Source organism: uncultured Olsenella sp. (genome assembly GCF_959602185.1).
GTDB classification, from domain to species: domain Bacteria; phylum Actinomycetota; class Coriobacteriia; order Coriobacteriales; family Atopobiaceae; genus Olsenella_I; species Olsenella_I phocaeensis.
The window spans coordinates 1-115,343 of sequence record NZ_CAUGRZ010000008.1; the positions used below are offsets into that span (position 1 = coordinate 1).

95 protein-coding genes, 3 tRNA genes and 1 pseudogene (1 of these 99 running past the window's edge) are annotated in these 115,343 nt (G+C 67.5%); 23 read left to right on the forward strand and 76 right to left on the reverse strand.

The annotated features are described in order from the left end of the window. The 3 genes and pseudogenes from Q5923_RS06550 to Q5923_RS06560 all read right to left on the reverse strand — a co-directional run. Positions 1–448: pseudogene (locus Q5923_RS06550) on the reverse strand (tRNA 2-thiouridine(34) synthase MnmA); the annotation flags it as partial. Further along, positions 448–1,758, reverse strand: a complete 1,311-nt coding sequence (locus Q5923_RS06555) for a cysteine desulfurase family protein (protein ID WP_303132976.1) — start codon at positions 1,756–1,758, stop codon at positions 448–450. The gene Q5923_RS06555 and the pseudogene Q5923_RS06550, both read right to left, overlap by 1 nt. Continuing rightward, on the reverse strand, positions 1,755–2,657 hold the full coding sequence (locus Q5923_RS06560) for a putative ABC transporter permease (RefSeq protein ID WP_009277816.1): 903 nt from the start codon (positions 2,655–2,657) through the stop codon (positions 1,755–1,757). Before Q5923_RS06560 ends, Q5923_RS06555 begins: the two co-directional genes overlap by 4 nt. Positions 2,658–2,986: 329 nt before the next feature. Between Q5923_RS06560 and Q5923_RS06565 the strand changes: the two genes are divergently transcribed. After that, positions 2,987–3,062 (forward strand) — tRNA-Gly (locus Q5923_RS06565). Positions 3,063–3,102: 40 nt separating this feature from the next. Next, a tRNA-Cys gene (locus tag Q5923_RS06570) sits at positions 3,103–3,176 on the forward strand. Positions 3,177–3,261: 85 nt separating this feature from the next. On the opposite strand, the gene Q5923_RS06575 is transcribed toward Q5923_RS06570, so the two are convergent. The 25 genes from Q5923_RS06575 to Q5923_RS06695 all read right to left on the reverse strand — a co-directional run bounded on the left by Q5923_RS06575 (position 3,262) and on the right by Q5923_RS06695 (position 34,500). Then, the gene (locus Q5923_RS06575; protein ID WP_303132978.1) at positions 3,262–3,993 is read right to left on the reverse strand and encodes an anti-sigma factor antagonist; all 732 of its coding nucleotides are present in this window, start codon (positions 3,991–3,993) and stop codon (positions 3,262–3,264) included. 172 nt (positions 3,994–4,165) lie between these two features. After that, the gene (locus Q5923_RS06580; RefSeq protein ID WP_040656635.1) at positions 4,166–6,382 is read right to left on the reverse strand and encodes a SpoIIE family protein phosphatase; all 2,217 of its coding nucleotides are present in this window, start codon (positions 6,380–6,382) and stop codon (positions 4,166–4,168) included. Between the two features lie 103 nt (positions 6,383–6,485). Beyond that, positions 6,486–6,576: transfer RNA gene (locus tag Q5923_RS06585), tRNA-Leu, on the reverse strand. Between the two features lie 127 nt (positions 6,577–6,703). Continuing rightward, positions 6,704–8,485 (reverse strand): ABC transporter family substrate-binding protein, encoded by a 1,782-nt coding sequence (locus tag Q5923_RS06590; protein WP_303132980.1) that lies wholly within the window; start codon positions 8,483–8,485, stop codon positions 6,704–6,706. A 166-nt stretch (positions 8,486–8,651) separates the two neighbouring features. Further along, positions 8,652–10,448, reverse strand: coding sequence for an oligoendopeptidase F (gene pepF, locus Q5923_RS06595; protein ID WP_303132981.1), 1,797 nt, complete (start codon positions 10,446–10,448; stop codon positions 8,652–8,654). Between the two features lie 175 nt (positions 10,449–10,623). Beyond that, the gene (locus Q5923_RS06600) at positions 10,624–12,666 is read right to left on the reverse strand and encodes an ABC transporter ATP-binding protein (RefSeq protein ID WP_303132983.1); all 2,043 of its coding nucleotides are present in this window, start codon (positions 12,664–12,666) and stop codon (positions 10,624–10,626) included. Between the two features lie 69 nt (positions 12,667–12,735). Further along, a complete protein-coding gene (locus Q5923_RS06605) occupies positions 12,736–13,782 on the reverse strand; it encodes an ABC transporter permease (RefSeq protein ID WP_009277822.1) in 1,047 nt (348 codons plus the stop codon). Positions 13,783–13,792: 10 nt separating this feature from the next. Beyond that, positions 13,793–14,785, reverse strand: a complete 993-nt coding sequence (locus tag Q5923_RS06610; RefSeq protein WP_009277823.1) for an ABC transporter permease — start codon at positions 14,783–14,785, stop codon at positions 13,793–13,795. A gap of 274 nt (positions 14,786–15,059) precedes the next feature. Then, complete coding sequence (secG, locus tag Q5923_RS06615) at positions 15,060–15,308, reverse strand: preprotein translocase subunit SecG (protein ID WP_009277824.1); 249 nt, start codon at positions 15,306–15,308, stop codon at positions 15,060–15,062. A 214-nt stretch (positions 15,309–15,522) separates the two neighbouring features. Next, on the reverse strand, positions 15,523–16,287 hold the full coding sequence (gene tpiA / locus Q5923_RS06620) for a triose-phosphate isomerase (RefSeq protein ID WP_303132987.1): 765 nt from the start codon (positions 16,285–16,287) through the stop codon (positions 15,523–15,525). Then, the gene (pgk, locus tag Q5923_RS06625) at positions 16,280–17,470 is read right to left on the reverse strand and encodes a phosphoglycerate kinase (protein WP_009277826.1); all 1,191 of its coding nucleotides are present in this window, start codon (positions 17,468–17,470) and stop codon (positions 16,280–16,282) included. The genes tpiA and pgk overlap by 8 nt, the downstream gene beginning before the upstream one ends. A gap of 109 nt (positions 17,471–17,579) precedes the next feature. Continuing rightward, complete coding sequence (gap, locus tag Q5923_RS06630; RefSeq protein ID WP_009277827.1) at positions 17,580–18,605, reverse strand: type I glyceraldehyde-3-phosphate dehydrogenase; 1,026 nt, start codon at positions 18,603–18,605, stop codon at positions 17,580–17,582. Between the two features lie 333 nt (positions 18,606–18,938). Then, positions 18,939–19,874, reverse strand: coding sequence for a DNA-binding protein WhiA (gene whiA / locus Q5923_RS06635; RefSeq protein ID WP_009277828.1), 936 nt, complete (start codon positions 19,872–19,874; stop codon positions 18,939–18,941). Between the two features lie 79 nt (positions 19,875–19,953). Beyond that, a complete protein-coding gene (rapZ, locus tag Q5923_RS06640; protein WP_062529763.1) occupies positions 19,954–20,877 on the reverse strand; it encodes an RNase adapter RapZ in 924 nt (307 codons plus the stop codon). Positions 20,878–20,879: 2 nt separating this feature from the next. Continuing rightward, positions 20,880–21,230: a tRNA-binding protein gene (locus Q5923_RS06645; RefSeq protein ID WP_303132992.1), complete on the reverse strand. Its 351-nt coding sequence runs from the start codon at positions 21,228–21,230 to the stop codon at positions 20,880–20,882. Between the two features lie 206 nt (positions 21,231–21,436). After that, entirely contained in the window at positions 21,437–22,126 is a 690-nt protein-coding gene (locus Q5923_RS06650; protein WP_062529759.1) for an N-acetylmannosamine-6-phosphate 2-epimerase, read from the reverse strand. Between the two features lie 49 nt (positions 22,127–22,175). Beyond that, positions 22,176–23,144, reverse strand: a complete 969-nt coding sequence (locus tag Q5923_RS06655) for an ROK family protein (RefSeq protein ID WP_303132994.1) — start codon at positions 23,142–23,144, stop codon at positions 22,176–22,178. An 81-nt stretch (positions 23,145–23,225) separates the two neighbouring features. Then, positions 23,226–24,152 (reverse strand): dihydrodipicolinate synthase family protein, encoded by a 927-nt coding sequence (locus tag Q5923_RS06660; RefSeq protein WP_303132996.1) that lies wholly within the window; start codon positions 24,150–24,152, stop codon positions 23,226–23,228. 120 nt (positions 24,153–24,272) lie between these two features. After that, on the reverse strand, positions 24,273–25,088 hold the full coding sequence (locus Q5923_RS06665) for an ABC transporter ATP-binding protein (protein ID WP_009277834.1): 816 nt from the start codon (positions 25,086–25,088) through the stop codon (positions 24,273–24,275). Then, positions 25,089–27,128, reverse strand: a complete 2,040-nt coding sequence (locus Q5923_RS06670; protein WP_009277835.1) for a dipeptide/oligopeptide/nickel ABC transporter permease/ATP-binding protein — start codon at positions 27,126–27,128, stop codon at positions 25,089–25,091. A gap of 2 nt (positions 27,129–27,130) precedes the next feature. Then, a complete protein-coding gene (locus tag Q5923_RS06675; protein WP_009277836.1) occupies positions 27,131–28,087 on the reverse strand; it encodes an ABC transporter permease in 957 nt (318 codons plus the stop codon). A gap of 120 nt (positions 28,088–28,207) precedes the next feature. Beyond that, on the reverse strand, positions 28,208–29,818 hold the full coding sequence (locus Q5923_RS06680; RefSeq protein WP_303133000.1) for an ABC transporter substrate-binding protein: 1,611 nt from the start codon (positions 29,816–29,818) through the stop codon (positions 28,208–28,210). Between the two features lie 163 nt (positions 29,819–29,981). Then, positions 29,982–32,039, reverse strand: a complete 2,058-nt coding sequence (gene uvrC / locus Q5923_RS06685) for an excinuclease ABC subunit UvrC (RefSeq protein ID WP_303133002.1) — start codon at positions 32,037–32,039, stop codon at positions 29,982–29,984. A 1-nt stretch (position 32,040) separates the two neighbouring features. Then, the gene (locus Q5923_RS06690; protein WP_303133004.1) at positions 32,041–33,213 is read right to left on the reverse strand and encodes a DegT/DnrJ/EryC1/StrS family aminotransferase; all 1,173 of its coding nucleotides are present in this window, start codon (positions 33,211–33,213) and stop codon (positions 32,041–32,043) included. Between the two features lie 15 nt (positions 33,214–33,228). After that, positions 33,229–34,500, reverse strand: coding sequence for a hypothetical protein (locus tag Q5923_RS06695; protein ID WP_198003123.1), 1,272 nt, complete (start codon positions 34,498–34,500; stop codon positions 33,229–33,231). A 228-nt stretch (positions 34,501–34,728) separates the two neighbouring features. Between Q5923_RS06695 and Q5923_RS06700 the strand changes: the two genes are divergently transcribed. Beyond that, entirely contained in the window at positions 34,729–35,457 is a 729-nt protein-coding gene (locus Q5923_RS06700; protein WP_303133007.1) for an aspartate/glutamate racemase family protein, read from the forward strand. A gap of 112 nt (positions 35,458–35,569) precedes the next feature. On the opposite strand, the gene Q5923_RS06705 is transcribed toward Q5923_RS06700, so the two are convergent. The 4 genes from Q5923_RS06705 to hisI form a co-directional block, all read right to left on the reverse strand. Further along, entirely contained in the window at positions 35,570–36,415 is an 846-nt protein-coding gene (locus Q5923_RS06705) for a hypothetical protein (protein WP_303133009.1), read from the reverse strand. 382 nt (positions 36,416–36,797) lie between these two features. Next, positions 36,798–38,132, reverse strand: a complete 1,335-nt coding sequence (locus tag Q5923_RS06710; protein ID WP_303133011.1) for an NlpC/P60 family protein — start codon at positions 38,130–38,132, stop codon at positions 36,798–36,800. A 254-nt stretch (positions 38,133–38,386) separates the two neighbouring features. Beyond that, positions 38,387–38,704 carry a phosphoribosyl-ATP diphosphatase gene (gene hisE, locus Q5923_RS06715; protein ID WP_009277844.1) on the reverse strand — a complete coding sequence of 106 codons (318 nt, stop codon included), beginning with the start codon at positions 38,702–38,704 and terminating at the stop codon, positions 38,387–38,389. 3 nt (positions 38,705–38,707) lie between these two features. Continuing rightward, positions 38,708–39,154 carry a phosphoribosyl-AMP cyclohydrolase gene (gene hisI, locus Q5923_RS06720; protein WP_072499872.1) on the reverse strand — a complete coding sequence of 149 codons (447 nt, stop codon included), beginning with the start codon at positions 39,152–39,154 and terminating at the stop codon, positions 38,708–38,710. Between the two features lie 127 nt (positions 39,155–39,281). On the opposite strand from hisI, the gene Q5923_RS06725 reads away from it, so the two are divergent. Next, a complete protein-coding gene (locus Q5923_RS06725) occupies positions 39,282–40,958 on the forward strand; it encodes an FAD-binding protein (protein ID WP_303133014.1) in 1,677 nt (558 codons plus the stop codon). A gap of 75 nt (positions 40,959–41,033) precedes the next feature. Here the strand turns inward: Q5923_RS06725 and Q5923_RS06730 are convergent, their stop codons facing one another. The 14 genes from Q5923_RS06730 to Q5923_RS06795 all read right to left on the reverse strand — a co-directional run bounded on the left by Q5923_RS06730 (position 41,034) and on the right by Q5923_RS06795 (position 57,918). After that, on the reverse strand, positions 41,034–41,351 hold the full coding sequence (locus tag Q5923_RS06730) for a hypothetical protein (protein WP_009277847.1): 318 nt from the start codon (positions 41,349–41,351) through the stop codon (positions 41,034–41,036). Positions 41,352–42,316: 965 nt separating this feature from the next. After that, positions 42,317–43,084 carry an imidazole glycerol phosphate synthase subunit HisF gene (gene hisF, locus Q5923_RS06735; protein WP_009277848.1) on the reverse strand — a complete coding sequence of 256 codons (768 nt, stop codon included), beginning with the start codon at positions 43,082–43,084 and terminating at the stop codon, positions 42,317–42,319. After that, positions 43,078–43,854 carry a HisA/HisF-related TIM barrel protein gene (locus Q5923_RS06740; protein ID WP_009277849.1) on the reverse strand — a complete coding sequence of 259 codons (777 nt, stop codon included), beginning with the start codon at positions 43,852–43,854 and terminating at the stop codon, positions 43,078–43,080. Before Q5923_RS06740 ends, hisF begins: the two co-directional genes overlap by 7 nt. 10 nt (positions 43,855–43,864) lie before the next feature. Then, entirely contained in the window at positions 43,865–44,533 is a 669-nt protein-coding gene (gene hisH, locus Q5923_RS06745) for an imidazole glycerol phosphate synthase subunit HisH (protein ID WP_009277850.1), read from the reverse strand. Further along, complete coding sequence (gene hisB, locus Q5923_RS06750; protein ID WP_009277851.1) at positions 44,533–45,120, reverse strand: imidazoleglycerol-phosphate dehydratase HisB; 588 nt, start codon at positions 45,118–45,120, stop codon at positions 44,533–44,535. The genes hisH and hisB overlap by 1 nt, the downstream gene beginning before the upstream one ends. 19 nt (positions 45,121–45,139) lie before the next feature. Further along, on the reverse strand, positions 45,140–46,228 hold the full coding sequence (hisC, locus tag Q5923_RS06755) for a histidinol-phosphate transaminase (RefSeq protein WP_009277852.1): 1,089 nt from the start codon (positions 46,226–46,228) through the stop codon (positions 45,140–45,142). Positions 46,229–46,249: 21 nt separating this feature from the next. Further along, positions 46,250–47,665, reverse strand: a complete 1,416-nt coding sequence (gene hisD / locus Q5923_RS06760) for a histidinol dehydrogenase (protein ID WP_009277853.1) — start codon at positions 47,663–47,665, stop codon at positions 46,250–46,252. Continuing rightward, on the reverse strand, positions 47,662–49,335 hold the full coding sequence (gene hisG / locus Q5923_RS06765; protein ID WP_303133021.1) for an ATP phosphoribosyltransferase: 1,674 nt from the start codon (positions 49,333–49,335) through the stop codon (positions 47,662–47,664). Before hisG ends, hisD begins: the two co-directional genes overlap by 4 nt. 827 nt (positions 49,336–50,162) lie before the next feature. Further along, positions 50,163–51,830 carry a murein biosynthesis integral membrane protein MurJ gene (gene murJ, locus Q5923_RS06770; RefSeq protein WP_009277855.1) on the reverse strand — a complete coding sequence of 556 codons (1,668 nt, stop codon included), beginning with the start codon at positions 51,828–51,830 and terminating at the stop codon, positions 50,163–50,165. A 63-nt stretch (positions 51,831–51,893) separates the two neighbouring features. Then, positions 51,894–52,391 carry a Cys-tRNA(Pro) deacylase gene (gene ybaK, locus Q5923_RS06775; RefSeq protein ID WP_009277856.1) on the reverse strand — a complete coding sequence of 166 codons (498 nt, stop codon included), beginning with the start codon at positions 52,389–52,391 and terminating at the stop codon, positions 51,894–51,896. A gap of 11 nt (positions 52,392–52,402) precedes the next feature. Then, a complete protein-coding gene (uvrA, locus tag Q5923_RS06780; RefSeq protein ID WP_303133024.1) occupies positions 52,403–55,309 on the reverse strand; it encodes an excinuclease ABC subunit UvrA in 2,907 nt (968 codons plus the stop codon). Positions 55,310–55,649: 340 nt separating this feature from the next. Continuing rightward, positions 55,650–57,203 (reverse strand): DUF4153 domain-containing protein, encoded by a 1,554-nt coding sequence (locus Q5923_RS06785; RefSeq protein ID WP_303133026.1) that lies wholly within the window; start codon positions 57,201–57,203, stop codon positions 55,650–55,652. After that, the gene (locus Q5923_RS06790) at positions 57,200–57,457 is read right to left on the reverse strand and encodes a helix-turn-helix transcriptional regulator (protein ID WP_009277859.1); all 258 of its coding nucleotides are present in this window, start codon (positions 57,455–57,457) and stop codon (positions 57,200–57,202) included. Before Q5923_RS06790 ends, Q5923_RS06785 begins: the two co-directional genes overlap by 4 nt. Before the next feature lie 2 nt (positions 57,458–57,459). Further along, a complete protein-coding gene (locus Q5923_RS06795) occupies positions 57,460–57,918 on the reverse strand; it encodes a DUF2975 domain-containing protein (RefSeq protein ID WP_303133028.1) in 459 nt (152 codons plus the stop codon). Between the two features lie 527 nt (positions 57,919–58,445). On the opposite strand from Q5923_RS06795, the gene Q5923_RS06800 reads away from it, so the two are divergent. The 6 genes from Q5923_RS06800 to Q5923_RS06825 all read left to right on the forward strand — a co-directional run bounded on the left by Q5923_RS06800 (position 58,446) and on the right by Q5923_RS06825 (position 64,673). Then, a complete protein-coding gene (locus Q5923_RS06800; protein ID WP_062529705.1) occupies positions 58,446–59,003 on the forward strand; it encodes a sigma-70 family RNA polymerase sigma factor in 558 nt (185 codons plus the stop codon). Further along, positions 58,990–60,354, forward strand: coding sequence for a hypothetical protein (locus Q5923_RS06805; protein WP_303133031.1), 1,365 nt, complete (start codon positions 58,990–58,992; stop codon positions 60,352–60,354). Before Q5923_RS06800 ends, Q5923_RS06805 begins: the two co-directional genes overlap by 14 nt. Before the next feature lie 141 nt (positions 60,355–60,495). Then, a complete protein-coding gene (locus Q5923_RS06810) occupies positions 60,496–61,350 on the forward strand; it encodes an Mrp/NBP35 family ATP-binding protein (RefSeq protein WP_303133033.1) in 855 nt (284 codons plus the stop codon). Then, positions 61,351–62,670: an aminoacetone oxidase family FAD-binding enzyme gene (locus Q5923_RS06815; protein ID WP_303133035.1), complete on the forward strand. Its 1,320-nt coding sequence runs from the start codon at positions 61,351–61,353 to the stop codon at positions 62,668–62,670. It abuts the gene before it with no gap. Between the two features lies 1 nt (position 62,671). Next, positions 62,672–64,336, forward strand: coding sequence for an NAD(P)/FAD-dependent oxidoreductase (locus tag Q5923_RS06820; protein WP_303133037.1), 1,665 nt, complete (start codon positions 62,672–62,674; stop codon positions 64,334–64,336). A 166-nt stretch (positions 64,337–64,502) separates the two neighbouring features. Beyond that, positions 64,503–64,673: a hypothetical protein gene (locus Q5923_RS06825; RefSeq protein ID WP_009277866.1), complete on the forward strand. Its 171-nt coding sequence runs from the start codon at positions 64,503–64,505 to the stop codon at positions 64,671–64,673. A gap of 148 nt (positions 64,674–64,821) precedes the next feature. Here the strand turns inward: Q5923_RS06825 and Q5923_RS06830 are convergent, their stop codons facing one another. The 5 genes from Q5923_RS06830 to Q5923_RS06850 all read right to left on the reverse strand — a co-directional run bounded on the left by Q5923_RS06830 (position 64,822) and on the right by Q5923_RS06850 (position 70,746). After that, positions 64,822–65,106 carry a PTS sugar transporter subunit IIB gene (locus tag Q5923_RS06830; RefSeq protein WP_303133039.1) on the reverse strand — a complete coding sequence of 95 codons (285 nt, stop codon included), beginning with the start codon at positions 65,104–65,106 and terminating at the stop codon, positions 64,822–64,824. 73 nt (positions 65,107–65,179) lie between these two features. After that, entirely contained in the window at positions 65,180–66,520 is a 1,341-nt protein-coding gene (locus tag Q5923_RS06835) for an FAD-dependent oxidoreductase (protein WP_303133041.1), read from the reverse strand. Then, positions 66,495–67,220 carry a hypothetical protein gene (locus Q5923_RS06840; protein WP_303133043.1) on the reverse strand — a complete coding sequence of 242 codons (726 nt, stop codon included), beginning with the start codon at positions 67,218–67,220 and terminating at the stop codon, positions 66,495–66,497. The genes Q5923_RS06835 and Q5923_RS06840 overlap by 26 nt, the downstream gene beginning before the upstream one ends. A 5-nt stretch (positions 67,221–67,225) precedes the next feature. Further along, on the reverse strand, positions 67,226–69,376 hold the full coding sequence (locus Q5923_RS06845; protein ID WP_303133045.1) for a hydantoinase/oxoprolinase family protein: 2,151 nt from the start codon (positions 69,374–69,376) through the stop codon (positions 67,226–67,228). Positions 69,377–69,456: 80 nt separating this feature from the next. Next, positions 69,457–70,746, reverse strand: coding sequence for a hypothetical protein (locus tag Q5923_RS06850; RefSeq protein ID WP_303133046.1), 1,290 nt, complete (start codon positions 70,744–70,746; stop codon positions 69,457–69,459). Between the two features lie 369 nt (positions 70,747–71,115). Here Q5923_RS06850 and Q5923_RS06855 point away from each other — a divergent pair, with 369 nt between their 5' ends. Continuing rightward, complete coding sequence (locus Q5923_RS06855) at positions 71,116–71,793, forward strand: helix-turn-helix transcriptional regulator (RefSeq protein WP_303133048.1); 678 nt, start codon at positions 71,116–71,118, stop codon at positions 71,791–71,793. Positions 71,794–72,054: 261 nt separating this feature from the next. Here Q5923_RS06855 and uvrB read toward each other — a convergent pair whose 3' ends face one another. The 5 genes from uvrB to rpsA all read right to left on the reverse strand — a co-directional run bounded on the left by uvrB (position 72,055) and on the right by rpsA (position 77,742). Then, positions 72,055–74,352, reverse strand: a complete 2,298-nt coding sequence (uvrB, locus tag Q5923_RS06860) for an excinuclease ABC subunit UvrB (protein WP_303133050.1) — start codon at positions 74,350–74,352, stop codon at positions 72,055–72,057. Between the two features lie 143 nt (positions 74,353–74,495). After that, positions 74,496–75,098 (reverse strand): lytic transglycosylase domain-containing protein, encoded by a 603-nt coding sequence (locus tag Q5923_RS06865; protein WP_303133052.1) that lies wholly within the window; start codon positions 75,096–75,098, stop codon positions 74,496–74,498. Continuing rightward, on the reverse strand, positions 75,076–75,735 hold the full coding sequence (gene coaE, locus Q5923_RS06870) for a dephospho-CoA kinase (protein WP_303133054.1): 660 nt from the start codon (positions 75,733–75,735) through the stop codon (positions 75,076–75,078). Before coaE ends, Q5923_RS06865 begins: the two co-directional genes overlap by 23 nt. 165 nt (positions 75,736–75,900) lie before the next feature. Next, the gene (locus tag Q5923_RS06875; protein WP_303133055.1) at positions 75,901–76,311 is read right to left on the reverse strand and encodes a hypothetical protein; all 411 of its coding nucleotides are present in this window, start codon (positions 76,309–76,311) and stop codon (positions 75,901–75,903) included. A 255-nt stretch (positions 76,312–76,566) separates the two neighbouring features. Then, complete coding sequence (gene rpsA, locus Q5923_RS06880) at positions 76,567–77,742, reverse strand: 30S ribosomal protein S1 (protein ID WP_303133057.1); 1,176 nt, start codon at positions 77,740–77,742, stop codon at positions 76,567–76,569. A 283-nt stretch (positions 77,743–78,025) separates the two neighbouring features. Between rpsA and Q5923_RS06885 the strand changes: the two genes are divergently transcribed. The 5 genes from Q5923_RS06885 (at position 78,026) to Q5923_RS06905 (ending at position 81,403) form a co-directional block, all read left to right on the forward strand. After that, positions 78,026–78,772 (forward strand): HAD family hydrolase, encoded by a 747-nt coding sequence (locus Q5923_RS06885; RefSeq protein ID WP_009277885.1) that lies wholly within the window; start codon positions 78,026–78,028, stop codon positions 78,770–78,772. Positions 78,773–78,939: 167 nt separating this feature from the next. Further along, positions 78,940–80,241, forward strand: a complete 1,302-nt coding sequence (locus Q5923_RS06890; RefSeq protein WP_303133060.1) for a serine dehydratase subunit alpha family protein — start codon at positions 78,940–78,942, stop codon at positions 80,239–80,241. A 92-nt stretch (positions 80,242–80,333) separates the two neighbouring features. Continuing rightward, positions 80,334–80,522, forward strand: coding sequence for a hypothetical protein (locus Q5923_RS06895; RefSeq protein ID WP_232202813.1), 189 nt, complete (start codon positions 80,334–80,336; stop codon positions 80,520–80,522). Positions 80,523–80,610: 88 nt separating this feature from the next. Beyond that, positions 80,611–80,946: a hypothetical protein gene (locus tag Q5923_RS06900; RefSeq protein ID WP_009277888.1), complete on the forward strand. Its 336-nt coding sequence runs from the start codon at positions 80,611–80,613 to the stop codon at positions 80,944–80,946. After that, entirely contained in the window at positions 80,930–81,403 is a 474-nt protein-coding gene (locus Q5923_RS06905) for a PIN domain-containing protein (RefSeq protein WP_303133063.1), read from the forward strand. Before Q5923_RS06900 ends, Q5923_RS06905 begins: the two co-directional genes overlap by 17 nt. 96 nt (positions 81,404–81,499) lie before the next feature. On the opposite strand, the gene Q5923_RS06910 is transcribed toward Q5923_RS06905, so the two are convergent. From Q5923_RS06910 to Q5923_RS06940, 7 genes are all read right to left on the reverse strand, one after another. Further along, the gene (locus Q5923_RS06910; RefSeq protein WP_009277890.1) at positions 81,500–81,874 is read right to left on the reverse strand and encodes a heavy-metal-associated domain-containing protein; all 375 of its coding nucleotides are present in this window, start codon (positions 81,872–81,874) and stop codon (positions 81,500–81,502) included. 90 nt (positions 81,875–81,964) lie between these two features. Further along, the gene (gene rnhA, locus Q5923_RS06915) at positions 81,965–82,447 is read right to left on the reverse strand and encodes a ribonuclease HI (RefSeq protein WP_040656809.1); all 483 of its coding nucleotides are present in this window, start codon (positions 82,445–82,447) and stop codon (positions 81,965–81,967) included. 104 nt (positions 82,448–82,551) lie between these two features. Continuing rightward, on the reverse strand, positions 82,552–83,400 hold the full coding sequence (locus Q5923_RS06920; RefSeq protein WP_009277892.1) for a metal ABC transporter permease: 849 nt from the start codon (positions 83,398–83,400) through the stop codon (positions 82,552–82,554). Continuing rightward, complete coding sequence (locus Q5923_RS06925) at positions 83,400–84,164, reverse strand: metal ABC transporter ATP-binding protein (RefSeq protein WP_009277893.1); 765 nt, start codon at positions 84,162–84,164, stop codon at positions 83,400–83,402. The genes Q5923_RS06920 and Q5923_RS06925 overlap by 1 nt, the downstream gene beginning before the upstream one ends. Then, on the reverse strand, positions 84,164–85,171 hold the full coding sequence (locus Q5923_RS06930; RefSeq protein ID WP_303133093.1) for a metal ABC transporter substrate-binding protein: 1,008 nt from the start codon (positions 85,169–85,171) through the stop codon (positions 84,164–84,166). Before Q5923_RS06930 ends, Q5923_RS06925 begins: the two co-directional genes overlap by 1 nt. A gap of 271 nt (positions 85,172–85,442) precedes the next feature. Next, complete coding sequence (polA, locus tag Q5923_RS06935; RefSeq protein WP_303133066.1) at positions 85,443–88,166, reverse strand: DNA polymerase I; 2,724 nt, start codon at positions 88,164–88,166, stop codon at positions 85,443–85,445. A gap of 429 nt (positions 88,167–88,595) precedes the next feature. Beyond that, positions 88,596–90,014 carry an FAD/NAD(P)-binding oxidoreductase gene (locus Q5923_RS06940; protein WP_072499830.1) on the reverse strand — a complete coding sequence of 473 codons (1,419 nt, stop codon included), beginning with the start codon at positions 90,012–90,014 and terminating at the stop codon, positions 88,596–88,598. 406 nt (positions 90,015–90,420) lie between these two features. On the opposite strand from Q5923_RS06940, the gene Q5923_RS06945 reads away from it, so the two are divergent. After that, complete coding sequence (locus tag Q5923_RS06945) at positions 90,421–92,517, forward strand: glutamine synthetase III (RefSeq protein WP_072499829.1); 2,097 nt, start codon at positions 90,421–90,423, stop codon at positions 92,515–92,517. A gap of 316 nt (positions 92,518–92,833) precedes the next feature. On the opposite strand, the gene Q5923_RS06950 is transcribed toward Q5923_RS06945, so the two are convergent. Continuing rightward, positions 92,834–93,427, reverse strand: coding sequence for a manganese efflux pump MntP family protein (locus Q5923_RS06950; protein ID WP_072499828.1), 594 nt, complete (start codon positions 93,425–93,427; stop codon positions 92,834–92,836). 149 nt (positions 93,428–93,576) lie between these two features. Here Q5923_RS06950 and Q5923_RS06955 point away from each other — a divergent pair, with 149 nt between their 5' ends. Beyond that, positions 93,577–94,506: a zinc dependent phospholipase C family protein gene (locus Q5923_RS06955; protein WP_072499827.1), complete on the forward strand. Its 930-nt coding sequence runs from the start codon at positions 93,577–93,579 to the stop codon at positions 94,504–94,506. A gap of 135 nt (positions 94,507–94,641) precedes the next feature. Here the strand turns inward: Q5923_RS06955 and Q5923_RS06960 are convergent, their stop codons facing one another. The 7 genes from Q5923_RS06960 to ligA form a co-directional block, all read right to left on the reverse strand. Further along, positions 94,642–96,045, reverse strand: a complete 1,404-nt coding sequence (locus Q5923_RS06960; protein WP_303133068.1) for a cation:proton antiporter — start codon at positions 96,043–96,045, stop codon at positions 94,642–94,644. 171 nt (positions 96,046–96,216) lie between these two features. Continuing rightward, positions 96,217–97,827 (reverse strand): carbohydrate-binding domain-containing protein, encoded by a 1,611-nt coding sequence (locus Q5923_RS06965; protein WP_159430784.1) that lies wholly within the window; start codon positions 97,825–97,827, stop codon positions 96,217–96,219. 265 nt (positions 97,828–98,092) lie between these two features. Next, entirely contained in the window at positions 98,093–98,785 is a 693-nt protein-coding gene (locus Q5923_RS06970; protein WP_062529642.1) for a DUF4956 domain-containing protein, read from the reverse strand. Between the two features lie 15 nt (positions 98,786–98,800). After that, entirely contained in the window at positions 98,801–99,613 is an 813-nt protein-coding gene (locus Q5923_RS06975) for a polyphosphate polymerase domain-containing protein (protein ID WP_072499824.1), read from the reverse strand. Positions 99,614–99,878: 265 nt separating this feature from the next. Beyond that, complete coding sequence (locus tag Q5923_RS06980) at positions 99,879–100,310, reverse strand: type II toxin-antitoxin system VapC family toxin (RefSeq protein WP_062529638.1); 432 nt, start codon at positions 100,308–100,310, stop codon at positions 99,879–99,881. Between the two features lie 2 nt (positions 100,311–100,312). Beyond that, positions 100,313–100,552 (reverse strand): hypothetical protein, encoded by a 240-nt coding sequence (locus tag Q5923_RS06985; protein ID WP_009277905.1) that lies wholly within the window; start codon positions 100,550–100,552, stop codon positions 100,313–100,315. Positions 100,553–100,713: 161 nt separating this feature from the next. Beyond that, the gene (gene ligA, locus Q5923_RS06990; RefSeq protein ID WP_303133072.1) at positions 100,714–102,927 is read right to left on the reverse strand and encodes an NAD-dependent DNA ligase LigA; all 2,214 of its coding nucleotides are present in this window, start codon (positions 102,925–102,927) and stop codon (positions 100,714–100,716) included. Between the two features lie 400 nt (positions 102,928–103,327). Between ligA and Q5923_RS06995 the strand changes: the two genes are divergently transcribed. From Q5923_RS06995 to Q5923_RS07015, 5 genes are all read left to right on the forward strand, one after another. Continuing rightward, complete coding sequence (locus Q5923_RS06995; protein ID WP_303133073.1) at positions 103,328–104,356, forward strand: hypothetical protein; 1,029 nt, start codon at positions 103,328–103,330, stop codon at positions 104,354–104,356. 606 nt (positions 104,357–104,962) lie between these two features. Then, complete coding sequence (locus Q5923_RS07000; protein ID WP_062529629.1) at positions 104,963–105,733, forward strand: S9 family peptidase; 771 nt, start codon at positions 104,963–104,965, stop codon at positions 105,731–105,733. Between the two features lie 146 nt (positions 105,734–105,879). Then, on the forward strand, positions 105,880–106,194 hold the full coding sequence (locus Q5923_RS07005; RefSeq protein ID WP_009277909.1) for a PadR family transcriptional regulator: 315 nt from the start codon (positions 105,880–105,882) through the stop codon (positions 106,192–106,194). Further along, positions 106,191–107,024, forward strand: coding sequence for a DUF1700 domain-containing protein (locus Q5923_RS07010; RefSeq protein WP_303133076.1), 834 nt, complete (start codon positions 106,191–106,193; stop codon positions 107,022–107,024). Before Q5923_RS07005 ends, Q5923_RS07010 begins: the two co-directional genes overlap by 4 nt. Positions 107,025–107,329: 305 nt before the next feature. Further along, a complete protein-coding gene (locus Q5923_RS07015) occupies positions 107,330–108,556 on the forward strand; it encodes an MFS transporter (RefSeq protein ID WP_303133078.1) in 1,227 nt (408 codons plus the stop codon). A gap of 325 nt (positions 108,557–108,881) precedes the next feature. Here the strand turns inward: Q5923_RS07015 and Q5923_RS07020 are convergent, their stop codons facing one another. The 5 genes from Q5923_RS07020 to Q5923_RS07040 form a co-directional block, all read right to left on the reverse strand. Continuing rightward, the gene (locus Q5923_RS07020) at positions 108,882–111,656 is read right to left on the reverse strand and encodes a heavy metal translocating P-type ATPase (RefSeq protein ID WP_303133079.1); all 2,775 of its coding nucleotides are present in this window, start codon (positions 111,654–111,656) and stop codon (positions 108,882–108,884) included. Positions 111,657–111,694: 38 nt separating this feature from the next. Beyond that, complete coding sequence (locus Q5923_RS07025) at positions 111,695–112,018, reverse strand: metal-sensing transcriptional repressor (protein ID WP_303133081.1); 324 nt, start codon at positions 112,016–112,018, stop codon at positions 111,695–111,697. Between the two features lie 164 nt (positions 112,019–112,182). Further along, the gene (locus Q5923_RS07030) at positions 112,183–113,628 is read right to left on the reverse strand and encodes a S1C family serine protease (RefSeq protein WP_303133083.1); all 1,446 of its coding nucleotides are present in this window, start codon (positions 113,626–113,628) and stop codon (positions 112,183–112,185) included. 209 nt (positions 113,629–113,837) lie between these two features. Next, positions 113,838–114,512, reverse strand: a complete 675-nt coding sequence (locus Q5923_RS07035) for a winged-helix domain-containing protein (protein ID WP_303133085.1) — start codon at positions 114,510–114,512, stop codon at positions 113,838–113,840. Positions 114,513–114,659: 147 nt separating this feature from the next. Continuing rightward, positions 114,660–115,343: the 3' portion of an amino acid ABC transporter ATP-binding protein gene (locus tag Q5923_RS07040; RefSeq protein ID WP_009277916.1), read on the reverse strand. The gene runs 186 nt beyond the window's last position; the window shows 684 of its 870 coding nt (coding positions 187–870); the start codon falls outside the window, past its right edge; the stop codon is at positions 114,660–114,662.

The window sequence follows — 115,343 nt, forward strand, 5'->3', positions numbered from 1 at the left end:
CGCCCGCCTGCGGCATCGCCGCCGCGACCCCGGACGGCGCGCCCCCCTCGCCCAGCTGCGAGCCCACGCGCGCGTAGTGGCCCGTGGCCACGTAGTCCGCGCCCTCCGCCAGCGCGCGCTGGGCAAAGGTCCCAAACTTCACGGTCTGGTTGCACATCACGTCGGGGTTAGGCGTGAGGCCGCGAGCGTAAGCGTCGACGAGATAGTCGACCACCGTGCGCCGGTACTCCTCCTCGCAGTCCCAGACCTCGAGGCCGATGCCCAACGTCACCGCGACACGCTCGGCGTCCGCCAGGTCGTCCGCCCAGCGGCAGCGGAACCCCGGCAGGTCGCGCGACCAGTTGCGCATGTACACCGCACGCACGTCGAAGCCCTGCTCCACGAGGAGCACGGCCGCCAGCGCGGAGTCAACGCCCCCGCTCATGCCCAGGCACACCGTCTTCGCCATCAGCCCCTGCCTCCCCGCCATCGTCCGCCCGCGGCCCCCAGCGCCGCCGCGCGCTCCGACATCGCAGCGTCATCCAGGCCGAGGCGCACCGTCTCGGACCGCACGCAGCGCACGATGGCCCGCGTGCCGTACGCGACCTCCTCGGGCGTGCTGGGCCGGCCCAGCGTGAGCCTCAGGCTCCCCTGAGAGAGGGTCGGCGGCATCCCCAGCGCCTCGAGCACGTGGGACGCCCGCATCTTGCTCGCCGCGCAGGCCGAGCCCGTGCCCACGCTGACGCCCTCGCGCTCGAGCAGCACGACCAGGCGTTGGGCCTCGAGTCCGGGAAGCGAGAGGTGCAGCAGCCCGGGCAGGCGCAGCCTCTCTTGCCTGGGACCGCTCACCACGCACCAGGGCAGCTCGCGGCGCAGCTCGGCCTCCATGCCTTGTCGCAAGCCGCGCAGGCGCGCCTCCTCCTCCCGGCGCAGGGCCTCCGCGAGCTCCAACGCCCGCGCGAAGCCTACGATGCCGGCGACGTTCTCCGTCCCGGAGCGCACGCCGCGCTCCTGCCCGCCCCCCAGCACCAGCGGGCGCAGGCGCACGCGGTCGGAGCACCAGAGCAGGCCCACCTGCTTGGGGCCATAGATCTTCGCCGCCGACACGGTGACCATGTCCGCCTCGAGGGACGAGACGTTCACGGCCAGCTGACCCGTCGCCTGGGAGGCGTCCACGTGCAGCAGGAGCTGGCGCGGCTCCCCCGCCTCGAGCCTGCGCCGGCGCTCCGCCGCGACCAGCCGTGCAAGCTCGCGCACGGGCTGGACGCAGCCCACCTCGCCGTTTGCCAGCTCGAGGCTCACGAGCTCGGTCTGGGACGTGATGGCGGCGGCCATGGCATGGGCGTCCACGCGCCCGTCCGCGGCGACCCCCACCAGCGTGTGCGGCCGTCCCTCGGCGACGCGCAGGACGCTCTGGTGCTCGATGGCATCGGTGACCACGTGTCCGTCCGTCGCGGCGAAGGCCAGGTTGTTGGCCTCGGTGGCCCCTGAGGTCAGGGTGATGCCATCTGCACGGGCGCCTAGCACCAGCGCCAGGCGACGGCGGGCGTCCTCGACGTCGGCACGCACGCGGCGCGCGGCGGCGTAGGGCGACGAGGGGTTGTGGAAGCGCTCCGTAAGGTAAGGCAGCATCGCCTCGAGGACGCGCGGGTCGAGGGGCGTGGCGGCCGCGTAGTCCAAGTAGGCCTCGCAAGGGGCGACGTCAACCCCCGTGCCGCGCGTCGTGGGAGGCACGGGCGAGCGCTCCTCTCCCATGTTCCCACCAGCCGAGGCCGTCACAGCTCCCTCCCCACCACGAGGTTCTGGAAGCGGTTCGACATGAACTCGTCGGTGTAGTGGACGTCCACCCAGGCCTCGAAGGCGTTGAGGGGCGGGATGCCGGCGTCCCTCTCGGCCCTCCTTTGGAAGCACGCCACGGTCATGAGGATGTCCAACGCCAGGTAGGCGGCGAGGAGCACCACGAAGACGACCTGCCGTCGCGTCGTGGGGCTGCCGATGCGGTACAGGGCCTCGGGCATGATGAGCTTGGCCCACACCAGCCCGAGGAGCCCCCAGGCGACGAGGAAGCGCCAGGCGACCCACTGGGTGATGTGGTCGGGCAGGTGGGCGTAGGTCCAGGACTCTGCGCTGAACAGGGTCTGCATGCCCCAGCCGGTCAGCTGCTCGAGCGCACCTCCCAGGGCCAGGGAGGCGAGGAAGACCTGCCAGTCGCGCGCGCCCCTCTCCCGCAGGCCAAAGCTCACGAGGGTGAGCAGCACGGCGCCGAAGCCGTACAAAGGCGAGAACGGTCCCCATACCAGCCCCACGCGGCTCTGGGTGAGCCCGGCCGTGATGAGCATCCAGAGCTCCTCGAGGACGAGGCCTGCCATGGAGCCGATCACGAAGATGATGACCACCTGGTACCAGCCCACGTGCAGGTCGGCCAGGAAGAGCTCGCGGTCCATGAGCTGGGCGGCGATGACCTCTGCCTGCTGGGCTCGCGTGAGTCGCTCGACGCCAGCGGCCGCGTTCTCGGCCTCTATGTCGGCCCGGACGGCGTCCTGGTTGATGCGGCGCATGTCCACGGCGCCATCCAGCCGTCGGCCTCGGCCGAGCCACAGGAGGAACCACCTGACGAGGCGGGCGATGCCGCGCACGACTAGGAGGATGACGAGCAGGAGGAGGATGTTGAGAAGCATGCGGCTCCGTCTTCTGGGCTGGAATCGGTGCAGACCGGGTTCGGGGTTGGTCGGAATCGGGCACTGGCCGGACTCGAGGCCCGAGGCCAGGGTTGGTCGGGGTCGTGGCCTGAGGCCAGGCGCTGGCCGGGACTCCGCGGTCGCGCGCCAGGCGCCCTTCAGGCAAGGCGCGACGCGGGCGACCCTTCGAGCATAGCGCAGCGGCGCGGGGCAGGTCGATTCAAAAGTTTTTTATCCATATCTAGCTGCGATTTTGCCAGACGAAGAAAGATTTTCAAAATTCGGGCTTGCATCCCCTGAGACGGTCACGTATATTATTCCTCGCGTTCGCGGGCTTGGCGCAGTTGGTAGCGCGCCACCTTGCCAAGGTGGAGGTCGCGGGTTCGAACCCCGTAGCCCGCTCCATGCGAACTAGAAGGCCGGTTTCGATCGGCCTTTTTCATACGGCGAGATGGCCAAGTGGTAAGGCAGAGGCCTGCAAAGCCTTTATCCCCGGTTCGAATCCGGGTCTCGCCTCCAACGAATGCAAGAGGGCGGCCGCTTCGATGGTCGCCCTCCTCTATTTGACCGAAGCCGCCCCGCCCGAGGACCTAGTGCCGCGACCCTACGCCAGCAGCTTCACGATCCTCACCACGGTCCCGCGCCCGGAGGGCTTTCGCGCGATGGTCACCGCGTCCGCCAGGAGGCGCATCAGCCGGATCCCGCGGCCCCTCTCGCCCGAATCAGAGACCTCGGGCAGGTCTCCGTCAGGCCCCAGCTCGTAGCCGCAGCCGCAGTCGCTCACCTCCACGACGGCGCGATCAGGGTAGCGAGCCACCGTCACCAGGGCGCAATGGCCGTCAGTGTGATCCACCGCGTTGCCCATGGCCTCCCCCACCGCCAACGTGAGGTCGAAGGCGGCATCTGCGGCAAGGTTCAGCCTCGCGAGCATCCCCTCCACCCTGCGGCGCGACCCCGCGAGGTCCGTCGGGTCGATGGAGAGGGTCGAGCGCCACTCGGGCAACACGCCGGGGTCCAGCTCCTGGACCTGGGGGCGGTCGCCGCAGCCAGACACGGGCGCGAAGTCGACCAGCCGGGCGATGCGCAGCGAGCGCAGGACGCGGTCGCTCGCATTGGTGATGGACATGAGGCCCCCCACCTGCCTCATGCGGCGGACCTCCCTGAAGATGAGTGCCATCCCCGCCGAGTCCACGAAGCTCATGCCCGAGAGGTTGAGCACGATGCGCCGGCAGCCTCCGTCGATGAGGCCGTCGAGCGTTCGCCTCACCTCGTCGACCGAGCTCACGTCGAGGTCATGGTCAACCGGCACCAGGGCTATGTTGGAATGCTCCTCCATGTGGCTCTTTTGCCCAAAACGGACGGGCGCAAACGCGCGCGAGGCGAGAGAATCGGCCAAACCGCCCGAAGCCGCGTGCCTCGCGCACGGCTTGTGGGCACGTCCTGCCCCCGCCCCCTCCTCGCGGCAGCCGCGTCCGGGCCACTCCCGCCTCATGGCAGGCGCGCACCGGCTACTCCCCCGCCCCCCGCACGTCGTCGAAGCGCAACGACACCATGGCCACGTCATCGTCCAGGTGGCGCTCGGTAAAGCTGTCCAGATGGCTCAGCAGTCGGTCGAGCACGCCCTCGAAGCCACGGGGAAACTCGCTCATCACCGCGTCACGCAAGCCGTCCTCCCCGAAGAAGGAACCATCCGTCGCGCGAGCCTCGGTCGTCCCGTCGGTGTAGAGCAGGAGCATGTCCCCCGGCTCCAGGCGCACGGAGCCGTTGCGGTAGCGCATCTCGTGGAAGGCCCCCACCACACCGGACTGCACGTCCAGGGTCTCCACCTGGCAGGAGCCCGCACGCACCAGGATCGCAGGCGGATGCCCCGCCGAGCAGTAGGTCAGGGTGCCTGCGGCGAGGTCGCACACGCCCACGAAGAGCGTGGCGAAGGTCTCGAGCCTCGAGAAGCCCAGGAGGAAGTCGTTGAGCAGGCGCACCATCCGGGCGGGGCTCAGACCCTGCCAGGAGTAGGCGCCCAGTGCCGTCCTCACCGCCGCCGAGACCGAGGCGGCCTCGACCCCCTTGCCGCTCACGTCGCCCATGATCACGCAGGAGCGCTGGTCGGGCAGGCGGATGAGGTCGTAGAAGTCCCCGCCTATGACGGCAGTGGCGGTGGCGGACGAGTAGATGCCCTGCGCGGTGATGCCCGGCACCCGCTGGAGCTCGTTTCTCATGCCCGTCTGCAGCGCCTGCGAGATGCGGCGGTCCTGGCGGCGCTCCTCCTCCCCGCGCGAGATGTCGCCCAGCCCCTGGGCCACGGTGCGCAGGAAGGCGATCTCGACGTCGTCCAGGGGCTCGCCGTCGGCGGGACGCGAGAGCAGCACGACCCGACGCTCGCCCCAGAGCGTCCCCAGGTCCACCAGCGCACCGAGGGGGGACATCCCCTGCTCCTGCAGCCATTCCTGGAGGCTCGGCGCAAGGCGGAGCGGGAGGACGACCGCCTGGTCTGCGGCGTGCTTGCCCAAAAGGGCGTCGAGGTCCGGGTCGATCCGCCTGGGCTCCCCTCCCGGTAGCTCGAGCGAGAACCCCGTACCGCCGTCCCCGGGGGGCACGAGCGGCAGCACGGCCACCCCCAGGCTCCTGCAGACGCGCTCCGTGGCCTCGTTGGTGGCGGCGCGGGCGTCGTCCGCGGCGAGGACGTGGTCGTGCAGCTGTATGCCCAGCTCGCGAAGCTCCTCCTCCTTGTGCGTGCGCAATGCCGAGAACGCGCCCACGAGCTGCACCGAGAGGTACTGCGTCACGGCGTCCAGGAGCTCCCCGTCCTCGCGCCTCGTGACGTGCGCCTGCTGCCAGCCCACCTCGATGAGGGCAATGACGTGCCCGCCGAACCACACGGGAACGCAGATGAGGCTCGAGAAGGGCGGCAGGTGGCTCGCGCGCACGCGATAGACCTCGCGGGTCTCCTCGTTGACGAGCTCGCGCTGGGTGAGCCTGCCACGCCGGAGCTCCTCCCTGCCGGGAGCCAGCACGCGCAGGCGCAGCGCCTCGCGGGCGCGGACGCTCAGGGCCTCGAGGGTGCTGCCCGCCGGCAGGAAGCGCGGCACGCGCACGCCCCCCAGGCTGGAGCTCACGCCTCGCAGGTGGTACCCGTCGGGCTCGGCCACGTAGAAGACCGTGCCGGAAGCCTCCATGGTGCTGGTGACCTCCTCAAGCACGCGGTCGAAGAGGGTCGTGACGTCGCCCGAGCCCAGGGTCTCGAGCACGATGCGCAGCGTGCCGGAGAGTCTCTTGTTCGCGCGCGACAGCTCCCCCACCAGGCGCTCGTGCTCGCCCCTGGCGGCCTGCGCCGAATCGGCCTGGCGCGCCACGAGGAGGTAGGTGTCCCCGGCGGAGGGGAGGCGCATGCAGCGAATCGCCAGGTCGGCGGAGTAGCCATCGGGGCGCAGGCACAGCACCGACCCCGCGCTCCCGTCCAGGGCGAAGGGCAGGTCCGTGGGCGAGAAGGGCGTCCTGGGCGCCGCCCCCACCGCCGGCGGGAAAAGGGAGCGGACGTCCTGCCCCACGAGCCCGTCGGGCGCGTGCGAGAGGAGCCTCTCTGCCCGCTCGTTGGCGAGGAGGACCCTGCCCAGGCCGTCGAAGGCGAGGACGGCGTCGCTCGTGAGCGAGAGGAGGGCGGCCAGCGCCCCGTTGACGCTGCCCTGGCCGATGCCGTCCACGCGACGCACCAACTCGCCTCTCGCCATCTTCCGCCCCCAAAGTCACGCGCCTCGCTCGGCGCCAACCAAGGCCACACAGAGGAAGCATACATAAGAAGAGAGGCCCACCGAAGGGGCCTCTCGCATTCTCTGGTGTCGGAGGCGGGACTTGAACCCGCACGACCTTTTAGTCAGTCACTAGCACCTCAAGCTAGCGCGTCTGCCAATTCCGCCACTCCGACATGGCTTGCTGCGTCGCAGCAAAGAGTACTATAGCATCCGCCTTTGCCCCGTGGCAACAACTTTTTTGCCTGGGCTGAGGCCAAGGGGACCCCAACCCAGAGGCATCGGCGGATGCCGTCTTGGACGCTACTCCTTGGCCCAGCCGACGTTCTCGGCGACGATGTCCTTCAGAAGCGCGGGACCCCAGTTGGCAAGGCCGGCCTTGCAGGCGATGGCGTCTGCGCCAGCGAACAGGGGGATGAAGGCGTAGGACTTCAGGGCCTCCTTCTCGGCCGCGTTGAAGGCCTTCATCTGTTCGGCGTGGTCGGCGATGCCGGTGACCGCGAGGAACTTGGCGTCGAGCTCGGCGTTGCCGCAGTGGGTGAAGTTCGAGGAGCTCTGGGAGCCGAAGATCTGGCCGCCGTTGTTGTAGGAGGCGGAGCCCGAGGACCAGCCGAAGAGGATGGTGTCCCACTCGCCGCCCGTGAGGGTCTTGGAGAACTCGGAGGAGGGCTTGTTGTCGATGGTCAGGTTCATGCCGGCGTCCTTGGCCATCTTCTGGATGGCTGCGGCACGGTTCTTGACCACGTTGGAGTCACCGATGGCGGTGAAGGAGAAGGTCACCTGCTTGCCGTCCTTGGCGTAGTAGCCGTCGGAGCCCATCTCGTAGCCAGCGGCCTCGAGGGTCTTCTTGGCGGCCTCGGCCTGGGCCTCGGCGGTGGTGTTGGCGGCAACATCCTCGGGCAGGTTGTTCTCGTAGCCATCCATCCAGGGGGCGATCACCAGCGAGCCCATGCGGTCTTCCTTCCAGTTGACTCCCTGGTAGACGATGCCGACGATGGTCTCGGTGTTGATGCACTGCATGAAGGCCTTGCGCACGGCCTCGTCCTTCAGGCCCTCGCGGGTGGAGTTGACCTCGATGACGGCGATGGACTTGGAGTCGGCGCGACGGATCTCGGTGTTCTCCATGCCCACGAAGTTGGAGAGCATCTCGCCGGTGCCGGAGGCGCCCAGCTCGGTGGCGTCGATCTCGCCGTTCTTGAAGGCGTTGAACATCGCCTGGGACTCCATCTGCTTGAAGGTGACGGTCTCCAGCTTGGCCTCGTCGCCCCACCACTTCTCGTTGCGCTTGAAGGTGATTTGGGTCTCGTCGGAGCTGTCGACGACGAAGGGACCGGCCGCCCACTCGTTGTGCGGGTTGTTCACCCAGCCGTTGTTGAAGGCGTCGACCGTCGCCGCGGAGGGGTGCAGGACCCTCTGGAAGAGGTTCTGCCAGGGGTAGTACGGCTGGGAGAAGGTGATGACGGCCTGCTTGTCCGTCTCGCCCTTGACCACGCTCTCGACCTGGACGAAGCCGTCGGTCGAGGAGGGGGTGTAGTTCTCGTCGGCGCCGCTGCAGCACTTCCAGACGGCCTCGATGGAGCGCCAGTCGATGGGCGTGCCGTCGTTGAAGTTCGCCTTGTCGGCAAGGGTGATGGTGGCAACCTGTTTGCCGTCCACCATGTCGGCCGACGCGGACGCGACGAAGTTGGGGTTGGGCGTGAACGCGGAGGCCGTGGCGTCCACCGTGAAGAGCGTGGGCATGTAGAAGTACCAGAACCAGTAGATGTAGACGGTGTTGCCGTTCACGCTGAAGTAGTTGAAGTCAGGGCCGACCTCGGTGACGGGGAGCACGAGGGTGCCGCCGTCCTTGACCTTGTCGCGGCTGAGCGGGTTGTCGTAGGTCTTGCCCTTCTCGGGCAGGGGCAGCTGGTCGATGGGAGTGGTTGCGGGCGAGCCGTTCTGGGGCTCGACGCCCGTGTCGGCGCCGGCGGAGCCGCTGCCGGAGTTGCCCGAACCGCCGCAGCCTGCAAGTCCGAGGCCGGCGAGAGCCGCAGCCGCACCGGCCATGCCCACGAACGAGCGACGCGAGACGATGTTAGAAATCATTTCTCCTCCAATTTCCTGCGCGACGTGCGCACGGCGAAATGCATGCACCCCGACGGATGCCTGTTCACATTTTATTTCAAAAAGATAAAAAAATCCCTGCCCGATTGTTACAAGCTTGTGTACTGGGACAAAGGGGCCGCGAGGTGACCCGCCCTGCGGCCCGTCGCTAGATCAGGCCATCCAGCTCGTCCACGACCTGGCCGAAGCGCACCAGCGCGTCGTCGACCGCCTTGCCGGAGGCCATGTCGACCCCCGCCCCGGCGAGCAGCTCCAGCGGGGGCTTCGAGCTGCCGCCCGCGAGGAAGCCCAGGTAGCGCTCGACCGCCGGCGCGCCATCGGCCAGGATCTTGTCCGAGAGCGCCACGGCCGCGGCGAAGCTCGTCGCGTAGACGTAGACGTAGTAGTCGTAGTAGAAGTGCGGGATGCGGGACCACTCCAGGGCGATGTCCTCGTCCGTCAGGACGGCGGGCCCGTAGTAGAGCTCGTTGAGGGCACGGTAGCGCCTGCTGTTGGCCTCCGCTCCGACCCCCTCCCCCGCCTGGGAGGCGTCGTTGGCGAGCATCTCGAACTCCGCGAACATGGTCTGACGGTAGAGCGTGCCCTTGAACTTGCCGCAGAGGTCGTCGAGGAGGTAGGCGCGCTCCGCGTCGTCTGCCGCATGGTCGAGCAGGTAGCGCATGAGGAGCATCTCGTTGGTGGTGGACGCCACCTCCGCCACGAACATCTCGTAGTCGGCGTAGCGCGTGGGCTGCGCCTTGCTGGCCAGGTAGGTGTGGAGCGAGTGTCCCATCTCGTGCACCAGGGTGAAGACGTCCTCCAGGGTGCCCATGAAGTTGAGGAGGATGAGGGGCGTGAGGCCGCGGCCACCGGAGGAGTAGGCGCCGCTCGCCTTGCCCGGGGTCTCGTACACGTCGATCCAGCGCTCGTCTATGGCACGCCTCACCACGGCGAGGTAGTCCTCGCCCAGGGGCGCCAGGGCCTCGAGCATGAGGTCGCAGGCCTCCTCGAAGCTGTAGCGGCGCTCCGGCATCTTGACTATGGGCACGTAGACGTCCCAGTAGCGGGCCTGCTCGAGGCCCAGGGCACGGGCCCTCAGCGCCATGTAGCGGTGCATGGCGGGGGCGTTCCTGTGCACGGACTCGATGAGGGACTCATAGACGGCGCGGGGCACCTCGGTGGGGGCGAGGGAGGCATCTAGGGTGTTCTTGTAGCCACGGGCGGTGGCGAAGAACTCGAGCTGCTTCATCTGGGCGGCAAGGAGGGCCGCCGAGGTGTTGCGCACGCCACGATAGCTGCCGTAGACGCTCTTGTAGGCGTTCTCGCGCCGCGTGCGGTCGGGGCTGATCAGCGCCGTGCCGTAGCTGCCGTGCGTGATGGGGTGCGCCTCTCCCTTGGAGTCGAGCGCGTCGGCGAAGCGCAGGTCGGCGTCGTTCAGCATGGAGAAGCCGACCTCGGGGCTGGCGGCCATCTCCTGGGCCTTGGCCAAGAGCGCCTCGAGCTCGGGCGTGAGCACGTGCTTGGCGAGGGCTCGGATCTTGTCCAGCGCGCGGCGGTACGTCCCCAGGCCCTCGCACTCCTCGCACCACGCGTCCAGCGTGGCCTCGTCAAGCGAGAGGAGCGCCGGCTCGAACCAGGACTTCGCCGCGTCCACGCTTGCCATGAGCGAGCGCTGGCGGGCGAGCATGTCCTGGTAGCGCCCGACGCGGGTGTCCTCGTCGGCCTTGCGGGCGGCGTACTCGTAGAGGCGGGCCACCTTGATCGTGACCTCGTCCTCGAGGCGGAGGAAGGCGAGAAGCCCCTCCGCGCTCTCGAGCGCCCTGCCCTTCCATGACTCCAGCTCGGCGGGAAGCGCCCGCACCTCCTCGAACGCGGCGTCGGCCGCCTCGTCGCCCACGAAGAGCCCGCTGGTGTCCCAGGTGTACCTCTCGGGGACGTCCGCGCGGGACTTGTAGCTCTCTGCCATCTGATCCTCCGTTCGCGCAGCGCCTGCGCATTGGGATGGGCCGTTCGACCCCAACAACATAGCGCAGGGCGGCCCGCAGCGTCGCGGACCGCCCTGGGAATCCAGCAAAGTGCGCCCCAGCTCCGAATGCCTCTCCCCAAGGGAGACCACGGCAGGCGGAGGAGGGACCTCTCCCCTACCCCTCCAGCGTGGGCAAGAGGCTCGAGGACGAGACGAGCTTCCCGTCCTGGTAGACCAGGCGCTCGCGGGAGCGCTCCACCTTGGGGTCGGGGATGGGGATGGCCGAGAGCAGGGCCTTGGTGTAGGGGTCCTGCGGGTTGGTGAAGACCTCCTCGGTATCGCCCTGCTCCACGATCTTGCCCAGGTGCATCACGGCGACGCTGTCGGAGATGTGGCGGATGACGGCAAGGTCGTGGGCGACGAAGAGGTACGAGATCTTGAGCTGCACCTGCAGGTCCTCGAGCAGGTTGATGATGCCGGCCTGGATCGAGACGTCCAGGGAGGCGATGGGCTCGTCGAGCAGGAGGATCTTGGGGCGCGTGGCCAGGGCGCGGGCGATGGCGATGCGCTGGCGCTGGCCGCCGGAGAACTGGCTGGGGAAGCGGTCGACGTAGTCCGGGTTGATGCCGACGAGGTGCATCAGCTCGCCGATGCGGGAGTTGATGTCCTTCGCGGACCACCTCTGCGCGCGCAGGGGCTCGGCCAGCACGTCGTAGATGGGCATGCGGGGGTCAAGCGAGCTCATGGGGTCCTGGAAGATGACCTGCAGGTCGCGCCTGAGCTCGCGCCTCTCGCGGTTGTTGCGCAGGGTCGCGATGTCGCGGCCCAGCACCTCGATGCTGCCGTGCTCGGGCCTCACGAGGTCCATGATCTGCATGAGGGTGGTGGACTTGCCGGAGCCTGACTCGCCCACCAACGCAAGCGTCTCGCCCTCGTGGATCTTGAAGCTCACGTGGTCGACCGCGCACATGGTGCCCCGGTCGCGGCGGATGAGGCCCTTGCCCTGGATCGGGAAGGTCTTCACCAGGTCCTTGACCTCGAGGACCACCGGGCGCTGGTCGCGGGGGACCTCCGCCCACTTTGCGGGCAGGGGCTCGAGCTCGGGGTAGACCTCCTGGAAGCTCAGGTGGCGCTCGCGGATCTCCGCGAGCTTGTGGCAGCTGACGAGGTGGCCCTTGGCGGCGTCGAAGGGCTCGAGGACGGGCTCGACCTCAAAGCACTTCCCGCTCGCCATCGGGCAGCGGGGGGAGAAGGGGCAGCCCTTGGGGATGGCGGCCAGCGAGGGCGGGTTGCCCTTGATGGGGACCAGGCGATGCTCGGCCGCCACGTGGGGCTTGGGCACGGCGCCCAAAAGGCCCATGGTGTAGGGCTGCGAGGGCTGGTCGAAGATGGTGTCGATGCTCGCGCGCTCGACGGCACGCCCGGCGTACATCACCAGGACGTCGTCTGCGGTACCGGCGATGACCCCCAGGTCGTGGGTGATCAGCACGACGGCGGCGCCCGTCTCGCGCTGGGCCACGGCCAGGACGTCCAGAATCTGGGCCTGGATGGTCACGTCGAGGGCCGTGGTGGGCTCGTCGGCGATGATCACGTCGGGGTCGTTGGCGATGGCGATGGCGATGACCACGCGCTGGCGCATGCCGCCCGAGAACTCGTGCGGGTAGGCGTCCAGGCGTTCCTCGGGATTGGTGATACCCACCATGCGCAGGAGCTCGACGCAGCGCGCGCGGAGCTCCTGCTTGCCCATCTGCGGATTGTGGATGAGGAGGGTCTCCTCGAGCTGCTCGCCGATGGTGAACATGGGCGTGAGGGCGCTCAGGGGGTCCTGGAAAATCATCGAGATGGACTTGCCGCGGAAGGCCGCCATCTGCTCGTCCGACTTGCCCACGAGCTCCTCGCCGTCGAACTTGACGGAGCCGCCCACCTTGGCGTTGTCGTCCAGGAGCCCGATGAGCGAGAGGGCGGTGACCGACTTGCCCGAGCCCGACTCGCCGACGATGCCCAAGGTGCGCCCGCGCCACAGGTCGAAGTTGACCCCGCGGACGGCGTCGACCCTGCCGGCCTCGGTGGCGAAGGAGACCTTGAGGTTGCGCACGCTCATGATGGGGTCGCCCTGGGGCGCGCCCTTGGGGCCGTTGCCCTCGAGGAGCTCGTAGCGAATCACGTCGTCCTGGGGAACCCACGTGCCCCTCGTGCTGTCGTTTGCCTTCTCGGCCATATCTCGCTCCGTAACGTGTCTTGGGGTTGGCGGACGGCACCCGGCGGGGCGCCGCGCCGCGTGCTGGCGTTAGTTGCCCGCGGGCTCCGGTGCCTCCTCCTGCTCGGCCTCGTCCTCGACGCTTCCCGCGGCGCGCGAGTACGGGTCGATGGCGTCGCGCAGGCCGTCGCCGATGAGCTGCATGCTCACGCAGAGCACGATCAGCACGGCGGAGGGGATGAGGACGATCCAGGGGGCCGAGAGCATTGCGGAGGAGCCCTGGCTCAGCAGGTAGCCCAGCGAGGTGTCGGGGGCCTTGATGCCCAGGCCCAGGAAGCTGTAGGCGGTCTCGGAGTTGATGCCGCCTATCACGCCCAGCACGGTGTCCAGGATGAGGATGGAGCCCAGGTTGGGGATGAGGTGGCGCACGATGGTCTTGAAGGGGGACACGCCCATGTACTTGGCGGCGCGCACGTAGTCGCGCTCGCGCAGCGAGAGGGCCATGGTGCGCAGGGTTCGGGCGTAGCCGATCCAGCCGAAGGCGGTGAGGCCCACGATGAGCGTGACCCAGCCCTGGGTGCCGCTGGCGGCGCGGACGACCATGGCTACGAGGAGGAAGCTCGGGATGATGAGCAGCATGTCCAGGAACCACATGCCGATCTTCTCGGGGACGCCGCGCACGTAGGCGATGGAGGTTCCCACCACGGCCGCGATGACGGTGGTGAGCACCGAGTAGATGACGCCGATGACGAGGGAGCGGCCCAGGCCGTGCACCACGCAGGCGAAGAGGTCGAAGCCGCCGCCGTCGGTGCCAAACCAGTGCGTGGCGTTGGGCGGCACGTTGAGGGAGGTGAAGTCCGGGTCGGTGTAGGTGAAGGGGGTGACGTGGGGACCGAAGATGGCCATCAGCACCAGCAGGACGAGGATCACCAGCCCCACCATGGCGCTGCGCTGGCGCACGAAGCGCCTGCCGATGAGCGAGAGGTAGCCTATGCGCTTGACCTCGCCGCCGGAGCCGCCCATCTTGTCGGCGAGGAGCTCGAGCTCGGCGTTGGTGAGCTGCCTGCCCTCCCCGTCGCCGGCCTGCCGTGCGTCGCCCTCCGCCTGGGGAGCGTCCTGCCTGATTTCGTCTGACATCGCGCTCTCCTTAGCTCATCTTGATGCGGGGGTCGAGCGCGGCGGCGAAGAGGTCCGCCAGGAGCGCGCCCACGAGCGTGCAGGCCCCGCTGAACGCCGCGACGGCCACGGCGCCATGGATGTTGTTGTTGTTGATGCAGTTGATGAAGTACTCGCCCAGGCCGTGGATGGCAAAGATCTTCTCGGTCATGACGGCGCCCGTGAAGATGCCGGCGATGGAGAAGGCCACCGAGACGGCCGTGGGGATGAGCGAGGCGCGCAGGGCGTGCTTGCGGATGGCCTGCTTCTTGGTGAGGCCCTTCGCGCGGGCGGTGCGCACGTAGTCGGCGTGCATCTCGTCCAGGAGGTAGGTGCGCTGGCCCAGGTGGTAGCCCACGGAGCTGATGATGGTGAGCACCACGGTGGGCAGCAGGATGTGCTGGAGGAAGTCGAGGAAGGTCATGAGGGGATTGCCGCCCTCGTAGCTGGAGAGGCCCGTCACGTAGAAGAGGCGCGACCCCGCCGCCTGGTTTATCTCGATGGCCGCGAACACGATGAGGATGGCCAGGACGACGGTGGGGATGACCATGAAGAGCGAGGCCATGCCGCCCAGGAAGCGGTCCTGCCACTGGTACTGCCGCTGGGCGGTGTACACGCCCAGGCTCACGCCCACCACGATGGAGATGATGGTGGCGAGCGACATCAGCTCCACAGAGGCGCCGATGCGCGAGGACATCTCCTCGTTCACCGAGACGCCGGTGGGCGTCTGACCCCAGTCCCACCTGGTGACGATGCCGCCCAGCCACCTCTGGTAGCGCTGGAGGATGGGGGTCTTGTCGTTGAGGTTGGTGGCGTCGAGCGACGCCTCAATGGACTCCTGCGGTGGCCTGGGAGTGCGGGACTCGTAGTTGGATCGCGGGCTCATGAAGGCCGATGCCAGGAAGTACGTGAGCGAGGTCGCCACGAAGATCATGACTATGTAGCTCGCCACACGCTTGGCTATGTACCCGACGAATCGCGCCATGGACGCTCCTCACTTCGCTTCGCGCGCCCCGGGGGCGCACGAGGACGCGACGGCGATGCGACCACGTCCCTCTTCTGCAGAATGCGCTTCCGTGGCGGCACGTCCGCCCAGCCAGAGGCGCAAGCAGCATGCCTTCGCGTCGGGCCTCGGGTGGGCCGGGAGCCAGGGCACGCAAGAACACAACGTGCAAAATCCTACCACGGCACGAGACGCGGCAGAGATAACGGCCCGTCCACGCGCCCAGGGGCGGAAGACGGGCCGTGCGCGCAAGAGCCTAGATGGTGCCCAGCGGGAAGGTCAACGCCATGACGCAGACGGTGACACCGAAGACGACCGCGGTGATGACGGTGAGGCGGTCGAGGTTCTTCTCCCAGACCCCCGAGCCGGCGGCCGAGTTGTACATGGAGGAGGCGATCATGTCCGAGACCCCGGTCCCCTTCCCGGAGTGCATGAGGATGAGGATGACCGTCAGGACGGCCGAGAGTGCCAGGATGACCAGAAGGATGGTGTTCAGAACGCCCACGAAGTGCTCCTTTTTATGTGCCCACGGATGGTGCAACTACATCGATTGGTTAGCTTACCACATGAGTCAAGGCCGTTACCAACTGCCATAGAATCGACGGCAGCCCCAAGCCTGCCGACGCTCGCCCCACGCGCGTCGGTCCCGCCCACAAAAAATGGGCCCCGACACCTCCGTGCCGGGGCCCAGGCCTCCTTGGGCGAGAGGGACCGTCCCCCTAGATGGCCGCCTTGACCATGGCGGCGAAGGAGTCCGCCTTGAGGGACGCGCCACCAACGAGCGCGCCGTCCACGTCCTCCTTCTCGAGGAAACCGGCCACGTTCTCGGGCTTGGCGGAGCCGCCGTAGAGCACGCGGATGCCGTCGGCCACCTCCTGGCCGAAGACCTCGGCCAGGGTCTTGCGGATGGCGCCACAGACCTCCTGGGCGTCGTCGGCCGTGGCGGTCTTGCCGGTGCCGATGGCCCAGATGGGCTCGTAGGCGACGACGTACTTCGAAGGATCGTCGATGACGAGGCCCTCGGTGTCCTTCTTGATCTGGTCCACGACGAACTCGACGTGCTTGCCCGCCTCGCGGACCTCGAGGGACTCGCCGCAGCAGCTGATGGGCACGATGCCATGGGCCATCAGGGCCTTGGCCTTCTTGTTAATGTCCTCGTCGGTCTCGCCGAAGTAGCCGCGACGCTCGGAGTGGCCGATGATGCAGTAGGTCGCGCCGATGTCGGTCAACATCGAGGGAGCGGTCTCTCCGGTGTAGGCGCCAGACTCCTCGAAGTAGGCGTTCTGGGCGCCAAGCGAGAAGGGCGCGCTCTCCTGCTCGATGACGGTTGCGACGCCCTTGAGGTCGACCGTCGGGGGGCAGACGACGACGTCGACGTCTCCCGTGCCGCCCTCGAGCTCGCGGGCCAGGCCCTGAGCCAGGACGACGCCCTCGGAGTAGCTCTTGTTCATCTTCCAGTTGCCGGCGATCATCCTGTTACGCATCGAGAAGCGCCTCCACTCCGGGAAGGGCCTTGCCCTCGACGAGCTCCATGGAGGCGCCGCCGCCAGTGGAGATCCAGCTCATCTTGTCGGCCAGGCCAAACTTGTTGATTGCCGCGACGGAGTCACCGCCGCCGATGATGGACGTGCAGTCGGAGTCCGCGATGGCACGGGCGACGGCCTCGGTGCCCTTGGCGAACTGGTCCATCTCGAAGACGCCCATGGGGCCGTTCCAGAAGACGGTCTTGGCGGCCTTGACGGCCTCGCAGTAGAGTTCGACGGTCTTGGGCCCGATGTCCATGCCCATGCGGTCGTCGGGAATCTTGTCGGAGTCGACGACCTCGCCCGTGGCGTCCTCGCCGAAGTGGTCGGCGACCACGTTGTCGACGGGAAGCAGGATCTTGCAGCCCTTGGCCTCGGCCTTCTTCAGCATCTCGCCCGCGCGCTCGATCCAGTCCTCCTCCTTGAGGGAGGTGCCCACGCTGTAGCCCTTGGCCAGGAAGAAGGTGTAGGCCATGCCGCCGCCGATGATGAGGGTGTCGGCGGAGTCGATGAGGTGGTCGAGGACGCCGATCTTGCTGGAGACCTTGGAGCCGCCCACGATGGCGACGAAGGGGCGCTCGGGCTCGGCGAAGATCGAGGTCAGGGTGTCGACCTCCTTCTCGAGCAGGAAGCCGGCGACGGCGGGGATGAACTCGGCCGGGCCGACGACGGAGCCCTGGGCGCGGTGGGCGGTGCCGAAGGCGTCGAGGACGAAGATGTCGCCATAGGAGGCGAGCTTCTTGGCGACCTCGGGGTCGTTCTTCTTCTCGGCCTTGAGGAAGCGGACGTTCTCGAGGACCAGGATGTCACCGGGCTTGACCTCGGCGACGGCGGCGGCCGCCTTCTCGCCGTAGGTGTCGTCCACGAACTTGACCTCGTATCCGGTGAGTTCGGCGAGCTTGTCTGCGGCAGGCTTCAGCGAGAGCTCGGGCTCGGGACCGTCACCCTTGGGACGTCCGAGGTGGCTCATGAGGACGATGCCGGCGTTGTGCTCCTTGAGGTACTTGATGGTGGGGATGGCGGCGCGGACGCGCGTGTCATCGGTGACGACGCCATCCTTCAGGGGGACGTTGAAGTCGACGCGCATGATGACGCGCTTGCCGTCGACGTCCACGTCGCGGACGGTCTTCTTGGTAAAAGCCATGCTCACTCCTTCTGCTGCGGCGATCGATGCGACTCCGTGCAAGAAAGGGGCGCGGCTGCGACCCGTGGGCCAGCGGCCGCGCCCCTGCAGAACCGAGGGTGCCTAGTGGCTAGGCAACGAACTTCTCGAAGTACTTGATGGTGCGGACCATCTGAGAGGTGTAGGAGTTCTCGTTGTCGTACCAAGAGGTGACCTGGACGAGGCTCTGGCCGTTGCCGAGGTCCTGGACCATGGTCTGGGTGGCGTCGAAGATCGAGCCGTGGGTCTCGCCGACGATGTCGCGGGAGACGATCTCGTCCTCGTTGTAGCCGAAGGTCTCGGGGATGGTCTCGGCGTAGGCCTTCATGGCAGCGTTGACCTCGTCGACGGTGACCTTCTTGTCAACGACGGCATAGAGGTTGGTGAGGGAGCCGGTCGGCGTCGGGACGCGCTGGGCGGCACCGATGAGCTTGCCGTTGAGCTCGGGGAGCACCAGGCCGATGGCCTTGGCGGCGCCGGTGGAGTTGGGGACGATGTTCTCGGAGGCCGCGCGGGAGCGACGCTTGTTGCCCTTGCGCTGGGGGCCGTCGAGGACCATCTGGTCGCCGGTGAAGGCGTGGATGGTGGTCATGATGCCGCTGACGATGGGGGCGAAGTCGTTCAGGCCCTTGGCCATGGGGGCGAGGCAGTTGGTGGTGCAGGAGGCGGCGGAGATGATGTTGTCGTCCGCGGTCAGCTGCTCGTGGTTGACGTTGAAGACGATGGTGGGAAGGTCATTGCCCGCGGGAGCGGAGATGACGACCTTCTTGGCGCCCGCGTTGATGTGGGCCTGCGCCTTGGCCTTGGAGGTGTAGAAGCCGGTGCACTCGAGGACGACGTCGACGCCGAGCTCGCCCCAAGGCAGGTTGTTGGCGTCCGCCTCCTTGTAGATGGTGATCTTCTTGCCATCGACGATGATGGCATCCTCGGTGGACTCGACCTTGTGGTCACGGGCGTAGTTGCCCTGGGTGGAATCGTACTTCAGGAGGTACGCGAGCATATCGGGCGAGGTGAGGTCGTTGATGGCGACGATCTCGGAGCCCTCGTGGCCAAACATCTGGCGGAACGCGAGGCGACCGATACGTCCGAAGCCGTTGATAGCAACCTTGACTGCCATGCTTTCTCCTTTCGCGAGGCCAACCGAGGCCGTTCCTCGGGAGTGGCCAACACTCTTACAAGCACGCCCCTATTTTACCCACAAAACTGCAACTCGGTCGCCCAAAGCCAAATGGGGGTGAATTTGGAGGCGCGCCCACGGTTGGCCACTGTTCGGGGTGCATTTGGAATGGCCAGGCGAGAGGTACCCGGGCCCGCCACCGTGTCCGGCGCGCCGGCAGGGACCTTCCAGGCGGGACGGGGGCGACTCTCGCCCACGGGCGCGCGCTACGCCGCGCTCGCGCTCCTCGTCAGGTGCCGTGGCCAGGGCGACTCTTGCCCATACGGGCACGCGCTACGCCCCCTGCGACTCCCCCACGATCTTCTGGAGGCGCAGGAGGCGATGGTACATGGCCGACTTGGATGCCGGCGGCTCGGCCATGGCGCCGAGGTCCGCCAGCGACTTCTCGGGATGCGCCCTCCTGAGGGCGCAGAACTCCCTCACCGCCGGCGGCAGCGCGCGCAGCCCGGGCTCGCGCTCCGCCTGGTCGATGAGGCCCAGCTGGTCCGCCGCGGCACCGGTCGAGCGGGCCTGGTTGGCCATCTCGGCGTTGACGCGGCGGTTGACGTCGTTCTTGAGCGACTTCATGCGCCGCACCTTGTCGACGAGGAGGGTGGAGCGGCGCGCGCCCATGGCGTCGAGGAGGCGGGCTATCTCGTCGAAGCTCTTGAGGTAGATCGCAAAGGAGCCGCGTCGGCGGTTGAGGCGGGCGGAGACCCCCAGGTCCTCCAGGACGTCGGCGAGCTCGCGGGCGAACTCCTCGCCCGTGACCGCGACCTCGAGGTGGAAGTCGCCCCTGGGGTCCGCGATGAAGCCCCCGGCCATGAAGGCCCCGCGCACGAAGGCGCGCCTGCAGTGGTCCGAGCGCAGGAGCTGCCAGGGGATGCCCGGCGCGAGGCCGCGGCCCGGCAGGAGGATGCCCAGGCGGACGAGGTCGGCCTCGAGCTCGCGCTGCTCGGGGATCTCTATGAGGTAGTTGCGGGCCTTGTGCAGGTTGGAGCGGCGCACGGTGAGAGGCGTCTCGAGGTCGAAGAGCTCGTGGGTGAGCTTGATCATGGTGCGCGCCACGGCGCCGGTCTCGGTCGAGACGCGGATCGAGTAGCGCCCCGGACCCCTGAAGGAGAGCGTGCCGCAGATGCGCGTTATGGCCGAGAGCTGGGCGTAGGCGCAGAGCGGGCACTCCCCCTCCACGCGCGACAGCTCGTCCTTCACCTGCGCGGTGAACGACATGTCCCATCACCCCCGCAGGCGAGAGTGGCCACGCGCGCGGGCTGCGACCGACCCCCGTGCCGCACCGTCGCGAGGCCCATCAGGGCCTCCGGTTGGCGAGGGGGAGGTCGCGGTGCGAAAGCGAGACGCGGTAGCCCTGCCCCGTGAGGTAGGCTGCAGTCGCGTTGGCGATGGCCACGGAACGATGCTGGCCGCCCGTGCAGCCCACGGCGATGGAGAGCTGGGTCTTGCCCTCGGCCACGTAGCCCGGCATCGCCACGTCCAGGAGGCGCTTCCAGGCGACCATGAAGTCCGCCGTCACCTTGTTCTGCATGACGAAGTCGGTGACCAGGGCGTCGTTGCCGGTGAGCTCGCGCATGGCGGGGTCGTAGAAGGGGTTGGGCAGGAAGCGCACGTCGATCATGAGGTCGGCCTCGGCGGGGAGCCCGTGCTTGAAGCCGAAGCTGAAGACGCTCACGTCCAGGAGCTGCTGCTCGTCGAGCTCCGAGAATGCGTGCCTGATGCGGCTGCGCAGGGCGTTCGTGCGCAGGCGGCTCGTGTCGATGACCAGGTCGGACTCGTCGCGGATGGGCGCGAGCGCGGCGCGCTCGCGGGCTATGGCGGCAACGGTCGTCTCGCCCTCCTGGGCGATGGGGTGACGGCGACGGGTCTCGTCGTAGCGGCGCAGCAGGACCTCGTCCGAGCAGTCGAGGAAGAGGGTCTTGACGCTGAGCTCGTGGTCGCGGAGCTGCGCCAGGGCGTCGGTGACCTCGTCGAAGAGCCCCTGGCTCCTGAGGTCGCAGGTGACGGCCAGGTGACGGCCGGTGTTGGCGTTGATCCCCACCACGCGGGCGAGGTCGAGGATGAGGCGGGGAGGCAGGTTGTCTATGCAGTAGTAGCCCATGTCCTCGAAGACGTGCAGGGCCTGGGTGCGGCCGCTGCCCGACATCCCGGTTATCACGACGATGTCGGGAACGCGGTCGGCGGCGGCCGCCTCCCTCATGCGCTGGCTGCTGCTGGGCATGGCTAGCAGAGCCTCGTGCCCGCGGGGACGTCCCGCTCGAGCGTGGCGAGCACCGAGGGGATCCCGTCCTCGTAGCCGATGTCCAGGAGCATGCCCTCGCTCACCATGCCCGCCATCTTGCGCGGGGCCATGTTGACGAGGAAGAGCGTCTTGGTCCCCTCGATGGCCTTGCAGTCCTCGCGCTCCTCCCTCATCCCCGTGAGGATGGTGCGCTTGAAGTCACCGAAGTCGACGTGGAGGGCAACGAGCTTCTTGGAGCCCCTGACGTCCTCGACGCGCTCGATCAGACCCACGCGGACGTCGAGCTTGTCCCAGTCGTCGATGGTCACGTTTGGCTTGACTGCGGCTCCCATGGACCCTCCCTCTACGGGGTGCGGGCGGGGTCCTCCCCCGCCCGCGCTGCGGACTCACCTGATTGTACGGCTAGACGTCCCACGCGAACGAACCGTTTGCGACGCGCGCCCAGGGCAGGCCAGACCCCTGCCTGGCTCGCGCCAGCAGGAGGTCAGCTGCGGACCCTGAGACGCGAGAAGTCCGCAACTGACCCGAGGGCCCCGACTCATCCCTCCACCGCGGCGCGAAACCACTTGGTGAGGCTCGTGGGGTGCGTGATGCCCGTCCCCACGACCACGGCCCAGGCGCCGGCGCCGATGGCCGCCGCCGCGTCCGCCGGCGTGTGCACGTGGCCCTCGCAGATGATGGGAAGGCCTGGGAACTCCTCGGTGGCCTGCCTCAGGAGCGGGAGGTCGGGCCCGTCGTCCATGGTGGTATCGATGGCGGCCTTGTTGTGCGAGAGGGTCGTGGACACGAGGTCACAGCCGACGGCCACCGCGTTGCGTATGTCGTCGATGGTCATGCAGTCGGCCATGACGAGGGTCTCGCACTGGGCGCGAAGGTCCGCCACCGTCTGGGCGAAGGTCCTCCCGTCGGGACGGGGCCGGTCGGTGGCGTCTATGGCGACGACGTCCGCGCCGGCGTTGACGCAGGCGACGGCATGGCGCAGGGTCGGCGTGATGTATACGCCCTCGTGCCCCTCCTTCCAGAGGCCGATGACGGGCACCTGGACCCTGCCCTTGATGGCGGCGATGTCAGAGAGGCCCTGGCAGCGGATGGCGGCGGCGCCACCCTGCTCGCAGGCCTCCGCCATCTGGGCCATGGTCTCGGGATGCCGCAGGGGCTCCCCGGGATAGGCCTGGACGCTCACGACGAGCCTTCCCTTGAGCGACTGGACCAGGGGCGAGACTTCCATTTCTTCCTCCAGACGTGGGGCCGCGCTCCTCGCACGGCCCCCTCGTTGCCTACTCGAACTCGGCGTAGCCCGAGCGGACTACGTTCTCGGCGGCGCCGATGAGGGGCGCGTTGCCGCCCAGCTCGCCCGAGCGGACGGGCGTGGATGCCACGGGCGGCATGACCGCCTCGTGCCAGCCGCGCTCCATGGCATCGTGCCAGGCGGGCCCGCACTGGGCGACGGAGCCCGAGAGTATGACGCAGTCGGGGTCGAGCATGTTGCACATGCTGCCCAGGACCTCGCCTATCGCATGGCCGGAGCGCGCCTCGGCGTCCCTTGCGGCCTGGTCGCCCCGTGCCGCGCGGCGGTCTATCTCGGCCCCGTCCATGGGGCTGCCGTCCGCCTGGGTGGCATCGCCGCCCAGCTCGAGGTAGCGCTCGATGATGCCGGGACCTGCGGCGATGGGCTCGAGGTGACCCGTCGCCCCACAGGAGCAGGGGACTCCGGTGGCGTCGGAGCAGCTCACGTGGCCCACGTGGCCCGCCTCGTTGTGGGCGCCCAGAAGGATGTGGCCGCCCAGCACGAAGGCACCGCCGATGCCGGTGCCCACGGCGACGACCAGGCAGCTCGAGGCGTCCTTGCCACCGCCCCAGCGCGCCTCGCCCAGGGCATGGGCGTGCACGTCGTTCAGGACGCGGGCGGGAAGTCCGAGCTCGCGCGCGAGCTCGGCTCCCAGGTGGGTGCCGCCCCAGCCGGGCATGATCTCGTTCGCGTAGGTGACGTCTCCCGTCGCGGGGTCGATGACGCCCGCGCTCGAGACGCCGATGCCGTCCAGCCCGCCGACCGCCGCCTCCGCGACGCGACGGGCGGATTCGATGGCGTTCCCGAGCACCCTCTGCCCACCGAGCTTGGCCTCGGTGGGAACCTTGCCATAGTGCTCGATGAGGGGCGCCTCGCCCGCGCGGAGCGTCACGAGGGCCGAGGCGATCTTGGTGCCTCCGATGTCGAGCGCGATGACGCGCTTGGCCTCTGCTGCCATGGGACTCCTTCCTGGGGTGCAGGCGCGCCGTCGTCGCAAGCGCGCCCGGGCTTGCGTCTTCGGGCGAGAGCCGCCTCTCGCCTAGGCCTCGAGGAGGCCACAGCTCACGAGCACCGAGCGGATGGCCTCGACGTTGGTGCCCTCGAGCGCCTTGACCGGGCGGGGCATCTGGTTGGACTCGTACACGCCCATGAGCATGAGGGCGGTCTTGAAGGCGCCCACGCCGCCGCCGAAGCCCTGGACGCCCGTGGTGACGTCGAAGATGTGGCTGAGGTCGTTGAGCTTGTCCTGCTCGGCCTTGACCGTCGCCCAGTCCCCCGCCTCGGCGGCCTTCCACATGCGCACGTAGCCGTGGGGCTCGACGTTGGCGAGGCCGGGGACGGAGCCGTCCGCGCCCGAGAGGTAGGCGCCGTCGACGACAATCTCATGGCCGGTGAGGAGGCTCAGGGGGTGACCCAGCCTCTCGTTCTCCTGGCAGAGGTAGCGGAACGAGATGTCGTCGCCCGAGGAGTCCTTGACGCCCGCGAGCACGCCCTCGGCGCCCAGCTTGGCCAGGAGCTTCCAGGGGAGCTTGGTGTGGACGCAGACGGGGATGTCGTAGGCGAAGACGGGCAGGTCGAGCTCCTCGTGGAGGATGCGGAAGTGCTCCTCCACGTCTGCCATGCCGCCCAGCGCGTAGAAGGGGGCGGTGGCCACGAGGGCGTCGGCGCCCAGCTCCTGGGCGCGCCGCCCGTGCTCGATCACGCGCTCGGTCTCGGTGTCGATGATGCCCACCAGGACGGGCACGCGGTGGTCGACGATGCGCACCGCCTCGCGCACGACCTCGTCGCGCCTCTCGTCGGTGGAGAAGACCACCTCTCCCGAGGAGCCCAGGAAGAAGAGGCCGTCCACGCCCGCGTCGATCATGCGGTCGATGGAGCGCTCGAAGGAGGCTACGTCCAGCCTGCGGTCCTCGGTGTCGGGGACGACGACGGGCGGCACGACGCCGCGGATCTTGAAGTCTGACATGTGGCTACCCTTTTCTCTCTGCCTGCTCGGAAGCCCGGGCACGATGGCACATCTTAGTCCTCTGCGACGCGCATGAGAGACGCGCCCCGCCCGGCACGCGGCCAGACGGGGCGCTCGCTGCTAGCGACCTATCTTGGGGTGCAAGAGCGACGGTGCCGCCCCGAGGAGCGTCTTGGTGTACTCGTCCTGGGGGTCGTTGAACACCTGCTGCGCCGGACCCTGCTCCATGATCTGCCCGTGGTTCATGACGATGATTCGGTCGGAGATGTAGCGGACCGTCTGGATGTCGTGGCTGATGAAGATCATCGAGAGCCCCAGCTCGCTCTTGAGGTCGGTGAGCAGGTTGAGGATCTGGGCGCGCACGGACACGTCGAGGGCGGAGGTGGGCTCGTCGGCGATGATCGCCGAGGGGTTGAGCGACATGGCGCGGGCGATGGCGACGCGCTGGCGCTGCCCGCCCGAGAGCTGACCCGGCAGGGCGCGCAGCGCGCTCTTGGGCAGGCCCACGAGCTCCACGAGCTCGTTGATGCGCCTCTCCTGGTCGGCGGACGCCCCCACCTTGTGCACCAGCAGCGGGTCCTGCAGCTGGTCGCGGACGACCATGCGCGGGTTGAGGGCCGTGGCGGGGTCCTGGAAGACGACCGAGACGACGCGGCCTATCTTCTTGCGCAGGTCCGCCGTGCGCTTCGTGACGTCCGTCCCCTGGAAGTAGACGTGGCCGGAGGTCGGCGACTGCAGGCCGCACATGACGTTGGCCGTGGTGGACTTGCCGCAGCCCGACTCGCCCACGATTCCTATGGTCTCGCCCGGCATGAGCTTGATGGTCACGCCCTGGACCGCATGGACCAGGTTGGGGTGGAGGATGGATCCCGTGCGGGTGCGGAAGGTAACGGAGATGTCATCGAGGAAGATGATGGGTTCCTTCTGGTCGGCCACCTACCTCACCTCCTTGAGGGTGTCTAGATAGGGAACGAGCCCGTTCTGCCTCAGGTAGTCGTCGGGCAGCTCCGAGAAGCGGTGGTTGGCGCATCCCGGCAGGCTCTTGATGACGGGGTGCACGTCCAGGCCCAGCGTGGGATGGCTGGAGCGCGGGGCGAAGCGGTCGCCGCGCGGGAAGTCCTCGGGCGAGGGGACCGAGCCGGGCACCTGGTGCAGGCGGCTCCCGTCACGGGCGCCCTCCTCGATGGAGAGGACCGACCCCAGGAGCCCGCGGGTGTACTCGTGGACGGGGTTGCAGAGCAGCTCCTTGGTCGGCGCCTGCTCGATGACCTGGCCGGCGTACATGACGGTGATCTCGGACGCCACCTCGGCCACCAGGGCGAGGTCGTGGCTCACGAAGACCATGGCGAAGCCCAGCTTTGCCTGGAGGTCGTTCAGGAGCTTGATGACCTGCTTCTGGACGGTGACGTCCAGGGCCGTGGTGGGCTCGTCGCAGATGACCAGCGACGGGTCACGGGTGAGCGCCATGGCGATGAGCACGCGCTGGCGCTGGCCGCCCGACAGTTCGTGCGGGTAGGACTCTAGGGTGCGCTTGGGATCGAGGCCTACGAGCTCGAGCAGCTCCTCCGCGGAGCGGGTCCCGCCTCGGTCGGTGAGCTGCTTCATCTGCGTCGAGATGAGCATGGAGGGGTTCAGGGACGAGAGCGCGTCCTGGTAGACCATGGCGATCTCGGTGCCCAGGAGCTTGCGATGCTCCTCGGAGCTGAGCTTGAGCAGGTCCTGGCCCTTGTAGATGAGCTGGCCCGTGACCGTCTCCTTGGGGTCCACGAGGTTCATGATCGTCTTGGTGGTGATGGACTTGCCGCAGCCCGACTCGCCCACCAGGGCCATGCACTGGCCGGGGCGCACGTCGAAGCTGACGTGGTCCACGACCTGGACGTCACCGTGCGAGAGGAAGCTGATGCAGAGGTCCTTGACCTGCAGCAGGGGCTCCACGGAGTAGTCGGGGACGTGGCGGTCGTCGCGGGCGAGCTCGACCTCGCGCAGCGCGCCGAGCCTGCGACCCAGCGCCTCCGCCTGCTCCTCGTAGGCCTTGACGGGATTGGAGGCCAGGATGTCGTCGGCACGGCGGCTCTCGGAGTTGTCCGCGTCGACGGGGGCGCCGGGGGCGGCGGCCATGGCGTCGGTGAGGCCCTCGGAGAGGATGTTGAGCGCGAGGCAGGTGACCATGATGGCCATGCCCGGGAAGAGCGCCTGCCACCAACGGCCCGCGAGCACGCCACCGCGGGCATCGGCCAGGATGTTGCCCCAGGTGGGGGTGGGCTCCTGGATGCCGGCCCCTATGAAGGTGAGGGAGGCCTCGAAGATGATGGCGTCGGCCACGAGGGTCACGGTGAATACCATAATCGGCGCGATGCAGTTGCGCAGGACGTGCCTGATCAGAATCCAGGGGGCGCGGGCGCCGGAGACGATGACCGCGCGCACGTAGTCCTCTCCGTACTCGCTCACTATGTTAGCGCGCACGATGCGGGCGATCTGGGGCGTGTACATGAAGCCGATGGAGAAGATGATCGAGCCGATGCTGTTGCCCAAGATGGACACGAACACGGCCGCAAGCGCGATGCCGGGGAAGGACATGATGATGTCCAGGACGCGCATGATCACCTCGGACACCCACTTGCGCGAGACCGCGGCGATGGCGCCGATGACGGAGCCGCAGACCAGCGCCATGAGGGTGGCGCCGAAGCCGATGACCAGCGAGTAGCGGCCGCCGTAGAGCATGCGGCTCAGGATGTCGCGCCCCTTGTCGTCGGTGCCGAAGATGAAGCCGCCGCCGGGAGCCTGGCGCGCGGTAAAGATCTCGACCGGGTCATAGGGCGAGAGGACCGCGGCGAGGATGGCCGAGAGGGCCACCAGGACGAGCAGGACGAGCGAGACCTTGGAGCCGACGCTCATCTTCTTCCAGCCGCCGAGGCGAGCGCCGCCCGCGGCGGCCTGCTCGAGCTTCTCGGCCTGTTCTTTTCTCTGAGTCAGCATGGCTACACCGTCCTAATCCTGGGGTTGATGAGGAGGTAGAGCATGTCGACCACGATGTTGATCACGATGAACGACAGCGCGACGACGATGACGACGCCCTGGACCAGGTTCGTCTCGTTGCCCTGGATGCCCTCGAGGATCGCCATGCCCATGCCGGGCAGGTTGAAGATGGTCTCGATGACCACGGCGCCGCCCATGAGGTAGCCGATCTTGAGGCCCAGCGTGGTGACGGGCGTGATGAGGGCGTTGCGCAGGACGTTGCGACCGATGACGACGGCCTGGGGAAGCCCGGCGCCCTTCGCGGTCTTGACGTAGTCCTTGTCGAGCTCCTCGACCATGGCGGTGCGCACGATGCGGGTCATCTGGCCGGTGAGCGGGAAGGCGAGGGCCACGGCGGGCATGAGCATGCGCGCGGCATAGCCGCCGGGGTTGGCGAAGAAGTTGGGCAGCGGGCCCGAGGCGGGCAGCACGTGCATCATCGACGAGAAGAGCAGGATCATGAGGACCGCCAGCCAGAACGAGGGCGTGGCGAGGCCGGCGATGGAGAGCACGCGGATCAGCTGGTCGGGCCATCCGTCGCGGTAGAGCGCGGCGAGCACTCCCAGAAGGAAGGACACGATGGCACCCAGGATCAGGCCGATGAAGGTGAGCTGCATGGTGACGGGCAGGGCCTTGGCCACGCGCTCGCCGACGGAGTAGTTCGAGGCGCCGTAGCTCCCGAGGTCACCGTGGAGGAGCCCTCCCATGTAGCGGAGGTAGCGGGTGGGCAACGGGTCGTCCAGGCCGTGGTCGGCGTGGTACTGGGCCACCGCCTCCGGCGTGGCGCTCTCGCCGAGCGCGTTGTAGGCCGGGTCGACCTTGGAGAACGACATGAGGAAGAACACGAGGATCGTGACGCCGAGGGCCATGATGGGCAGCGCCACCAATCGCCGTCCGATGAGGCGCAGGAGGTTGTTCACGTGGCCTCTCCCCTTTCCGAACGCTGTGCGGTCAGGACGTGGCAGCTCCAAGGAGGTAGGGCCCGGGCAGTACCTGAAGCCCGGGCCCTACCCTCGCGCTGCCTGTTGGGACGGAGCCGACTACTTCGTGGTGGAGACGCCGATCAGCGAGATGCCCGTGGTCCCGATGCCCTTGAAGTCGCTGGAGACCTTGGTGCCGTCGCCGTTGGCGGTGTCACGCCAGGAGCCGGTCGTGGTCTGGACCTGCAGGACGGGATACAGGGGAACGTTCTCGGAGATGAGGTCGAAGCACTGGTTCCAGGTCTTCTGCTGCTCGTCGCCGGTCTGGGAGAGGGCCTGGTCCATCAGCTCGTGGAGCTTCGCGAACTCGGGGGAGTCGTTCCAGACGCAGCGCTTCTGCATCCAGGTGTTGTTGCCGTACCACCAGTTGAGCAGCAGGTCGGGGTCGGCACCGAAGCAGCTGGGGTCGCCGGGGGCGAGCAGGAGGTCGTAGGCCTCGCCGCCGTCGATGGCGGCGTAGGTCGCCGCGGAGGTGTCGGTCTGGATCGAGACGTCGAAGCCCAGGGCGTCGAGGTCGTTCTTGATCTGCGTGGACATGGCGACGACCTGGTCGTTGTCGGTGGTGCGCAGGGTGATGGCGCCCGGCGTGATGCCGGCCTCGGCGATGAGGGACTTGGCCTTCTCCTGGTCGTAGGAATAGACCATGGAGGCCTTGTTGTAGTTGGTGAAGGTCTCGGGCAGGTAGCAGGAGGGCGTCGAGGCCATGCCGGCCAGGGCGTTGGAGATCATCTGGTCGTAGTTCAGGGCGTACATGACGGCCTGGCGGACCTTGACGTCGTCCCAGGGGGCCTTCTTGACGTTGAACATCATGAAGCGGGTACCGAAGCCCTGGACGGTGTCGATGGAGAGGCCGGCGCTCTTGAGCTGGTCGATGGAGTCGGCGGGGACGGACTCGCAGATGAGGTCGGTGCCCTCCTGGGCGGCGGTCACGCGGGCGGTGGCGTCCTTCAGGACGTCATAGCGGATCTTCTCGTCCTTGGCGGCGAACTCGCCGTTGTAGTTGGGGTTGGGGACGAGGGTGACGGAGGCGTCGGTGATCTCGTCGTACATCCAGGGGCCGGTGCCGGTGGGCTTCGCGGTCAGGTCCTCGTCGGTCGCGGAGCTGGGGACGACCTTGACGATCGCCAGGCGCTCCTTGAGCAGCGAGAAGTCGGGGAAGGCGGTCTTGACGGTGACGGTGGTGTCATCCTTGGCCTCGATGGAGGCGATGGGGGTGAGCATCGAGACGTAGATGTTGCCCTCGGCGTTGGCGCGCTTGAAGGACGAGACGACGTCCTCCGCCTTGACGTCGGTGCCGTCGGAGAACTTGGCGCCGTCGCGCAGCTTGACCTCGAAGGTGGTGTCATCGACCTTGGTGGGGTCGCCGGCGGCCAGGGCGGCGCGGGTGCTGTAGTCATGGAAGTCGAGCTCGTAGAGGCCCTCGACCACGTTCATGTTGGCACTCAGGGCGAGCGCCGAGGACGTGGTGGACGGGTGGTAGTTCTGGGTCGCGTAGGCGGTGCCCACGGTGAGGGTGCCGCCGGCCGCCTTCTCGCCACCGGCGCTGCTGCCGCCGTTGCTGCCGGAGCCGCCGCCGCAGCCCACGAGCCCCAGGCCCGCGACGGCCGCGACGCCGCTCGAGACGCCGAGGAAGGTGCGACGCGAAAGGTTCTTGCCCATCAGGTCTTTCATGTTCTTGCCTCTCTCCACGCAAACGTGTCCCTTGTTGCGCAGAACGGGGTCGGCGCAACCTCTCGCCCGCTAGCGTATGGCATTTCAGGCATGTTTCGAGATCATCTCCGCCCAGCGGCAAGCGAGGGGCAACGGACGGGGTGGCAGGGGCTTCGGGCGTGGGCTACTCCGACCCGTCCCCTCGCCCCTCTCCGCCGGAAGGCGAACTGGGACCAGGGGCTCCCCCGGCATCTGCCTCCGTCTCGGGCGAGAGGGACGCGCCCTCCCCCTCCCAGGCGTGCACCGTCTGCCAGACCTCCTCGGCCACCGAGCGGGGAAGGCCCTCGACCTCGGCGACCTGGTCGACGCTCGCGGCGCGCAGGCCCTTGAGGGAGCCGAAGCGACGTAGGATGGCCCGCTTGCGCTTGGGCCCCACGCCCTCGACGTCGTCCAGCACCGAGACGGACTGCGCCTTGGTGCGCAGTTCCCGGTGGAAGGTGATGGCGAAGCGGTGGCTCTCGTCCCTCACCTGCTTGATGAGGTAGAGCGAGGGAGAGCCCGAGGGCAGCACCACCGGCGTGTCGTCCCAGGGGACGAAGACCTCCTCGTCCGACTTGGCCAGGCCGCAGACCGGGATGTCGAGCCCCAGCTCCTCGAGCTGGTGAATCGCGGCGGAGAGCTGGGGCTTGCCGCCGTCCACCACGAGGAGGTCGGGAGGCGCCGCGGCGAAGCGCTCGTCCCCCATGTTCTTGGGGCTGTAGCGCCTGCCCAGCACCTCCTCCATGCTTGCGAAGTCGTTGGCCTCGTCGAGCTCGGCGCGGATCTTGAAGCGACGGTACTGGCCCTTGTCGGGCCGGCCGTTGGTGAAGACCACCATGGACGCCACGGTGAAGGCCCCGTGCAGGGTCGAGATGTCGAAGCACTCTATGCGCATCGGCGGTCGCTCCAGGGCGAGCGCGCTCTCGAGCTGGAGGAGGGCCTGGTTGGTGCGCTCGTCGGCGTACCCCGTGCGCACCATGTAGCGCATGAGGGCGTGGCGGGCGTTCCTCTCCGCCATCTGGAGGAGGTGGCTCTTCTCGCCTCGCTGGGGGCGGTGCAAGCGGCAGAGCCTCCCGCGCTTCGCGCTGAGCCACTCGCCCAGGAGCTGCGCGTCGGGCAGCTCGCAGGCGAGGTCGACCTCCTGGGGCACGTCGGCGGTCTCGTCGTAGTAGCGCTTGAGGAAGCCGGCGGCGAGCTCCTGCTCGTCCACGTCCATGCCCTTGTTGAGGATGAACTCGCTGGTGCGGATCGTGCGCCCCTCCCGCACGACGAAGACGCAGGCGCAGCTGATCGTCTCCTCGCGGTAGAAGCCGATGAGGTCGAGGCTCACGTCGCTCGAGAACATGACCTCCTGGCGGTCGTCCAGCCCGCCTATGACGTCGAGGCGCCGCTTGATGCGGGAGGCGCGCTCGAACTCGAGCTCGGCCGCCGCATCACGCATCTGTTCCTCGAGCTCTTCCACCACCTGTCGTCGCCTCCCCGAGAGGAAGCTCTCCACCTGGCTCACGTGACGTGCGTAGTCCACGGTGGTGATGGCGCCGCAGCAGACGCCGGGCCCGCGACCCACGTGGTAGTCGAAGCAGGGGCGGCCGCGCTCGGCCAGGACCATGTTGGCCACGGCCACGTCGTCGGGGTGGCTCTGAAGGTAGCGACGCGCCCTCTTCCACTCCGCGCAGTTGGCGGAGCAGATGGGGAGCACCTTGCGCAGGGTGTCGATGGTCTCGCGGGCGGCCTGGGCGTCGGTGTAGGGACCGAAGTAGCGGGTCCCCTTGCGGTGGCGCTCGCGGGTGTACTTGATCGCCGGGTATACGTCCGACTCGGTGATGGCTATGTAGGGATAGCTCTTGTCGTCCTTGAAGTCGACGTTGAAGTAGGGGTGGTACTGGGCGATGAGGTTGCGCTCCAGCACCAGCGCCTCGTGCTCGGAGCCCACGACCACGTAGTCGAAGCTGCGCACCACCTGCATCATGAGGGGGATCTTCGCGCGGTCGTCCTGGAGGGTCACATACTGGCGCATGCGGGCGCGGAGGTTCTTGGCCTTGCCCACGTAGATGACCTCGCCCTTGCCGTCCTTCCAGAGGTAGCAGCCGGGGTCGGTGGGGACGAGCTCCACCTGCTCGGCGATGCTGGGCCTGCCGCCCTCGGAGCGGTCTGTGGCGAGAGGCTCCCCCTCGCCCGGCCTTTTGCCCCCACGCGCGGCCATGCTAGCGGGCCGCCTCTGCCGCGAGGGCCGCGAGCTGGCGTGCCTGCTCGGGCGTGACGTCGCAGGGAAGCGCCACCGGTCCGCGCGAGAGGCGCTCGGTCACGGGGAGCCCCTCCATGCCGCCGTCGAAGCCATATGCAGCAGGGTCCTCGACGCCGGGGAAGAGGAGCGGGCGGTACCAGGGCACGGCATAGTGCCCCGCCGCGCGCACGCTGGCGAGGAGAGCCTCGGAGCGCCCGGAGTCGGCCAGGAAGACGGGGAGGCGCAGCAGCGGCTGGGCGGGACCTGCGCACACGGCGGCGAGCAGGGCGACTCCCGTGTCGGCAAGGGAGCGCACGTACTCCGTCACGGCCTCTCGTCGCAGGGCCTCCTGGGCGTCGAGCCCCTCCAGGGCCTCCAGGGCCCGGGAGGCTATCCACTCGCCAGGCTGGCAGGGCTCGTGCGAGACGTGGCCCCTCTGCTCCTCGGGTGATATCGCGGCGTCGAAGCTTCCTCGGGCCTCCCAGCGCGCGCGAAGGGCGCGGCGGGGACCGGCGGGCAGGTGGTTGAGCACGCGGATGCGGCTGCGATAGCCCTTGGCGGCCTCCTCGAGCACGGGGTCAATGGGGGGAAGCGAGCCCAGAGCCCCCACCAGGGCGGCCCTGAGCCCGGAGTCCGCCATCCGGGGGCTCACGTACACCGCCCCGCCGAAGTGGGTGGGGAGCATCTTCTCCACCCCGAAGGAGTGGACGGAGACGTCGGCGAGCGGTCGTCCCTCGCCGTCGCGCGCGAGCCTCCCCACGCAGTGGGCGCAGTCCTCGACGAGAAGCGCCCCCGCCGCGTCCGCGGCCTCCCTCAGGGCGAGGTCGCCCGCTGGCTCGAAGATCCCGAAGCTGTGCTGAAGGACCACGGCCCGCGAGCTCGGGCCGAGTCCGAGCCGGGAGGCGTCGAGCGCCAGGCTCGACGCCGAGACGTCCGCGTAGCGCGGGGCGAGCCCGGCCTCGACGATGGGGTCGACGGCGGTGCAGCAGGTCAGGAGCTGCGTCACGACCTCGCCCGCGCCCCGCAGCCGTGCGAGCTCGCGGAAGGCCACGAGCATGCCGTGCCGCGCCCGGTAGGTGAGGAACCAGTCGTCCTCGGAGGTGCCGCTGCGCCGCGCGAGCGCGCGCCTCAGCTCGAGCGACGAGTCCGCCATGTATGCCCCTCTCGCCTAGTCCTCGAGCTCTCGGTGCCCGAAGTGCCTCTTGAAGTCCAGATAGTAATGCGCCCAGAGCTTAGCCATGTTCCAGAGCCTCCGGGGGCTGTCGTCGTGCGCCCCGAAGAGCGTGGTGCCCACCCTGCCCTGGCGCATGAGCTCGAGCGCGCGGTCGCGGCCCGGTCCCTTCGCGGCGTAGCGGCGCACGATGGAGCGGGGCACACCCACCCAGAGGAACTCGTTGGTGGCATGGACCGCGGGCCCGCGCCTGCCCTCGACGACGTCCGCCACCACGTGCTCGGCGAGGTTGTAGCCGGCCAGCGTGGTGAAGAAGCTGCTCCTCCCCTGGCGGGGGTTGAAGTCAAGGAGCTTGCAGCTGCCGTCGCGCTCGTCGTACTTCATGTCGATGTTGAAGTAGCCGAAGTAGTCGATGTGGCCCATCAGCCGCTCGACGGAGGCATAGATGCCCTCGTCCGCGTACGAGACGATGGCCGCATAGTTGCCGATGCGCATGGGAGCGCAGTCCTCGAGCACGGGGTGGCCCAGCGAGAGGAGCGATATGGAGCCGTCCTGGCGCACGTAGCCGTTCATGACCCGCATGTTGCCGTCGTCGCCGGGGATGAAGTCCTGGATCACGAGCTGCCCCTGGTAGCCCGAGGCGTAGGCGCGTCGTATGGTCTTGGCCAGCATCTCCCCGTCGTCCAGGACGAAGGCCTTCTTCTGCCCCTGGAAGGGGTGGTCGCGCCACGACGCGGCGTCGGTGGGCTTGAGCGCCACGGGAAATCCGAAGGGAAGCTCGGGCAGCCTGCCTTCGTCCCCGGGACCGATGGTGACCGTGCGGGGGTAGGGCACGCCGGCGCGCTCGCAGAGGGCGTAGAAGCGCGCCTTGTCGTTGAGCTCGTCGAGGACGCCCGGCCCGGAGCAGACGCAGCGATAGACCGGGTCCAGCTCGGCCTTGTGGTTGGAGAGGAGCAGCGAGTAGTCGTCGCCGCAGGGTATGACCAGGGGGATCGTGTCCCTGAAGCCGTCGGCGTCCCCGTTGAGGAGCTCGACGAAGCGCGCGGGGTCGAGGAAGTCGGCGTCACAGCGCTGCTCGATGAACTTCGAGTCGCGCGTGGGGGTGAGGGGGAAGCTGCCGTAGCAGACGCTGGCCACGCCGTAGCGCTCCCAGAAGGCGCGCGCCATGCCGTAGGACCCGATCTCGGTTCCCAGGAGGATGGGCACGAAGGAAGCAGCGCCCCTCTCCCCCATTGCTGACCTGCCACCCTCCACAGCCTGCTCCGCCATCGCGCGCACCCGTCTCTCGTGCTTGTACCTCGGCCCTGCCCAGGCGGCGCCATGCCACCCGCCTGCCGGTCGCCCGACCCTGCCCGCCCGCGTGGCGCGGGCCTCCGCATATTGTAGGCAGGCTGCGAAGGGGGCAGGGACAGTGCACCGTAGGAACAGAACTCCCTCCCACTCGCCTACAATCGTCCGGATGGGCGAGAGGCGCGTGCGCGCCGGGGAGGAGCCTTCGTGAACAAGCCAATCCTGGGGATCATCGGCGGGGTGGGACCCCTCGCCACCGCCTACTTCATGGAGGCCATCATCAAGAAGACCCCTGCGGCGACCGACCAGGACAATATCCCCATGATCGTCTTCAACGACCCGCAGATCCCCGACCGCACCGCCTACATACTGGACCACTCGCGCCCCGACCCCCAGCCTGAGATGTGCAAGGTCGCCCGCTGGCTCGAGGACGCAGGCGCCGACTACCTGGCCATCGCCTGCAACACGGCGCACTACTTCTATGACGCGATCAGCGACGCGGTGGACGTCCCCGTCCTCAACATCATGGAGGAGACCGCCAAGCGCATGGCACTCGACGTGGGTCGTGGCGGCAGGGTGGGCCTCATGGCGACCGACGGGACGGTCCAGTCCGGCGTCTTCCAGGGCTACCTCGCAGAGCGCGGGCTCGTCGGCGTGGTGCCCAGGGCCCAGACGCAGCGCAGGATCATGTCGCTGATCTACGACGGGGTCAAGGCAAACGCGCCCTATGACCCGGGCGAGCTCTGCGCCATTGCCGAGGAGCTGCGCCAGGAGGGCTGCGACGCCGTCGTGGTGGGCTGCACCGAGCTCTCTGTCATCTACCAGGACCTGGCAGAGCGCCCCACCTGGCTCTACGACTCCCTCGACGTGCTGGCGCAGCGCTGCGTCGACCTCTACCTCTGGGCGCGCGAGCGAGGCGGCGACATCGGCATGTAGGGGCGGCGAGAGACCCGCTCCCGCCGCCCCGCCTGGCCATCCGCCCCGCAGCGACGTCCCGACCACGGACGGAGGCCTCTCCCGCCCGCCCCTAGGGCAGGCGGCTGACGCCCTAGCCCTTCGCGCCGTAGCTGTAGCTGAAGTCGTAGGTGCGCAGGACGTCGTAGTCCTCGTCCATGAGCTCGATCTTGCCGCTGATGTCCTTGAGGGAGGCGAGCTCGTGGCCAACCTCGGCGCCATCATAGAAGGCCTTGCAGTCGACGTAGGTCCCCGGCTTTGTCAGCTCGAAGAGGCCGATGGGCTCGCGCATCTCCCCGTTGATGGAGAAGCTCTCGGACTGCGACCAGATCCTGAGGCTCTTGTCTGAGTTGTTCTTGAAGTTGACCACGAAGCCGGGGTCGCCCGTAAAGTCGACGAAGACCTCGGTCATGCGGATGGTGGCGAGCTCGTCGTCTGCGATGAGGTAGTCCACGGCCTCGCTTGCCTTGTCGTCCGTGCTTCCGCCGCCCTTCGGCATGTCCTCCTTGACGAGGTCGCCCTTCTCGAACACCATCTTGGTGCCGTCCTCGTCGCCCACGAGCTTGCCGTCCTTGAGCTCGAGGCTGCTCGCCGCAGTCTCGCTGTCGTTGATGAGCACGGTCGTGTCGTCCTTGAGGCTCCACTTGAGGTCCTCGACGTCTCCGGCGAGGTCCATCGTCCCCGTGCCGTCCTCGACGAGCGTGATGCGGAAGTAGATCCCCAACCCGGTCATGTCCTCGAGCGTGAGGTCACCCAGGTCCTTGTCGCTGACCGAGACGGCGGTCCAGGTGCCCAGGAAGTCCGCCTTGGGGTCCTTGGAGGGCGCCACCGTCCCCATGCCCTTCGATGCGCCACAGCCCACGAGGGCGACGAGCGCGACGAGAACGACGAGGGCACCTAGCCTCCTTGCCAGGGACGTGCGGATTGACACGGCGTTCATCTTCCAACCTCCCATCCGTCGGGAACCCCATACCTGCGGGTCGACAGCGCGATGGGTGGGCCCATGGGGGCACGAGTCCCACGGTCGCCTAGGAGCTGGCGCCGCCTGCGCTTGCGGTGTCGGCCTCTGGGCCGATTATCCCATGGACGGTGGCCCCCCGGACTGGCCCCCGCGGCGGGTCGTGCGACCGGGCGGTTCCGCGAGCCAAGCGGGACGTGGTAGCTCAAGACGGCCAGAAGATGGTGCTGGCCCAGCCGCAGGCGACACGGAGGCAGGCCGTCGCACCATGGCCAGCCACCCGGAAGAAGAAGGGGAGGCCCCGCCGAAGCGAAGCCTCCCCGTGCCGATCCGTTTGCCCGTGACGGCCGTCGCTGCCCGCAGGCTAGACGATCGGGCCGCCGCCCACGAAGCTGCCGGCGGAGTAGTAGACGCTCGTGACCTCGACACCGCCGTAGTTGGAGTGGATCATCTGCCCGTTGCCGATGCAGAGGCCCACGTGGGTCGTGGAGCCGGTGCCCCCGCCCCAGAACATGAGGTCCCCCGCCTTGAGGTTGGCCTGGTTGGTGGTGAAGCCGCCCTTCTGGAGCACCCAGCCGATCATCGAGTTGTTGTAGCCATTTGACATGCGCTGGCCGCGGGGGATGTTGTAGCCGGCCTGCCGGTAGGCCCACCACACGAGGCCGGAGCAGTCGAACTCCTGGTTGGCGATGGCATTGCCCGCCCAGGAATAGCTCACGCCCAGCTGCGAGCGTGCGGCGGCGATGACGGCCGAGATGCCCGAGCCGTACGACTCGTCAGGCTGGGAGGCGGAGCCGCCGCCGGAGTTCGAGTTGGAGTTCGAGTTGGAGTTCGAGTTGGAGTTGGACCCGCCGCCGCCGGAGTTCGAGTTGGAGTTGGACCCGCCGTTGCCGGAGCTCGACCCGGTATCGGAGCTGGCGTTGGAGCTGGAGCCGTTATCGGAAGACCCGCCCTGGCCAGACTGGTTGTCGGACTGGGCCTGGCCACCGGACTGGGTGCCGGTACCGGCGTCACTCTCGCCCTGCTGCGCGGCACGCGCGGCGGCCTTCTCGGCAGCGGCCTTCTCCGCGGCCTCGCGCTCTGCGGCGAGCTGGCGCTGGACCTCCTCGGAGAGCCCGTTCACGTACTCCTGCTGCTGCGACTGGAGGCTCTGGATCTGGCTGAAGCTCTGCTCGGACTGGCTGAGCAGCTCCTCCTGCTGGCTCTCCTCCTCCTGGAGGCGGTCCTTCTGCCCTTGCAGCTCGCCCTGGATGGTCCTCACCGCGTTGATGGCGTCGGTCTGGCTGGCCGAGACCTTGTTGGCGTAGTACACGCGCGAGACGAGGTCCTGGAAGTCGTTGGAGCCGAGCACGAACGAGAGGAAGTCGACGCCGCTCTTGTAGTTGGCCGCCATGGTCTGCGAGAGGGTGCCGCGCGCGACGCCGAGCTCCTGCTCCTTCGCGTCGATCTGCGACTGGGTCTCGCTCATTGCCGCGCGGGTGTCCTCCAACGAGGCCTGGGCGTCCTCGAGCTGCGAGAATGCCGTGGCGCACTGGCCCTGGAGCTCGTCCAGACGTGCGCGGGCGGAGTCGAGCTCGGTCTGGGTCTGGGCGGCGGTGTCCGCCGCGAAGGCGTGGGTCGGGACTGCGGAGAGTGCCAGGGTGAGGGAGAGGCTCAGGGCGACCCCCGACCTGACGACAGCGCGTGTCTTTTCCGTCATCTGTTTCCTCGCAATACTGTCTCTGGTGCGTTGGACGTGCGTTGAGAGCAGCAGTCGCGACCAGTCTATCCCCTTGCGGGAACGGGAGCCACGCCCTGCTGCCGGACGCGAGAAGCGCGCCCGCGACCGGAGGGTCCGGTCGCCATGGTTATCGGGTTAGGTTAACGCAACTCGCACGACGTCAGTTCGTGGTCGCGACCGACTACAAAGAGTCAACATCCAGCCAAAGTAAGGTGGGGGACGCGAAGCCGGCGCTAACGCTTGCGGGCCTCGAGCTCGCCCGCGAGCTCGCCCAGCCCCACGCCATAGCGCTCGAGCGTGACCAGCAGGTGGTAGACGAGGTCGCCTGCCTCGTAGCGGATGTGGTCGTGGTCGTCGTCCTTGCAGGCCATGATCACCTCGCTGGCCTCCTCGGCGAGCTTCTTCAGCAGCTCGTCTTCCTGGCCGGTGAGCAACCGCGCCGTGTAGGACTCCTCGGGGTCGCTCTCCCAACGGCCGTGGAGCGTGCGGGCAAGCGACTCCAGGGTCTGGCCGATGTCCGCTGCCCGGACGTTCGCGGTTCTCTCGCCCATTGCTCAGTCCTCCCCGTCGGACGGATAGGAATCGCCCGCATCGTGCCTGCCGTCGTCGCCCTCCCACGCGGACGCGCCCATCGGGGCGATGGCGCGGAAGAAGCAGCTCCGGTGGCCGGTGTGGCAGGCCGGGCCAGGGGAGTCGACCTCAAGGAGCAGGGCGTCCGCGTCGCAGTCGACCAGGACGCGACGGACCTTCTGGACGTTTCCGCTGGTGGCTCCCTTGTTCCAGAGCTCCTGGCGAGACCTGCTCCAGAAGCAGCTGGTGCCCGTCCCCAGCGTGAGCTCCAGGGACTCTCTGCTCATCCAGGCGAGCATGAGGAGCTCCCCGCTGCCCGCCTGCTGCACCACGGCCGGCACGAGGCCGCGCTCGTCGAAGGCGATGTCGAGCTCGTCCAGGTTGCGGAGCTCGACCCTCTCGCCCGCATAGGTCTGCGATTCCTCGTCCATCGTCCCTCCCTGGCGTCATGTCGCTCCTGCGCGGCGGCGGCACGTCCCGGTGCCGACGCCCGCCTGGGTCACTCTATTACACTTGCAGCCGACGGGAGCAAGGGGTAACGCAGTGGAAAGGAGCCCCATGAGGATCGAGGCCGAGGCAAGCTGCGACGTGCTGGTCGTGGGTGGGGGCATCGCGGGGACCCAGGCCGCGGTCGCCGCAGCGAGGGAGGGGGCCCGCGTGACCCTGGCCTGCGCCGGGCCGACCTTCTCTGGCTCGAGCTTTGCCGGGAGCACCTGGGGCGTGGGCCTCGTGGGGCCGGACGGCGCGGATGACGTGGACGACCTGGCCCGCGCCATCCGCGAGCTGGGCCAGGGCATGGCGGACCCGGTGCTCGCGCGCGCCCTGGCGGCGGGCATCCCCGACGCCGTCGAGAGGCTCGAGTCCCAGGGGGTGGCGCTGCGACGGCCCGCGGACGCCGGCGAGCGGGAGTACGTCCCCTGCTTCGACAACCACCGCAGGCTCTGGCGCGGCCTGGAGCGCGCGCCCTACCGCGAGGCCGTGGGCAGGGAGCTCGCGCGGCTCGGCGTGGGGCTCCTCCCCCACTGCGAGCTCGTGGAGCTCGTCGAGGAGGGCCAGCGGCGCGTCGACCTGGACGCCATGGCACCGGAGGCGACCGACACGACGCCGGGCGCGGGGGCTGGCATCGCCGGGGTCCTGCTCTTCGACACCAGGGACGGCCGTGCCTTCTGCGTCCACGCCCCCTCCGTGGTGCTCGCCACGGGCGGCTGCGCCGGCCTCTTCGCGGGCTCCCTCGCGGGAGCCGGGACGGACGGCACGGGCCACGCCCTGGCGCTGAGGCACGGCGCCACCCTCACCAACCTTGAGTTCCTCCAGGTCATGCCCACGATCGTCTCGCCCGTGAGGGACGTGGTCTTCAACGAGAAGAGCTTCCGCTGGGCCCGCGTCGACGAGCTCGAGCGCAGGAGACCCGACGACTGGAAACGGCTCCTCGAGCTGCGCGCGGGGCACGGCCCCACCAGCGCGCGCGTTGGTGACCACGACGTGGACCTCGCCCTCGCCTCGCCCCAGGGGGCAGGGCTTCGCTACGAGGGACTTCCCGACCCTCTGCCCGAGTTCGTCGAGTCGTTCTTCTCCTGGCTCGAGGGCCGTGGCGTGGCGCGCGGGGACGAGCTCCGCGTGGGGCTGGCCGCACAGGCGAGCAATGGCGGGATCCTGATCGGGACGGACGCGGGGGTCGTGGGCGTGCCGGGCCTCTTTGCCTGCGGCGAGTGCGCCGGGGGCATGCACGGCGCCGACCGCATCGGCGGCCTGGCGAGCGCGAGCTGCCTCGTGTTCGGACAGGCGGCGGGCGCGGGCGCCGCACGGCGGGCCCTGGGCAGCGAGCGCGTGGCGGCGGCTGGTGCGGGCGAGGCGCTGGAGCTGAGGTCGAGCTCCTCTCCCCTGGCGCCCAAGGCGGCGCGGGAGCTGCGACAGGTCATGGCCGAGGGCTGCCTCTTCCCCCGCGACGCCCATGGCCTGGGACACGTGCTGCACGCGCTGGGAGGGTTGCGCGGGGAGCTCGCGGTGACCTCGACCGCGTCCGTTGACGCGCGTCGCATGGCCCAGACCGCCCAGGTTCGCGCGGAGCTCCTCTGCGCCGAGGTCATGGCCCGCATGATGCTGGAACGCGCCGAGAGCCGCGGGAGCCACTTCCGGGCGGACTTCCCCGAGGAGCGGGACGAGCTCGGGAGTCCCCTGCGAGCGCGGCTGGGTCAGGGCCGGCTGGAGCTCAAACTGGCCGGAGGGTCTTCCTAGGCGGCGCATCGTTCAGAACGCGCCCGAGCCGGCAGGATCTTGCGAACTCGGGCGAGTCCTGAACGGTTGGGGCATCTAGAGAGAGCCTGATGCGGGAAGAACCCAGCTGGGTCGAAGGGAGGGCATCGCATTCCCCTCGTCGTCCCATACATGTCCGAAGGGAAGCAGCGACTCCCTGAGCAGGGTCCTATTGCCCTCCTTGGAAGGGGGCAGCACCAGGTCGCGCCCGCGTAGGTGACGATTCAGCCTCCTTGCGAGCTCGGTCGCAGCCGCCTGGTTTCTAAGCTGGCCAATCCCCACGAGCTCGACTCGCCAGCCGTCGCGCCTGAGGCCAAGGACCCTCGACAGGTCACGCCCAAACTCCCCGTGGTACTCCCTGCCAAGATATTCCATGGCGACCCGCCTCTGAGGCCACGAAAGGTCGGGGGAGCAGCGCAGCTGGCCCCGATCCGTGCGGCGCCGGGGCTCAGCGTCAGCTGGCCGTTGAGGATGGGGCGGGGCAGCCCGTAGCCTCCCCAGCGGGTCGGGAGGCACAGGAGCAGCGCCAGGGAGCTTTCCATGGGCGAGGCGGAACCGTCGATGACGAGCCCCGCCGTGCACCGGGCCTTGGCGACGCCGCGCGTTGCATGCACCGCGTCCAGATAGGCGAGCAGGCCAGCCCTCGAGCAGAGAGGGGGCCTGTCCAGGAAGCCACGGCGGCCCTCCGCCAGGGAGTAGTGCCCGCACAGCTCCATGCCCAGCCGCAGGAGGTCGACGGGAGAATGGCTCCCCGCAAGCTGCAGGAAGCAGAGCTCGGGGACGCAGACGTAGACGTTCGGGGCGAGCTCGGAGAAGCTCCGGCGCGGCAGCTCGCCCGACAGGCAATGGCAACGAACGCCGGAGCCGTTTCGGCGCTGGCCCTGTGACGCGACGAGAAGGTCGACCGGGCGCCCTCGTCGCAAGATTCCCAGATTCCGCAGCGATTCGAGCGTCGCTGACCCGACACGGGCGTCCTCAAGCCCCCTGGTGCAACGTGACGGCGGCCTTCTGCCCCGGGCGGCATGCTCGGCCCAGAACCACAGGGCGCTATGGTGGCTCACGTAGACGCTCGTCCCTCTCCCCTCCTCGTGTCGGGCCTCAAGGTGCCGTCACGATAGGCGGGGGGACCACCACCAACAAGGGCGCGGAGGGTCGTTTCGGCCAACGTGGCCTTGGGTGGCAGCTAGAAGGGCCTGCATGAGTTGGCCAATCGTTCAGAACTCGCCCGAGTTCGCAAGATTCTGCAATCTCAAGCGAGTCCTGAACGGTAGCCACGCGACAAGTTCGCCCCGACGGCGTCCGGCCCGAGGAGGGCCTGGGGAGAGGCGCCTCCCTCCTCCCTAGAAGTCCAGGCGCACGGGGATGCCCTGGGCTGCCATGTACTCCTTGACCTGCCGGATGCTGTAGGTCCCGAAGTGGAAGACGCTCGCCGCCAGCACGGCGTCGGCCTCCCCCTCGATGACGCCCTCGGCGAAGTGCTCCAGGCTGCCCACACCGCCGGAGGCTATGACGGGAATCCGCACGGCACGGGCCACGGCGCGCGTAAGAGCCAGGTCGAAGCCCTCCTTTGTGCCGTCCCGGTCCATGCTCGTGAGCAGGATCTCTCCCGCGCCGCGGCGCTCCACCTCGCGCGCCCACTCGATGGCGTCGAGCCCCGTCGCCGCGCGCCCGCCCGCCACATAGACCTCCCAGCGGTCCAGGCTGCCCCGACGTCGGGCGTCGATGGCGCATACCACCGCCTGGCTGCCAAAGGCCGAGGCGGCGGCCGAGACCAGCCCGGGGTCGCGCACGGCCGCGGAGTTGACCGAGACCTTGTCGGCCCCCGCGGCGATCATCCGCCTCATGCCCGCGACGTCCCGGAAGCCCCCGCCCACGGCATAGGGGATGCGCAGCTCCTCGGCCGCGCGGGCGGCAAGGCCCACGGTGGTAGAGCGGTCGTCCGAGGTGGCCGTGATGTCCAGGAAGACCACCTCGTCGGCGCCCTCGCGGTCGTAAGCGCGCGCCAGCTCCACGGGGTCGCCGGCGTCGCGCAGCCCCACGAAGTTGACGCCCTTCACGACGCGCCCGTCCTTCACGTCCAGGCAGGGGATGACCCTCTTGGTCAGCATGCCGGGCCTCCGTCCTCGTTCTGGCGAGAGGGGCCCGGGCACGCGACCGCCAGGGCCTCCTCCAGCGTAAAGCTTCCCTCGTAGAGGGCGCGGCCGACGATGGCGCCCTCCACCACGTCACCACCCGCGTCCGCGAGCGCACGCAGGTCGTCCAGACCTGCAATCCCTCCCGAGGCCACGACGGGGAACCCGACGAGCTCGCCGGCGTGACGGTAGAGCCCCACGTCGATGCCGGTCTGCATGCCGTCGCGCGCCACGTCGGTGAGCACCAGGCGGCGGTATCCCAGGTCCGCGAGCTCGGCCAGGAGCGCGTCCAGGGGCATGCCCGCGCCGTCACGCCAGCCGTTGACGCGCACCATGCCGTCGCGCGCCGCGACGTCCGCGACCACCAGCTCGGCGAAGTCGCGGGCAGCCTGTCGGGCGAAGTCGGGGTCGCGCACCAGGGCCGTGCCCAGGGCGACGCGGCTCGCGCCGGCGGAGGCCAGGCGCTCCAGGTCGGCGAGGGACCTCACGCCCCCGCCCGCGTCCACCCGTATGCCCTCGACGCCGCAGATGCCCTCGATGGCCCGGCGGTTCGCCTCGAGCGCGTCCTCCCCCTCCTGGAATGCGGCGGAGAGGTCCACCACGTGGACCCAGCGGGCGCCACGCGCCGCGAAGTCGCACGCGACGGCGACGGGGTCGTCGGAGTAGACGTCCATGCGCGAGCGCTCGCCCCGCTGCAGGCGCACGACCCTGCCGCCCACGAGGTCTATGGCTGGGAAGAGAATCATGCCAGCTCCCCTATCCTCGTACGACGCTCACGAAGTTCGCGAGCAGCGCACGGCCCGCCCGCGAGGACTTCTCGGGATGGAACTGCAGGCCAAAGACGTTGTCCGACCACACCCCCGAAACGAAGCTGCGCGCGTAGTGGGTGCGCGTCACCACGATGCCCTCGTCCACGTCATCTGCCAGCGCATACGAGTGCGTGAAGTAGAAGTTCGCCCCCTCGGGCACGTCTGCCAGGAGCGGGCAGGCCCGCCCCAGCTCGCTGAAGTGCGCCTGGTCCCAGCCCACGTGGGGCACCTTGAGGCGCTTGGACTCCAGGCGGATCACCGAGCCCTCGAGCACGCCCAGGCCGGGGACCCACTCACCGCCCCAGCTGGAGGGTCCATCCCTCCTCTCGCTCCCTCGCGAGAAGAGCAGCTGCATGCCCAGGCAGATGCCCAGGAAGGGCACGCCGCGACCGATGGCCGCCACGATGGACTGGGCCTGCCCGCTGGCGAGCAGCTGACTCATGGCGTCCTCGAAGGCGCCCACCCCGGGCAGCACCACGCCGGCGGCGCCGTCCACGTCGCGCGCCTCGTCGCTCACCACGACCGAGGCGCCCACCTCGGCGAGCGCCCGCTCCACGCTGCGGAGGTTGCCCTTGTGGTAGTCAACCACGACGATGCGACCCTCTCCGCCGGGCATCAGAGGCTCCCCTTGGTGGAGGGGATGCCCTCGACGCGAGGGTCGGGCTCGACCGCGGCGCGCAGGGCGCGGGCGAAGGCCTTGAAGCAGCACTCGAGCAGGTGGTGGGCATTGCTGCCGGCAAGCTCCCTCAGGTGCAGGGTCATGCCGGCCTCACGGGCGAGGCCCACGAAGAATTCCTGACCCAGCTCCGTGTCGAAGCTCCCCACCTTCTGCGCAGGAATGGGAAGCTCCCAGTAAAGCTCCCCCCTGCCGCTGAGGTCGATGGCGGCGAGGACCAGGGACTCGTCCATGGGCACCAGGGCGTCACCGAAGCGACGGACGCCCGCCTTGTCCCCCAGGGCCTCCGAGATGGCCCTCCCCAGCACGATGCCCACGTCCTCCACCGTGTGGTGGTCGTCCACCCAGCTGTCGCCCTCCGCCCTCACGCGCAGGTCGACGAGGGAGTGCCTGCCCAGGGCACAGAGCATGTGGTCGAAGAAGCCGACGCCTGTCCGGACGTCGCACTCCCCCGTCCCGTCCAGGTCCAGCTCGACCTGGATCTTCGTCTCGCCCGTGCTGCGGGACACGCTGGCACGTCTCTCCATCGTTCCTCCTTGGGTGTGTCTAGGGGAGAAGCTCCCCCATCGCCTGCAGGAAGGCGTCGTTCTCCTCGGGCGTCCCTATGGTCGCCCGCAGGCAGTCGGCAAGGCCGGGCGCCCGCGAGAAGTCACGGACGAGCACGGAGCGCTCGTCTCGCAGCCGCTCCCAGAGCACGTGCGCCGACGGGACGCGCAGGAGCAGGAAGTTGCCCTGGCTGGGCCAGACCTCGACGCCGCGGCCCGCGAGGCGGCGCAGCCCGTCGAGCACACGGGCGCGCTCGCGGCGGATCAGCTCCACGGACGGGGCGAACTCGTCCCTCCTCCTGACGCAGACCAGGGCAGCTGCCTGCGAGAGCACGTTCACGGAATAGGGCTGGCGCACCGCGTTGAGCGCCGCGACCACGCCCGGCGACGCAAGGACGTAGCCCACGCGGGCACCCGCGAGCGCGAAGGCCTTCGAGAAGGTGTGCAGGACGACGAGGTTGTCGAACTCGCCCAGGAGCGGCTCCGAGCTCTGTCCCGCGTCGGCGAACTCCATGTAGGCCTCGTCCGCCAGCACCAGGCCAGGGCAGGCGCCGCAGAGCTCGCGCACCAATCCGGGTCGGGCCAGGTTTCCCGTGGGGTTGTTGGGAGAGGTGACCACCACCACGCTCGCTCCGCGGGCGGCGTCGACCAGAGCCGCCTCGTCGAGGGAGAAGTCCGCGGGGTCCCGCGGCACGTCGACAACCTCGGTCTCGGCAAGCTCCGCATAGAGGCGGTAGACCGAGAAGGACGGAGGGCAGTCCACGAGGGTGCGCCCGGCGCCGCCGAAGGCCACGAAGAGGTTGAAGAGGAGCTCGTCCCCCCCGTTGCCCACGCAGACGCGCTCGGGCGCCACGCCGTGCCAGAGCGCTATCTCCTGCCTCAGCTCGTCGCTCAGGGGCCGGGGATAGCGGTTGGTCGCCGTGCGGGCGAGCGCCTGTCCCAGCTCTGCGGCCACGCCAGGAGGGAGACCGAGGCCGTTCTCGTTTGCGGAGAGGTTGACGCGGACCGGCGCGAAGGCGGGGTCATAGGGCTCGAGCGCCGCGGCCGAGGGCCTGAGCGCGGACCTGAGGGCGTCGTCGATGGCAGCCATGCCGTCACCTCCCGTGCTTCGTCAGTCGTCGGGGCCCGCGCCACCGAAGCCAGGGAGCAGGACGGGAGCGGGCACATCGAGCTTACGCGGCCAGGCGGTGGACATGGCGTCCTCGCAGGCAGCCGTTACATCGGCGAAATTCTGGCCGCCCCCCTCGAGCAGCCTCCGCCTCAGGCCAACGCTGAGCGCGTGCGCCCAGAGGCCCTCCGCCTGGGCCAGCTCCTGCACGGCGGGTCCGTCTGCCGCGAGGCCCTCGGGCGTGTAGGCGATGACCGAGGAGCGCTTCTGGAAGTCGTAGACGCCCAGGGGGTTGGAGAAGAGCGCGGTGCCTCCGGTGGGAAGCGTGTGGTTGGGCCCGGCGACGTAGTCTCCCAGAGGCTCGGAGCTCCAGGGGCCCACGAAGATGGCGCCGGCGTTGTGCACCCGCCCCAGGAGCGAGAAGGCGTCCCGGCAGTGCAGCTCGAGATGCTCCGGCGCGATGAGGTCAACCGCGTCCAGGGCGGCGTCAAGGCCGTCGCAGACCACGCAGAGCCCGCGCCCGTCCAGCGAGCTGCGGGTAATCTCCTCGCGCGGGGACTGCGCCACCAGGAGCTCCACCGCGGCGAGCACGCGCTCGGGCAGGCCGGCGTCGTCGGTCACCAGGTAGCAGGCGGCCATGGGGTCGTGCTCGGCCTGGGCCATGAGGTCCGCGGCGACGATGGCGGGGTCTGCGGACGAGTCGGCCAGCACGCAGACCTCGGAGGGTCCGGCGACCATGTCTATGCCCACGTCCCCCATCACGTAGCGCTTGGCCGCCGCCACGTAGGCGTTGCCCGGCCCCACGACCTTGGCCACGCGAGGAATGGACTCGGTGCCATACGCGACGGCGGCGACCGCCTGCGCCCCACCCACGGCATAGACCTCGTCGACACCCGCGACGGCTGCCGCGGCGAGCGTGTAGGGCGAGAGTGACCCGTCCCTCTGCGGCGGCGTGACCATGACGACGCGGGGCACGCCGGCCACCTTGGCGGGGATGGCGTCCATGAGCACCGTCGAGGGGTACTGCGCGCGCCCTCCCGGCACGTAGACCGCGACCGAGGGGACGGGCGTCAGCCTGACGCCCAGGATGCTGCCGTCGGGACGGGTGGTGAACCATGACTGCTCGCGCTCGCGCTGGTGGAAGTCCAGGATCTGGTCGTGCGCCTTTCTGAGGGCGGCGAGGAAGCCGGCGTCGACGTGCCCCAGGCTGTCCCGCACCAGCTCGTCCGGCACGCGGAAGGCGCTGGGACAAGCGCCGTCGAAGCGCAGGCAGTACTCGCGCACGGCCTCGTCACCGCGCTCGCGGACGTCGTCCACGATGGCCTCGGCGGCCTCCATGACCTCGCGGGGCAGCGCCCCCGCCCTCTGCAGGTCCTTGCGCGTGAGGCGCGACGCCCCCTCGAGCCTTATGGTCCTCATCGGCTGCTCCCCTCTCCTGACGCCGATACATCCAGGAGCCTCCGCGCGAGGGCGCGGACCCGGGAGTCCGACCTGTAGGCCGCCGACCCCGCGAAGAAGCGGGCGGCGCACTCCATGACCTCGTCCACCACCACGAGGTCGTTCTGCGCCAGGGTCTCCCCCGTCGCGGTGATGTCCACGATGCGGTCGCTCATCCCCACGATGGGCCCCAGCTCAATGTTGCCGTGCAGCTGCACGATGTCCACCTGCTGCCCGATGGACTCGTAGTAGCGCCGGGTGATGCGCGGGTACTTGGTCGCCACGCGCACGCTACCTCGCCAGCCGTAGGCCTCCTCGGCGGCACCGCGCCGGCTCGCCGGCTCCGCCACGACGAAGCGGCAGGCGCCATAGCCCAGGCCCACAAGCTGGACCAGCTCCTCGCCCGCCTCGATGATCGAGTCGTTGCCGCAGATGCCGCAGTCGGCCCCGCCGTTGCCCACGAAGGTCGGGGCGTCCTGCGCGCGCACGATCACGTACTCCACCCCGTCCGCGGAGATCACCAGCCTGCGCCCCGGCTCGCGCAGCTCCCCCACCGGCAGCCCCGCCGCCTCCAGCATCCTGACCGTGGGGGCGAAGAGGCTCCCCTTGGGGACGGCGATCCTGAGCGGACGCTCGGCGCTGCTGCTCGCGCTTGCCACGCCACCCGAGCCGCCCCGCTGCCCCAGGACCTCCTGCAGCGCCTCGAGCGAGAGCGCGAACCCGCAGGCCAGGACGTTGGGTCGGCCGAGGTTGCGCAGGACAGCGTCGTAGCGGCCGCCCGAGGCGAGCGCGTCCGAGCCCAGCTCCGAGTAGCAGCGGAACACGATGCCCGTGTAGTAGTCGAAGGAGTTGAGGATGGAGAAGTCGAAGGCGACCTGCCCGGACCCCAGGAGCTCGTGCAGGCCCTCGGCCATCGCCGCAAGCTCCCCCGTGCCCCTCTCGCCCTCGGGGACCCCCGCCGCCGCCAGGAGCTCGTCCACGCGCGCCACCACCGAGGCGTCGCCCGTCAGCCGCGGGAGCTCGCGCAGGGCGCGGTCGAGCGAGGGCTCGAGCGCGAGCCCGTCCAGATACTCGTCCAGGCCCACGAGGTCCGAGGCATGGACGAGCTCGAGCACGCGAGCGGTCACCTCCTCGGAGGGCGAGCGCCGGGCCAGCAACGCCTGCAGCGGGCGCACCGAGCCACAGGCCACGTGCCAGGCGGGAACCCCCAGCGCGTCGAGGACCTCTGCCAAGAGCAGGACGAGCTCGAGCTCGGGGCAGGCGCCCTCGAGGTCGAAGAGCTCCACTCCCAGCTGGGTGAGCTGGCGGGGCCTGCCCCCGAGCTCGGACTCCTCGCGCACCAGGGGCGCGGCGTAGCGCAGGCGAAGCGGCAGCCCGCCATCCGGCACGCGGGCCGAGACCAGGCGGGCGATGGGAAGCGTGAGGTCGGGCCGCAACACCATGAGGCTGCCGTCCGCGTCGATGAGCTGGAAGGGGGAGCTGCGTATCCTCCCGCCGCGCTCGAGCTCGGGGCGCTCCTCGAGCAGGGGCGTCTCGACCGGGAGGTAGCCGCGGGAGCTGAAGAGCTCGGCCACCTGCGCGCGGATCCCCTCGCGCACCAGCGCCTCGGCGGGAAGGATGTCGCGGAACCCCCAGGGCGTCCGTGCAGCCATAGCGTCCCCCTTCTGGCAGGGATGTGGGTCCTCTCCCCTGCGCTTTATCCGAGTAAAGTGCTTTTGTCGAGAGGTACTTTATCACGATAAAGCGGCGGGGAGACAGGCTTCACCGTCCGGAAACTTTCGTCGACCACGCCCGGCACGTGCGCCCTGGCGTCGAATACGCCGAACGCGTGCCAAATTGCCGCCATTACGTCCGGCACGTGCACCTTTTCTCGACTACGTCCGATGCGTCTCTCGCCTTGCGCCGACCACGTCGAACACGTACCGAATTGCCACCACTACGCCCAACGCGTCTGAGAGCCTCACGTTTGACCAGTTGGCACGCAGCGAAAAAACGCGTCGGACGTAGTCGCGATGTTGCGTGACGCATCGGACGTAGTCGCAATGGGCCCCGACGCGTTGGACGCCTTCGCGGCGACGAACGGCCCGGCAATCGTTTCGACTACGCCAAGCACGCGTCAACCCGCGTCGACAACGTCCAACGCGCGCCAGCCCCTCACAAGTACGCCCAATGCGTGTCGATTTGTCCCGACTACGTCAGACGCGTCTTATCGATAGTCACCAACTGGGCAAACGCAGCCGCCCCGCACGCATTGGACGCCTTCGAGCAATATCGAGACGCGTTAGGCGTAGTGTCGATGTTGCATGACGCGTCGGACGTGGTCGCGATGTTGCATGACGCATTGGACGTAGTGGCGGTAGTTCGGCACGCGTTGGACGTAGTCGCGACGTTATGCGACGCGCTGAGCGTGCCCGCGGCGTGAGCCGGCTCGTCGGGCGCAGGCATTCGCAGGCGAGGGCGCGTCGGACGTGGTCGATGGCTAGCCGCGACGGCGGAGCAACCTGCCCAGGATCGCGTTGACGGCGGACATCTCGGGCAGGCGCAGGGCGGCGGCCAGGCCGTAGGTCACGACCAGCGAGGGGATGCCGCCCGCCACCACCAGCACGAGCGCCCCGCGCACGCCGCCCGCGACCAGCGAGGGGACGGCGGCGGAAAGGCCACGCATGACGCCCCAGCCGGCGGCGGCGCCCGCGAGGCCCAGCGCCAGGGAGCGCAACGCAGTGGCCAGCATGCCGCGGATGCCCAGGCCACCGATGGTGCGCCTGAGGTTCCAGAAGGTCACTGCCAGCACGGCGACCATGTAGACCGCAGAGGACCATGCGACCACGTTGAGCCCGAAGGCCGGCGTGAGCGCGAGGCAGATCACGGTCTGGATCGCCGCGGCCACCACGTGCGCGCTGGCATAGAGCCCCATGCGCCTGAGCGACGAGCAGACCTTCTGCAGGTACATGACCACGGCGTAGGGCGCGAGCGAAACCGAGAGCGCCCGCAGGTAGCTCGCGGTCATGTCGATGTCGGAGGCGGAGAACTTGCCCGCGGCCAGCAGCACGACGAGCGGCCGCGCGAAGGCCACAAGGTAGAGGGTGAAGGGCACCATGAAGAAGAGGATGCGGCTCGTCCCCACCGACACGCCGCGCCGGTACGCGTCCATGTCCCCGCGGGCGACGTAGTCCGAGAGCTCGGTGAACATCGCCGTCGTGATGGGGACGGCGAGGATGGCATAGGGCAGGGTGTACCAGAGCCGGGCGTAGTAGCTCACCGAGGCGCCGGCCGCCGTGGCCGAGAGAGACGAGCTGGTCATGACCGAGACCGTCTCGAAGGAGCAGAGCATGACCACCAGCGAGGGCACGCCAATGGAAAGGGTCTCCTTGATTGCAGGGTCATGCAGGTCGAGGTGCAGGCGGATGCGGATGCCATGCCTCGACAGCGACGGGACCTGCATGAGGACCTGGACCGCCACGCCCAGGGGGTTGCCCAGGGCGAGGAGCACGAGCGCAAGCTGCGGGTCGGGCCCCACGAGCCAGGCGTAGACCAGGAAGGAGGCCGTGGTCACGAAGTTGTTGAAGATGGGCGCCGCGCTGGACCAGAAGTAGTCGCGCTCGGCGTTGAGCACGCCGGAGAGGATCGACGAGAGCGCGTAGAGCACGACCTCGATGACGAAGAAGCGGAAGAAGTAGACGGCGAGCTCGCTGTCGAAGTCGGAGCTCGCACTGAACGACTGGGTCCACACCACCTGGCTCGCGAAGACGAAGCCCAGGGCGCAGATCGCCCCCATGAGGATGAGGACGATCGTGACCAGGTTGGAGGTGTAGGCGTTGGCGCCCTCCCGCCCCAGGCGCTTCTTCACCGAGAGGTAGACCGGCAGGAAGGCCGTCACCAGCATGCCGCCCACCACGATCTCGTACAGCTGGTTGGGGAGGTTGTTCGCCACGGAGTAGCAGCTCGCCGTGACGGTGACGCCCAGCGCGTAGGCCTGGCCCCAGGTGCGGAAGAAGCCCGTGAGGCGGCTCACGATGACGAGGGCGCTCATGAGGGCGGCGGAGCGACCGACCTGCGCCTCTCGGTCCTGGGGCTCGACGCCGGCGGCGGGCTCCGCCGGGTAGAGCTGGGGCCGGGGGCTCGTGGGCGTTGCCATGTGCTTGGGCATTGCTAGCTCCTTGTCTGGGCCAGGCCGCTCCTGCGGGCCCCGCAGGCGTCCGGGTCGTGCCGCCTAGCGGCAGATGTCTGCGAACTTCGCCTTGGTGAAGGCGGCGAGGTCGAGGGGGTCGAGGCGCAGGCTGAGGCCGCGCCTCCCGCCCGAGATGCCTACGTCGTCGAAGAGCTGGGCACACTCGTCGATGAGGGTCGGGAAGGGCTTCCTCATGCCCACCGGCGAGCAGCCGCCACGGACGTAGCCGGTCACGGCCTCGAGGTCGCGCACGTGCATCATCGAGAGAGACTTCTCCCCCGCCGCTGCCGCCGCCTTCTTGAGGTCGAGCTCCTCGGCGACCGGGATGCAACAGACCACGTGCCCGCCCGAGGGTGTCACCGTTACCAGGGTCTTGAAGGAGGAGTCGACGTCCTCCCCCAGGGCCTCGCTGATGCGGACGCCCACGCCGGACGAGAGGTCCTCCCCGTCGGAGTCGTAGGCAAGGCAAGTGTAGGCGACTCCCGCGCGCTCGAGCTCGCGCATGGCGTTGGTCTTCGCGACCTTCTCCCGCTTTGCCACGTCCCTCTCCTCTAGCCCTTGCCCTTTGAGGCGCGCTCGGCCATGCGCCTACGGTCGCGCTCCAGGATGGGCGCGAGGTAGCGGCCAGTATGGCTGCCCTTGGCCTTGGCGACCTGCTCGGGGGTGCCGTAGGCTACGACGGTGCCGCCGCCGGCACCTCCCTCGGGGCCCATGTCTATGATGCGGTCGGCCATCTTGATGACGTCCAGGTTGTGCTCGATGACCAGCACGGTGTTGCCGGCGTCGACGAGCTTCTCGAGCACCTCGACGAGCATGCGCACGTCCTCGAAGTGCAGGCCGGTGGTAGGCTCGTCCAGAATGTAGAGGGTCTTGCCCGTCTGCTGGCGGTGGAGCTCCTTGGCGAGCTTGACGCGCTGCGCCTCGCCGCCCGAGAGCGTCGTGGCGGGCTGGCCCAGGTGCACGTAGCCCAGGCCCACGTCATAGAGGGTCTGGAGCTTGCGCTTGATCCGGGGGATGCTGGCGAAGAAGGCCAGGGCCTCGGTCACCGTCATGTCCAGGACGTCGCTGATGCTCTTGCCGTGGTAGGTGACCTCGAGGGTCTCGCGGTTGTAGCGCTTGCCGTGGCAGACCTCGCAGGGCACGTAGATGTCGGGGAGGAAGTTCATCTCGATCTTGATCTGCCCGTCGCCCTTGCAGGCCTCGCAGCGGCCGCCCGGCACGTTGAACGAGAAGCGCCCGGCGCTGTAGCCGCGCGCGCGGCTCTCGGGCACGCTCGCGAAGAGCGCGCGGAGGTCGTCCCAGAGACCGATGTAGGTCGCGGGGTTGGAGCGCGGGGTGCGGCCGATGGGACTCTGGTCGATGTCGATGACCTTGTCGATCGTCTTGCGGCCCTCCTCGTCCTCCAGCCCCTCGAGGCGGCGGTAGGGGCCGACGGCGCGCTTGGAGTGGTGCACGGCGTTGGTGAGGGCGGGCGCCAGGGTGTCCGTCACGAGGGACGACTTGCCCGACCCGCTGACGCCGGTGACCACGGTGAGGGTCCCCAGCTCGACCTTGGCGCTCACGGAGCGCAGGTTGTTGGCGGAGGCGCCGAGGATCTTGATGGCGCCGCGACCGGGCTTGCGCCGCGCGGCGGGGAGCTCGACGAGCCTGCGGCCCGTGAGGTAGGCACCGGTGACGGAGTCGGGGTTCGCCATGATCTCCTGCGGCGTGCCAGCGGCGACCACGGCCCCGCCCAGCTCGCCGGCGCCGGGACCCATGTCTATGACGTAGTCGGCGGCGCGTATGGTGTCCTCGTCGTGCTCCACCACGATCACGGTGTTGCCCTGGTCGCGCAGGCGGCGCAGGGTGTCTATGAGCCGGTCGTTGTCGCGCTGGTGCAGGCCGATGGAGGGCTCGTCCAGGATGTAGAGCACGCCCATGAGCCCGGCGCCGATCTGGGTGGCGAGGCGGATGCGCTGGGCCTCTCCACCAGATAGCGTCGCCGCGGCGCGGCTCAGCGTGAGGTAGTCCAGGCCCACGTTGACCATGAAGCGCAGGCGGGCGATGACCTCCTTAACGATGGGGGTGCCGATGAGGTGCTGGCGCTCGGTGAGGGACAGGCCTTCGAAGAAGTCCAGGGCGTCCTTGCAGCTGAGGTCGCAGACCTCCTGTATGTTGCGGTCCCCCACGGTGACGGCCAGGTACTCGGGCTTGAGGCGGGCGCCGTGGCAGGTGGGGCAGGGCACCTCCCGGATGTACTTCTCCAGGTGGGTCTTCATGGTCTCGGAGGTGGTCTCCTGGTACTTCTCGAAGAGGATGGAGCGCACGCCCGAGAAGGTGGTGGTCCAGTTGGTGTCGCGGCCGTCGCGCGTGTGGTACTCCACGCGGACCTTGGCGTCCCCCAGGCCGTCGAGCAGGGCGTGCTGGGTCTTCTTCTTCAGCTTGTTCCAAGGGGTCTGGTCGCTCTCGCCCATGTGGGCACAGACGGCCGAGAGGATCTGCGGGTAGTAGTTGGAGTGGCCGAAGATGCTGCCGAAAACGCCGCCTGCCACGGAGAGCGTCGGGTCCTCGATCAGCGCCTCCGCGTCCACGCTGCGACGCGTCCCGATGCCGTCACAGTCGGGGCAGGCGCCGTAGGGGGCGTTGAACGAGAAGTCGCGGGGCTGCAGGTCGTCGATGGAGTGACCGTGCTCGGGGCAGGCGAGCGCCAGGGAGTAGCTCAGGAGCTCGCCCTCCGCGCCCTCGGGGGCGTCGCGGTCGGGCAGGAGGTAGAACGAGACGCGACCGGAGGCGAGGCGCGTGGCGGTCTCGATCGCCTCCGCCACGCGACCCAGGCTGTTCTCGCGAATGACCACGCGGTCCACGACGACCTCGATGGAGTGCTTGAGCTTCTTCTCGAGTCTGATGTCCTCCTCGAGCTCGCGCACCTCGCCGTCCACGCGCACGCGGCTGAAGCCCTCGTGGCGCAGGTCCTCGAAGAGCTTGGCGTACTCGCCCTTGCGGCCCAGGACCACGGGGGCCAGCACGAGGGCGCGGCGGCCCTGGCCCACGGCGAGGACCTTGTCGGCCACCTGGTCGGTGGTCTGGCGCTCGATCACGCGGCCACACTCGGGGCAGTGCGGGACACCGATGCGGGCGTAGAGCAGGCGCAGGTAGTCGTAGATCTCCGTCACGGTTCCCACGGTGGAGCGGGGGTTGCGGCTCGTGGTCTTCTGGTCGATCGAGACCGCGGGCGAGAGGCCGTCGATGGAGTCGAGGTCGGGCTTGTCCATCTGGCCCAGGAACATGCGGGCGTAGCTCGAGAGCGACTCGACGTAGCGGCGCTGCCCCTCGGCGTAGATGGTGTCGAAGGCGAGGCTCGACTTGCCCGAGCCCGAGAGCCCCGTGATGACGACGAGCTTGTCGCGCGGGATGGTGACGTCGATGTCCCGCAGGTTGTGCTCGCGCGCGCCGCGGATGACGATGGACTCGGAGGCCATGTGCTTCCCCTTGGAAATGAAGACGTGCAGACGGCACTAGCGTATACCCGATACGCTGGGGGCTATGCCGCCGGGCGGCGATTCGACAGCATCCCCGCAGGGACTCGGGGCGAGAGGAGGCCAGACGGCACCGCGCTACTGGGAGGGTCGGCCAAAAACTGCGCACGGAAGCCTCGAATTGTGGAGACGGACGGCGTTTGCCCAGGACTCTTGCGGCTGAAAGAAACCCAATGCGCAGTTTTCTGCGGCACGAGAAAGCCCGGGCGGGAATTTCCGCCCGGGCAGCCACAATCAACGGCGAGTTGCTCGGCCCTCGTGCATCCGCAGCCTTCGGGCTTCCTCAGCCCTCGAGCTTCTGCAGCTCCAGCATCTCCGCGACCGAGCGCTCCTGCCACCCGCTCGCGTCCACGCCGGCCCGAAGCGAGCGGACCTGCATCCGCGCCTCCACGGCGTACTCCGGGCTCCGCGCGGCAAGCCGCTCGAGGGCGGGTATCGCATCGGCCGAGAGGTCGCCCAGGTAGTAGACGTCCATCTCCTGCACCCTGCCCGCAAGGAAGCCATCGACGTTGAAGTCGGCCACGTGCGCGGCGGGACCGCTCAGCATGAAGGCGACCCAAATGCACAGGAGCGTGGCGATGGCCCAGCGGAAGATGGGGAACTCGGGCCTCAGCAGCCAGACGGTCGCATACACGACCAGCGAGAGTATCCCCACCATGCCCACGAAGGTGAGCAGGCGCAGGATGGTCAGGCCGTAGGCGCCCACATAGAGCGACATGCGCAGCGCCGCGGACGCGAGCATGACCACGATACTCGCCAGGAGCACGAGCTGCAGAGCCACGACGGGCCGGGAGCGCTCGGCGTCCCTGCGCACCCAGACGCTCGCCAGGACCACCACGATGTTGATGCCCGCGACAGCCGCGAGCTGGAAGAAGCCGGAGCGCGCGTAGCCGGCGTACACGCCAAACATGGCGGGAGAGCTCGCCCCGCCGAAGAGGTAGGCGAACTGCACCCCCACGAAGAGCAGGTAGACCAGGTCGAGCGCCGCAAGCATGGTGCCCACGGAGCTGGCGCTGGCGCGACGCGGGGAGTGGGGCTCGAGCCTTCCAACGGAGCGTCCGTGCCCATGAAGCAGGCCCAGGAGCATCCCGGAGCCGGCGACGAAGGCCAAGGCGAAGCGGGCGGCACGCATGCCCCACGCGAAGAGCCCGTCGTCGAGCCAGCCGAGGATCCTCCCGAAGAGGTCGGCGAAGACCGGGTCGGCGCTGAAGAGCAGGGGCACGGCGACCATGAGGATCGCGAGCGCGACGAGCAGTCCCAGCAGGGACGAGCGAAGCCGACCCTTGCCCGAGCTGCCGCGGCTCAGCAGCCTGAGCTGGGCAGTGTTCGAGAACTGCTCCACGAAGAAGAAGCCGATGGCGCGCAGGCAGCCGCCGAGGCTCAGCGCCACGTCCTCGGCGCAGCCCGAGAGCAGCAGGTACTCGAGGATGCAGCTCGCCCCCATGACGAGGGCATTGAGCATGCGGAGGTCCCGGTTCGACACGAGGGTCGGGGCGAGCGCGAGGAGCAGGCAGGCGACGAGCAGGGCCTTCGCGGCACCCCCCAGGTCGCGCAGGCCCCCGCGCAGGGCGAGCGCGACGACAAAGAAGGCGAAGATGCAAATCGTGATGCCCACGCCGCAGATGGTGATGAGGGCGAGCGAGAGCATCGTGTGGTCGGCGGCGACGCTCCAGAGGATGGCGAGGCCCGCGGCGCAGGCGGGAACGAGGTAGTCGCGCGGGCCTGCCGGCTCCAGGCTGCGGGCGGGGGCGTCGGCGGAGGCGGGCTTCTCGGCGATACCTTCCTCCGCGATCTGTCCGGGCATGGGGGGCCTGCCCCCGGCTTCTGGCTCTCTCATCTGTCCCACTTCCTTTCGTCGGTGTCCCCGCGGCGTTTCTCGTCGGTGTCCCTGCGGTACTCGAGCAGATCGGCGGGCTGGCAGTCGAGCTCCTCGCAGATCGCCTCGAGCGTGGTGAAGCGGATCGCCCGCGCCTTGCCCGTCTTGAGTATCGAGAGGTTCGCGATGGTCACGCCGACGCGCTCGGAGAGCTCGGTGAGGCTCATCTGGCGTCGCGCGAGCATGACGTCGAGGTTCACGTGGATGTGGCCCATGCCTACACCACCAGGTCGTTCTCGTCCTTGATCTGGGCCGCGTTCTGGGTGAGCCCCGAGAGCGCGACGCACACCACGGCGAGCGAGACGGAGAACACGAGGGCGACGGAGAGGGACGCGACGACGCTGAAGACGACAGGTGCCACGAAGGCGAGGTACGCCACGAGCTCGGCGAGCCACACGGCCGCGTCAGCCGCCGCAAGGTAGCCCATGCGCCGCAGGAGGAGCGCGTTGCCCTGCGTGAAGACCTCTCCCGCGCCGATGGCCGAGAAGAGCCTCCACGCCACCGCCGCCAGGACGACGAGGGGCAGGATGCCCAGAACGAACAGGAGGGCCGAGCCGGGCGGGACCACGTCGCGCGCCTCGACGGGCGGGATGGCGGCGATGGCAACCACGAGGCAGGAAAGGACGGCGAGAAGGTCGATCGCCTTGAGGAGAAGGGACATCTCTCTTCGTGACATGCGAGCTCCAAGCGGCTGTCGGTATGGGACGTCGGCCTGGCAGCTGCCGGAGGCCGTCGACGAATCAGGCACTTCGTCGACGGCCATTATAGGGCAAACATATCGTTTTTCGATATTAATTTACTGATTTTCGATAAATCATACGATGAGAAGAATGACGGCAGGCCCGCCAGGAAGCGCAGCGTCCCAAGCGGCATCGCCCCGCACGAGCCAGCCCGAGGCCGAGCGACGCCTGGCTATGCGTGCTTGTAGCCCGTCACCATGGTGAGCAGGAAGCAGGTGACGGTGGCCCATGCAAAGAACTTGTGCGCCTTCATTTGGATTCCTCCCCTCGTCAGAGGCAATACGAAAAGAACGCCCTCATTGCTTCGATTATACGAGGCGCGCGGCAAGACGCGCTAACAAGAAGCGGGACGATGGGGACTCCTCGCTGCCCGACAGCGCTCGGATCAAGAAAACGTGGGACGCGACACGTCCCAGCCCGTGTTAATGACAGATGGAGTCCCTCACAACGAAAGGTGCATAGGGTGGCAGACGGGAGAGAAAGGGTCCAACGCTCGGACGCGTTCGTGCGGGACGCGATGAGCGCCTGGGGGGACTCGGTACTGCGCCTCGCCTTGGCACAGACCGGTTCCAGGGCAGACGCCGAGGACGTCTACCAGGACGTGTTCGTGTCGCTGGCATGCTCCCCCACCAAGTTCGAGAGCGACGAGCACCTCAAGGCCTGGCTCCTGCGCGTCACCATCAACCGCTGCCACGACCTCAGGAGGACCTGGTGGTGGCGTCACATCGCCTCGATGGAGGAGCTCGACAGAGAGCCCTCCACGTCCGAGGACCCGACCTCCGACAGCGTCGTGGGCGGGCGCGGCCATCCGGAGGACTCATGCCCGCCCCTCTGGGATGCCCTGCGCAGGCTCCCGGAGAGATATCGGACCCCCGTCTTCCTCTTCTACGTCGAGGAGATGAGCTGCGCACGCATAGCAGAAGTAGCTGGATGCAGGGAGTCTACCGTTCGCACGCGACTGCAGCGCGGGCGCGAGAAGCTAAGGAAAACGTTGGAAGGACTCGACTATGAGGCAATTTGACGACAAGGCCGGCGACTTCGCGAGCGGCGCGGACGAGGCCATCAAGGCGGGCCTGGAGTCCGCCGTATCCGAGGTCCGGACCTCCCCCCGGCTCGACGACCGCGTGATTGACCGCATCCGCGACATACGCTCGCGGCAGGACGCCCAAGTGCCCCACGGACGTTCCCCGGTCCTGCTTCCCCGCGTCGCAGTGGGAGCGGTCGCCTGTGGGCTCGTACTCGCCGTGGCCATCGGGGCCATGTCAAGCCCCGCAAGCCCGTCTGGCACCACGCAGGACTCCGGCACGGGTGCCTCCGAGGCGTCGGAGCATCCCTTCTCGCTTTCGATTGCCCAGGCATCCGAGACAAGCAAGGAGGTCAGCGTCGCGGCGACCAACGACGGCATCCGCCCCGTCTCGGACGAGGTCTCAAGGAGCCAGGAGCTCAAGCTCAACCTCTCGGTCACCGGCGACAACATAACGTCCGTCACGTATCGCATCGTCGGCAGTCCCACCGAGAAGTACCGCGCCAGCGTCATGGACAAGGACAGGTTCCCGGACGGGGTCGGAACGCGCGACCTCGTGAGCCTGCACCAGGCGGTCTGGGGCAGCTACGAGCAGACGGAGGGCTTCGTCGCCCCAAAAGAGGGGCAGTTCCAGCCCGAGTCGATCACCATCGACTACGGACAGCGGTCCGCCGACGGCTCCTACCACACCGCCGACGGCGTCTACCACTTCGTTGCGGCGTCCGGAGACATGCAGTCATATTGGGACAGCGACCCCACCCTGCAGGCCCTCGACGCCTGGCTGGATGCCACGCTCAGCCCAGACGGCAGCGACGACAACGAGAACCCCACCCCGCGGTCGTGGGACGACACCTCCGCCGAAGCGGAGGGACAGGACTCCGAGCAGGAACGCGCGAGCAGGCCCAAGGGGACGAGCGAGCTCAGGGCCGCGTACGACTCCGCGCTCGCGGACGCGACGTCCACGCCCGAGAAGGCATACGAGTGGACGAGGAAGAACTACATCTCCGGCTTCGTGACCTGCAACGACTCGCTCAGTCAGGCGCGACTCGAGGTGACCGCGACGTTCGCGGACGGCTCGACGACCACCAGGCTGTATCGCATCGAGCTCGTCGACGACTATGAACGGGTGCTGTCGGACCGATTCGACGCGCTCTGCGAGGCAGCAGGGACGGTACCTGCGGATCTCATCGCACGGACGGGGCTTCCCTGGATGGACTGGGACACGAGTGCCAGCCACGTGCGCGGCGAAAGCATGACCTACGCAGGGTCGATCAGCGACGAGCAGTATGCCAGTGACCCGCGACTGACGGCAGCCATGTACACGATCACGGACGTCACGGAGGAATAACCGGACGAGAGGGGCGTCACGCCCCAGGGTGCACCACCGCCCCCTTGGGTAGAATCGACTCATCGGCAACTCGTCGGCGCGCCGGCGCGCGGGACCCACGTCCCGCCCGGCGCGCCGCGCTCCCAAGGAGAGGAATCCCACATGGCAGACATAGACGAGGAGGCGCTGCGCCAGGAGGTCGACGCGGCCCTAGGCCACGGAGGGCAACAGCAGCAGGGTCCCCAGACCTTCCAGCCCGAGCCCGGCTCGCACATCAAGCACGTGATCGGCGTCATCTCGGGCAAGGGCGGCGTCGGCAAGTCCCTGGTCACCGGCGCCATCGCCACCAGCCTCAGGCGCGACGGCCGCAAGGTGGCCATCATGGACGCCGACATCACCGGTCCCTCCATACCCAAGATGTTCGGCATGTCCGGCAAGCACGCCCTGGCTCGCGACGAGAAGCTCGTCCCCATCGAGTCCGACGGGGGCATCAAGATCATGAGCACCAACCTCGTGCTCGAGAACGAGACCGACCCCGTGCTCTGGCGCGGTCCCATGCTCATGGGGGCGCTCCGCCAGTTCTTCGAGGAGACCCGCTGGGGCGACATCGACTACCTGCTGGTCGACATGCCCCCAGGAACCGGCGACGTGGCCCTCACCGTCTTCCAGAGCCTGCCCATCGAGGGCGTCGTGATCGTGAGCTCGCCCCAGGACCTGGTCCAGATGGTCGTAGGCAAGGCGCTCAACATGGCCGCCATGATGGAGGTCCCCGTCATCGGCCTGGTCGAGAACCTGAGCTGGCTCCCCTGTCCCAACTGCGGCGAGCGCGTGGAGCCCTTCGGTCCCAGCAAGCTGCAGGAGACGGCCGCCCACTTTGGCATCGCCGCCCTGGACCAGCTGCCCATCGACCCCAGGATTGCCAGGAGCTGTGACGAGGGCAACTTCGAACAGGTGCTCCCGGAGGGCTTCGTGGCCAAGGCAGTCGAGCAGATCGAGGCCCACGAGCAGGTGGCCTAGGTGCCAGGCTCCAAATCCAGGACAAGGGCACGGGGAGAGAGGCGGCCCTCGCGCGCGCAGCGCGAGGCCGAGCTCGTCTCCGCCGCCATCGAGGCAGCTCCCGCAGGCGATGCGGACGTCTGCGTCGTGGGCGGCGGTGCAGCCGGCCTCGTCGCGGCCATCGTCGCCGCCGAGGAGGGCGCGAGCGTCGTCGTGCTGGAGGCGGAGCTCGAGTGCGGCCGCAGCATCCTCGCCACCGGCAACGGACGCTGCAACTTTTCCACCGTGAGGCTGGACCCCCGGCGCTACAACGACCCGGAGTTCGTGCGGGCCACGTTCGGCCAGCGTCCCCTGGACGACGTCCTGGGCTTCTTCCGCGACTGCGGCCTGCGCTGGTCGCTCGAGGACGACAGGCTCTACCCCCTCTCGCGCCAGGCCGCCTCCGTCCGCAACGTGCTCCTGGCGCGGGCGAGAAGGGCCGGCGTGCAGCTGGCGTGCGGCCGCAGGCTCGTCGCGCTCGAGCCGCGCGACGACGGATGGCGGCTGCGCTTCGAGGCGCGCTGGGACGCCGGGCGCCGGGGCGAGCTTCGCGCCCAGACGGTCGTCCTCGCCACGGGCGGGACCAACTCCGTGGGCGGTGGCGCACTGACCGACGACCTGGGGCTGGAACGCAGGCCCCTCTCGCCCGCCCTCTGCCCCGTGGCCTGCGAGGACTCCCCCCTGTCGCTGCTCGACGGGAGGCGCGCCCAGGTGGACCTGAGCCTCGTGCGCGACGACGACCTCCTCCCCTGCTGGCACGAGCGGGGCGAGCTCCTCTTCAGGGGCTACGGCATCTCGGGCATCGTGACCTTCGACCTCTCGCGGCGCGCCCGTCCCGGCGACTGGGTCCTCGTCGACCTCGTGCCAGACCACGGGCCATCCGAGCTTCGCCAGATCATGGGCATGGACCCCGAGCCAGGCTGCCTCGACGGCGTGCTTGACCCAGAGGTGGCCCGCCTGCTCGAGCGCCTCGCATGCGAGCGCTGGGACCCCGGCGCGCCCCAGCTTGGTCCCACTCCACGCGACACCCATGCGGACCGGCTCGTCCACCTGGTCAAGCACCTTCCCCTTCGCGTGAGGGGCCTTGCCGCCGAGAAGGGCGCACAGGTCTGCCAGGGAGGACTCCTGACCAACCAGTTCGACCCCCTGTCCTTGCGCTGCGCCTCCCGTCCCGGCATCCTCGCCTGCGGCGAGGCGCTGGACATGGACGGCGACTGCGGCGGCTTCAACCTCTCGTGGGCATGGAAGAGCGGGCTCGTCGCGGGCAGGTCCGCGGCAGGACTCGCGAGGAAGGCAGGCTAGCGTGCTCGAGCTCTCTGGCATCCGCATACCCCTGGACCAGCTGGACGGCAGCGAGCGCACGGAGGAGCTGGCGCTGAGGCAGGCCGTCCTGCGCCGCCTCCACCTGGCCCCCGACGACCTCGCAAACGTCCAGCCGCGCAAGCGCTCCGTCGACGCACGCAAGAGGTCAGACGTCCACTTCAGCTACAGCGCCCGCGTGCAGCTGCGGGGAGGGACCAACGCCGAGGCCGAGCTCCTTCGCAGGCTCAACCGGAGGCATGCCCCCGTGCTGCGGCAGCTCCGGCAGGTCGAGGAGGACCGCCTTTCCTGGCCGGCCCACCTGGGCACCACCCCCGCCCAGCGACCCGTCGTCGTCGGTGCCGGATGTGCGGGGCTCTTCTGCGCGCTCGCGCTTGCCGAGGCCGGCCTCGAGCCCCTGCTCGTCGAGCGCGGACGGGACGCCCACCAGCGCAGCGACGACATCGAGCACTTCAAGCGCACGGGCGAGCTCGACCCCTCGAGCAACATACAGTTCGGCCTGGGCGGGGCCGGCACCTTCTCTGACGGCAAGCTGGGGACGGGCACCAAGAGCCCCGTGCATCGCCTCATCCTCCAGACGCTGGTGGACGCCGGCGCCGCCCGGCACATCCTCTGGGACGCCAAGCCCCACGTGGGGAGCGACGTGCTGCCCACGGTGGTGGCCAACGTCTGCCAGCGCATCCGCGAGCTGGGCGGGGAGGTGCGCTTCGGCAGCAGGATGGTGGGCCTCTCCCTTGCCGGAGGCCGCGTCATCGGCATCACGCTCGAGGAGGGGCAGCCGGGCGGCGTCTGCGTCGAGGAGCGCGTCCCCGCAGGCAACGTGGTGCTGGCCTGCGGCCACTCCGCCCGTGACGTCTTCGAACTCCTGCAGGCCACCGGCGTCACGCTGGAGCGCAAGACCTTCGCCATGGGCGTGCGCATCGAGCACCCCCAGGCGCTGGTCGACCGTGCGCAGTACGGGCCCTTCGCGGGACACCCCGCCCTGGGCGCCGCCTCCTATAAGCTGGTCGCCCACCTGGACTCCGGGCGCAGCGCCTTCTCGTTCTGCATGTGCCCCGGCGGCTACGTGGTGGCGGCGGCGAGCGAGCCGGACGGCGTGGTGACCAATGGCATGAGCCTCTCCAATCGCGCTGGCACCAACGCCAACTCGGGCCTCCTCGCCAACGTCTTCCCCGAGGACCTGCCCGGGGACGACGTCCTCGCCGGCGTAGGACTCCAGCGCCAGTGCGAGCGAGCGGCGTTTTCTGCGGGAGGCGGCGCGTACGTGGCGCCCGCCCAGCTGGTGGGAGACTTCCTGCAGGGCGTCCCCTCCTCCGCCGGCGGGGAGGTGCGGCCCACCTACCCCCGCGGCGTGGCCTGGGGCGACGTGTCCCCGTGCCTTCCGGACTACGTGGCGGAGACCCTGCGCGGGGCGATTCCCGCCATGGACCGGCAGCTGCACGGCTTCTCGCTCGCCGACGCCGTGCTCACGGGGGTCGAGAGCCGCTCGAGCTCTCCCGTCCGCGTCACCAGGGGAGAGAACCTCCAGTCCACCTCGACTCCCGGCCTCTGGCCCTGCGGCGAGGGCGCAGGCTATGCGGGCGGCATCATGAGCGCGGCCACGGACGGACTGCGCGTGGCCGAGGCGCTGGTGGGGAGCCTGGCGTAGGGCGACGGAGAGGGACCCCCTGCGTCCCAGGGTTCTCTCCCGCCTCCCCCATCGCCACCTGCGGAGGGTTTGCCTCCTTTTGGAGCGAAATCCCATCGTCGGGGTGTTGCCGTGGGTAGACCAACCCCAAGCGAGAACGGTTCGCGTGAATGGGGGGTGGCTCAAGATGCGGGAGGTCAGGGTCGACCGCTCGGCCGCAAGCCCCGAGGAGCAGAGGAAGGCGGAGGAGTGGCACGAGTCGGTGAGGGACTCCATGCGCGAGCTGGGTGCCTCACAGGCAAACGTCGGTCTGGTGGTGATGGTCGCCGTCACCGTGGCGGGCAGAATGCTGGGCTGACGTTGCCCCCGAAGGGCGGCGGAAGTCCAAGGCTTGCGACATGGCGCCTGCGGCGTGGAACAGCGTGTAACAAATGGCTTGCGACGCAAGGGGCCGACCGGCGGGAACTCCCCTCCGGTCGGCCCTATTCTCTTCCCTTGGCTGCAGGCTACTTGTCCCTGATGGCCTCGATCAGGCGCTTGAGCTCCTCGTCCTGGCCCATGCCCGTGACGAAGGCGACACCGTTGAAGGTAGGGACGTCAAGCTCCTCCTCGGTCTTCACCACGGGGATGTAGGCGTCGGCGTCCTTGAGCTGCGCTGCCAGAGAGTCCATGTCGACGGCAACGACGTTTGCCTCGACGCCCTCGGCAGCGAGCAGCTTGGCCACTTTCTGGGCGACCATGTGCGAAGTTGCGATTCCGTGACCACACGCGACGACTACCTTGGCGGACATGAGGCTCTCCTTCCACACTCGTGTAAGGAAAGAATAGCATGCCCTTCCGCCCACGTGAACGATGGGTCACGCATCATGGCTCAATGAGGTTCCTAGGCTCGAAACACGAGAGCGTGACACCCTCACGTTTTGCCAAGGCGCACGCGACACCAGCACGATCTCCCATATCAATTACTGTCGGCTGTATACGTACGCTCGCCTGTGCCAAAAACGACGTAGAGATGCAACGGCCCACGGTCAACATGTTTTCTATGGCCTCGTTGGTGAGACAGCGATAGGGAATCTCATAGAACTCTCCCCGTTCGTACTTATCCATGTGCACAAGACCACGCGAGACCGAATGCACATCGATGTACCAGTCACCCCTCGCCACGGCATCGTCGAAGCGCCTTCGTGCGAGATAGTCCTCCTCGGTGAATGTGTAGGTACCATGCACGCGCCATGACTCCCTCACGCCCAACATGTCCGCCGTGCGAATAAGAAAGGCATGCTCGAAGCCGGGCATCATCTTCGTCAGGAAGTCTACGAGACGCCTTATCTTTCTGCGACCCTCAATAAGCGCATTCGAACGATCAAGGGTGCTCTCATTATTCTTCAGACCAGTGAGATGAGGACAGTTGAAGGCCATGCAACCTGGCATGCCAGGAAGCGAGAAGCACTGATAGTAGACGAGGTCTTCCTCCTTGAGCAATCCCTTTTCGACGCCTTTCCTGAACAGTGGCTCGAGCTTGAAGCCCTTAGCCACCACCATGGCAGACTCCCAAAAGTAGCCGTCAACAAGCGGTGAGAAATGGTCTCCGAGTGAAAGGCAATAGGCACGATAGGCGTCGATGTCGATGCCGGCCATCTCGAAGCGCAGGGATGACATCTGGTTGTGTCCCAGGCTATCTCCCCTGTCACAGGGAACTCCTGCCATCCTCGACAGCAGGGCATCACCCGTCGCATCGACGAACTGGTCCGCCTCGATGCGCACGAACCCCTCAGGGCAGCCTGCGCAAATGGAGACGATGCGAACGCCCTCCACTTTCACGCCTGCGAGGCTGGCGCCAAACAGCACCTGGGCTCCAGCATCACTCACCAGATCATCAAGTACGCTCGACATCGCGTCTGGGTTATGCCAGACATATCCCATCGAGGCATTAAGCTCACGCGTTTCAAGGCCGCATGCGCGAAGACCCTCCTCGATGAGGGTGAGGTTTTGTCCGTGCCCCGGTACGAAGGACGGCATCATCGGGGAGACCAACGCTCGTGTCATTGAGCCTCCCAGAACGGAGCCGGCCTCAACGACGAGCGTGGAATTTCCTTCCCGTGCCGCGCTCGCAGCAACGCTTGCCCCTGCAGTGCCTCCACCAACGACCACGGTGTCCCAATGGCCAAGAAGCCGTGGCTCAACAACGTCTTTCTGCACGTTCATGAGAGCCCCCTTTGACAAACCGTCGTGCCGAAACCACCAGTTCGACCACCTCGGTGCCGGTCATGGCACCATCTGCCAACAGCACGAGATAGTCGCTCGCTGTCGGCCTCACGGGACCACTTGCCATGTCGTAGGCAAAGGCATGAGCCGCAACCTCGCTCGGCGACGACAAGTGTCGACTCCTAACACGCAGGAGACCCTGCATGCACACTGGACGCATGCGCATGCCTACGCTCCTCCCCTCGCGATGCTCGAGGTAATGAAAGAACTCGTGAGCAATATGCAGGTCGATGAGCCAGGAAAGGGTGTCCTTGGGCATATCGTCACCGCATAGCGCAGCAAGCACCTCGCTCTTGTGCCGCAGTTGGGGCATGAACAGGTCAAGCGTGCCGCCATCTTTCTGGCATACCAGCCGTGCTTGTATGCGGTTTCGCACGGTAGTGTCCACCACACCCGTCTCAATCTGCCGTAAAAAGAAGCCATGCTCTGCAAGCGTGCTGAGCAGGTCATTCCCCACCCATTGGCAAGCAGCCTCATGGCCCGCCTCCATAGCATCGCGAACACAGGCCCTCTCCTCCTCACCAGAGAGCTGGGATGCAAGCGGGTCCTTCAAAAACTCAAGCGTCGCGCACAACTCATCCGAAGCCCCGAGCAGTTCACGAGCGATATCGAATGGATTTGCGCACGGTGCCGCAAGCATGGTCTCTAGTCCCGTGCGGCAACAGCAATGATGGTCTCATCACTGGCCACGAACTCGAGCTCCATCTCTGCCAGGCTCAGTAGCTGCTCCATATTGAGGACACCCGAGAGGTCACTCATCTTCTGGCCGAAGAACAGGAAGGTCTTCGGTAGCGTCTCACCCGCGTCACTGTACCTCGTCATATCGCTCACAAAGCGTGCGAACGAACCCTGCAGCTCCGAACGGGTGAACTGGAGCACACGCGCGTCATTGCGCTGCAGGCGAATGACGCCATCCTCGTCGAGCACGCGCACGACCTCTCGTTTGGAAGAGATGAGGCCGAAGAACGACTTCTTTTGCAGGGTTCCTGAGAGCACATGCCAGCGTCCCTGGACACACAAGGTGCTCACGTCACCTACAGGAATGCCCAACGCCTCGGCGACGATGGCCTTGAGTTCGTCGTCAGTTTTTGACCTCTGCACGCGGTCCTTGGTCCTGAGTTCGGTTGCCCCAGTCGCCGTAGCGCGAAGGATGTTACGTTGCGAATCAATTTCCACGGAGATGTCTACCGTGCGCTCATCAGCACCCGCGCGGGTGACCGCCTCCATGACATCATGGCGGATACGTCGTACGTCTTCGTCACTAGGATTCGCCACGTTGCGCTCAATCTGCTCGCGCACGAGGGCTAGAGCCACGCCAATGGTGGAGATATACGGGGCGTTGTGTGCCAGACGATGGCGAATGCCCATACGTTCGCCCAGTGCAGGCGCCACGACAGCAGCCGAACCGCCACCACCCACCAAGCTCGTGAGGTTGGGGTTGAGTGAATACTCGGTGACGAGCTGCGAGACGATGGCCTCGACCTTCGCCGTGGCAATGTCCACTACCTGATGGCAAAGCCCATCCACGCTCGTACCTAGTTGCTCCGCCAAAGCACCCCAGGCCAGACGCGTCACCTCGACGTTGCCGGCAGCATAATCGCCTTCTGGCACGTAGCCAAGCACGTTGGCCGCTCCCGTAAGCGTAAGCGCGAAGGACTTTCCACCCCCGCAGGAAATCGAAACGTAGTTGGCCTCATCATCCGGTAGTGGCGCCACGAGCTCGACAGTGGGAGAAAGCATATCCTCGGGACGAGCGAACACCTCGTAGTCAAGATCGGCAATGTGTGCGGAGCGCGGCCCTACGTCAGAAAGGCGCCCATCTACCACCCTGATCATGGAACCGCCCGCAATGCCAAGCGTGCGCACATCAAGAGAGGTGAGATAGAGCTTGTGCCCACCCACCTCGGCATTCTTAATCATGACCTTCCCGTCCTTGATAACGGAAATGTCCGTGGAGGTACCACCGGCCTCGAGGAAGATGCCATCCGTAACCTTCTCGTACATGAGGGCGCCAGCAACGCCGGCCGCAAGACCCGAGAGCATGGTGAGGATGGGTCGCTTGCGCACCTCGTCGATGCTCATGACGCCGCCGTCGCAGCGCATAATCATGAGAGGTCGTGTGATGCCTACGTCCTTTACGGCACCCTCGGTCATATTGGCCGTCTCCATCATGCGTGGAATGAGCGCCGCATTGACCGCGGCAGTTCGGGTGCGTGCCTGCAAACCATAGAGCTGCGAAATCTCGTAACCGCCAGTGGCAACTATGCCCTCTTGGCTGGCGATGTTGATGAGCCTGCACTCGTTGGTAGAATCATCCACCGAATAGCTCTCGGAGGCGACAATCACCTCGCAACCCTTGTCACGCAGGAGTTTGATCGCCTGGCGCATGGAGCCGTCATTCAAATTCGACGAGTCGATAAACTCGTGCTCCGTCTCCAGATATTTGCCAGGGGCAAGCTCGATATTGCCGACGGTCGTCTCACCGTCGGCACGACCGACGAGACCTCCGACACCCATGCCCACGATGCCCACTTTCGCTACGTCACCTTCGAGGAGGGCATTCGTCGCCTGGGTCGTCCCATGTGCGATGAAAGTCACGTCGTCAGGCGAGATATCGTTGTTTCTGAGCACATCGGCAATCGTCCGGACGATGCCGGCGGCCACGCCCCTGGGGTCGTGGTGTGTAGTGGGGACCTTCTCCTTCGCGATGACCTCATAGGTCTCATCATCGAGGACGACCGCATCTGTGAAGGTGCCACCCACGTCGATGCCAATGCGTACTTTCCTGTCGGCCATGTGCCTTCCTTACGTGCCTCGAGTCGATTCGTGCAGGGGGTGGCCCCAAGAATGGGGCCACCTGATGAGCGTCACGTCCGTTAGAAGAGAACGACGGCCGCATAGACAAGGATGCAGAGCGCCATGACCATGGTATAGGGCAGCGTTGACTTGAGAATGTCATTGACATCCACGCTCGCGTAGTCGGCAACAATCACGTTCTGCGTGTTGGTCGGGTCGGCAACGCACTGTACAACGCTCGTGGACCTCAGAGCCATACCCACTGCAGGAGCGGAGAGTACGCCAGCTGCCGCAAAGATCTTTGCAAGGCCGGAGCCAAGGCCATACATGTTAAGCGGACCACGGTACAGGGCAAGCGGCGAGAGAACGGTGAACACGAGGACATACACGATGGGGTTGGATGGGAGGATCTTGCTAATGATCGGCTGCATGAGCGCAGAAGTCGCCGTCGCAGACACACCGTTCAGCAGGATGCCAATGCCGATCATGAGGCCGATGACGCCAGCGACGTCCTTGATTCCCTCGACGACGGAGCTCGAGAGCACCTGCACGGCATCTCGGGGGCCAAAGATGAGGGTCGTAACGATGATAGTCACCAGAAGCGAGGTCTCAGCGTTCCACTTGAGGAAGAACACGAGGACGATGGGCACGAGCGGCATCACGAGGGCAATGGGGCTGACCTTCTTGACACCAGTGCTGGCGCTCATGGCCCAGGTACTCGCTTTGGCGTCGCGCCTGACATTCACAAAGATGTAGGTGAGGGTCACGACAATGCACACAATGCCCATCACTACGGAGGTGGACGTGATAGTGTCCATGCTCATGCCGATGGTATCAACGTAGAGCTGGTACTGGGATACATTGAAGAGTAGGCCCATGTTGAGGCCCAACAGTACGAGCGATGCGGCAACAACAGGTTCGATGCCAGCGGAGAGGAACAGTGGCACAGCAATCTGGGCGACCATAATCACGGGTCCGGCACCACTCATGGCAGTAAAGATAATCGCGGTCGCCGCAGTCAGCGCAATGGCGATGGCAACCGGCTTGTCACCAGCCATCTCGGCGGCCTTGCGGATGATAGCATCAGAGATGCCCTCCTTCTGGACGACTTTCGCGAAGATCGCACCAAAGATGGTCACCGAAATCGTCGACATGAGCTTGGTGGCTCCGGAAGCGATCACGTAGGTGGTGATTGACTGGTCCTTGATGGGGTCGGCACCCACAGGCAGCACGAACGGCACTCCAGCAATGGCCGCAATGAGGACTCCCATGCAGGGCAGTGCAAGGATTGCCGGGAGCTTTTTCGTCATCATGAGCGCAACGCCTCCGATAAACACGGCGAGGATCAGCGCCACTTGGAGTACTTCCATGTTTCCCCTTTTCTTCCATACCTTCGGACTGCCTGTTTGCTCGTGCCAGGACGCTACGTCTCCTGACCTCTGTCAATGTCTACGACAGCAGGGGTAGTTCCGCAGCCCCCTCATCCGCGAGCGCAAACTCCAAAAAAGGGGAGCTAGTCTTCAAACGAGATGTGAAGTGAGCCGCGCCGCTTGAGGAAGGACCAATCTCTAACCATGCTTGTGGGGAGTACTATCTCCACAGAGTCAGTTGTTCCATTTGGCCTAGTTTGCTCGCATGGTTCACGAAAAGCCAAAGGATCTGGAAGAATGCGATTTCGGCGAAAGGTCTATACACCACAGTTCTTCCATATTTTCAACACTTGCGGCAGGAGGTAAGGCATGGCAGAAGAGAACGAGAACAGGCACCTTGCCACTGATGCGAGCCTCCTGGGAAGGGCCTTCGAGTTCGCAGATCGATACCTCCCCGGAGGGCTTGTAACCTTCTATCCTGAGTTCTGCAACTCGGAAATCGCAGCCCGCTACTCTCCAAGGGGCAAAAGAAGCTTCGGCTATGCCTCGGGCATAGAACTCGTCCTGGCACTCAGGGATGACGCCGGCAGTAACCTTGACCTCATGATTCAGGACACTCCTCGTATATCGAAAGAACGGGAGCACTTTGCCAGATGGTGCGGGCAGATCGTACTGCGCTACCACGAGGCGTCGGGAGACTCCTTTGCCACGCTCCCGAAGACGCTTCCCCTTGAGAGATTACGCAGGCTTCACAATGAGCTCGACGAGCAAGATATTGAGAAATGTCTACAAGAAATCATCTGCCGCACGACCAGGCACCACGACCAGACACAGCTCGCTATCCGGCGGCTGCAGAAATCCATCACACAGACGGACCTCGCGAGACTCTCTGGCGTGTCCCTGAGATCCATACAACAATACGAGCAACGGAAGAAAGACATCAATAAGGGCCAGGCGCTCTCGATTCTCAAGCTATCGCGTGTGCTCGGATGCAGCATGGAGGACCTCATCGAACCCGAGCACAAGCTAACGCTCAGTGAGAAATAGCCTCCTCTACCTTGACAAGCGGAAGGGTACGACGGAGAACAGGAAAGAAAATGTGTCGGTGTAAAAGAGTTTCTCGCTCGTACCAGAACAGTCGATGCTCGTGAGAATGAGTATCGTAGTCCGTATCCGACAGACCATGCACATCAAGACTCATCGCGCAGATGACGAGAGGCGGCACGGAACACATATGTAATCCTGCAGCGAGCTACCATCTGAGCTCTCCCAGAGGAGAAGCCAAGAGATGGAGGCGTCTCTTTCACATCAGTGCTTGCGCGGCTTGTACCTCCGCCTCGTGGCGTGAGTGCTGCCCTTGCGGTCCGTTGCCTTGAGGCGCGCGATGACGTCCTCCGCGCTCGCACCCTCGAGCCGCGCCCTCAGGGCCACCACCTGGTCGCGAAGCACCGCCGCACGCTCGAAGTCCATGTCCGCGGAAGCCTGGATCATCTCGTCCTCAAGTGCCCCCAGCACGCGCGCGAGCTCGTCCTTGGGCAGGCCCGACAGCTCCTCGGCCACGGCGTCCGCGACTGCCTCGCGCCCCTCCGGGGTGTCCGCCGAGGCACCCGCCTCCCCTGCCGCCGTGAAGAACTCCCCGTTCACGCGCGACTTGTCGTTCAGGGTCCGTGACGCCTCGTCGATGAAGCCCTTCACGTCGGTGATGGACTTGTTGATGGTCTTGGGAGTGATGCCGTGCTCGGCATTGAAGGCCTGCTGTATGCCGCGGCGGCGGGCCGTCTCGTCCATGGCGATGCGCATGGAGTCGGTCACGGAGTCCGCGTACATGATGACCTTGCCCTGCGCGTTGCGCGCGGCACGGCCCATGGTCTGGATGAGGGAGCGGCGGTTGCGCAGGAAGCCCTCCTTGTCGGCGTCCAGGATCGCCACGAGCGAGACCTCGGGGATGTCCAGGCCCTCGCGCAACAGGTTAATGCCCACCAAGACGTCGATCTTGCCCAGGCGCAGGTCGCGGATGATCTCTATGCGGTCGAGGGTCGCCGTGTCGGAGTGCATGTAGTTGACCTTGACGCCGGCATCCAGCAGGTGATCGGTGAGGTCCTCGGCCATGCGCTTGGTGAGCGTGGTGACCAGCACGCGCTCCTTGCGGGCGGTGCGCTCGCGAATCTCGTCCAGGAGGTCGTCGATCTGGCCGCGGACGGGCCTGAGCTCGACCTCGGGGTCCAAGAGCCCCGTCGGCCTGATGACCTGCTCGACCTCCTGCTGGCTCACGCCCTCCTCGTAGTCGCCCGGCGTGGCGGACACGTAGACGAACTGGGGGATGCGCTGCTCGAACTCGTCGAAGCGCAACGGGCGGTTGTCCAGCGCCGAAGGCAGGCGGAACCCGTGGTCCACCAGGGTTATCTTGCGCGCGCGGTCGCCCTCGTACATGCCGCGGATCTGCGGGACCGTGACGTGCGACTCGTCGACGATGCAAAGCATGTCGCGGGGGAAGTAGTCGATCAGCGTATAGGGGGGCTCACCCGCCGAGCGGCCGTCCATGTGACGCGAGTAGTTCTCGATGCCCGAGCAATAGCCCATGGTCTCGAGCATCTCGAGGTCGTAGGCCGTGCGTTGCGAAAGTCTCTGCGCCTCGAGCAGCATGTCGTTGGCCTTGAGCTCCGCCACGCGCCCCTCCAGCTCCTCGCTGATGGTCTTGAGCGCGTGCGCCACCTTGGGCCGCTCCGTCACGTAGTGGGAAGCGGGCCAGATGGGGATGGCGTCGTACTCGCGCACCACCTCGCCCGTCACGTTGTCTATCTCGGCTATGAGCTCGACCTCGTCACCAAAGAAGCTCACGCGCAGGGGGTTCTCCGCATAGGGCGGGTACACGTCCACGGTGTCGCCGCGCACGCGGAAGCTGCCACGGGCGAGGTCGTAGTCGTTGCGGTCGTACTGGATGTCGATGAGCTCGCGTATGAGGTCGTCGCGCTCCAGGGGCTGCGACTTGTCCACGTTGGGGGCGAGGCCCGCGTAGTCCTGCGGGCTGCCGATGCCGTAGATGCAGCTCACGGAGGCGACCACGATCACGTCGCGGCGGCTGAGCAGGCTCGAGGTGGCCTGGTGCCGGAGCTTCTCGACCTCCTCGTTTATGGAGGCGTCTTTCTCGATGTAGGTGTCCGACTGCGGGACGTAGGCCTCGGGCTGGTAGTAGTCGTAGTAGCTCACGAAGTAGACGACGGCGTTGTGGGGGAAGAGCTCCTTCATCTCGCTCGCCACCTGGGCGGCGAGGGTCTTGTTGGGCTCCATGATCAGCGTGGGCTTCTGCACGGCCTCGATGGTCTTCGCCATGGAGAAGGTCTTGCCCGACCCGGTGACGCCCAGCAGCGTCTGGTAGCGCAGGCCCTGCTCGATGCCCTCGCTGAGCTTCTTGATGGCTTGGGGCTGGTCACCTGCGGGCTCGAAGGGAGAGACGACCTCTAGTCGCTCGTCACCGTGCTCCAAGCCGAAGCGCTTGAGCTCGGCGCCGAAGCGCTCCTTGGCCTCCGCCGTCCCGGCAAGGGGCTCGTAGCTTATGGTCTGCCCCTCGTCAGATACGAACGTGCGCGGCTTCTGCTCCTGCGGCATGGCTGCCCCTCCCTCGCGGGCGCGCTGCCCGCCGTCTGCTCACAGGAACAAGTGTACCCACATTCGGCGGCACCTCCGCAGCAGCATGTGCCCAGGGGTACCGGGCCGGACGCCGTCCCACGGGCGGGCAAGGGCCCCGACCGTCAGGAGAGCGCGAGGGAGGAGTCGCTCACTCCCTCAGGGTACAGCTCCTGGTAGCGGTCGTAGGCGTCGTTCACGCGCACCAGGTAGGCGGCGGTCTCGGCATACTCGATCTTGGACGAGATCTCTCCCCCGCCGCTGAGCCAGCCCTGGACGTTGCCCACCCCCGCGTTGTAGGCGGCGATGACCTCGTCGCGGCTTCCCAGCGCCTTCTGCAGGTAGGCTAGGTATGCCGTGCCGTACTCGATGTTCGTCGCTGGGTCGGTGAGCTCGCTGGGGTCGTAGCGCGAGGAGTCGACGAGCCCCAGGCGCGCCATCTCGCTTGCGGTGGCGGGCAGGAGCTGCATGAGCCCCACCGCCCCCGCGGACGAGCTCGCGTCGGCGTTCCAGCCCGATTCGCACTTGATAACGGCACAGGTCAAGTAGGGATCGACCCCATGCCTGCTCGAGGACTCGTTAATCTGGCTCGCATGGCTCACGGGAAAGAGCAGCTGCCTCACGACCTGCCTGGGCGCGAAGTCGGCGGCGAAGGTGAGCACGCAGACCGCGAGCATCACGAGGATGGGGATGGTCCTGAACCACCTAAAGAAGCGCTCGTGGCGCATCAGGCCCTCCCCTCCTTGGGGCGGGAGCCCATGAGCGTGAAACATGCTCCGCCCACCACGCATCGACCTTTGCCGCAAGCCCCTCCTCGTCCGAGTCGTTTGCGAGCTCGACGTCACAGTGGGCGGAAAGGTACTCGTCCGTAGGCTGCAGCGCCATGCGAGCTGCGGCGTCCGCCCGGCCCATGCCGCGTGTCACCGCGCGCTCGAGCCTGGTCGGAGCGGGGCAGCTCACTACCAGGACCTCGTCGGTAAGCGCAAGCAGGTCCTGGACGCGGTCGAGCAGGGACACCTCCACCACGACGCAGGTGGGAGGCGCCGCCTCGGCCCTGGCCTCGTCGAGGAGCCGACCCAGGCGGGACTTGATGTGCGGGAGCTCGATGGCCTCGAGGCGGGACGTCCCCTCGGGCGTTGCAAACGCGCGATGGGCCAGAAGCCTCCGGTCAAGCTCTCCCGTCACGGGATCGAGCAGGTCGGCCCCGAAGGTGGCCGCGACCTCCGCGAGGCACGGCTCGCCTGGAGCCAGGACGTCACGAGACAGCTGGTCGAGGTCGATCACGCGTGCCCCGCGGGCCGCAAGGAGACGGGCGACGGTCGACTTGCCCGATGCGATGCCGCCCGCCAGAAACACCACGTACATGACCCCTCCCCTCTTCCGTCCGTCGGGCATCCATCATCGCATGACGGTGGGACGCCCTCCTCGCTTCCATCAAATCGCTGGCTGCCGACGACCCCAGCCGCACAAGCCAGGCGCGGCCGGACGAATCCGACCGCGCCTGGGGTGCCGACAGATTGCTCGTGAAGGCTAGGAGCGCAACTCGAACTTCTCCCCGCAGCGAGGGCAGGTGACCCTGACCAGTCCCTTGCCGCGCGGCACGCGCACCACCTGGTTGCAGCGTGGGCAGCGGGCATGCTTGTACTCGCGGCTCTCCTTCAGGGCAGCGGGGGGATTGCGCAGCCACAGGCGGGCCGGCCCGATCCGCTCCATCACGGCCTCGTTCTCCTTGCGGCGGGCGGCCACGTCAGGCGAGACAATCCTGAACACGGCATAGGCGACAAGGAGGACGACGACCACGGTGAGCCAGACCTGGCGCGCGAAGATGTTGACGACGGCGAGGACGAGGGCGAGAAGCCCGGCGCAGACTGCGAGCTCGTCGGCCCCGTTGCGACCACGCATGAACTCCGCGGCCTTCCTGTTAAGATCGGCGTTAGCCATCACGTACCCCTTCTCGCTTCGTGAATCCCCCGTCGGGACCCGCCCGCTGGGCGCCTGTCCCTTTCAGGATGCCCGTTCGCAGACGCAATATTCCCGCACGCCCGACAACGCGCACCACAAACCCATAGGATAGCGCAGACGCCATCCCACGGCACCGGAGCGGGTCATGCGCACCCCCTCTCCCCGGTCTCCCGCAAAAAACGGAGCCGCCCGAAGGCGACCCCGTCAACGGCAAAGCAGGCAAGAGCCAGGAGGCTACTCCTCGACGGGAGCCTCCTCCTCGTCGTCATCCTCGGGCTTGTCGAGGGGCTTGACCTCGACCTCGACGCCCAGGGTCTCGGCGGCGGACTTCATGGACAGGGAGATGCGGCGACGGTCGAGGTCGATCTCCATGACCTTGACCTGCACGGTATCGCCCACGGCACAAACCTGCGCGGGAGCGTCGACGTGCTGCTTGGCCATCTCGGAGATGTGGACCAGGCCCTCGACGCCGTTGCCCAGGTCGACGAAGGCACCGAAGGTGACGAGCTTGGTGACGGTGCCCTCGACGATGGCGCCCACGGGATACTTCTTGACCAGGGTCCTCCAGGGATCCTCGGTGGTCTGCTTGAGGCCCAGCGAGATGCGCTCGCGGTTGAGATCGACGTCCAAGACCTGCACCTCGACCTCCTGGCCGACCTTGACGACCTCGGAGGGGTGGTTGACGTGGTTCCAGGAGAGCTCGGAGATGTGGATCAGGCCGTCGATGCCGCCCAGGTCCACGAAGGCGCCGAAGTCCACGATGGACGAGACGGAGCCCTTGAGGCGCATGCCAGGCTGGAGCTTCGAGAGAATCTCGGAGCGCTCGGCCTTGCGGGCCTCCTCGAGCACGACGCGACGGGAGAGGACGACGTTGTTGCGGTTGCGGTCCATCTCGATGACGCGGGCCTCGATGCGGGTGCCCAGGAAGGCGTTGAGGTCCTTGACGCGACGGAGGTCGACCAGGGAGGCGGGCAGGAAGCCGCGCAGGCCGATGTCCAGGATCAGGCCGCCCTTGACGACCTCGATGACCTCGCCCTCGACGTTCTCGCCGGCGTTGAACTTCTCCTCGACGCGGTTCCAGGCGCGCTCGTACTCGGCACGCTTCTTGGAGAGGATCAGACGACCCTCCTTGTCCTCCTTCTGAAGGACCAGGGCCTCGATGCCGTCGCCCAGGGCGACGACGTCCTCGGGGTTGACGTCCTTGCGGATGGAGAGCTCGCGAGAGGGAATGACGCCCTCGGACTTGAACCCGATGTCCAGCAGAACCTCATCGTGCTCGATCTTGACGACGGTACCCGTCACAAGATCGCCCTCATCGAAGTCGGTGATGGTACCGTCGATGAGGCTGTTCATCTCCTCGTCTGAGACGTCATCCAGGGAGAAGATGGACGAGTTCTGAATCTCACTCAAAGGTGGACCCCTTTCGAAAACGGGGCCCCGATCTACATGATCGCTGCCTAGGGCGCTCTGCTGGTGCGTCGCGCAATCGGGAACTTACATGCTCTCGGGGGCCGACAGATACAGTCGTGCGGCACCTTGCCACACGTTGGACAGAATACCTTGACAAGATGGGGTATTTCAAGGTTCACGAGCTTAAATCTGTATTTCCACGAGTCATGCCCGATGCCAGGCGGCCCCAGGCGACCGGGTGGGTAAGCTAGGGCCAGCAATGACGGAAGGGAGCTGCCCCCTCATGATCAAGGCCGTCCTCTTCGACCTGGACAACACCCTGCTCGACATCAACCTCAGCGCCTTCATCGCCCGCTACCTCTGGGCGGAGGCGCGCGTGCTCGCACGCATAGGCCGCACTCCCGTGCCCGTGGCCTATGCCTGGCTCTCGCGCTGCTACCTCGCGGTGGACTCCGCCACGCGCCAGGACGACCTCACGGGACGCGAGCTCTTCGACAAGACCTACCTGCGCCTCTCGGGCGTGCCGCTGGATGACCCGGCGGTCAGGGGTGCCATCGACTGCCTCGAGGGGGAGTGGATCGACCACCTGCGCGACGGGGTCACCCAGGCCAGGCCGCGCCCGGGCGCGCGCCGCTGCGTCAGGCGCGCGCAGGAGCTGGGATACACCGTGGCCCTGGCCACCAACCCGGTCTTCTCGCCCGCGGTGGACAGCGCACGCCTGAGATGGGCGGGACTGGACGACATCGACTTCGCCCTCGTCTCCACCCTCGAGAACTCCCGTCGCTCCAAGCCGAGCGCCCGCTACTACCAGGAGTTCATAGCCAGCCTGGGCTTCGTCCCCGAGGAGTGCCTCATGGTGGGCAACGACGCCGGACGCGACATCCCCCGCCCCGACATCGGCCTGCGCACCGCATACGTGGGCCACGGCTGGCCCAGGGCCGCCGTCTGGCGCGGGAGCATCGGCAAGCTCGCGGACGAGCTGGGCGAGCTCGTGGCGCGACTTGACGCCGAGGACGAGGGTCACCGCTAAGATCTGCGCACGGGACTCTTGACGGTCCCACGGCAGCTGGCCCTTTGCCGTTCGCCTTCACAATTCGGAGCCAGCGTGCGCAGTTTTTCTGGCCCGCCCGCACGTTCGCACATGATATACAGTGCATCCTGTCAAGACGCGCACGCCCATCCTAGCTGGAGACCCGCATGGACCGAAGCTCGTACCTCAACCACGTCGCCATCCTCAACGAGGAGCTCGTCTGCGCGCTGGGCTGCACCGAGCCCATCGCCGTTGCCCTCGCGGCCGCCCTCGCAACCCGCACGCTAGGGCAGCGCCCCGAGCGCCTGAGGGTCGCCTGCAGCGGCAACATCATCAAGAACGTGAAGAGCGTCACCGTGCCCAACTCCGGCGGCATGCGCGGCATCGAAGCAGCAGCCGCCCTCGGCGCCATGGGTGGGGACCCCGACGGCTCGCTCGAGGTGCTCCAGAGCGTGAGCGAGCAGGACCGCCGGGACGCGCGCTCCCTCGTCGAGGAGGGCCGCTGCGAGGTCGAGCTCGCGGAGGGCGTGCCCAACCTCTACGTCCGCGTGGTCGCCCTCGGCCAGGGCCACGAGGCCGCCGCCTGCATCGAGGAGCGCCACACCAACGTCTGCGAGCTCTCTCTTGACGGGGTGGCGACGGGCGTGGCGACCACCTCGGGGGGACCGGGTGAGGACGCAGGCGAGAGGCCTGCGGCGGACCGCTCGGCGCTCTCGCTCAGGTCCGTCTGGGACTTCGCCCACGAGCTCGAGCTGTCTGACGTGGACGAGCTGATCAGCGGACAGATAGAGACCAACCAGACCATCTCGAAGGCAGGGCTCGAGGACCGCTGGGGCGCGAACATCGGCTCCACGCTGCTCGCGAGCCGTCCCAACGACATCTCGTGCAAGGCCCGCGCGACCGCCGCTGCGGGGTCGGACGCCCGCATGAGCGGCTGCCCCCTTCCCGTCACCATCTGCTGTGGCAGCGGAAACCAGGGGATCACCTGCTCGCAGCCCGTGCTCGAATACGCCCACGAGCTCTGGAGCGACCACGAGACGCTGGTCCGCGCCGTCGCGCTCTCGGACCTCGTGGCCGTGCACGTCAAGTACTTCATCGGCGAGCTGAGCGCCTTCTGCGGCGCGGTGAGTGCAGCCTGTGGCGCCGGCGCCGGCATCTGCTACCTGCGCGGCGGGAGCTTCGCGCAGTTCGAGGCGACCATCGTGAACACCCTGGCCAACGTGGGCGGCATCGTCTGCGACGGTGCCAAGCCCAGCTGCGCGGCAAAGATATCGGCTGCCGTCGACGCGGCGATACTGGGTTGCGACATGGCGCTCGCGGACGACAACTTCCTCGCGGGCGACGGCCTGGTGGGCAAGGACGCCGAGGAGACCATCCGGTCCATGGGCTATGTGGGACGCGTGGGCATGCACCCAACCGACGTCGAGATCCTCAACATCATGATTGGCAAGACGGACACGTCCCTGTAGCCCCGTCGCACGAGGAGGCGGTCGGCATGTTGCCGGGCACCAATTGGAAGGAACCCTGGAAGCCCGTCGAGGGCAGCTCTTGGTGGAGCGAGATGCTCGAGGAGGATCGGCGGCAGATCGAATCGAGCAGGGCGAAGCTCCAAGAGGAGAGGCCCATCCGTTCCCGCCGACTCCCGCTCCCCCTCTGGGCGCGCCTCCTCGTCGTGGCGAGATGGTTCATTTGGGCAATCGTAGTCGTCGTGCTTGCCTGCGTCGTCATCGAGCTCATGTCCCTTACCTGAGCGAACCAGCAGAAAGCCCACAGAAAAACAGCTCTTGCCTTCTCTTCTGTATTACAATATTACCATAAAATAGAGGAGAGGAGCTGCAATGGACGCCATGGTCACCGCGCGCGTGCCCGTCGAGGTTCGCAACCAGGGAAACGCCATTCTGAAGCGCATCGGTTCGAGCCCCACGAAGCTCGTGAACGCAGCCTACGACTACGTGCTGAGACATGAGTCACTGCCCGACCAGGAGCCTTCCGCTCCCGCAGCAGGAGGGGAGCCCCAGAAGACCGTACGCATCATCACGCCAGAGATCCGGGCGCAGATCGAGGCCGCATTTGCGGCTGTGGCACTACCCACGCCTGTCGGGGGCTGGGACCCTCACGACTACAAGGAAATCATCGCCGAAGGAAAGCGGGCTGACTATGAAGCTCTTGGTTGATACTAACGTCCTGCTCGACTTCTTCGAGACGAGACAGCCCTTTGTCGAGGACTGGAAAAGGGTTTATGTCATGAGCTGCTTTCGCGATGCGGAGCTATGGGCGTCCGCCAAGTCATACGCGGACATCTTCTATGTTGCACGAAAGCAGATGAGCAGCAAGACGGTACAGAGATCAATCGTCGAATGCCTTTCCCTGGTCAAGACATGCGCCATAGATGGGGAGGACATCCGCTGGGCAGCAGAGCAGGGCTGGGAAGACTTCGAGGACTGCGTCGTAAGTAGGGCGGCACAGAAGGTGGGTGCCGACTACATCCTTACCCGCAACGTGGAGGGCTTCGAGCGCTCGGCCGTCCCTGCCATCACCCCCGCCGACTTCCTGGCCCTTGTGGAGGAGAAGTACCACCTCATCTACGAGGAGATGCCCATGGCGCCCCATCTCAAGGCGCCTCTTACCTAGGCACGTCGCTCCTCAAGCGCCCGCTGCCCCTCAGGCGCCTGCGGCCCGCATCCCAAGTCCGACGACCAAGCCGACGTCCACCTTTGACAGGTGTGCCTAGGAGATGACGCGGTAGCCTGACTCCGAGACCACTTCCCTATAGGCGTCGAGGTCGACAGGCTGCTTCGAGAGGACGTGGGCGGTCCGCGTGTCGAGGTCGACGCGCGCCCAGGTGCCCTCAATCGAATCGAGGGCGTTCTCGACGTTCCGCGCGCAATTCTGGCAGCTCATGCCCGCAACGGTGAGGTCCGTCGCGTAAGGGTAGTGCGCCTCGTCAGTGTCCTCGATCCTCGTCGCGCGGAACTTCTTCCCACTCGGTTTGGCATCGCCCGAGCAGCAGTCACGCCTGCCAGTGGCAGTTCCCACGGCACGGCGCAGGCCAAAGAACATGCCAATCAGAACGGCGACGATGATGATGACGTCTACGACCATGCGATTCCTCCAAGGACCATAAGTTTGACGTGGCAAACTATAGCACTTGGCAAAATGACCATGCGAGGCGCGCAAGGCAGACGAGAAGGCCTACCCCTCAAAGCCAGCATCCTCAAGGAGGGGTCCCAGCAGGCCGTCGGCGGCAGAGGTGGCAAGCTCGTCGCAGCGCTCGTTGAGCTCGGCCCCCGCATGTCCCTTGACCCAATGCCAGCTGAGCTCGTGGGGCTTCGCCGCCGCCAGCAGACGTTTCCAGAGGTCGGGGTTCTTGACCGGCTGCTTGCTGGCCGTCTTCCAGCCCTTCTTGAGCCACCCCCAGACCCAGCCCTTGGCGAAGGCGTTCACCACGTACTGGGAGTCCGAGTGGACCTCGACCTCGCAGGGCCGCTTGAGCGCCTCGAGCGCCGCGATGACCCCCAGGAGCTCCATGCGGTTGTTGGTGGTGCGCCGATACCCCTGGGCGAGCTCCTTCTGGTGCAGCGTGCCTGCGGGGTCGACGTAGCGCATGACCGCCCCGTAGCCGCCCGGTCCGGGATTGCCGCGCGAGGAGCCGTCCGTGTAGACGACCACATGCATCATGGTTGGCTCCTCTCGCCTCCCGCAAGCCGCCCCATGCGGCTCACGCAGTGCGGGCCATTGTACGACAGCCGGGCGGCCCGCACCGCGCGAGAGACCAGCCCCTACGTCAGACTGCTCCTGTGACGCAGCTCGGCGATCAGCCCATGGGGACCAAAGACGCAGGCCAGCGCGAAGAGCAGGCCCAGGACCACACCGATCATGCCGCCCGAGGAGGCATCGAGGACGTAGCTCGCCCAGATGCCCAGCACGGTGGCGACGACGGCGACGAGCGGCGACAGCCACAGCATCTTCCAGAAGCTGTCCGTCAGCATGCGCGCCGTGGCACCCGGGGTGACGAGCATCGCCACGGAGAGGATGATGCCCACGGCCTGCAGCGACACCACGACGGTCACGGCAAGGGCGCACAGGAGAATGCCGCTCAGCAGCTGGGGCGACTTCCCCAGCGCCTGGGCGTGCATGGGGTCGAAGGCGAAGAGCACGAGGTCCCGCCTGAGCAGCAGGAGCACCGCGAGCACGATGGACCCAAGTACGATCACCTGGTACATGTCGGGCACGCCGACGCCCAGGAGGTTGCCGAAGAGGATGTGCGAGAGGGACACCTGGCTGGGGACCTTCGAGATGAGCACGGTGCCCAGCGAGAACAGGGTGGTGAACACGATGCCCATGGAGGTGTCGGCGCGTATCTGCCCGCTCCTCCTCACCACTCCGATGAGCGCCACCGCGAGGAGCGCCGCGACGACGGCACCCACGGCGTAGGGAAGCCCCAGCATGTACGAGACCACCACGCCGGGCAGCACGGCATGCGATATGGCGTCGCCCATGAGCGACCAGCCCACGTGTATCACGTAGCAGCTGATGACGCCACAGACGAGGGCCGTGGCAAGGCCCGTGACGATGGCGCGCTGCATGAACGCGAACGAGAGCAGCTCGAGGGCTGCCACGCCTTCCATCAGGCCACCAGCTCGCGGGCGCGGTGGTCGTCCACCGAGAACGCACGGGAAAGCACTTCCGGCCTGAGCGCCTCGCACGCGGGACCCTGGAAGATCACGGACCGCCTGAGGAGGATGGCCTGGTCGAACTCCTCTGCCACCATGTGCAGGTCGTGCACCGCCACGAGCAGCGTGATTCCCTCGCCCGAAAGCTCGCGCATGAGCGACGCGAGCGTGGCCTCGGAGCTCTTGTCGACACCGGCGAAGGGTTCGTCCATCAGCATGAACCGTGCCTGCTGCGCCAGCGCACGCGCGACGTACATGCGCTTGGTCTGCCCCCCGGAGAGGGAGGCGATCGGACGATAGCGCAGGTCCTGCAGGCCCACGCGCGCGATCGCCTCGTCCACCGCGGCATGGTCCGCGCGAGAGGGGCCACGCAGGGGTCCGAGCCTGCCGTAGCGCCCCAGCATGACCACGTCCTCCACGGAGAGGGGGAAGCCCTCGTCCGAGACGTCGCGCTGTGGCACGTACCCCACGAGCCCCAGGCGCCGTGCCTGCGCCGAGTCGCGGCCGTCGAAGCTGACGCTCCCCCGCTGGGGCCTCTCGACGCCCATGATCACCTTCATGAGCGTCGACTTGCCCGCCCCGTTGGGTCCCACGAGGGCGCAGAGGCTGCCCTTCGCGAGGCCGATGCTCACGTCCTCGAGCGCCGGGTACATGGCGCGCGGGTACCGCAGGGTGACCCCCTCCACGCGGAGGGAGTCGCTTGAGGTGGCGTGCGACATCAGCGTACCCCTCCCGTGAGGCCGTCCACGATGGTGCGGGCGTCGTAGCGCAGCAGCTCGAGGTAGTTGGGCACCACGCCGCCCTCCTCCGAGAGGGAGTCGACGTAGAGCACGTGCCGGTCATCCGTCGCGAAGGCGGCGCCGGTCTCGTCCGCCACCTGCTGCATAGCCTTGGGGCTCACCGTGGACTCGCAGAACACGCAGGGCACCTTGGACTCCCTCACGCGCCTGACCACGTTCGCGATCTGCTGGGGCGTGCCCTCGTTCTCGGCGTTCACGGGCCAGAGGTAGACCTCCGAGAGGCCGGCGTCACGACAGAGGTACGAGAACGCCCCCTCGCAGGTCACCAGGGTGCGCTGGTCCTGGGGCAGGCCAGCAAGGCCCTTCTCCATCTCGTCGGCGACGGACTGGAGCTCCTTCTTGTACTTCTCGCCGTTGGCCTTGTAGTCATCCGCATGCTCGGGGTCGAGCTCCGAGAAGGCCTTCACGATGTTGTCAACGTAGACCATGCCGTTCTTGGGCGACATCCAGGCGTGCGGGTTGGCGTTGCCCTGGTACTCGCCCTCCGAGATCTGCATGGGCTCGACGCCCTCGGAGAGGTTGGCGCGACGTGCGCTGGAGTCGCTCATGAACTTCTCGAACCAGCGCTCGAGGCCCAGGCCATTCTCGAGCACGAGGCTCGCCCCCTGGGCACGCTTGATGTCGTCGGGCGTGGGCTCGTAGTCGTGGATCTCGGCGCCAGGCTTGGTGATGGACTGGACGTCCAGATGGTCGCCGGCGACGTTCTGTGCCATGTCCTGGATGACGGTGAAGGTGGTCAGGACCACGGGCTTCTGAGCCGCGTCCTTCGTTGTGGCGTCCGTGGTAGGGGTGCCTCCCGAGCAGCCAGAGAGGGCGAGGCTCAGCATGAAGGCGCAGGCCAGGGCAACGATGCAGGGCAGTGCCTCATGGGCCAGAAGGGCGAGCCGCGCCGTGCGGCTCCCGTCGAGGGAGGCATATCGTTCCATGTAGCTCACGGGTCTTCCTTTCGAATCCCGACAAGGTCGAGTCCATATGGCATTAGTTAGTCTTGTCTAACTTTATCGCCCACAGTGTATGACAGATAGTTAGACATGGCAAACTTATTAGCATGAAAAGAGGTCATTCTCCCCACGGAATGAGAGTGGGACCCTCTCCCCATACGGTTCTTGTGAGGAGAAGGTCCCATCTACCAGCGACGATGGAGGCTGCCGGCGTGGCCGCCCAACGTGGTCGCCCAACGTGGTCGTCCGATGCCCCCTACTTCGCCTCCGCCCAATTGGAGCCGAAGGAGACGTCGGCAATCAGCGGGACGCGCAGCTTCACGACGCCCTCCATGGTCTCCTTCACCAGGGCCGAGAGTGCCTCCACCTCGTCCTTCGGGCACTCGAAGTCCAGCTCGTCGTGGATCTGCAGCACGAGCTTGGAGCGCAGCCCCTCCTCGCGGAGCCGCGCGGCCACCTGGACCATGGCGATCTTGATGATGTCAGCCGCCGTTCCCTGCATGGGGTGGTTCATGGCGGTCCTCTCGCCAAAGGAGCGCAGCTGGAAGTTGCGGCTGTTGATGTCCTTGATGTGGCGCTTCCGTCCGAAGGACGTGGCGACCCATCCGTTCTTGCGGGCAAACTCCACCTGGGCGTCCAGGAAGGCACGAACGCCGGGGTACACCTCGAAGTAGCGGTCAATCATCCGCTGGGCCTCGTCGCGTGAGATGTGCAGCGAACTGGAGAGGCCAAACGCCTGCTGCCCGTAGACGATGCCGAAGTTGACCGCCTTGGCCCGGCTGCGCAGCTCATGCGACACCTCCTCGACAGGCACGCCAAACACGCGCGCCGCGGTTGCGGCATGGAAGTCGGCGCCCTCGCAGAAGGCCTCGACCAAGTGCTCGTCGGCAGAGAGGTGGGCGAGCAGCCTGAGCTCGATCTGGGAGTAGTCACAGGCGAGGAACACGCTGCCCTCGGGCACGGTGAAGGCCGTGCGCACGCGGTGTCCCAGCTCGGAACGGGTGGGGATGTTCTGCAGGTTGGGATCGGAGCTGGAGAGCCGGCCGGTCGCCGCGACGGTCTGGTTGAGCGTGGTGTGGATGCGGCCGTCCTTGCGGATCAACGCGGGCAGCGCGTCCAGGTAGGTGCTCTTGATCTTGGCGCGCTCGCGGTAGTCGAGCACCGTGCGCACGCGCCCGTCCTCGCTCGCCAGGTTCTCGAGGGTCTTGGCATTGGTGGAATAGAAGCCCTTCTTGGTCTTCTTCAGCCCGAGGGTGGGAAGTCCCCACACGTCAAAGAGCACATGGCTCAGCTGCTGCGGGGAGTCGAGGTTGAAGTCCTCCCCCGCCGCCGCCTTGACCGCCGCGACCATCGAGCCGATCTCTTCCCCGAGCTCCGCGGACTGCGCCGCGAGCGCGGCGGGGTCGGCGTGCAGGCCACAGCGCTCCATCTGCAGGAGCACCGGGAGCAGGGGCATCTCGAGTCCCTGGAAGAGCCTGAGGGAACCGTCCTCCTCGAGCCTGCGCGCGAGCTCGGGCCTAAGGAGGCGTGCCGCAAGCGCGTCGACGCCCGCCTTGCCGACCTCGTCCGTCGCGGCGGGCAGCGGCACGTCGAGGTACGCCCCGGCAAGGGCCACGGGCGAGAAGTCCACATCGTCCGACGCCAGCAGGTAGCCTGCCACGCCGACGTCGAAGATGCGCGCGGCGTCCAGCTCGCCGACCTCAACGAGGGCGGGTTCGGAGGAGTCATAGGGGCAGGCCAGGTGCAGCAGGGCCTTCGCGTCGCCCGAGGCGAGCCGACCCTCGCACGCGATGCGGGCGAGGGCGCTCGTGGCGTCGGAGGCGGCGAACTTGAGCAGCGCGGCCTCGGTGCTGACCCAGACGGTCAGGGTCTTGCCGTCGCCCAGGTCAAGCGCCAGCTGGCCACCAGGGCCCTCGACCTCCTCGAAGGAGGCGCCCAGCCACTCGCCGGCGGCAAGGGCGACGTCCAGGGCCTTGCGCGCGTCGTCGCCCTCGAGCGGGGCATCGAGGGCGACCTGAGGGGCCGGCGACTGCTCCGGGACGTCCTCGACGCCGGCAAGGCGCACGATGCGCCCGGTCATGCCCGTGAACCCAAGGGCAGAGAAGGCCTCGGCCACCTCTGCCGGGTCGAAGGTGGGAAAGCGAGCGTCCTTGAGCTCGAGCTCGAGCGGCGCGTCGGTCCGGATCGTGGCGACCTTGCGGCTAAGAAGGGCGTCGTCCACGTGGGCGCGGAGGTTCTCTCCCATCTTGCCCTTGACCTCGTCCGCATGGGCTATGACCTCGTCCAGGCTTCCGTACTGCACGATGAGGGCCGCCGCCTTCTTGGGACCGATGCCGGGAACGCCGGGGATGTTGTCCGAGCTGTCTCCCTTGAGGCCGTAGAAGTCGGGCACGAGCTCGGGCGTGACGCCGTGGTAGAGGTCGTCCACGCTCTCGGGCGTCATGATGGCGACGTCCGAGGTGCCCTTCTTGGTGGAGACGATGCGCACCCTCTCGGTCGCGAGCTGGTACATGTCGCGGTCGCCGGTGACCAGCAGCATCTGGTAGCCGGCCTCCTCTCCCCTGCGGGCGAGGGTGCCCAGGATGTCGTCGCCCTCCCAGCCCTGAAGCTCCGCCACGGGCACGTCCATCGCGCGGAGCAGCTCCTTGACCATGGGGAACTGCTCGTGGAGGTCGGGGTCCATGGGGGGGCGCTGGGCCTTGTACTGGGGCAGCATGTCAATACGGACCTGCGGCCGGCCCTTGTCGAATGCGCAGATGATGCCATCGGGGCGGAAGGTCTCGACGAACTTGACGAACATGTTGAAGAAGCCGAAGAGGGCGTTGGTGGAGCGTCCGTCCGGCGCGCTCATGGGCTGGCGGATGGCATGGAAGGCGCGGTGCATGAGCGAGTTGCCGTCGATCACGGCGATGGTGCGCTGCTCCGCGGGCTGCGCGGTGGGCTGGGCCTGGGCGGCCTCGGTGCTTGGCTGGTCTGGCATGGGTGCTCCTTGCTGTGGTCGAGGGACGTTCGCGAGCGCGATGGCCCCAGGCCACATTGTACCCGCGGGCCGGGACGGCAGCGGAAGGGGCGAGGAGCCTGGGATAGGGTCCTCGACGACGTCCGGCGCGCGTCTCAGCTGCTCGAAAGTGTCCGACACGTCCAAGGCACCAGAGAACTCGCAGGTCGCGATTCTTGCTCAGACGCATTGGACGCTGTCGGGCAAAAGTAGCGCGCGTTGGACGTTGTCGAACGGGGCAGGCACGTTTTCGGCACGCCGCGCTCCAGCCAACCGTTCAGGACTCGCCCGAGATGACAGCAAACTGCAATCTCGAGCGAGTTCTGAACGAATCGGACGAGATAGGCCAGGCCACCCGGCCGGGACCCAGCCCGGCCGGACGACCCCGACCCCGCCGAATGTCTCCCGGCCCTACCGCACTGCGTCGGCCTCGGCCACGGCCTGCATGGCCACGGCGCCGACGTAGTTGACGGGCTGGCCGAAGTTGGGCTGGAAGAAGAAGTCGAAGCCCGCCAGCTCGTCGATGGTGTTGTGGTTGTGAATCGCGATCGACACCGCATTCGCGGCCTGAGAGATGTCATGCCTGCAGGCGAACTGCGCCCCCTTGACCTCGCGGGTCGTGGGGTCCCAGGTCAGGACGCAGGTCACGGGCTCGGTGGTGAGCATGAAGTCGGGACGGAAGTCCTGCACCAGCGTGGTGGAGGCGACCTCGACGCCACGCGCCGCAGCGCCCGCCACGGTAAGCCCCGTCGCCGCGAGCGAGAGGTCATAGAGCTGCACGGCCGAGGTCGCCTGCGTGCCCAGGTAGGCCTTCGTGGGCTCGACGGCGTTGGCCCCCACGAGCAGCCCCTGCCTCACCGCGTTGGTGGCCAGGGGGATGTAGTCGTCCTCGCCCGTGGGGTTGTAGAGCACGGTGGCGCTGTCACCCGCCGCGAACACGTCCTGACAGGGCTCCGCCTCGGGCATGCCGTCCTCGTCGAGCAGCGTCGCACGCATGTAGGGGTCCACCCTGATGGCCCCGTTGCGCAGCATGTCCAGCTTGCCCTGGAAGAGCTCGGTCCGGGGAGAGAAGCCCGCGGCCATGATCAGGTAGTCGACGCGGCGCTCGACCCCACCACTCGTGACGCTGACCCCCGCCTCATCCGCCTCGACCCTTTCGACCATCTGGCCGAAGGCCAGCTCCACGCCATGGTCGCGGTAGGCTTCCTCGACCAGGCGGGTGACGTCCTCGTCGAAGTTCTTCGCGAGTGCGCGATCGAGGCCGTCGATCAGCGTGACCTTCGCACCCATGAGTGAGGCCTGCTCAGCGAGCTCGGCCCCGATGTAGCCCGCGCCCAAGACGGCGACCGACCTGGCGTCGGACATCCTCTCCTTGATCTGGCGACCGTCGTCCCAGTTCTTGCAGCGCAGGACGCGACCGGCCTGGAAGCCCTCCGCCAGGCCGGGAATGGGCGGAATCACGGGCTTGGAGCCGGTGGTGACGACGATCTTGTCAAACGGGAGGGTCCCCTCGCCCTCGCCGTCGAGCTCGCGCCAGGCCAGGGTCTTTGCCGACAGGTCGACGGAGGTCACGTCGCAGCGCATGTGCATGGTGGCGCCGAGCTCGGCCAGGGCCGCCGGCGAGGAGTAGAACATGCGCCTGGGGTCCGACACGTGGCCGCCCACCCAGAGCGCGATGCCACAGGAGAGGAACGAGAGCGTGTCGTTGCGCTCGAAGACGTGGACCTGCCAGTCGGGATGTGCTGCGAGGATCGACTGGGTGGCAAAGGTCCCCGCGTGGGTGCAGCCCACGACGGCGACGGTCAGGGCCCCATTCTTGCTGTCTGGCATCAGTGCTTCCCCTCTCTTCCGGTGGCGCTTCCTGCGCCCTCGTGCCAGCTGCGGGAGGGAATGCGGTCACTCTCGCCCCTGGCCTCTTCGCTTTAATGTTACCTAATTACTAACATTTTTGGGGCGAGAGGGACGAGCTCCTTTTGGGACGAGAGGAACGGCGGCCTTTGCGGAGACCCTCACGGGGATCGTCGCCCCACCCGCGAACGACGCGTCCCCTCTCACCCAGCCACGCCAAGTCGCGAGCGCATGGGGCAGGCGGGGCACCCGAGCGCGGCCAATGCCCGCATTTCGTGTCGGTGGCCGTTCACTCCCCTTTAACAGGGGTCAGGTAGTGTACCTTTCGGAAAGAAACGCAGGCCCGGGCCACCGCGGAGCGCGGGCTCACAGGGGAATTGGGGGCACCATGTCAAAGGACAAGGTTTCCGAGGAATACGGCAGCCTGGTCTTCACGGACGCGGACATGCAGGACCGGCTTCCCAAGCCGACCTACCGCGAGCTCCGGCAGACCATCGACGACGGCAAGCCCCTCGACCTCGACATCGCCAACGAGGTCGCGCATGCCATGAAGGAGTGGGCGCTGGAGAAGGGCGCCACCCACTTCACCCACTGGTTCCAGCCGCTCACGGGCATCACGTCCGAGAAGCACGACAGCTTCATCAACCCCAAGGACGACGGCACCGTGCTCATGGCGTTCTCGGGCAAGGAGCTGGTCCAGGGCGAGCCGGACGCCTCGAGCTTCCCCAACGGCGGCCTGCGCGCCACCTTCGAGGCCCGCGGCTACACCGTCTGGGACCCCATGAGCCCCGCCTTCATCAAGGACGAGGTGCTCTGCATCCCCACCGCCTTCATCAGCTACACCGGCGAGGCGCTGGACAAGAAGACCCCGCTCCTGCGCTCCGAGGTGGCCCTCGAGAAGCAGGCCAAGCGCGTCCTGGCGCTCTTCGGCAAGGAGCCGCGGCGCGTGGTGACCACCTGCGGCCCCGAGCAGGAGTACTTCCTCATCAAGGAGGAGGACTACGAGGCGCGTCCCGACCTCATCCTCTGCGGCCGCACCCTCTTCGGCTGCGAGCCCGCAAAGGGCCAGGAGCTCGAAGAGCACTACTTCGGCGCCATCCGCCCCTCCGTCAACGCCTTCATGAAGGAGGTCGACGACGAGCTCTGGAAGCTCGGCGTGCCCGCGCGCACCAAGCACAACGAGGTCGCGCCCTGCCAGCATGAGCTCGCGCCCATCTTCGAGCAGGGGCCGCTCGCCATCGACGACAACCTCATCACCATGGAGAAGCTCAAGCTTCTGGCCACCCACTACGGCCTGGCCTGCCTGGAGCACGAGAAGCCCTTCGAGTACGTGAACGGCTCGGGCAAGCACGACAACTGGTCTCTTTCCGCCGACGGCGAGAACCTGCTCGAACCAGGGGACAAGGCCGAGGACAACCTGCAGTTCCTCGTCTTCCTCGCCTGCCTGGTCGCGGCCGTCGACGAGCACGCCGACCTCTTGCGCGCCTCCGTCGCGTCCGCGGGCAACGACCACCGCCTGGGCGCCAACGAGGCGCCCCCGGCGATCATCTCGGTCTTCCTGGGAGACGCGCTCTCGCCTGTCGTCGACGCGCTCATCCGCAAGGAGCACGCCGAGTCCCACGACCGTGAGCTCGTCGACCTGGGGGTGCCCGCCCTACCCGACGTGCTGCGCGACAACACCGATCGCAACCGCACCAGCCCCTTCGCCTTCACGGGCAACAAGTTCGAGTTCCGCATGTGCGGCAGCCAGCAGAACCTGAGCGACCCCAATGTGGTGCTCAACACCGCCGTGGCCGAGCAGTGCGACCGCTTCTGCTCCTACGTGGCGGACCGCATCGACGAGCTGGGCGACTTCACCCAGGTGGCCATGCGCTTCGTGCGTCACACCTTCCGCGACCACCAGCGCGTCATCTTCGACGGCAACGGCTACGCCGACGAGTGGGAGGAGGAGGCGGCCCGGCGCGGGCTCCTCAACCTCAAGACCACGCCCGACGCCCTCCCCTGCATGGTCGAGCCCCAGAACATCGCCTTCATGGAGAAGTACTCCGTCCTCAGCGAGGCGGAGAGCCGCGCGCGCTACGCCGCCGCCGCCGAGCAGTACGCGAAGCTCATCAACATCGAGGCGAACACCATGGTCTACATGGCGCGCCACCTGTACCTGCCCGCCCTCTTCAGCTACTCGGGCGACATCGCGACCTCCGTCGCCGCCAAGGCCGAGATCGGCATCGCCGCGACGGCCGAGAAGGCCACCGTGGTCGCACTCACCGACGGCATCAACGCCATCCACGAGGCCGTGGCAGAGCTCGAGGAGAAGAACTCCCACGCGCATGGCATCGCAAGCTGCAAGGAGCAGGACGACTTCTACCGCGACGAGGTCATCCCCGCCATGGCGCGGCTGCGCGAGCTGGTGGACGGCATGGAGAGGATCTGCGGCAGGGACTACTGGCCCGTGCCCAGCTACAACAGGATGCTCTTCTACGTCTAGGCCGCCGCGCGTGCGTGCTGCCCGCAAGTGCGTCCGTCGCGTGTCTCACCTTGCCGACGACGTCCAACGCGTGTCTCATTTCATTGACAGCGTCCAACGCGTCTGATGCCTCCGCGTTTGCCCAGTTGGCGCGCGGCGCTCAGACGCGTTCGACGTAGTCGAACATCAAATAGACGCGCTGAGCGTAGTCGCGCACTGGGTTGACGCGTTCGACGTAGTCGCATAGCGGACAAACGCGTTGGACGTAGTCGCGCGGCAGACGAACGCGTTCGACGTGCTCGCCCCACCCACCTCGCACGGCGAAGGGGCGCGCCGTCTACCCCAGGAAGGCCCTCAGGCCGATGATGACGAGCACGACGCCGCCCGCCACTTCGGCGCGGTCTCCCAAAAGGCAGCCGAGCCTGCGGCCGATGGCAAGCGCGACCACGCAGCAGGCTGCCGTGGTGAGGCCGATGACGCCCACGGCAAGCGGCAGGTTGACGGCCATGGCCCTGAGCGACACGCCCACGGCGAAGGCGTCGATTGCAGTGGCGACCGCCTGGAAGAGCAGCGTGGCAATGGTCAGGCGAGAGGCGCTCCCGTCCTTCCCCGAGACCACCGCGACCTGGCAGGCCTCGCTGGAGCTTGGGTCCATGAGCGCCGCCGCGCCCTCGCGCACCATGCTGCCCCCGATGACCCCCAGGATGACCAGGGTCACCACTCCGGAGTAGGCCTCGATCAGCTCCGCCGCGAGCTCTCCCAGGTAATAGCCCAAAAGGGGCATGAGCGCCTGAAAGGCACCGAAGAAGAGCGGCATGAGCAGCAGGCGCGAACGGCGCTCGCCGCCGTACACGAAGCTGTTGGATATGGTGACGGCGAAAGCGGCGGCGGAGAGCGCGAGGCCCAGGATGAATATTCCTGCGATGGACACGGCACAACCCCCCAACTGCGCTCGCGATTTTGCACAGAAACGCGATTATACGACTGCCCGGCCCGATGGGACGGACTCGATGCCACGGTCACAAAATGGTCTACCCTGTAGCCCAGTCATCCGCATGGGACGAGGCAAGGAGCAGCACGATGCCGGCACTTATCACGCACCACCTGTTTGGCGAGGAGGCGGCCGCCCTCCTGCCCCAGGGGATTCTGGCAGACGAGCAGGACCTCCTAGCCTTCCTCCTGGGCAACCAGGGTCCCGACCCTCTCTTCGCGCGCTTCTCGACCCTTCCCCGAACGGCTGCCACCTGCCATCGCCTAGGCAGCCTCATGCACGGCCAGAAGGTGCTCGACGCCTTCCTCGCCCTGCGCGACGCCGTGAGCCACCTGCGCGAGGACGACAAGACCTGTGGCCGCGCCTTCGCGCTGGGCATGCTCAGCCACTACGCGCTGGACAGCGGCTCCCATGCCTTCGTGTACGCCCAGCAGGCGACCATCATCGCGGCGGCGGACGGGCTCGAGGACGCACAGAGCGAGGTCCACAGCCTGATCGAGACCGACATCGACAGCTGGCTCCTCTGGGAGCTGCGCCGCCAGACCGTGGTCCAGGCGCCTCCCGCCGACATGCTGGCGCGCACGGAGCGCATCGACCGCGTCGCGGGCGCCCTGCTCTCCCAGCTGGCCTGGCAGGTCTACGGCGTCTCGCTCGACGCGGAGGAGTACGCCGGTTGCACCCACGACTACGAGCTCCTGTACCGCGCCATCGAGCCCGTGGGCTCGCCTCGGGGTCGTGCCCTCATGGCAGTGGAGAGGCTCGTGCGCCCTCACTCCAAGCTGGCGTCCCTCGCCCATCCCGTCTGGGAGGGCGGAGACTGCCCTGCCGCAAACCTGGACCGTCACGAATGGGCGGACCCCTCGACGGGAGAGCGGCGGTTCGAGAGCTTCCCCGACCTCTTCTATGCGGCGTTGGACGCCTGGCCCGACCTGGCGGAGGCCTTCGTCACGCGCGACGTCGAGGCCCTGCGGGAGCTGGCGGGACGCGTCGACTACGACGGCAGGCCCCAGGAGGCCTAGCGGCCTGGGCAGCGCCCGAGCAACCTGACGACCGGCGGCATGCGGCCCGGTCCGGAGCCTGGGGCAAGGAGGCCCGAGCGACGTGGGCCCGCAGCCTGGCTCGGCGGCGCGAGCGCGTGGCGCCGCCCCTCTCCCCTACTCTTGGGGACTCTGGGGACGGTGGCCCTCCGCACGCGAGGCCCTGCCCCTGCCGGCAAGGTAGTCTGCCGAGCTGATCTGCAGGCCGCGACTCCTGCCCAGGCGGCGCTGCTCCCGAAAGACGCGCTGCCGTTCCTGGTAGGCCCTGCTGTGGCCCTCCACGACCTCCCTGAGGCTCCCCTCGCCGTGCGCGACCTCGAGCACCGCCGCCGCGACATCGGCCTCGTCCGCCACTCGGACGAAGGAGGTCAGCACGGGGATGACCAGCACCGTGAGCGCTGCGGCGGTGACCAGCACCGACGCGCTCTGCGACGCCATGACCCCGCCCTCCACCGCGACGGAGGTAACGGCCACCACCAGGGGCAGCGCCATGGTGCAGTAGGCAGCAACAGAGACGAGCTCACGCCAACCCAGGTCGCGGGTCCCGGGGTCCAGGCGCAGAGAGAGCGCCACCATGACCCCGCGCACCAGGACCAGGGCGCCCATGAAGCCGAAGAGCAGCGGCAGGTTCTGGGTCGCGGCCGCGAGGTCGATCCCCGCGCCAGATATGACGAAGAAGGCCGGCTGGAAGAAGCCATTCGAGATGATGTCGATCTTCTCCTCCATCTGCTCGTTTCCCTCGGGGAAGAGCGCGCGCAGGATGAAGCCGGCTGCAAAGGCGCCGAGCACCGCGTCGAAGTCGAAGTAGGTGACGGCCAGGAGCAGGAGCACCAGCACGGCGGACACCATGCGCAGGAGCGGCTGGGAGGCATGTCCCACGTCGTTGACCAGGAAGCGCCAGAAGCGCGCGCCGACGTATTTCGCCTTGGCGGAGAGCCCCAGGACCAGGAGGGCGATGAGCCCGAAGACGGCGAAGCTCGCCAGGGTGCGCGTGGTGGAGCGGGACGAGAGCAGGAAGGACATGGCGATGACGGGCAGGAGCTCCCCGAAGGCACCGTGCACGGTGACGATCCTGCCCACGCGGGTCTCCGTGAGACCACGGTCGCGCAGGATGGGGGCGAGGGTTCCGTAGGCGGTGGTGGTCATGGCGATGGCCAGGGCCATCCACGCCGCCGGGTCGGAGAGACCGAGGTTGGCGAAGAGCGGAACCAGGGCGCTGCCCACGGCAAGGGAGGCCACCCACGACGCGGCGGCGACGCGCCCGGAGTGGCCCACCAGCTCTCGGGGGTCAATCTCGTAGCCCGCCTTGAGGAAGAGGAAGCCCAGCCCGAGGTCGCTCACCAGGCTGAGCGCGACGCTCGAGGTGTTGATGACCTTGAGGCCGTGCGCGCCCAGGATGGCTCCTGCAAAGACCAAAAAGACCACCTCGGGCACGGCACGGCCGGGCACGAGGCTGGCGAGGAAGGGCGCGAAGGCACAGACGGCCAGGATGAGCGCCAGGGAGAAGAGTATCGTGTTCATGCGCCACACTATAGCGCCCCCACGTGTGCAGGGCGTGGGGGCGCCGTTCGCTCCAACTCCTATGTCCCGTCCCGCGCAGCCCATCTGCGAACTGCTCAGGATGATCAATTTACCTGGTTATTCTCTCTTTCGCGCGCAAACTGGCCGTAATCTGCGCGGTTAGCGCCCGAGTCACCGGCCATCAGGCGAGAGGAGCCCCGGATCGATCCGCGCGTCGCCCGAAGTCGAGCCGCCTCCGGGGGCGAACCCTGGCTGGCCCGGGCCCGTCTGGCCGCCTCCGCCCTGCGGAGCACCGCCGCCCATGGCGGCGCTCACGTCGCTATAGGTCGTGCCGTCCATGGTCACCTCGGTCGAGCTGCCTCCGATCTCGAGGCTGTAGCTCTTGCCGGACTCCACGCCCGGAGCGCTGGCCAGCACGCAGGCGAAGGACTTGGCAGGCGAGAAGGACGCGAGCGTCTCTCCGCCGGAGTCCTTGAGGGTCACCACATCACCGGCGTCGCCCGAGGCTGCGACCAGCATGCTTCCCTGCGAGGAGGAGGCCGAGAAGCCCTCGGCCATCCCCGCGGAGCCCGCCGCCACGACGATGCCGCCCGATATGGTGGCCGTGGAGCCGTCGCCGTAGTCTATGGCTCCATCGCCGTCGCCGGTGGGGCCGCTCACGTAGGTCTCGCCCCCCGTGATGGTGAGGTCGCCGTTGGAGTCGATGCCGTCGCCCTCGGCGTTCACCACCACCCTTCCGCCACTGATGAGGATGGATGCGCTGGAGTCGGAGCCCATCATGCCACCGCTCGGCGCCGACGGTGCCTGACCGGACTGGGCGGAGTCCGTCACGCTCGTCGAGTCCGTCGCGCTCGTCACGCCCGTAGCGTCCATAGTGCCCGTAGACCCCGTCGGGTCGCCTGCCGCGTTGAGGCCGTCATCGCTCGAGACGACGCTCGTCTCGCCGCCCGTGATGCTGACGCGCGCGCCCTCGACGCCCTCGTAGCTCTGGGTGACGTTGACGCTGCCACCGTTGATGGCGAGGTCGTACTCGGCGTGGAGCCCGTCGTCCTGGGCGGCGACGCTCACGCTGCCCCCATCCACCTGCAGGACCGAGCCCGCGTCGATGCCGTCGCTGCCTGCGGTGATGCCCAGCGAGCCTCCGGCGAGGTAGACGTAGCCCTTCGAGGAGTCCTCGTCGTTCTCGGCATGGATGCCATCCGTGCCTGCCGTGAGGGTCCAGGCGCCGCCGTTGACGCGGACGCTGTCGTTGGCCTGGATGGCATGGCCCGCCGCGCTCACGTCCACGATGCCGTCCACCAGCCGCAGGTCGTCCTTGCAGACGATGCCATGGCCCTGCGAGCTCGAGACGCTCAGGTTGCCATCGCCGTTGATGGTGAGGTCTGACTTCGAGAAGACGGCGCCATCCACGTTGCCATAGTCCGACTCGACGTCCGCACCGCTTGCCGTGAGGGTGTTCTGGCTGCCCTGAGCCAGGGTCAGGAATACCTTGTCGGCCTGCGTCACGACGAGGGCGGCGCTCGAGGAGCTGCCCACGCTCGCACCGTCGAGCACGACCTGCACCTTGTCCTCCTCCCCCGCGCTCACGACTATCCGCCCATCCGACAGGCTGCCGCTGACGACGTATGTGCCGCTCTCGGTGATGGTCACGGTACCGCCGTCCACGCTCGCCCCGTCGCCAGTGACCTTCGACCCCGAGTCGGCGAGCTCGACGCGCGTGGCGCCCGACTCGTCATAGCTGGCATCGAGGTCGCGGTCGGTGAACTGGGAGCTTGCATCCACCAGGCTGATCGCCGTCCCACTCGCAACGGAACTGGTCGATCCGGACTCCGTCGAAGCGCCCGTCGCAGTCGATGACTGCACGGCGCTTGCGGTGCAGCCTGTGAGCGGGGTCGCAGCGAGGGCGAACGCCAAGCCTGCGACGATGACGCCACCACGAAGGCCATGCATACGCCCCTGGGAAGTGGCCGCGACCAATCCGCACCTCTCCCCTTGTCCGAAGTCACCCGTGCGAGCCCCCGTGGGCTCCCCACCTTCGTTGCGTCTCCTACATCTCATTTCCCGCCACCTCCCGATGCGCAAGGGCAACCTCGAGGTTGCCGTTCCGGCAGCGCAGCTCGTCCATGAGGGGCCGCCCCTGCTCCGGTTCGCGCAGACAGACGTCGTAGACGAGCTTGTAGAGGCTGCCCATGTTGGTGGTCTTCACCGAGACGAGCTCATGCTGGCTGGTGTAGCGCTCGAGTAGGTCGTCGAAGGCGTGGGTGTGGTCCAGGTCCTCGGGAATGGTCACGCGCAGGCTGAGGTGATCGTCCTCGGTCCCGTGGCCGAAGTCGACTGCCTGGAGCACGAGGTTGCAGCCGCCTATGGCCACGGTCACGATCGCGGCGAGCGCCAGGTAGCCCATGCCGCAAACCAGGCCCAGGGCCATGGCCAGGAAGATGTAGGCGATGTCGCGAGCCTGGCCGGGGACGCTGCGAAAGCGCACCAGGCTAAAACCTCCGGCAACTGCGACGCCGGTCCCCACGTTGCCGTCGACCATCATGATGACCACGGCGACGATGGCGGGAAGGGTGACCAGGGACATGGCAAGGCTCCGGGTGTGTCGGCCGCGGTAGCCGTAGATGAGGGCGAGGGCGAGCCCCAGCGCCAGGGCCACGAGCATGCAGACGACGAACTCGAAGGCGTCCTGCGCCGTGGTGGCGTTGCTGAGGTTCGTGTCGTTGAAGAGCGTCTCGAACATGGCTGGGTTCCTCCTCTAGCCTCGTTGGATGACGTAGGGCGCTATGCCGCGGCGAAGCTTGGCACGGACCTGCTCGCCGGCACGGGGACCCGACACCAGAGGCAGACCTTCCCTCCCGCCTGTCGACAGGACCTGCTGGCGCAGGGGACGACGGGAGGACTGAAGTCGCCAGGCGGCCCCGTACTTCGAGAAGCTCGCCTTGAAGATCCTCTGGGAGACAAGGAACTCGACCATCCAGAGGGGCAGGGCCCGGCTGCTCTTGAGCTCCATCAGCGTCTCGCCGGGGGAAATGAGCAGCTCGCCGTCGGTGGGGCCCGCCAGGCTCACGTCGTCCCAGCGGCAGCGGATGCCTTGGTCGAGGGTGACGCGGAAGTCATGGTCGCCGCGGGCGAAGAAGGCCTCCCGCTCGTAGGCGAGGTACATCGCCGGACGCAAGCCTTCGTAGACGGACGCCGCCGTGGCGATCTCGCACTCGATTTGCCCCTGGGGTGCCCGCTCGCCGACGAGCGTGGCCTCCGCGGCGGCGAGGGGAAGGGTCGCGCGACGCTTGTACACCACCCCATCGAACTTCTTCTTGAGCTCGAGGAAGACGAGGGAAGACTCGCGCGCGGGCACGTAGCTGCGCAGTCGGAGCTTCTCCTTGTAGAGCGGGTGCTCCTCGGAGCGTCGGGCCAGAAGGTGGGTGGGGGTGTCGTAGTAGACGTTGCGCACGGTGGACGCCCCATGGGCATCAGGCTCCATGTGTGCCGCCAGGAGCTCTTCGAGGAGCCTGCGCTGGTCCTCCCGCAGGCGGTACTTGAGCTCGTTGCGCTTGAAAACGAACTGCATGCTGCCTCCTCTCCTCGCCCAGCTCAGGGTGGCCGTCACGGCGTCTGGAGGCTGGGTTGGAGGCATTATGCGAGTCGAAATCGTAAGCTAGCTTAAAATCCATGGCGGCCCACCAAAGGGCGACCACATTCTTGGTAATCTGAAACTATATTGACAAATTTCTGAAAACCTGAAGACTGACAAGGCGAGAGGGACGGAATCGATGCGGCATGCGACCGCAAGGCGTGCGCCGTCGCCCAGCCCCGACCCTCTCGCCTGGCGCGACCTACGCCTGGGGCGGCACGTCGTCGGGAATCTCGAACTCGTCCCAGCACTCGACCCGCAGTCCGTCCACGCGCTTGAACTCCCTCACGTTCCTCGTCACGAGTGTCGCTCCGTTCGCAAGTGCGGTCGCGGCGATGAGCAGGTCGTTGGGCCCTATGACCATACCTTTGCCCGCGAGGTCCTGTCGAATCCTGCCATAGGTCCAGGCGCAGCGGTCATCGAAGGGCAACACCCGGTAGGGTGCCAGGAGCCTCTCCACCGCAAGCCTTGACTTCGAGGGGTTTCCGGAGCGCTCCGTGCCATACGCGAGCTCCCCCACGACCACCGCAGGAACGCCAAAGGACTTCGGGTCGCTGGAACGGAGCGCCTCAAGGGTGCCCGGAAGCCTTCCGCGCAGAAACTCGACCAGTACGCAGGAATCGATGAGGTACATGGCTAGGCCTCGAACCAGTCGCAGGCCTCGTCGAGGGAGGCATCAAGGGCCTCGTCGTCCTCTGCCGGAAAGTCCGGCAGCGACCCGTAGAGGTCGAAATAGCCCGAGGGCCATCCAGACATGAGCTGACGCTCGCGCAGGATGCCGCCCACGAGCTTGGATATCGAGACGTGCTCGCGCGTTGCTTCGCTGCGAAGCCCCTCAAGAGTCGCGTCGTTCACATAGAGCGAGAGCTGCGCCATCGTTCCACCCCTTCATCCATTCGAAGAATGACAAGTATAGTGTCAAGTATAGAGAATGACCGAGGCGATGGCCCTACTATCACGGCGATTGGGACCACAGGCTTGGTCACCGCCAAACAGAGCAGCAGCCAAGCAGCCCCGACCCTCTCGCCTGGCGCGACCTATGCCTGGGGCGGCTCCCCCGTCGCGAGGATCTGCGCAAGCGCCGCCTCGTCCAGCACGGGCACGCCCAGCTCCTGCGCCTTGGCGAGCTTGGAGCCCGCCGCCTCCCCCGCCACGACGAAGCTCGTCCTCTTCGAGACCGAGCCCGAGACCTTGGCGCCCAGGGCCTTGAGCTGGTCGCCCGCATCAGTGCGCTTGTAGTTCTGCAGCGTGCCCGTGAGCACGAAGGTGAGGCCTGCCAAGGACTGTGTCCGCTCGGGCTCGCGGACCTCCTCCTCGAGCACGACGCCCGCCTCGCGCAGGCGTTCGACCACGGCGACGTTCTCGCGCACGGAGAAGAACTCGCGCACCGACGCCGCGATCTTGGGTCCGATGCCATCCACCTGCGCGATCTCTTCCTCGCTCGCCGACGAGAGGGCGGCCATGCTGCCGAAGCGCTCGGCGAGGAGCACCGCCACGTTGGCCCCCACGTGACGGATTCCCAGCCCGAAGAGCACGCGCGAGAGCCCGCGGCCCTTCGACTCCTCGACCTGCGCCATCACCTTGCCGGCGATGGTCCTCCCCACCAGGATCGGGTCGCCCTCCTCGTGGTCCTTCGCGCTCGTCTCGTAGACGCGGCCGGTGTCGACGCCGGCGAGGAGGTCCTCGCTGAGCGCGTCGTAATAGTCCGCGACGTCCGTGAGCAGGCCCTGCTCGACCATGCGGCCCACGAGCTCGTCGCCCAGGCCGTCGATGTCCATGGCCTTGCGGCTGCCCCAGTGGATGAGGCGCTCGGAGGCCTGGGCCGGACAGTCGATCGAGACACAGCGGAAGGCGACCTCGCCCTCCTCGCGGACCACGGGACTCCCGCAGCTGGGACAGGCCTCGGGCATCTGCCAGAGGGGGCGCGCCTCGTGCCCGGCGGCCAGGTCGCCCTCGGTCACGGGACCCACGACCTCGGGAATCACGTCGCCCGCCTTATGCACCACGATGGTGTCGCCCACGCGCACGTCCTTGCGGCGCACCTCGTCGATGTTGTGCAGGGTCGCACGGGCGATGGTCGAGCCGGCGACCACGACGGGGTCGAACTCGGCGACCGGCGTCAGGACGCCGGTGCGGCCCACCTGGACGCGGATCTCGCGCAGGACGGTGCGCCTCTCCTCCGGGGGAAACTTGAACGCGATGGACCAGCGCGGGGCGCGGGCGGTAAAGCCCAACGCGTCCTGGCCAGCGAAGGAGTCGACCTTCACCACGACGCCGTCGATGTCGTAGTCGAGCTCGTCTCGGTGCGCCAGGGCGTCGGCGCAGAAGTCATGCACCTCTCGGGAGCTGGTGACGAGGGCGGCGCGGTCGTTCACGTGGAAGCCGCAGGCGCGCAGCCAGTCGAGGAAGGCGTGCTGGGTGTCCACGGCCAGCGGGGACTCGTCCGCCACGGCATAGATGAAGGTCTCGAGGTCGCGGTGGGCGGTGATGGCCGCGTTCTTCTGGCGGAGGCTGCCGGCGGCGGCGTTGCGGGGGTTGGCAAAGACCTGCTCGCCGGCGGCGTCGCGCTCTTCGTTGAGGCGCACGAAGCTGTGCTTGGGCATGTAGACCTCGCCGCGCACCTCGATGGAGTGGCCAAAGCCGCCGTCGGCGACGTCGTCGAGGCCTGCGGGCGCCAGGGCACGCGGGATGTCGTCGATGGTGAGGACGTTTGCCGTGACGTCCTCACCCGTGGTCCCGTCCCCACGCGTGGCGGCACGCACCAGCTGGCCGTCGCGGTAGGTCAGCGCCACGCCCAGGCCGTCGATCTTGAGCTCGCAGGTGTAGGCGACGGGAGCGTCGGGCGTGGAGCCCAGGGCCTCGTCGGTGCGGGCAAGCCACTCGTCGAGCTCACCCAGGTCCATGGCATCGTCGATGGAGTACATGCGCTGGGCGTGCTGGACGGGTGCGAACTGCTCGCTCACGTAGCCGCCCACGCGCTGGGTGTAGCTGTCGGGGCGCGCGAGCTCGGGATGGGCAGCCTCGATGGCCTGCAGCTCACGCAGGGCGCGGTCGAAGTCGGCGTCCGACATCTCCGGGTCGTCGAGGGCATAGTACTGATACGCGGCGTGCTTGAGGATGCGGTCGAGCTCTGCGGCGCGGGCGGCTGACGACTGCTGCGCGGCGGGCTGCGATGCGGGGACGCCGACGGGGGTACCGGCCGGGTCGTCCCCGCTCGCGAACATCGACATCTGCGACTGCTCCTGTGCCATGTGCCTCTCCCTTGCACCGATTCTTCCGGCGACGCGCACTCGTTGCGCCGTCGATTATCGCATTCCCGGCACGTCCCGCCGCGCCGGGGCGCCGCCGCCTCTCCCCCGCCGTCGCGCCGGACGCCCGCGCCTCTCCCCCGCCGTCGCGCCGACCCCGTTCCCCCCTTTCGTTCTCTATGCATTCTCCTGAAATGGACCATGCGCCAACTGGGCTTTTGCGATGACAATTTCAGAGAACGGCATAGAGAAGGAGGGGCCCTGTCATGAACTTGCATAGAGAACGTGGCAGCTAAGCGCAAAGCTACCGTTTGCGGAACAACAACCAGACGGGCGGTGTGGACGTCTCCCCACATATGGGAAATCATTCCATTTACCAGTAGTTCCCGTCGAAGGGGGAGGCGTGGAGGGAAGCGTGACGGACGAGCTGAGAGTGGCCCTGGACGACGCCGAGGCACGCGAAAGCTGCCTGGTTCCATCCACCACGGCCGTACGGAATCGTCTCGACCATCTGACCCGACGTGGGGAGCTTGCGCGCGTCCAGAGCTCTGCCTACGCACGTGCGGCACACTGGGATGGGCTCGATGCGGCCAGGCGCGCGATGTGCCGAATTCGGGCGCTCGCGACACTCCATCCCGACTGGGTGTTCTGTGGGGCTTCAGCCGCGCTCGTCCATGGGCTCTCCGTCTCGTACCGCTCCGCCAGTCGCATCGAGGTCGCCACGCGCAAAGAGGCACCATGTCGTTCGACAAGAAACGTCGGAAGGCACGTCATCGGGCGCGACGAGCGCACGGTCGTCGCGGGCATACGGGTCTCGACCTTGGAGCGGACCGTCTACGACTGTCTGAGGAGACTCGACTTCCGAGGCGGGCTCGCGCTCGCCGACTCCGCACTGAGGGTGACCGGAAAACCACGGGAGTGGCTCACGTCCCTGTTCGCGGCACCTCACAAGGGAGCTCGCGGCATCAAGCACGCGCGCGTGGTGGCGTCCTATGCCGATGGCCGTGCGGAGAGTGGCGGCGAGTCGATAGCTCGTGGGGCGATGATAGAGCTTGGCTTCATGCTTCCCGAGCTGCAGGTCGAGGTGCCAGACCCGCTGGAGCCCTGGCATGGCTACCGTGTCGACTTCGCTTGGGCGGCGCTCGACGGAGCGACGGTGTTTGGCGAGTTTGACGGGCGAGAGAAGTACCGCAACCCCCGCATGACGCAGGGGAGAGATGCCGTTGACGTCTTTGCCGACGAGCGCCTGCGGGAATCCAGGATCAGCGCGCAGGGCGCGCGCATCCTGCGCTTCTCGTTCGCCGACCTGCTCGATGACCAGCGCTTCTCTCGTCTGCTTGTGGCTTACGGGGTCCCGAGGGTGGGCGAGCCTGGAAGAATCGAGCTTCGCCCCGGCCATCGTGATTGGCAGCCGTCCGACAGCAAGTTCTGATGGTAGGTTCCAACGGCGGGTTCCGGTGGTGAGTTCCGGCAGCGGGTTGGCAGCGGAATCCCCCCCGCATACGGCGTTCTCTATGCAACTCTCTGAACGACAACACATCGCAACTGGGGTTTTGTAATAGCGATTTCAGAGAAAGGCATAGAGAACGAGAGTTGAGGGCGCACAAGTCAGGAACTTGCATAGAGAACGGAGGGTGAGAGAGGTGGCAGGGTGAGGGCGCGTCGCAGCAGGGTACGGCATCGTAGCGGGGCGCGTCGCCGCGTCGCAGCAGGGTACGGCATCGTAGCGGGGCGCGTCGCCGCGTCGCGGCAGGGTACAGCATCGCAGCAGGGCACGTCGCCGCGTCGCGGCAGGGCACAGCGCCGCGGCAAACCACTGCGCCGCAGCAATACGGGTCACGGCGGAGGGATGCCGGCATCCTCCCTCGCATTACGTCCGTGGGTCGAAGTGCGCGGCAGCCGACCCAACGTCCCCGTCGTCCCCTAGAATCCTCACAATGCGCAACACACCGCGCATGGCATCGCACGCGACCCGCCGCAGGCGCAAGCGCCACGCATGCGCGCAACGACGCCATGCGTCGCAGGGGATGGAGGCCACATGGGAAGCTACGTCGAGCGCGAATGGTGGGGCCGGCGCGAGGACCGGGACATCTACGGCAAGCTCTTCCTGCCCGAGGGTTTCGACGACGGTCGCCCGCGAGCCACCGCGATCTTCTCCCACGGACTCGCCACGAACCGTGGTGACATGGAGCCCTACGCCCGCACGGCGGCGGAGCGCGGCATGGTCAGCTACGTCTTCGACTTCTGCGGCTCGGGACCCTACAGCCGCTCGAGCGACCAGCCTGGCGGCATGTCGCTCTTCACCGAGCAGCACGACCTCGAGTCCGTTGCATGGGAGCTCTCGCGGGAGCCCTTCGTGGACGAGGACAACGTCTTCCTCATGGGAGCCAGCCTGGGGGCCACCGTCACGCTCATGGCCGCGCGCGCCAACGCCGAGCTCGTGCGCGCCTGCGTGTTGCTCTATCCCGCCTTCAACCTGCACGACTCCGTGCGCGCCGCCTGCCCAAGGCGAGAGGACATCCCCGACGAGTTCCCCATCATGACCACGACGGTGAGCAAGGCGTTCCTGCAGAGCTGCTGGGACTACGACTTCTTCGAGCACATCCCCTCGTTCCCTCGCGACGTGCTCATCTGCCACGGCGACAGCGACCAAGCCGTGCCGCTCTCGTACTCCGAGCGTGCCGCGGCGCTGTTCCCCCACGCCGAGCTGCACGTCGTGCACGGCGGGGGCCACGGCTTCGTGGAGCCGGCCTACAGCGAGGTCGTCAACGTGGCGGCTGACTTCCTGGTGAGTCACATAGCGCACTGACCCGTAGCGTCCCGACGGCGCCGAACCGTCCCGCACGCATCGCACACGTCGCCCTCCCCTCCTGTGGAGTCGGCCTCTTTTCCTCTTTACATCATACTGTGCTTTACATAGTATGATGTAAAACACAGTTAGAGAGAGGAGGGAAGTTGGACTCGCAATTCAAGCGTGGGTTCCTCGATGCGTGCGTTCTTGCCATCCTCGCCGCACAGGACTCCTACGGATACCAGATCGTGAGGGATGCTCCGCCATCGCTGGAGCTTTCGGAGTCGACGCTCTATCCCGTGCTCCGTCGCTTGGAGAAGCAGGGCGCCCTCACGGAGTATCGCAGCGAGCATAACGGTCGCCTGCGCAAGTACTACTCCATCACCGAGCAGGGGCGCCTCCAGCTACGGGAATTCGTCGCCGAGCGCGACGCCATCGACCGACTCATGGACTTCATCCAGAAGGGAGCGGAGCAATGAACAAAGGGGCATTCCTCGACGCGCTCGAAGGCGAGCTGACAAAACGTCGGCTCTCGGCAGACGAGGTCCGTGCGGCAAGGGAGTACTACGCCGACGCCATCGACGAGCGCATGGACGACGGGCTCTCCGAGCAGGAAGCCACCGCGTGCATGGGGTCGCCCGTCACCTGTGCCCAGGCGGCAGCCAGCGAGACGGCTCCCGTCCCCCACCTCGTCCGTCGCTTTGCCACGCGCTTCGCGTTGGTCAACCTCGTGCTGGCAATCCTGACGCTCCCCGTCTGGGGGATGTTCGTCATCGCGTTCCTGATGATAGTCGCGTCGGCATACGTCACGCTCTTCTCCCTCCTGCTCTGCGCGTGGCTCTTCTTTGGCTGCGGGATCTTTCTGGGGGTCGCGAGCGTCGTGACGTTCTTCTCGTCCCTCCACGCAGGCGTGCCCTTCTCCGGGCTCTTCGTCCTTGGCGTGGGGATGCTCTCCACGGGCACGGCGCTGCTCCTGCTTCCCCTGGTCGCCTGGGCGACGCAAGCCCTCGTGGAGACCATCCGTCTGCTTGGCCTTCGGATCGTCGGCCTCTTCAGGCGAGGCGGGCAGGGTGATACGGCGGCATCGCGACCCCGCACGAGGCTCCACGCCCCTCGATGGCCCAAGGAGTTGCTCTCTTCCGGCCTGGGCTTCGTGGGACTTGGGGCCCTCTCTACTCTCACAGCGCTCGTGAGCTGCGGATTTGATATCAGCACGCTGCCTGGCGTCCCCGTTCAGCAGCTGGGACGGCTGACGGTGAACCTCAATGGGCTCCTGCACCTTGGTGACTCGATACTCATAAATCTCTAACAGGATGCGATAAGCGCGCAGAGCATGCCCCGCCCCGCCCAAGTAGTGGAGCCGGGCGGGGCTGTGCTATAGTTGCCCGCGTGTTGTTGCACGAGCAAGGGGCCGTCGTCGACTCTTGATGGCCCACTCCGTCTGGGAGAATGTCGTATGTCTGCTGGGATCAAGGAGCGCTTCGCCCATTAGGGCGTGCCGTGGCAGCCAGCCTGTCCACTCTTGTCCGCATCCCTCATATGCATCGCCACCGCACGCGAGGCCCATGGGCCAGCGGCGATGGGCATTTGCAGACGTCACCCAGGAGACCACCCATGCATCTCGTCAAGTCGCTCAGGGCGTGCAGCCCATCCGAGCGCGCCCTCGTGCTCGCATCCTTCTTTCTCGTGACCGCCTTCCAGTCATCCTATTTCATAGGCATCATCGGCTATGCGACCTATGCGCTTGGCGCGGGGACCGACCTGGTCTCCCTTCTCACCCTTGCGTACAACGCGGCGACGTTCCTCGGCAGCATCGCCGCTGGCATACTGATCGACCGCAGAGGGCCGCGGCAGGTCCTGCTGGCCTCGCTCGCCGGCGGGATCTGCCTGGCGTCGTTTGCGTGGGCCGTTCCCCTCTCTCCCCTCATGCTCATGATGTCCTCCTGCCTCTTTGGCCTCGCGTGGAGTGTCTCGAGTGGGACGCTGTCGAGCTTCGCCCCCTACCTCACGCAGGAGGGCGAGCGCCTCAAGCAGTTGAACGGGCTCATTGACACCGCGACGAGCGTCTCCGTCGTGGTGGGGCCCGCCATCGGAGGGACCATCTCTGCGGCGTCATCGACCAGCGGCGTCTTCGCGTTCATGGCGGCATCGCTCGGGGCTGCGCTGACCTACGCCGTCGCATGCAAGGAGCTGCCCGGAGCACGGCAGGCAGGCGAGAGGGACGATGGCCCGCTGCCGAAGGCCACCCTGCGCGAATTCGGGGAGGGGCTTCGCGTGACGCTCTCCTCCCGCGACCTTCGCCTCATCCTTGCGATGTGCTTCTTTGGCTTCTTTGCCTTTGGGGCCTTCGATGCCCTCGAGTCCGTCTACTACCGTGACGTGCTGAGACTCGACGCGTCCTGGATGGGCTGGCTCTCCATGGTGGCTGGCGTGGGCTGCACGCTGGGGTCGCTCGCGCTGTTGCGCATCCCACGTCGCCAGGTGAGCCTCAGGCTCCTGGCCACCACCCTCCTCGTCGAGGGCCTGGGTGCCATGCTCTATGTCGGAACCAGGAAGCCATGGTGCGCCGTGCTGGGACAGCTTGTCCTGGGCGTGGGCAACGGCCTTTCCGTTCCCGTCGAGCACACGCTCGTCCAGGAACGCTGCGAGATCGGGCAGTTGGGGCGGGTGAGCAACGTCATTCGAATGGGCATCATGAGCTCGGGCATCGTGCCGCTGCTCCTCGCGCCGCTGCTCGCGGACAGGCTTGGGGCCCAGTCGGTGCTGTTTGCCGCCTCGACGACCGTGGCAATCGTCGCCCTTGCCTTCTTGTTGCGGCTGAGGGTGCGCAGGGCGGAATAGCGGCCGTGGGGACGGGGAGCTGTCTCTTCATCGACAGCGCCCCTCGCCCGCGGCACAAGCTGCCCCCGGTCGCCAGCACGCCCCCAACCACGAGTACGCCGTAGCCCCCCAGCCACGCTTCTCTATGCAACTCTCTGAACTGCCGTACCTCTCAACTGGGGTTTTGTGCTGGTGATTTCAGAGAAAGGCATAGAGAACGAGAGGTGACGTCGCACAACTACAAGTCCACGCCCGCAAGACAGAAAGTGCGGGGGTCCGCCGGAGCGAGCCCCCGCACCATGTGCGCCAGGCGCCTCAGCCTAGGCGCCATCCTCGGCGGTCCCTCCTACGCGATGGAGGTCACCTTGTAGCCGGCATCCACCACAGCTTGCTCGAGAGCCTCGTCCTTGACGAGCAGCCCGGCATCCACCTTGGCCGTGCCGTCCTCCAGCGAGACGCGGACGTTCTTGACGCCCTTGACGCCCTCCAGGGCCTCGGTCACATGGGCCACGCAGTGCTGGCACATCATCCCCTCGACGTTCAGGGTCTTCTCGGTCATGTCTTCTCTCCCTTCGTCGGCTCCCTCGAGAGCCTTCCTGCTTACATCGACTTGCTTGGTTCCGCCGCGCGTCTCGGTCCTGCGCAGTTCGACGCCCTTCGCCACGGCGCCACCCACTCCGGTGGAACGCACTCCGGCGGAACGCACGCCCGCGCCACCCACTCCGGCGTCACGCACGCCCGCGCCACCGCCCTGCGCCGCCCGGCTGGGCCTCCAGCCGAAGAGTCTGAGCGCGTTGCTCACCACGAACACGGACGAGAAGCCCATGGCGGCCGCCCCGATCATGGGATTGAGCGTGACGCCCCACGGGGCCAGCACGCCCATGGCCACCGGAATGCAGATGGCGTTGTAGAACAGGGCCCAGAACAGGTTCTGGCGGATGTTGCGCATCGTGGCGCGCGAGAGCTCAATCGCCGTGGCGACGTCTGCCGGGTCGGAGCGCATCAGCACGATGTCCGCCGAGCTTATGGCCACGTCGGTCCCGGCACCGATGGCGATCCCGACGTCCGCCCGGGCCAGGGCCGGCGCGTCGTTGATGCCGTCTCCCACCATGGCCACCCTGGCGCCTGCCTCCTGGAGCTCGCGGACCTTCTCCTCCTTCTGGTCGGGAAGGACCCCCGCCACCACCTCGTCCACGCCCACCTGGTCGGCGACCACCTGCGCCGTCGCGGCCTGGTCGCCGGTGAGCATGATGGTGCGCACGCCCATCTGGCGCAGGCGGGCCACGGCCTCGGCGGAGCTGGGCTTGACCACGTCGGCCACGCCCATGAGGCCCAGGGCGCTCCCGTCGGCGGCAAAGAAGAGCGGCGTGCGCCCCCGTGCCGCCATGTCGTCCGCCGCACGCGTGAGCCCAGAGACGTCCACGCCGCGCTGCGCCATGAGGCGCGCGTTGCCGGCCAGCACGGCATAGCCTGCCACCGTGCCCGCAAGGCCGCCACCCGCGACCTGCTCGAAGCCCTCGACCTCTGCCTCGCTGGCCACGTCACGCCCGTCGGCATAGGCGCAGACGGCCTCGGCCAGGGGGTGCTCGCTCTTGCGCTCGAGCGCGGCGGCGAGCCCCACGAGCTCGTCCTCCTCGACGCCCTCGGCCATCACCACGTCGGTCACGCGGGGAGCGCCCTCGGTGACGGTGCCGGTCTTGTCCAGCACCACGGTGTCCAGCCTGCAGGCGCCCTCGAGGGCCTCGGCACTCTTTATCATGATGCCGTTGGCCGCCCCGCGCTCGGTGCCCACCATGATGGCCGTCGGCGTGGCCAGCCCCAGCGCGCAGGGGCAGCTGATCACCAGGACCGAGACGGCGTGCGTGAAGGCGCCGGCAAAGTCGCCAGGCGAGAGGAACGCGAGCCAGGCCACCAGCGTGGCCAGCGCGATGGCGATGACGACGGGCACGAAGACGCCGGCGATGCGGTCCGCCTGCCTCTCGATGGGAGCCTTGGTGCTGGTCGCCTCGTCCACGAGGCGGATGATCCGCGCGAGGGCCGTGTCCTCGCCCACGGCGGTCACGTCCATGGCCAGCCACCCCCGCCTGGACACGGTGGCGCCCGTCAGCCGGTCGCCCACGCCCTTCTCGACGGGAAGGGGCTCGCCCGTGATGGCAGACTCGTCCACGGAGGCGGCACCCTCCGCGACCACGCCGTCCACCGGCACGGACTCTCCGGCCCTCACCACGACGCGGTCTCCCACGCGCAGCTCGGAGGTAGCCACCTCCCGCTCGACGCCGTCGCGCACGACGGTCGCGGTCTTGGGAGCGAGGTTCATGAGCGCGCTGATGGCGCTGGTGGTGCGGCCCTTCGCGCGGGCCTCGAAGAACTTTCCCAGGGTGATGAGGGTCAAGATCATGCCTGCCGAGTCGAAGTACAGCCCATGGAAGGCAGCGTGCGCGAGTCCTGCGTCGCCCACCCCCAGGGCGAGCGCCATGCGGTACAGGCGCACCAGGCTGTAGGCGAAGGACGACGCCGAGCCGATGGCGATGAGCGAGTCCATGTTGGGCGAGAGGTGTGCGAGCGTCCTGAAGCCCATGACGAAGTAGTGACGGTTGACGAACAGGATGGGGATGCAGAGCAGCAGTTGCGTGAGCGCGGAGGCCATCATGCCCTGCATGCCCGCAAGCGCGGGCAGTTCGGGCCAGCCGAACATGGGACCCATGGCCAGGTAGAAGAGGGGCACGGAGAAGGCGAACGAGACGACGAGCTGGCCTCGCTTCTCGTCTATGGCGCGCTGTGCCGCCCTCTGCGGGTCCACGAGTCCCGCCGCCTCGGGCGAGAGGTGCGTCCCGTCCGCGTCCGCGCCCTCCGCATGGGTTCGGCGCGGCGTGGCACCGTAGCCCGCCTTCCTGATGGCGGCCTGCACCGCGCTCACGGTGGCAGCCGACCCGTCATATTCGAGCTCCATCGAGTTCTTGAGCAGGTTGACGTTGGCGGAGGCGACGCCGGAAACGCCCGACGCAGCCCTTTGGACCCTGGCCGAACAGGCAGCGCAGGTCATGCCCGTGACATCGAAGGTCTCGCGCACGGCACCGCTCTGCGCAGTGCCATCCTTGGCATATGTAGCGGTCTCTGCCATCGGCAGGGCCTCCCCTCTTCCCGTGTCCGCGGGAGCGATCACATGAACTTCTTGAAGAGCCGCATGACCTCGTCGGTCACCTCGGTGTCCCCCGCCTGGATGCGTTCGACCACGCAGGTCTGAAGATGGTCGCGCATGACCTCGCGCGAGATAGCCTTGACGGCGGACTCGACGGCGGCGAGCTGGGTGAGGACGTCGCCGCAGTAGCGGTCCTCCTCCACCATGCTCTTGATGCCACCCAACTGGCCGATCGCCCGGTTGATCCGACATTCGAGGTCGCGCTTGAGCCTCTCGTCGCGAGGCGTCGCCTTCATGCTGGCGTCGCAGGCATGCCACGAGTCCACGTCCCTCTCCTCTGCCATCGCTTCCTCCTCAATACCCCTTGAGGGTATGTTCCATCGACGTCACTATACCCCCTGGGGGCATATGTAATCATGGGGTAGCGGACTCGACCATAGGACGGCCACAGAAGGAAGGGGCCCGGCGTCGCCGCCGAGCCCCCCGAGGACGTGCGTCACGAGCGTGGCTACGACTGGCTGCCGTCCTGTTGGGTCTGCCTGTAGCCGCCGCCACGGTTGCCGAACGGGTCATTCTGCTGGTTGCGCTGGTTATACAGCTCCTCCAGGTACCGGTACAGGTCGTTGGTCGAAATGCCGTTTCCGGAGTCGGACCCGGAATTGCCCTGGTCGCTGCCGCTGCCCTTCTGCTGCTCCTGCAGGGCCTCGTCGGAGCCCAGGGTCACGTTGACCGTCTGCTCGCTGGCGCCGCGCATGAAGGTGACGGCAACCGTCTCGCCGATCTCGTGCGAGCGGATGTTGAGGATCATGCCGTCGGCAGAGATGATGGACTCACCGTTGACGGCGGTGATGATGTCGCCCTTCTGGATGCCGGCCGTGTCGGCGGGGCTGCCGCTCGTGACCTCGCTCACGTAGGCACCCTGGTTGACCGCCAGGTTGTTCATGGTGGCGTTCTGGGAGTTCACGGTCTGCATTGAGAGCCCGATGTAGGCGTGCGTCACGGTCTGGCCCGCGATGATCTTGTTGGCGACGGCAACCGCGTAGTTGGACGGGATGGCGAAGCCCACGCTCGCGGACGACTCGGTGCTCGAGGAGTAGAGCGTGCAGATGCCCACCAGCTTGCCCTGGGAGTCGACGAGGGCGCCACCGGAGTTGCCGGGGTTGATGGCCGCGTCAGTCTGGATCAGGTTGGTGTAGAGGGTGTTGCCCGAGGACGACTGCATGAGCTGGTTGCGCGAGAGCGAGCTCACGATGCCGGCCGAGACGGACTGGTCGAGGCCGAAGGGGCTGCCGATGGACATGACCCAGTCGCCCACTACGAGCTTGCTGGAGTCGTCCACCTCGACGGGGGTCACCTCGGTGCCCGCCCAGTCGACCTTGATCACGGCGAGGTCGCTGGAGGAGTCGCTGCCCACCACGCTGGCGTCATAGCTCTTCCCGCCGTAGCTGACCGAGATCGCGGTGGCGCCATCAATGACGTGGTAGTTGGTGATGATGTTGCCGTCGGCGTCCAGGATGACGCCGGAGCCGATGCCGGAGCCCTCGGAGGTCGTGACGTTGACCGAGACGACGGAGGGGAGCGCCTTGGCGGCGACCGCCTGGGCGACGCTCACGTCCTGGTCGCTCGCGGTGATGTTGACGGTCTGCCCGGCGGAGCTGTCGGTGGTCTTGATTATCTGCGTGCCGCCGATGACGCCTCCTGCCTTGAGCGCGAAGACCAGGGCTGCAGCGCCCAGCACGCCGCCGACGGCGCCGAAGACGGCTCCCTTTGCGACCCCTCCCCTGCGGGGTCCCTTCGCCGGCGCCTGGCCGACCCCGGACGGCGGAACGCTGCCGAAGGGCTCCTGCGCGTGCGCCGCCTGCGCGTGCACCTGGGTCGCAGCGACCTGGGTCTGGTCGTCGGGCTGCGCGGGAGCGCCGGGCACGGGAGGGCGGTTCTCGTCAAACGTGGCCATGTCTGCCTCTTTTCTCCAAAGGTGCGAGGGCACCCACGGGACGGCGTGTCATAGCCCTCAATCTACCCGTCGGCCGCGCGCGCAACGCGAGGCACCAAGAGCTCACATGCAAGGGAAACATCACTTTTGGCTATCTGAAAAACCTAGGCGAGAACGGCCGTAATCTGCCTCGCGACGCCGCCGCAGCTCGCAAGCCCGCAGCCTCAGCCCTAGAGCTTGAAGAGGTAGCCCACGCCACGCACGGTGACGATGTGGGCAGCGACCTGGGGGCCCACCTTGGAGCGGACGCGTCGGATGTGCACGTCCACCGTGCGGGTGCCGCCACAGTACTCGAAGCCCCAGACGCGATGCAGCAGGGTCTCGCGCGAGTAGGCGCGCGAGGGGTGCGTAGCGAGGAACGAGAGGAGCGAGTACTCCATCAGCGTGAGGTCCACGGGCTCCTCGTCGATGTACACCTGGTAGGTGGCCAGGTTGATTGCCATGTTGTCCACGGTGACGATGTCCGCGGGGGCACTCTCCTCGCCCGGCCACAGAAGCAGGGCGCAGCGGACCTCGAACTCCGCCTCGCCGGCGCTGGCAAGGATGAAGTCGTTTCTCCCCTGCGCGGGCATGCGCAGGCTCGAGAGCTTGGACTCGTCCTGGATGCTCAGCGTGGGGATGAAGCCGTTGTCCGACACGTAGGAGTCCACCGCGGCGAGCGTGTCCTGGCTCAGGCCGTCCATGTCGAGGATGACCAGGTCGAAGTCGTGCCCAGACGAGATCGCCTGCGAGAAGGTCTCGGGCGTGGTGGGAAGGATCGAGACGTCCAGCGCGTGCTTGAGCTCGCGCATGCGCTCGATGAAGCGCAAGGTCCTTGCGAGGAGCAGTATGTTCTTGTGGTGCATGAACGCCCCCAGACGTACCACGAACGACCGGGACAAGCCACCGGTGCGCGAAACACTTTTTAGAAGACTAGCATAAATCGGGGCCCCGCCACCCCTTGGCAAGGGCCCCACCTGGTAACGACCCGTTTCTTGCGAGGGGTGCCTGGCCTAGCCTATCGAGCCCAGGAACTCCCGTGTGCGCTCGGTCTTGGGGTGGTCGAAGACCTCCTCGGGAAGGCCCTGCTCCACCACCACGCCGCCTTCCATGAAGACCACGCGGTCGGCGACGTCGCGGGCGAAGCCCATCTCGTGCGTGACCACGACCATGGTCATGCCGCTGTTGAGCGCGAGGTCGCGCATGACGGCAAGGACGCCGCGGACGAGCTCGGGGTCGAGGGCGGAGGTGGGCTCGTCGAAGAGGAGCACCTTGGGGTGCATGGCCACGGCGCGTGCTATGGCCACGCGCTGCTGCTGGCCACCCGAGAGCTGGGGCGGCTTGAAGTCTGCGCGGTCGGCGAGGCCGACGGCCTCGAGCTGCAGCAGGGCCTCGCGCTCGGCCTCCTCCTTTGACCTCCCCAGGACCTTGGTCTGCCCGATCATCACGTTCTCCTTGGCCGTGAGGTGCGGGAAGAGGTTGAAGCCCTGGAAGACCATGCCCAGGTCGCGCCTGAGCTTGGTGGTGTCGGTCTTGCTCGACCCCGTGATCTCGTGGTCGTCGATGAGGATGTGGCCCGCCGTGGGGGTCTCGAGCAGGTTGATGCAGCGCAGCATGGTGGACTTTCCTGAGCCCGAGGGGCCCAGCACCACGACGATCTCGCCGTTCCAGACGTTGAGGTTGACGTCGCGCAGCAC

What these genes read in the sequence shown, in the direction of transcription:
- Q5923_RS06985 (WP_009277905.1), bottom strand. Translation starts at nt 100,552, where the DNA reads ATGGCGCAGCTCTCGCTCTATGTGAACGACGCGACTCTTGAGGGGCTT.
- pepF (WP_303132981.1), bottom strand. Translation starts at nt 10,448, where the DNA reads ATGGCAGAGAGCTACAAGTCCCGCGCGGACGTCCCCGAGAGGTACACC.
- Q5923_RS06975 (WP_072499824.1), bottom strand. Translation starts at nt 99,613, where the DNA reads ATGCAGTTCGTTTTCAAGCGCAACGAGCTCAAGTACCGCCTGCGGGAG.
- Q5923_RS06610 (WP_009277823.1), bottom strand. Translation starts at nt 14,785, where the DNA reads ATGGCGCGATTCGTCGGGTACATAGCCAAGCGTGTGGCGAGCTACATA.
- Q5923_RS06955 (WP_072499827.1), top strand. Translation starts at nt 93,577, where the DNA reads ATGCCGGCACTTATCACGCACCACCTGTTTGGCGAGGAGGCGGCCGCC.
- hisD (WP_009277853.1), bottom strand. Translation starts at nt 47,665, where the DNA reads ATGAGGACCATAAGGCTCGAGGGGGCGTCGCGCCTCACGCGCAAGGAC.
- Q5923_RS07030 (WP_303133083.1), bottom strand. Translation starts at nt 113,628, where the DNA reads ATGGCCACGTTTGACGAGAACCGCCCTCCCGTGCCCGGCGCTCCCGCG.
- Q5923_RS07000 (WP_062529629.1), top strand. Translation starts at nt 104,963, where the DNA reads ATGGGAAGCTACGTCGAGCGCGAATGGTGGGGCCGGCGCGAGGACCGG.
- Q5923_RS06825 (WP_009277866.1), top strand. Translation starts at nt 64,503, where the DNA reads ATGCGGGAGGTCAGGGTCGACCGCTCGGCCGCAAGCCCCGAGGAGCAG.
- Q5923_RS06865 (WP_303133052.1), bottom strand. Translation starts at nt 75,098, where the DNA reads ATGCGCCACGAGCGCTTCTTTAGGTGGTTCAGGACCATCCCCATCCTC.
- Q5923_RS06900 (WP_009277888.1), top strand. Translation starts at nt 80,611, where the DNA reads ATGGACGCCATGGTCACCGCGCGCGTGCCCGTCGAGGTTCGCAACCAG.
- Q5923_RS06645 (WP_303132992.1), bottom strand. Translation starts at nt 21,230, where the DNA reads ATGGGAGCCGCAGTCAAGCCAAACGTGACCATCGACGACTGGGACAAG.
- Q5923_RS06910 (WP_009277890.1), bottom strand. Translation starts at nt 81,874, where the DNA reads ATGGTCGTAGACGTCATCATCATCGTCGCCGTTCTGATTGGCATGTTC.
- Q5923_RS06785 (WP_303133026.1), bottom strand. Translation starts at nt 57,203, where the DNA reads ATGAGAGAGCCAGAAGCCGGGGGCAGGCCCCCCATGCCCGGACAGATC.
- Q5923_RS06600 (WP_303132983.1), bottom strand. Translation starts at nt 12,666, where the DNA reads ATGGCCGAGAAGGCAAACGACAGCACGAGGGGCACGTGGGTTCCCCAG.
- Q5923_RS06830 (WP_303133039.1), bottom strand. Translation starts at nt 65,106, where the DNA reads ATGTCCGCCAAGGTAGTCGTCGCGTGTGGTCACGGAATCGCAACTTCG.
- Q5923_RS06925 (WP_009277893.1), bottom strand. Translation starts at nt 84,164, where the DNA reads ATGTCGCACGCCACCTCAAGCGACTCCCTCCGCGTGGAGGGGGTCACC.
- Q5923_RS06895 (WP_232202813.1), top strand. Translation starts at nt 80,334, where the DNA reads ATGCTCGAGGAGGATCGGCGGCAGATCGAATCGAGCAGGGCGAAGCTC.
- Q5923_RS06740 (WP_009277849.1), bottom strand. Translation starts at nt 43,854, where the DNA reads ATGATTCTCTTCCCAGCCATAGACCTCGTGGGCGGCAGGGTCGTGCGC.
- gap (WP_009277827.1), bottom strand. Translation starts at nt 18,605, where the DNA reads ATGGCAGTCAAGGTTGCTATCAACGGCTTCGGACGTATCGGTCGCCTC.
- coaE (WP_303133054.1), bottom strand. Translation starts at nt 75,735, where the DNA reads ATGTACGTGGTGTTTCTGGCGGGCGGCATCGCATCGGGCAAGTCGACC.
- Q5923_RS06605 (WP_009277822.1), bottom strand. Translation starts at nt 13,782, where the DNA reads ATGTCAGACGAAATCAGGCAGGACGCTCCCCAGGCGGAGGGCGACGCA.
- Q5923_RS07015 (WP_303133078.1), top strand. Translation starts at nt 107,330, where the DNA reads ATGCATCTCGTCAAGTCGCTCAGGGCGTGCAGCCCATCCGAGCGCGCC.
- tpiA (WP_303132987.1), bottom strand. Translation starts at nt 16,287, where the DNA reads ATGCGTAACAGGATGATCGCCGGCAACTGGAAGATGAACAAGAGCTAC.
- Q5923_RS06655 (WP_303132994.1), bottom strand. Translation starts at nt 23,144, where the DNA reads ATGGCAGCAGAGGCCAAGCGCGTCATCGCGCTCGACATCGGAGGCACC.
- Q5923_RS06805 (WP_303133031.1), top strand. Translation starts at nt 58,990, where the DNA reads ATGAGGCAATTTGACGACAAGGCCGGCGACTTCGCGAGCGGCGCGGAC.
- Q5923_RS06575 (WP_303132978.1), bottom strand. Translation starts at nt 3,993, where the DNA reads ATGGAGGAGCATTCCAACATAGCCCTGGTGCCGGTTGACCATGACCTC.
- Q5923_RS06960 (WP_303133068.1), bottom strand. Translation starts at nt 96,045, where the DNA reads ATGAACACGATACTCTTCTCCCTGGCGCTCATCCTGGCCGTCTGTGCC.
- Q5923_RS06875 (WP_303133055.1), bottom strand. Translation starts at nt 76,311, where the DNA reads ATGGCTAACGCCGATCTTAACAGGAAGGCCGCGGAGTTCATGCGTGGT.
- Q5923_RS06930 (WP_303133093.1), bottom strand. Translation starts at nt 85,171, where the DNA reads ATGGAACGATATGCCTCCCTCGACGGGAGCCGCACGGCGCGGCTCGCC.
- Q5923_RS06795 (WP_303133028.1), bottom strand. Translation starts at nt 57,918, where the DNA reads ATGTCACGAAGAGAGATGTCCCTTCTCCTCAAGGCGATCGACCTTCTC.
- Q5923_RS06710 (WP_303133011.1), bottom strand. Translation starts at nt 38,132, where the DNA reads ATGACGGAAAAGACACGCGCTGTCGTCAGGTCGGGGGTCGCCCTGAGC.
- rnhA (WP_040656809.1), bottom strand. Translation starts at nt 82,447, where the DNA reads ATGCATGTGGTCGTCTACACGGACGGCTCCTCGCGCGGCAATCCCGGA.
- Q5923_RS06560 (WP_009277816.1), bottom strand. Translation starts at nt 2,657, where the DNA reads ATGCTTCTCAACATCCTCCTCCTGCTCGTCATCCTCCTAGTCGTGCGC.
- Q5923_RS06690 (WP_303133004.1), bottom strand. Translation starts at nt 33,213, where the DNA reads ATGGCGGACTCGTCGCTCGAGCTGAGGCGCGCGCTCGCGCGGCGCAGC.
- hisC (WP_009277852.1), bottom strand. Translation starts at nt 46,228, where the DNA reads ATGGCTGCCATCGACGACGCCCTCAGGTCCGCGCTCAGGCCCTCGGCC.
- Q5923_RS06810 (WP_303133033.1), top strand. Translation starts at nt 60,496, where the DNA reads ATGGCAGACATAGACGAGGAGGCGCTGCGCCAGGAGGTCGACGCGGCC.
- hisB (WP_009277851.1), bottom strand. Translation starts at nt 45,120, where the DNA reads ATGGAGAGACGTGCCAGCGTGTCCCGCAGCACGGGCGAGACGAAGATC.
- Q5923_RS06940 (WP_072499830.1), bottom strand. Translation starts at nt 90,014, where the DNA reads ATGCCAGACAGCAAGAATGGGGCCCTGACCGTCGCCGTCGTGGGCTGC.
- Q5923_RS06680 (WP_303133000.1), bottom strand. Translation starts at nt 29,818, where the DNA reads ATGAAAGACCTGATGGGCAAGAACCTTTCGCGTCGCACCTTCCTCGGC.
- ligA (WP_303133072.1), bottom strand. Translation starts at nt 102,927, where the DNA reads ATGGCACAGGAGCAGTCGCAGATGTCGATGTTCGCGAGCGGGGACGAC.
- Q5923_RS06970 (WP_062529642.1), bottom strand. Translation starts at nt 98,785, where the DNA reads ATGTTCGAGACGCTCTTCAACGACACGAACCTCAGCAACGCCACCACG.
- Q5923_RS06855 (WP_303133048.1), top strand. Translation starts at nt 71,116, where the DNA reads ATGGCAGAAGAGAACGAGAACAGGCACCTTGCCACTGATGCGAGCCTC.
- Q5923_RS06650 (WP_062529759.1), bottom strand. Translation starts at nt 22,126, where the DNA reads ATGGAAGTCTCGCCCCTGGTCCAGTCGCTCAAGGGAAGGCTCGTCGTG.
- Q5923_RS06725 (WP_303133014.1), top strand. Translation starts at nt 39,282, where the DNA reads ATGAGGATCGAGGCCGAGGCAAGCTGCGACGTGCTGGTCGTGGGTGGG.
- Q5923_RS06885 (WP_009277885.1), top strand. Translation starts at nt 78,026, where the DNA reads ATGATCAAGGCCGTCCTCTTCGACCTGGACAACACCCTGCTCGACATC.
- hisE (WP_009277844.1), bottom strand. Translation starts at nt 38,704, where the DNA reads ATGGGCGAGAGAACCGCGAACGTCCGGGCAGCGGACATCGGCCAGACC.
- uvrC (WP_303133002.1), bottom strand. Translation starts at nt 32,039, where the DNA reads ATGGCCGCGCGTGGGGGCAAAAGGCCGGGCGAGGGGGAGCCTCTCGCC.
- hisF (WP_009277848.1), bottom strand. Translation starts at nt 43,084, where the DNA reads ATGCTGACCAAGAGGGTCATCCCCTGCCTGGACGTGAAGGACGGGCGC.
- Q5923_RS07010 (WP_303133076.1), top strand. Translation starts at nt 106,191, where the DNA reads ATGAACAAAGGGGCATTCCTCGACGCGCTCGAAGGCGAGCTGACAAAA.
- Q5923_RS06705 (WP_303133009.1), bottom strand. Translation starts at nt 36,415, where the DNA reads ATGAACGCCGTGTCAATCCGCACGTCCCTGGCAAGGAGGCTAGGTGCC.
- Q5923_RS06980 (WP_062529638.1), bottom strand. Translation starts at nt 100,310, where the DNA reads ATGTACCTCATCGATTCCTGCGTACTGGTCGAGTTTCTGCGCGGAAGG.
- Q5923_RS06590 (WP_303132980.1), bottom strand. Translation starts at nt 8,485, where the DNA reads ATGATTTCTAACATCGTCTCGCGTCGCTCGTTCGTGGGCATGGCCGGT.
- Q5923_RS06890 (WP_303133060.1), top strand. Translation starts at nt 78,940, where the DNA reads ATGGACCGAAGCTCGTACCTCAACCACGTCGCCATCCTCAACGAGGAG.
- Q5923_RS07035 (WP_303133085.1), bottom strand. Translation starts at nt 114,512, where the DNA reads ATGCACCACAAGAACATACTGCTCCTCGCAAGGACCTTGCGCTTCATC.
- Q5923_RS06920 (WP_009277892.1), bottom strand. Translation starts at nt 83,400, where the DNA reads ATGGAAGGCGTGGCAGCCCTCGAGCTGCTCTCGTTCGCGTTCATGCAG.
- Q5923_RS07025 (WP_303133081.1), bottom strand. Translation starts at nt 112,018, where the DNA reads ATGGCAGAGGAGAGGGACGTGGACTCGTGGCATGCCTGCGACGCCAGC.
- Q5923_RS06670 (WP_009277835.1), bottom strand. Translation starts at nt 27,128, where the DNA reads ATGCTGACTCAGAGAAAAGAACAGGCCGAGAAGCTCGAGCAGGCCGCC.
- whiA (WP_009277828.1), bottom strand. Translation starts at nt 19,874, where the DNA reads ATGTCGTTCACCGCGCAGGTGAAGGACGAGCTGTCGCGCGTGGAGGGG.
- Q5923_RS06790 (WP_009277859.1), bottom strand. Translation starts at nt 57,457, where the DNA reads ATGGGCCACATCCACGTGAACCTCGACGTCATGCTCGCGCGACGCCAG.
- hisG (WP_303133021.1), bottom strand. Translation starts at nt 49,335, where the DNA reads ATGGCTGCACGGACGCCCTGGGGGTTCCGCGACATCCTTCCCGCCGAG.
- Q5923_RS06695 (WP_198003123.1), bottom strand. Translation starts at nt 34,500, where the DNA reads ATGGCGGAGCAGGCTGTGGAGGGTGGCAGGTCAGCAATGGGGGAGAGG.
- hisH (WP_009277850.1), bottom strand. Translation starts at nt 44,533, where the DNA reads ATGCCCGGCGGAGAGGGTCGCATCGTCGTGGTTGACTACCACAAGGGC.
- hisI (WP_072499872.1), bottom strand. Translation starts at nt 39,154, where the DNA reads ATGGACGAGGAATCGCAGACCTATGCGGGCGAGAGGGTCGAGCTCCGC.
- pgk (WP_009277826.1), bottom strand. Translation starts at nt 17,470, where the DNA reads ATGGCTTTTACCAAGAAGACCGTCCGCGACGTGGACGTCGACGGCAAG.
- Q5923_RS06730 (WP_009277847.1), bottom strand. Translation starts at nt 41,351, where the DNA reads ATGGAATATCTTGGCAGGGAGTACCACGGGGAGTTTGGGCGTGACCTG.
- Q5923_RS06660 (WP_303132996.1), bottom strand. Translation starts at nt 24,152, where the DNA reads ATGTCAGACTTCAAGATCCGCGGCGTCGTGCCGCCCGTCGTCGTCCCC.
- Q5923_RS07020 (WP_303133079.1), bottom strand. Translation starts at nt 111,656, where the DNA reads ATGGCAGAGACCGCTACATATGCCAAGGATGGCACTGCGCAGAGCGGT.
- Q5923_RS06945 (WP_072499829.1), top strand. Translation starts at nt 90,421, where the DNA reads ATGTCAAAGGACAAGGTTTCCGAGGAATACGGCAGCCTGGTCTTCACG.
- rapZ (WP_062529763.1), bottom strand. Translation starts at nt 20,877, where the DNA reads ATGCCCAGCAGCAGCCAGCGCATGAGGGAGGCGGCCGCCGCCGACCGC.
- Q5923_RS06845 (WP_303133045.1), bottom strand. Translation starts at nt 69,376, where the DNA reads ATGGCCGACAGGAAAGTACGCATTGGCATCGACGTGGGTGGCACCTTC.
- Q5923_RS06905 (WP_303133063.1), top strand. Translation starts at nt 80,930, where the DNA reads ATGAAGCTCTTGGTTGATACTAACGTCCTGCTCGACTTCTTCGAGACG.
- Q5923_RS06840 (WP_303133043.1), bottom strand. Translation starts at nt 67,220, where the DNA reads ATGCTTGCGGCACCGTGCGCAAATCCATTCGATATCGCTCGTGAACTG.
- Q5923_RS06850 (WP_303133046.1), bottom strand. Translation starts at nt 70,746, where the DNA reads ATGGAAGTACTCCAAGTGGCGCTGATCCTCGCCGTGTTTATCGGAGGC.
- uvrB (WP_303133050.1), bottom strand. Translation starts at nt 74,352, where the DNA reads ATGCCGCAGGAGCAGAAGCCGCGCACGTTCGTATCTGACGAGGGGCAG.
- Q5923_RS06835 (WP_303133041.1), bottom strand. Translation starts at nt 66,520, where the DNA reads ATGAACGTGCAGAAAGACGTTGTTGAGCCACGGCTTCTTGGCCATTGG.
- polA (WP_303133066.1), bottom strand. Translation starts at nt 88,166, where the DNA reads ATGCCAGACCAGCCAAGCACCGAGGCCGCCCAGGCCCAGCCCACCGCG.
- murJ (WP_009277855.1), bottom strand. Translation starts at nt 51,830, where the DNA reads ATGCCCAAGCACATGGCAACGCCCACGAGCCCCCGGCCCCAGCTCTAC.
- uvrA (WP_303133024.1), bottom strand. Translation starts at nt 55,309, where the DNA reads ATGGCCTCCGAGTCCATCGTCATCCGCGGCGCGCGCGAGCACAACCTG.
- Q5923_RS06580 (WP_040656635.1), bottom strand. Translation starts at nt 6,382, where the DNA reads ATGGCGAGAGGCGAGTTGGTGCGTCGCGTGGACGGCATCGGCCAGGGC.